Origin of the sequence: Streptomyces broussonetiae (assembly GCF_009796285.1) — a bacterium.
Classification (GTDB): domain Bacteria; phylum Actinomycetota; class Actinomycetes; order Streptomycetales; family Streptomycetaceae; genus Streptomyces; species Streptomyces broussonetiae.
Genome location: NZ_CP047020.1, coordinates 5,626,292 through 5,738,447, shown reverse-complemented (window position 1 = coordinate 5,738,447; position 112,156 = coordinate 5,626,292). Strand labels below are relative to the sequence as shown.

Here is a 112,156-nt window from a genome sequence, read left to right as displayed (position 1 = left end):
CTGGAAGGCGGCCAGGGCGTCGATGTGCGTGGTGCCGATGATCGGGTCGCCACCGATGCCGACGGCGGTCGAGAAGCCGATGTCGCGCAGCTCGTACATCATCTGGTACGTCAGCGTGCCGGACTTCGAGACCAGGCCGATGCGGCCCGGCTTGGTGATGTCGCCCGGGATGATGCCGACGTTCGACTGGCCCGGGGTGATGATGCCGGGGCAGTTCGGGCCGATGATGCGGGTCTTGTTGCCCTTCTTGCCGGCGTACGCCCAGAAGGCGGCCGTGTCGTGCACGGCGATGCCCTCGGTGATCACGACGGCCAGCGGGATCTCGGCGTCGATGGCCTCGACGACCGCGTCCTTGGTGAACTTCTCCGGCACGAAGATCACGGAGACGTTCGCGCCGGTCTCCTTGATGGCCTCGGCGACCGTACCGAAGACCGGTACCTTCTTGCCGTCGAAGTCCACGGTGGTGCCCGCCTTGCGCGGGTTCACGCCGCCCACGACGTCGGTGCCGTCGCCGAGCATGAGCTTGGTGTGCTTCATGCCGGTGGCGCCGGTCATGCCCTGGACGATGACCTTGCTGTCCTTGTTGAGCCAGATAGCCATGGTGTGTTGGTGTCCTCGTCCTGAGTGCTTACTTGGCGGCGGCCAGCTCGGCGGCCTTGTCGGCCGCGCCGTCCATGGTGTCGACGCGCTGCACCAGCGGGTGGGCGGCGTCGGTGAGGATCTTGCGGCCCAGCTCGGCGTTGTTGCCGTCGAGGCGGACGACGAGCGGCTTGGAGACGTTCTCGCCGCGGTCCTCGAGGAGCTTGAGCGCCTGCACGATGCCGTTGGCGACCTCGTCACAGGCGGTGATGCCACCGAAGACGTTCACGAACACGGACTTGACGTCCGGGTCGCCCAGGATGATCTCCAGGCCGTTCGCCATGACCTGGGCGGAGGCGCCACCGCCGATGTCCAGGAAGTTGGCGGGCTTGACGCCACCGTGCTTCTCACCGGCGTACGCGACGACGTCCAGGGTGCTCATGACGAGACCGGCGCCGTTGCCGATGATGCCGACCTCGCCGTCGAGCTTGACGTAGTTGAGGTTCTTCTCCTTGGCAGCGGCCTCGAGCGGGTTGGCCGCGGCCTTGTCGTGGAGGGCCTCGAAGTCGGGGTGACGGAACTCGGCGTTGTCGTCGAGCGACACCTTGCCGTCGAGGGCGATGACGTCGCCGGAGGCGACCTTCGCCAGCGGGTTGACCTCGACCAGGAGGGCGTCCTCCTTGATGAAGGTGTCCCACAGCTTGACGAGGACGTTCGCCACCTGGTCGGCGACCTCGGCCGGGAACTTGGCCGCGGCGACGATCTCGCGGGCCTTGGCCTCGTCGACACCGTCGATGGGGTTGATCGGCGTCTGGGCGACGGCCTCCGGACGGGTGGCCGCCACCTCCTCGATCTCCATACCGCCCTCGACGGAGGCGATGGAGAGGAAGGTGCGGTTGGCACGGTCGAGGAGGAAGGAGACGTAGTACTCCTCGAGGATCTCCGGGGCGGTCTCGGCGATCATCACCTTGTGGACCGTGTGGCCCTTGATGTCCATGCCGAGGATGTCCGTCGCACGGGCGACGGCCTCGTCCGCGGAGGCAGCCAGCTTGACGCCACCGGCCTTGCCGCGACCACCGACCTTCACCTGCGCCTTGACGACCGACTTGCCGCCCAGTCGCTCGGTGATCTCGCGCGCCGCCTCAGGCGTGTCGATGACTTCACCGGCCAGCACCGGTACATCGTGCTTGGCGAAGAGGTCCCTCGCCTGGTACTCGAACAGGTCCACGCGCTTCCGTCCCTATCAGTGATCTCGCGGTTCGTTGGATGCGTGGGCGTGCCGCGAAGGGCAACGTGACGTCCGCTTGTCACAAGGGAGGCGCACACGGTGTCCGAGCGCGCGGCATGTCCGTCTCGCAGGTTATCGCCGGTTGAGGGGGCTCCCTAAATCGAGGGTCACACACGAGCGGTGATACCTGTCACATGATGCCGGATTCGCTGGCACGGCGTGCCGCGACAGGAAAGGCGAGGGAGCCGCGCTCGCTGCCTTCGACCGGCTGCGACCGTCTGAGACCGGCTGAGACCGGCTGAGACCGGCTGCGGCTGCCTTCGGCCCTGCTTCGGGTGTCTTCATTGCGATGGGCGAGGCCTCACCGGGCTGGGGTTGACCCGGTGAGGCCTCTGGAAGGCCCCGGTGGTTCCGGGGCCGCGGCGGTTGATCCCCACCCCAATGGGGACCACCCGCCCCACCCGCGGGGTCCCGGTCGGACGGTCCGACGGCATTCGGCCGTCCGGGTCCGGTCACCCCGCGGAGCGCTGCTGCGGGCGCTCGGCCCGGCTCTCAGACGCGCGGCACGCCGTACGGGTTCTGCTGGTACACCGCGTCCTGGAGGTACGTGGGTACGACCGCACGGACGGCCCCTTCGGCACCGGCGCCGACGTCCCCGACCGGCTCACCGCCACCCTCCTGTCCCCTGCCACCGAGCCCCTGCCCAAAGCCCCCGGCCTGCCGGGCGACCTCCTCGGCGAAGACGGAGGCCTGCCCCGCCACGCCCGCGGAGAAGGCGGTGCTCCGACCTGCCACGCCCTCGCCGAAGGCACTGGTCTGCCCCGCCACGCCCGCGGCAAAGGCAGCGGTCTGCCCGGTCATCCCGTGTGCGAGGGGCGGTACGGCACCGACGACACCGCCCGCGAAGGGCTGGACGTCACCGGCCACGCCGTGGCCGAGGGCGCCCGAGTCGGCCAGGACCTGCCCGGCGACCGGCACGACTTCGCGCACGACTCCGCGCACGGCACTGGAGCCCACCGGCGGCAGCACGGCGTCCGTGGTGTCCCGCACGATCTGCCCGGCCGCCGCACCGGCGTAACCCGACGCACCGTCGACCGCACCACCGACGACCGCCCGCACATCGGCCACGGCGCCCGTCGCCACACCGTGCACATCGGCGGTGATCCCGTGCGCGGCAAAGGCAGCATGTCCGGCGGTCCCGGCCACGGCCCCGGCCACAGTGGGGGCGGCGTACCCGACGGCCCCGCCCACGGCCGAGGTGCCGTACCCGATCGTCTCGTCCGCGGCAGAGGTGCCGTACCCGGCCATCCCCTCCACGGCAGAGGTGCCGTACCCGGCCATCCCGTACCCGGCCATCCCGTCCACGGCAGAGATGCCGTACCCGGCCGTCCCGTACGCGCCCGTCGCCGCGTGCGTGGCCGTGGGCCGCAGGCCTGCCACCGCTCGGTCGGCGACCGGCACGGCGTCGTGCACGGCCGTGGCGGCGACCGGCGGGACGACCGCGGCGGCCGTCCCGTCCACCACCGGTGTGACGGCGCCCGGCACGGACCGCACCGTGCCGACCGCCCGCTGCCCGACGCCCGTGACCGCGCCGGTGACGTGCGCGGGCACGGCGGCGACGGAGGCCTGCGCCGCGTCGGCCGCCTCGGCGGCCGTACCGCTCCCGACCGTGGTGACACCGGCCGTCCGGCCCTGCGCACCGGCGACGGTCTGCCGCACCGTCGTCCGTACGGCGCCCTGGACACCCTCCGCCCGGGCACGGGCCGCCGCCTGGGTCGCCTGGAGCCTGGTCTGGGCGGCGGCCAGCACCTCCTCCACCCCGGGAGCGAACGAGGACAGCGGTCCGAAGAGGTAGTCGATGCCGCCCCGGGAGGCGGTCGAGACGGCGTGCGCGACCTCGTGGGCGGCACGGCCGGCACCGTGCGCCCCGTCGGCCTGAACCCGAACCCGGGCATGGTCCTGGGCGCCCTGCCCCTGCACCGCACGGGCCGCCCGCGCACCCCTGATGACCTCGGCGCCCCTCATGCTCCGCGCCTTCGCGGCGACCAGGGCCTTGGCGTCGGCGGACCGTCCCGCCTGGTCGGCGGTGCTGGTGAGCCCGGACACGGCCTGCCCGGGCTGCGCGGCCTTCACGGTGGTGCTCGAGGCGGCCGACGTGGTCGATGAAGCAGAAGGGTCCGATGCGGCGGTGCCGGTCAGGCCGGAGACGGTGCCGTCGACGGTGTTCGCGACGCCGGAGACCGTGTCGTGGACGCCCGTGAGCAGGCCGTCGACGGTCCCCGCGACGGAGTCCGTGCCCGCGTCCGGGACGGAGTGGGAGGTGGCGGACAGTTCGTCGGCACTGGCCGCGGCCGAGCCGAGGGCCCACGCGCCGGTGACACCGGCGGCTATCACGATCGAACGACGGATGTTCTTGTTCATTGCGTGCGTCAATTCCTTCGCAAACGGCTGACTGGGGAGTTCCGTCCGGGAATCGCTGATCACTGACCTGGGATCAGAGGATCAAGGAGTCAGGGGATCGACGGGGCGATCGATGGGGCCCGGACGGACGGGCAGACCTGTTCCGCCCCCGCGCGGCAGGTCCGTGGCGGGGAGGTCGGCCGTGCTGCCTAGCCGGGGAAGACGGGGATGTCCCGGTGCCGTTCCCGGGTGCGGGGCGTGTCGACGCGCGCGGCGGTGCCCGGTACGAGCCGCAGGGGCGCCCGGTTGCCGAAGGTGACGGCGTGCGCGTCACCGTGGCGGGACGCGTTGCCGTCGACCGCCTGCTTGCCCAGCACGCCGTCCGGGTCTCCGCTGGGCGCGGGACGGCCGGGGACACGGGCGGCGGCGCCGTGACGGGCGAAGGCGTGCGCCGAGGTCTGCGACGCGGGGGTGAACGCCGGGCCGTACGCGACGAACGGCGCCGACGCGGTGGCGGCGGTACGGCCCTCGGCGCGGGTGTGCCGCTGGTGCGGAGCCGCCGAGGCCGCGCTCCGAGCCGGAGCAAGCGGGCCTGCGTGCGGCCGCTGGCCGAGTGCCTTCGCCCCGGGCGGCAGGCGGACGGGCGCGTGCGCGACCTGGCCGAGATCCGGCAGGGGCAGGGCGGGCATCGTGGGCCGTGTCGTCGGCGCCGAGGCCTGTACGACGGGCCGGGACACGGCGGTCACCGCGGACACCACGTTCCGTACGGAGCCGACGGCCTTGTCGCCGACCGTGCGAACGGGGGTGACGACCTCATCACCGACCGCGCGTACGGGGGTGACGATCTCTTCACCGACCGCGCGTACGGGGGTGACGGATTGTTCGCCGCCTGCGCGGACGGGGTCGACGAGCCGCTCGCCGCCCGTGCCCGACGCGAGTACCGCGCGCACCGGATCCCCGTGCCCGGCCGTCCCGGTCCGCGCGGACGTCGCCGCCTTTCGCACCGACGTCACCGTCACCGTCTCCGGCTCCGACGTCACCGTCTCCCGCACGGTGGTCACCGTCCTGCGCACCGGAGGTCCGTCGGCCGCGTGGGCCTGCTCGCCGCAGAGGAACCCCAGCGCGAACAGCGCGCCGACCAGCAGCGCCAGTTGGAGCGCACGCCGCCCGGCCGCCGTACGCGGGACGCGCACGGCGGTACCGGGGATGGCTGCTGGGAAGGTCAAGGAGAGGAATGTCCCTCGAGTCGGCGCGGTACGGGCTGCGCCGATCCTTGCACGGCCCGCCCGAGGCTGCGCAACCCCAGCATTACTGATGGGTAGCCATATCCCCTTTCCTGCCTGGTGTCACACGGTGTCCGGTATCGGCAGCGGTCGCTTCTCCAGCGCCGCCGCCATGACCTCGGGGAACAGGTCGGGCGTACAGGCGAAGGCCGGTGCGCCGAGCGCGGCCAGCGCCGCTGCATGCTCCCGGTCGTACGCGGGCGCCCCCTCGTCCGACAGCGCGAGCAGCGCCACGAACTGCACCCCGGACGCCTTCATCGCCGCCACCCTCTTGAGCATCTCGGCACGGATGCCGCCCTCGTAGAGGTCACTGATGAGCACGACCACCGTCTCGGCGGGCCGGGTGATCTGCGACTGGCAGTGGGCGAGCGCCCGGTTGATGTCCGTACCGCCGCCGAGCTGGGTGCCGAAGAGGACGTCGACCGGGTCGTCCAGCTGGTCGGTGAGGTCGACCACCGCCGTGTCGAAGACGACCAGCCGAGTACTGATCGACCGCATGGAGGCGAGCACCGCGCCGAACACCGACGCATAGACCACCGAGGCCGCCATCGAACCGGACTGGTCGATGCAGAGCACCACCTCCTTCTTCACCGACCGCGCCGCCCGGCCGTATCCCACGAGCCGCTCCGGCACGACCGTGCGGTACTCGGGCAGGTAGTGCTTGAGGTTGGCCGCGATGGTGCGGTTCCAGTCGATGTCGTGGTGGCGCGGGCGGCTGATGCGCGCACTGCGGTCGAGGGCGCCGTTGAGGGTGGTCCGGGTGCGGGCCGCGAGCCGCTTCTCCAGGTCCTCGACCACTTTTCGGACGACCGCGCGTGCCGTCTCCTTCGTCGTCTCCGGCATCGCCTTGTTGAGCGAGAGCAGCGTGCCGACCAGGTGCACGTCGGCCTCCACCGCCTCGAGCATCTCCGGCTCCAGCAGCAGCGCGGAGAGCCCGAGCCGGTCGATGGCGTCGCGCTGCATGACCTGGACGACGGAGGACGGGAAGTAGCGGCGAACGTCACCGAGCCAGCGCGCCACGGAGGGCGCCGAGGCCCCGAGCCCCGCCGAACGGTCCCGGCCCGCCTGCGGTCTGTCTCTCTTGCCGTAGAGCGCGGCGAGCGTGCCGTCCATCGCCGCGTCCCGCCCGGACAGCGCGCACCCGGTGCCGTCGGCCTGGTCCCCGCCGAGCACCAGCCGCCAGCGCCGCAGGCGCTCCCGCGCCGGGTCGCCGGGGTCGGTGCCGGTGCCAGTGCCTGTGCCTGTGCCTGTGCCTGTGCCTGTGCCTGTGCCTGTGCCTGTGCCTGTGCCTGTGCCTGTGCCTGTGCCTGTGCCTGTGCCTGTGCCTGTGCCTGTGCCTGTGCCTGTCGTGAGTGTCGTCGGCCCGGTCGTCATGTGCCCACCCCCGCAAACCTGTTGTCATCGGTCGTCACCGGCTCGGCGTCGTCCGTGCCGAGCAGCAGCCGCAGCACCGGCAGCACGGCGTCGGCGCGCTCGGTGTCGGCCTGCGCGGCGAAGCCGGGTGTTGCGCCCCCGGCCCCGGCCCGCTCGCCCGCCCGACCCGGTCCGCGCCGGACCAGCTCGCCAAGGGTTCTGCGCACCCCCGGGTCGTATGCCGCGAACGTACGGCGCAGCAGCGGCAGCACGTCCGTGAACGCCTCCGCCGGCACGGCCGTGAGCCAGTCGTCGAGCAGGCCGAGCAACCGCTCGTCGTGCACCAGCAGCAGCCCGCCCCCACCGCCGGCGAAGCCCTCGATCCAGGCGGCCGCATCGGCGGGCGGTGTCCCCGGCGACAGGGCGAACCCCATCAGTCGCGCCGCCTCCTGCGGCCCCGACGCGCCGTCGTCCAGCAGCAGCCGCACCGCCCTTCCCCGCAGCACACCGGCCACGGTGTCGCGCAGCGTCAGTGTCCGCAGCACGGCACGCCAGCGGTGCCGCAGATCACCCCGGTCCGCCCCGGAAGCGGTGCCGTCGGTGCCGGTGCCCACACCCGCCTGCGTCTCCGCCAGCAGCCCCACCGCCGCGTGCACGGCGTCCACATGGGCCCGCATCTCCTCCGCCGCGTCCGCGTCGAGCGCGGCGCAGGCCGGGGGCAGGCCGACGAAGATCCGCTCGGCCAGGCCCGCCGCGACCCCGGCCAGTGCGCCGGTGTCGGTGCCGCGTACGTCGCCGTAGCGCAGGGAGCGGACCAGGGCGGGCAGGGCCTGGGCCAGGTGGCCGACGTCCGTGTCGAGGGCGGCCCGGTCCGCCAGGGCCCGCATGACCACGGGCAGGGCGTCCGGCAGACCGGCCAGCAGACAGTGCTCGGCGAGCGCGGTGACGTCGGCGAGGGCTCGCGAGGCCGCCGCGTCCGCCTCGGCCTTGGCCTGCGCCGCGCCGCTTACGGTCGTCCCCCACACGCCCGCCTCGGCGATCCGCACCGCCAGCTCCGGCTCCCAGCGCAGCCGCCAGGTCTCCCGGAAGGTGCCGGTGCTCCCCCGCGACCGGACCGGTGCGCCCCAGTCGACGCCGAGCAACCGCAGCCGGTGCAGCAGCCTGCTGCGGCCGGTGTCGGTGTCCCCGCGCAGGTCCAGCTCCAACTCCCGCTCCAGCGCCTCCGGTTTGAGCCGCAGCGCCCGCTGCTGCCGGGCCAGGTCGCGCTGGAGCGGCACCGCCGGAGCCGACTGCGGCACCTCTCCCATCACGTCCCCGACCACCAGCCGGTCGTGCACCAGCGCCAGCGGCACGTCGGAGCCGTCGCCCATCACCGCGCGCACGACGTCGGTGGTCTCGCTCAGCCCTGGCAGTGGGCGGCCGCGCAGCGCCGCCAGGGTCCCGGCGAGCCGGACGGCCTCGATGACATGGGCGGAGGAGACCATCCGGTCCTCCTCGCGCAGCAGCCCCGCCACCTTGGTCAGCCAGCGCTCCACCGGCCGGTCCGGGGCGTGGAAGAGATGGCCGTACCAACCCGGCGAGTCGATTCCCGCGCCGTATCCGCCGGCCCGGGCGAGCCTGCGGTGCGTCCACGGCACCCAGGTCAGGTCCACCTTGACCCTGGGCAGCCCCTTCAGCAGGGCGCGGTCGGCGGCGACGGTGGTCCTCGCGCGCAGCGCGGGCACGTGCCAGGCCCCGCACACCACCGCCAGCTCGTCCCCGAACTCCCGTCGAGCGGCGCGTAGTTGGAGCCGCATCTGCGCCTCGCGCACCGGATCACGCGGGTGCCCGCCGGCGCCGTACCGCTCGCGGAGCGCGCCCATGGCGTCCTCCAGGGCGGCGAACGGTGCGAAGGGGTCGTGCCGGCCCGGGCCCCGGTGCTCGACGGCGTCCTCCCACCAGCGTTCGGGGTCGTCGTACCCGGCGGTTTCGGCAAGCACGGCGAGCGGGTCGATGCGGACGTGGCCGCCGCCGTCCTGAGGCCTGCCGTCGCCAGGGGTGTCCTCGGACTCGTCGGCACCCTGCGGGCCCCCCTGGCCCTGCTGCTCCTTCTGCTCCTCCCTCTGCTCCCACGCGAGCGTGTGCGTGGCCGGCAGGTCGATGAAACGGGCCGGTACGCCGTGTTCCAGGGCCCAGCGGATCGCCACCCACTCGGGGCTGAACTCGGCGAACGGCCAGAACGCCGAGCGGCCGGGCTCGTCCACGGCATGGGCGAGCAGGGCGACCGGGGGCCGCAGACCGGGGTCGGCGGCCAGGGGGATCAGGGCGTCGGCCTCGGGCGGGCCCTCGATCAGGACGGTGCTCGGACGGGCGGCGGTCAGCGCGGCCCGCACCGCGCGCGCGGAACCGGGCCCGTGGTGCCGCACGCCCAGCAGCAGCGGCCCGCGGTCGTACCCGGCGCGCCGGGCGGAGTCGGTCATGCGCTCACCTCCCGGCAGGCCCGGTAGAAGTCCGTCCAGCCCGCACGCTCGCGGACCACGGTCTCCAGGTACTCCTGCCAGACGACCCGGTCGGCCGCCGGATCGCGGACCACGGCACCGAGGATGCCGGCGGCGACGTCGCCCGGGCGCAGCACGCCGTCGCCGAAGTGCGCCGACAGGGCGAGCCCGCCCGTGACGACGGAGATCGCCTCGGCCGTGGACAGCGTGCCACTGGGCGACTTGAGCTTCGTACGGCCGTCGGTGGTGACGCCGTCGCGCAGCTCCCGGAAGACGGTCACGACCCGGTGGATCTCCTCGATGCCGTCGGGCGCGGCCGGCAGGTCGAGGGAGCGGCCGATCTGCTCGACCCGGCGCGTGACGATGTCGACCTCGGCCTCAGCGCTCTCCGGCAGTGGCAGCACGACGGTGTTGAAGCGGCGGCGCAGCGCGCTGGAGAGTTCGTTGACGCCCCTGTCACGGTCGTTGGCGGTGGCGATGAGGTTGAACCCGCGGACCGCCTGGACCTCCTCGCCCAGCTCCGGGACGGGCAGCGTCTTCTCCGACAGGATCGTGATCAGCGTGTCCTGCACGTCGGCCGGGATACGGGTCAGCTCCTCCACGCGGGCCGTCATGCCCTCGGACATGGCCCGCATGACGGGACTGGGCACCAGGGCGTCGCGGCTCGGGCCGTGCGCGAGCAGCCGCGCGTAGTTCCAGCCGTAGCGGATCGCCTCCTCCGGCGTACCTGCCGTGCCCTGCACGAGCAGCGTGGAGTCCCCGCTGACCGCTGCCGCCAGATGCTCGGAGACCCAGGTCTTGGCGGTGCCGGGGACGCCGAGCAGGAGCAGGGCGCGGTCGGTGGCGAGCGTGGTGACGGCGACCTCGACGATGCGGCGCGGGCCCACGTACTTGGGTGTGATCACCGTGCCGTCCGGCAGGGTGCCGCCGAGCAGGTAGGTCGCCACCGCCCACGGAGACAGTTTCCAGCGGGCCGGGCGCGGGCGGTCGTCCTGCTCGGCCAGTGCGGTGAGTTCGTCCGCGAAGGCGTGCTCGGCGTGCGGTCGCAGCGCCTGCGACTCCTGACTCCCGTGCGCTTCGACGGACGTGGCTTCCACGGACACAGTCATGGCTGAGGCCCCCTCCAGCTCTGCCGGTTCGGATCTGCCACCAACCGTGCACCACGCCACTGACAATCGCCCTGACCTGCACGAACGCCTACTCCGGACCGATTGTCAGTGGGGGGACCTACCGTCGGAGACATGACTGAGCAGGGGGTGCGCTGGACCGCGGAGCAGGTGCTGGCACTGGCGCCTGACGCCGCGTCACGCAAAGCGGGGAGCAAGCTCGGCACGGCGGGTCCGTGGTCCGGGACGGGCAGTGGAGAGGGGACGGTGTGGGGGCTGTGCAAGGGCAGTGGCAGCAGGCCGTACCAGACGGTGGTCGACCTGGCAGGACCGGCGTACAAGTGCAGTTGTCCGAGCCGTAAGTTTCCGTGCAAGCACGCGCTCGGGCTGCTCCTGCTGTGGGCGGACGGCGGCGGTTCGGTGCCGGTGTCCGCCGAGCCGCCGGACTGGGCCGGGCAGTGGCTCGAGGGGAGACGCGAGCGGGGCGAGAGCAAACCGGGCCGGGACGAGGGGAGTTCGGCGGCCGGACCCGCGGATCCGCAGGCGGCGCGGCGGCGGGCGGAGCGCCGGGCCGAGCGGGTCACCGCGGGCGCGACGGAGCTGGAACAGCGCCTCGCGGACCTGCTGCGCGGCGGCCTGGCCTCGGCGGAGCAGGCGGGATACGGGGTGTGGGACGAGACAGCGGCCCGCATGGTGGACGCGCAGGCGCCCGGACTCGCCGCGCGGGTACGGGAGTTGGGGACGATACCGGCGTCCGGGGCGGGCTGGCCCGGGCGGTTGCTGGAGGAGTGCGCGCTGCTGCATCTGCTCGACCGGGGCTGGCTGCGCCGCGACCGGCTGCCGGAGGCTCTCGCGGCCACGGTCCGCTCCCGGCTCGGCCTGCCGGCTGCGGCGGACGGTCCGCCGGTGCGCGACCGCTGGCTGGTCCTCGCCCAGTACGACACGGTGGACGCGAAACTGACGACCCGCCGGGTCTGGCTGCACGGCGTCTCATCGGGCGCCACCCGGCTGCTACTCTCGTACGGCGCGGCGGGCCGGGCACCGGAGCTGTCCCTGCCGGTCGGCCTGGCCCTGGACGCGGAGCTGTCCGGTCATCCGGGAGCCGGCCGCCACCGGGCGGGTCTGGGCGAGCGGTTCGGCCCGCCGGCGCCCGCCGCGTTCCGCCCGCCGGGCATGCCCACGGCCCGGGCGACGGCCCGGTACGGGGAGGCGCTGCGCGACGATCCCTGGCTGGATGCGGTCCCGGTGACACTGGAGCGGGTGATACCGGTCCCGGACGGCGAGACGTGGCAACTGGCCGACGCCGATGCGGACTCGGCGCTCCCGCTGACCCGGGCCGCCCGCTCCCGCCCCGGCCTGTGGCGGCTGGTCGCCCTGTCCGGCGGCGCCCCTGTGACGGTCTTCGGCGAGTGCGGCCACCGCGGCTTCACCCCGCTCACGGCCTGGGCCGCGGCGGCGGACGAGGCGGTGCCGCTGTGCTGACCGGGCCCGAAGCGGGGAGGCGACGCCATCTGTCATCAGCCGTACGTCATCAGGAGGGGGACGACATGAACGCGACCTCGACCACCCGGACCGGCGCGACTCGCGCGGAATCCTGGGACGATCTGGTCACCGCCGCCCTGCTCGGCACAGACCGGCGCCCCCGGGCGGACGCCGCGCCCGGCCGGGAGGCTCCCCTCGCGCTGCTGGACGCGGCCGCCGTGGCGACCGTACGGCGGCGGGCCGGGCTGCGGCCCGCGCGGGCGGCCCGGCGGCCGGAGCCGGCGCCGGAGGATCCGCGCCCGGCGCTGCCCGCCGCGGCGGCGCACCGGCTCGCCACCTTGCTGGCCGACCGCTCCGCAGGGGCGGGCGGCGGCCGCCGGGGCAGCGCACCGGACCTGACGGAGCTGCTCCCGCAGTGGCTGGCGGCGGCCGTCGCGCACGGGTACGCGGCGCCTGCGCAGTTGCTTCCCTCTTTGCTGGACGCGGCGCGGGGCCGTACGGACCTGCGCCCGGCGGCGCTGGCGTTCGCGGGCCCGCGCGCGCTGTGGCTGGCCCGGCTGAACGCGGACTGGCGCTTCGCCCTGCGTGCGGCCCCCGGCGGCGGCGCCGCGCTGCCCGGCCCCGAGGACGCCGAGGCGGTGCACCGGCTGTGGCAGGAGGGGCTGTTCGCCGAGCGGGTCGCCCTGCTGGGCGCCCTGCGTACGCGTGCCCCCGTCCGCGCGCGCGAGCTGCTGGCGTCGACCTGGCCGCAGGAGCGGGCGGAGGACCGGCTGATGTTCCTCGACGCAATGCGCGCGGGCCTGTCCGTCGAGGACGAGCCGTTCCTGGAGCGGGCGCTGGGCGACCGCAGCCGTAATGTCCGGGCGACGGCGGCGGAACTGCTGTCGGCGCTGGCCGGTTCGGCGCTCGCCGCGCGTATGGCCGTACGGGCCGCGGTCTGTGTCGCCCTCGACCGTACGCAGCGCACGCCGGCGATCGTGGTGGAGCCGCCCCTCGAGTGCGACTCGAGCATGGAGCGGGACGGTGTGGTGGCCACACCTCCCGCGGGCAGAGGAGAACGGTCATGGTGGCTGGGGCAGTTGGTGGAGGCCACGCCGCTGGGCACCTGGTCCGAACGGCTCGGCGGGCGCACGGCCCGGCAGATCGTGGCGCTGCCCGTGACGGACGGCTGGCAGGACGAACTGCACGCGGCCTGGTGCCGGGCGGCGATGCGGCAACGGGACGCCGAATGGTCGAGGGCACTGCTCGGCGCGCCGTCGGCGCCGGAGGCGGGCGGGCCGGGGGCGGTGTCCCTGGCGGAGCGCGCCAAGCTGCTGGCGGCCCTGGACCCGGCGCAGCGGGCCGCGTGGGTGGCCGGATTCATCGCGACGCACGGCCTGTCGGAGGCGTTCCAGCTGCTCGGGGTGTGCGCGGTGCCGTGGGCCGCGCCGTTGGGCCGGTCGGTCGTGGACGCACTCAACATCGCGCGCGACGCGGGAAGTTACCCGTGGAGTTTCAGCGGTGTGATGGGGCTGGCGGAGCGCTGCCTGGACCCCGCGGAAACCGCCCGGCTGGAGGCGCTGCTGGCGATACCCGACGAACGCGAGGACGCGGCGCCGGGCGCCGGGGGGTACTGGGCGGAGGCGTTCCAGCGGCTGGTCACGACGCTGCGGTTGCGGGCGGCGATGGCGGACGAGTTGGCGCCGCCCGCCTCCACCCGCGCGCCCGCCCCGGTGGAGGCGTCGGCTCAGCCTCCGGACGCGGCCGGCTGACGCACGTTCTGCCGCACCCACTCCACGATCGACGTGGTCGTCGCTCCCGGGGTGAAGATCTCCGCGACGCCCTTCTCCTTCAGCGGCGGGATGTCCTCGTCCGGGATGATGCCGCCGCCGAAGACGAGGATGTCCGCGGCGTCGCGCTCCTTGAGCAGGTCGATCACCGCGGCGAACAGCGTGTTGTGCGCACCCGAGAGAATGGACAGGCCGATCGCGTCGGCGTCCTCCTGGATGGCGGTGTCCACGACCTGCTCCGGCGTCTGGTGAAGCCCGGTGTAGATGACTTCCATACCGGCGTCGCGCAGGGCACGCGCGATGACCTTGGCCCCGCGATCGTGGCCGTCGAGCCCCGGCTTGGCGACCACCACGCGGATCGGACCGGCTGCCACACCCATCACTGCCTCCATCAGACGACCCCGGAAGCGGTCGCTTCCGTCCGTAACGACAAGTACCGCACTTTTGGAGCGTTCCGCCACCCGTCGCGAAGTGAACGAACGTTATCTCCAGCATCCCGCAACCGGCAGTTTTACGGTGCGCAGCGAGGGGGAAATCACACGGTGGGACATGAGGGCACACGGGGGATGGGGCCGTCCTCCGGCGTGCCGACAGGAGGTCGGCCATGAAGGTCACCGGAGTACTGCCTCTCTTCCTCCCGATCTGCCGGCGCCTGTGGCCCGGCAGACTCGCCGGAATCTCCATGGCGCTGCTCAAGGCGACCGCCCTCGAGGCCGCCATCCTCGCCGGCCACCTCCTGCTGTATCCGACCGGCCTCACCCAGGAACGCCGCTCTCCCGCCCTGCCCGCCGCGGACGGCACCGCCCAGCTGCCCCTCCGGTCCGGCACGCCGGTGGTGCTGCTGCACGGCTTCATCGACAACCGCTCGGTGTTCGTGCTGCTGCGCCGCAGCCTCGCCCAGCACGGCGGTCAGCGCGTCGAGTCGCTCAACTACTCACCGCTCACCTGCGACATCCGCACCGCGGCCGAGCTGCTCGGCCGGCATGTCGAGGAGATCTGCGAGCGCACGGGCAGCCCCCGCGTCGACATCGTGGGCCACAGCCTCGGCGGACTGATCGCCCGCTACTACGTGCAGCGCCTCGGCGGGGACCTGCGGGTGCGCACGCTGGTCACCCTGGGCACCCCGCACGCGGGGACCAGGGTGGCGCCACTGGCCGACGCCCATCCGATCGTGCGCCAGATGCGGCCCGGTTCGGGGGTGCTCGAGGAGCTGGCCCGGCCCGCGCCCGGTTGCCGTACGCGCTTCGTCAGCTTCTGGAGCGACCTGGACTCGATCATGGATCCGGTGGAGACGGCCCGCCTCGACCACCCCGACCTCGACGTGCAGAACGTCCAGGTGACCGGTATCGGGCATCTCGCCCTGCCCGTGCATCCCGCGGTCGCGGCCGGAATACGCGAGGCCCTCGACTCCGCGCTGCCCGGGGACGCGGTCGCCGGCGGTCTGACGGTGGCGTGACCGGCCGTCGCTCGCGTGAGGACGGCGTGACGTGTCTGACGGTGACGTGACGTACGGGTGACCAACAGGCGCCCCACATCGAACGCTCATCGAACTCTCGGCCAAACTCGTGCCCGGGGTCCCCCGAAAGACCGCCGAATGCCCGTTTCCGGCCAACGCGAAACCGGCTCAAGATTGTCGCGCCCAGGTACCGGCGGGTACAGTCGCCGCACTGCTCTGGCAGCCCCTGTTGTCGAGGCGAAAGAGAAGTTGGTGAACGACCGTCACCCGTCGGGGACCATGACCACCCCGGCTCCGGCTTCCGACGCCTCCTCCGCGCACTACGACCACGCGCCGTACGCGAACCATGAAGCTCCCTATGGAGACTTCACCACGTACGGCAGCTACGACGCCACCGGTTTTGCGGCCGGTCACGACAGCACGGCGGCCTTCCACAGCGACCCGCTCTTCGGCAGCCTGCCCGGCGAGCAGAGCACCGGCACGTACGACAGCACGCAGTGGCAGACGGGCCAGACGCCGTTCCACGACCCTTACGCGGCCCAGCACCACGCCGCCTACGACTCCGGCGCCTACGACACCACCGCCTGGACGGTCCCCGCGCAGGCCACGGGCAACGACATCAGCGGCCACTGGGACGCGAGCGCCTGGCTGCAGCCCGACCAGTCCGGCGGCGGCCCGACCCAGCAGTGGGAGTGGGGCAGCCAGGGCTCCGAGACGGGTGCGTACGACGCCACCCGGTGGAACTCCGCAGGCCCGGCCGTGCCGGCGCAGCCGGGGCAGCCTGCGGAGCCGTTCGACCAGCAGGCCACCGCCGCCTTCGAGCAGGTCGGCGACGCGACCACGGCCTTTCCCCAGGTGGGGTACGAGGACCAGGCGCCGTACCCGGACACCGGTTTCGACGAGCCACACTCCGCCGGGGAGCCGGACGGCACCGGCGAACTGCCCGGCGCGAGCGGCCTGCTGGAGGACCAGGAAGAGATCGCCCCGGTGCAGGCGACACGCGCGGGCGCGCGCAACACGGCGCGTTCCCGGCGCCGTACGCCCGCCAAGCGCTCCGCGCTGCTGACTGTCGCCGTGCCTTCGGCCTGTGTGATGGGGGTCGCCGGGATCGCCGCCGCCTCGGTCGGCGCGCTGAGCGACGACGGCAAGGACACCACCGCCTCCGCCCCGGACGCGCATGCGGTGAAGCCCGCGGTCGCCAACAGCAAGCTGGACACCCAGCTCAGGACGCTCTCCGCCGGCGCCGACGACTTCGCCGACCGGGCCAGCCGCACGCAGGAGCGGATCGACCTCAGGAACCAGCAGGACCTGGACAAGAAGAAGGCCGCCGCGGAGGCCGCTCTCAAGGAGCGGCTGCGGCCCAAGTTCGTCCTGCCGGTCACGCAGAAGGGGCTGAGCGCCTACTTCGGCCAGGCGGGCGTGAACTGGATGTCCGTGCACACGGGTATCGACTTCCCCGTCTCCTACGGCACCACGGTGATGGCCGCGACCGACGGCACCGTCACCACCAAGTGGAACAGTGCCTACGGCAACATGCTGATACTGACGGCGAAGGACGGCACGCAGACCTGGTACTGCCACCTGTCCAGCTACCGCGTCCCCGCCGGTACGGCCGTCAAGGCCGGCCAGCCGATCGCGTACTCCGGCAACTCCGGCAACTCCACCGGCCCGCACCTGCACTTCGAGGTGCACCCGGCGGGCGGGGCGGCGGTGGACCCGCTGCCCTGGCTGCGGAGCCACGGACTGGACCCGACCTGAGCCGGGCGTGAGCCCGGTATGAGGTGGGCCCCGCCGGATCCGGCGGGGCCCACGTCGTCTACAGCCTCTCGACCGGTGCGTACCGCAGCAGCAGCCGCTTGGGCTTGCCGTCACCGAAGTCGATCGTCGCCTGGGCCTTGTCGTCAGCGCCCGCGACCGCGACGACCGTGCCGAGCCCGAACTGGTCGTGGGTGACCCGGTCGCCGACCGACAGGGACACCACCGGCTTGTCCGAGGCCCGCCGGGTGGCGAACCCGGACGCACCCGCCGCCGACGAGCGCGAGCGGGACGAGGACAGCGACGCCGCGATCCCGGAGGCCGGTCCGGAGGAGACCGGCGCCACCGCGCCCGTCCGCTTCCACTCCACATGGGCGGCCGGGATCTCCTCCAGGAAGCGGGAGGGCGGGTTGTACGACGGCTGACCCCAGGCGCTGCGCACCGACGACCGCGTCAGGTACAGCCGCTCCCGCGCGCGTGTGATGCCGACGTACGCCAGGCGCCGCTCCTCCTCCAGCTCCTTGGTCTGGCCGAGGGCGCGCATGTGCGGGAAGACGCCGTCCTCCATGCCGGTCAGGAAGACGACCGGGAACTCCAGGCCCTTGGCGGTGTGCAGGGTCATCAGGGTGATGACGCCGGAGCCTTCGTCGTCCTCGTCGGGGATCTGGTCGGAGTCGGCGACCAGCGCCACCTGCTCCAGGAAGTCCGCGAGCGTGCCCTGCTCGCCCTCCGCGCGCTCCTGCTCGAACTCCAGGGCCACGGCTGCGAGTTCCTGCAGGTTCTCGATGCGGGTCTCGTCCTGGGGGTCGGTGGAGGACTGCAACTCGGCCAGGTAGCCGGTGCGTTCGAGGACCGCCTCCAGGACGGTCGCCGGTCCGGCGCCGGACTCCACGATCGTGCGCAGGTCCTCCATCAGCGTGTTGAACCGCTTGACCGCGTTGGTGGAGCGCGCGGCCATGCCGTACGCCTCGTCCACGCGCTTGAGCGCCTGCGGGAAGCTGATCTTCTCGCGCTGGGAGAGCGCGTCGATCATCGCCTCCGCGCGCTCGCCGATGCCCCGCTTGGGGACGTTGAGGATGCGCCGCAGCGGCACCGAGTCCTCGGGGTTGGCGAGGACGCGCAGGTAGGCGAGGACGTCCCGGACCTCCTTGCGCTCGTAGAAGCGGACACCGCCGACGACCTTGTACGGCAGGCCGACGCGGATGAAGACCTCTTCGAAGACACGGGACTGGGCGTTGGTGCGGTAGAAGACGGCGACGTCGCCCGCCTTGGCGTCGCCCGCGTCGACCAGGCGGTCTATCTCGTCGGCGACGAACTGCGCCTCGTCGTGCTCGGTGTCGGCGACATAGCCGGTGATCCGCGCGCCCTGGCCGGCATTGGTCCACAGGTTCTTCGGGCGGCGGGACTCGTTGCGCTCGATGACCGCGTTGGCGGCGCTCAGAATCGTCTGCGTGGAGCGGTAGTTCTGCTCCAGCAGGATCGTCGTCGCGTTCGGGTAGTCCTCCTCGAACTGGAGGATGTTGCGGATCGTCGCGCCCCGGAAGGCGTAGATCGACTGGTCCGCGTCACCGACGACGCACAGCTCGGCGGGCGGGAGGTCGCTCTCGCCCGCAGGCGTGTCCCCCTCGTGCGCGCCGGTGCCGACGAGTTCGCGTACGAGCGCGTACTGGGCGTGGTTGGTGTCCTGGTACTCGTCGACCAGGACGTGCCGGAAGCGGCGGCGGTAGTGCTCGGCGACGTCCGGGAAGGCGCGCAGCAGGTTGACCGTCGTCATGATCAGGTCGTCGAAGTCGAGCGCGTTGGCCTCGCGCAGCCGCGACTGGTAGAGCGCGTAGGCCTGGGCGAGGGTCTTCTCGAAGCCGTCACTCGCCTGGGCGGCGAAGTCCTCCTCGTCGATCAGCTCGTTCTTCAGGTTGCTGATCTTCGCGCTGAAGGACTTGGGCGGGAAACGCTTGGGGTCGAGGTCCAGGTCCCGGCAGACCAGGGCCATCAGGCGCTTGCTGTCGGCGGCGTCGTAGATCGAGAACGACGAGGTGTAACCGAGCTTCTTCGACTCACGGCGCAGGATGCGTACGCACGCGCTGTGGAAGGTCATCACCCACATCGCGTTCGCGCGCGGGCCGACGAGCTGCTCGACGCGCTCCTTCATCTCGCCCGCGGCCTTGTTGGTGAAGGTGATCGCGAGGATCTGGCCCGGGTGGACGCCCCGCTCGGCGAGCAGGTGGGCGATGCGGTGGGTCAGCACCCGGGTCTTGCCGGAGCCGGCTCCGGCGACGATGAGCAGCGGGGAGCCGGCGTGCGCGACCGCGGCGCGCTGGTTGTCGTTCAGCCCGTCCAGCAGCGCCGCCGCGTCGAGCGCGGGGCGCGGGGCGCCGTCGCGGTAGTAGGCGTCCCTGTCCGGTGGCGTGTCGAACTTCCCGCCGAACAGATCGTCCGGAAGCGGCTCCGGAGCATGATCGTCCTCGGGCGGCGGCGGGGGCTCCTCCTCGCGCCCGCGAGGGGGCTGGAGGTCCGCCAGGAAGCTGTCGTCAAAGAGGCTGCTCATCGCTCTCCGAGTCTAGGGCGCCGCACCGACAACCGATCGCCGTCCGGGGAAGAAGACCCCGTCGGCGGGGCGGCGAACACCCCTCACACAACGGAATCACCCGATGACAGCGACGTGATGCCGGCCTCGGATCACGAAAATGTATCGGACATATCACGCACCAACCTTCACACTAGTCACACGAGTTGGCTAGGTTGCCATCGGGCCGCGTGCGCGGCCCCCGCCGAGTCCGGCGCGCCCCTGGGGCGCCTGGAGCCGGGGACCCACCGAGTCCCGGGGTGAATCGGCCGACTCCCGTCCGGGACGACGCCGTAGGGCAACCCTTCCGAACCGCGCCCGAACCCGACAGCTAACCCGGTAGGCGGCCCATTGGAAGGAGTCGCCTCTCTTGGCGTCGCACCGCAAGCAGCGCCCCGGCGGGACCGCCGGAGCGGGTCTGCGCACCCCCGCCCTCGCCACCGCCGCTCTCACCTCCCTGGCCATGCTGTCCCAGACCGCCGAGGCCGCTCCCGGCGCGGACCACGCCCGGCCGAGCCTGGAGGAGGTGGAGAAGAAGGTCGACGACCTCTACCGCCAGGCGGAGTCGGCCACCGAGAAGTACGACTCGGCCAAGGAACAGGCCGGCAAGCAGCTAGGACGCGTCGACGCCCTCCGGAACGAGGTCGCCCGCCGCACCGACCGCCTGAACAAGGCCCGCGAGGAGCTGGGCTCCTTCGCCGCGGCCCAGTACCGCACCGGCGCCGCCGCTCCCGACACGGCCACCTTCCTGCTGGCGGACAACCCGCAGGACTACTTCGACCAGACCCAGCTGATGAACCGGCTGACCTCACGCGAGAAGAGCGCGGTCGACGGCTACATCAGCGAGCAGGCCGCCACCATGACGAAGCGGCGGGAGGCCGCCCAGAGCCTGCAGTCGCTGACCGACTCACAGCGCGACCTGCAGACCGCCAAGGCCACCGTCCAGAAGAAGCTCGCCTCCGCGCGCGAGCTGCTGTCGCAGCTGACGGCCCAGGAAAAGGCACGGCTGGCCGCCATCGAGCGGGAGAAGCAGCAGGAGGCGGCCCGCAAGGCGGCCGAGCTGGCGAAGCAGCAGGCCCAGGCTCAGCAGCAGAGCGGCTCGGCCGGTTCGTCGTCCTCCGGTTCGTCGTCCTCGGGTTCGGCCGGTTCCACGTCCTCCGGGTCTTCGGGGTCGTCCGGGTCCACCAGCTCGTACGACGCGAAGGCCGCCAGCGCCATCGCCTTCGCCCGCGCCCAGATCGGCAAGCCGTACGTGTGGGGCGCCACCGGGCCGGGGTCCTACGACTGCTCGGGCCTGACCCAGGCCGCCTGGAAGGCCGCCGGCGTCACACTCCCGCGCACCACGTACGACCAGGTCAACGTCGGCACCACGGTCTCACTGGCGAACGCGCGGCCGGGCGACCTGATCTTCTTCTACGACGACATCAGCCACGTCGGCCTCTACATCGGCAACGGCATGATGATCCACGCCCCCAAGCCGGGCGCGTACGTCCGCGAGGAGTCGGTGTACTACGGCGGAGAATCGATCATCCACAGCGTGGTCCGCCCGGGCTGAGGCGTTCGTCCCGCGCCGCCCGTCAGGTCCACAGGACGGCGATGAAGATGTTCGTCATGGTCAGCAGGCCGACGACGCCGAAGGCGGCCTTGTCGACCTTTTCCTCGTCGCGCTTCACGTAGACCAGACCGAGGATCACGATCAGCAGCGCCAGCTTCAGACCGATCTTGACGGCGTTGATGTGGTGGTTGTCGGTCTGGTTGAGGCCGACGAGGACCACACCGGTGACGAGCATGGTCAGCGCGCCGTGCAGCATCCCGGGGACGAAGCGGGCCGCGCCCTGCCCCATCGCCTTCATCTGGGTGAGGAAACCGCCGAGCAGCGCCGCGATGCCGATGATGTGCAGGCCGACGAAGAGATGGATGAGTACGTCCATGGGGCCGGAGCCTAGCCAGGGCACGCGGGCCCCCTGCCACCGGGCCCGGCGACAGACGTTCCGGGCCCGGTCCGCTGCCGATCCCGCCCGCATGTGGATCTTGCATATATGCGGCCCATAGCACTTCACGCCTTGCGCCCGTCCCCCTTTCCGGGCTTCGGTCACCACGCTGCGTAAAGGAGACGATTCCGCGGAGGCGATGCGATCACATACGGTCACATCCCTGTGTGTCGGAACCAGTTCCGCACACCGCGTTACCTGGTCGTCACAGTCCGGCCTAGCGTCCTTCCCCAGGTGACCGACTCCCCACCGCCGCCCGGGCCAGGGCGGCGTCCGGCCACCACCGCCGAGAAAGGTCCGGCGGCGGCCCACTCCCCCTGTGCGGGCCGCCGCCGGACGGACGAGACCGCTCGGCCGGACCGCTCGGCCGCCCGGGCCGCTCGGTCGTCGAGGCGTACGGAAGGACGTGACGGTCCAGGTGGCAGCGCACCGCAAGCCCCGGCAACGCTCGATCGGGGGCCCCACGGCCCGGACGGCCGCCACGCTCGCCCTGGCGGGCGCGGCCACCGCGACGGCGTTCGACGGGGCGGCACACGCCGCGCCACAGCAGACGCCGGCCCAGGTGAAGGCTGAGCTGGACACGTTGTACCGGCAGGCCGAGGCCGCGACCGAGAAGTACGACGGCGCCAAGGAGGAGGCGGACACGGCCCAGCGGCAGCTCAACACACTGCGTGACGAGACCGCCCGCAAGGAGGACACGCTCAACTCTGCCCGGGACACGCTGGGTTCGTTCGCCTCGGCGCAGTACCGCGACGGCGGCCTCGCCCCGGCCTGGCAACTGGCCCTCTCCAGCGACCCCGACCGGTATCTGGACGACGCCGCGCTCGCCGAGCGGGCCGGCGAGCGGCAGAGCGCCGCCGTGTCCCGGGTGCGCGAACAGCTGCGGGAGATCGAGCAGTTGCGCGGCGCCGCGCGCGTCCAGCTGACGTCGCTGCGTTCCCGGCAGGCGGAGCTGCGACGGCAGAAGAAGACCATCACCGGCAAACTCGACGAGGCCCGGCGGCTGCTGGCACGGCTCACCCCGCAGCAGCGGACCGAGGTCACCGGCGCCGACGGCACCCCGGCGCGCGCCTCCCGGTCGGACTCGGCCCGTCGTGACGCCCTGGCGCAGGCCGGGTCCGTCGCAGCCCCCGACACGCGCGCGGCGGCAGCCGTCGCCTACGCCTACGCCAAGCTCGGCAGCCCCTATGAGTGGGGCGCGACCGGCCCCTACGCCTTCGACTGCTCCGGCCTGGTCCAGGCCGCCTACCGCTCCGCCGGCATCTCCCTGCCCCGCACCACCTACGCCCAGATCGACGCGGGCCGACGCGTCTCCCGCTCCGAACTGCGGCCCGGGGACCTGGTGTTCTTCTACTCCGGAGTCAGCCACGTCGGCATCTACGTCGGGGGCGGTCAGATGATCCACGCCCCGAACCCCTCGGCACCGGTCCGGCTGGCCCCCGTCGACCTCATGCCGTTCGCGGGGGCCACCCGGGTGGCGTGAGGACGGCCCCGTAGGGGCTGCCCGGCTCGCAGGAGCCCTGAAGGTCAGACCAGGCGGCGGGCCGTCGCCCAGCGGGTCAGCTCATGGCGGTTGGACAGCTGGAGCTTGCGCAGGACCGCCGAGACGTGGGACTCGACCGTCTTCACCGAGATGAACAGCTGCTTGGCGATCTCCTTGTAGGCGTAGCCACGGGCGATCAGGCGCAGCACCTCGCGCTCGCGCTGGGTGAGGCGGTCCAGGTCCTCGTCGACCGGCGGGGCGTCGGTGGAGGCGAAGGCGTCGAGGACGAACCCGGCCAGCCGCGGGGAGAAGACCGCGTCGCCCTCCTGGACCCGGAAGATCGAGTCGACCAGATCGGTGCCGGTGATGGTCTTGGTGACATAGCCGCGGGCGCCGCCGCGGATCACGCCGATCACGTCCTCCGCCGCGTCCGACACGGACAGCGCGAGGAAGCGGACCGGCTGCTCGGCGTCCGCCGTCAACGCGGCGCACCGGCGCAGCACTTCGACACCGCCGCCGCCCGGCAGATGGACGTCGAGGAGGACCACCTCGGGCCGGGTCGCGGTGATGACCGTGACCGCCTGGTCGACGTCCGCGGCCTCGCCGACCACCTCGACTCCGGTCTCGGCGGTCTGACCGATCTCGGCCTGGACGCCGGCGCGGAACATCCGGTGGTCGTCCACGAGCACGACCCGTACGTGCCGTCCGCCCGCGTCGGCTCCCGTCGTGCCGTTCGCCTCGGTCGCGTCGCTCATGACGTCTTCTCCGCCCTCTCCATCTCCAGCTCGACCTCCGTGCCACCACCGGGCACCGCCCGCAACCGGGCCGTGCCGCCGTTGCGCTCCATGCGGCCGATGATCGATTCTCTGACACCCATCCGGTCGGCGGGTATCGAGTCCATGTCGAAGCCCGGGCCCCGGTCGCGCACGGACACGAAGACCGTCCTCCCCTCGACTTCGGCATAGACCTGTACGGCACCGCCCTCGCCACCGTACTTGGCGGCGTTCACCATCGCCTCGCGCGCGGCCTGCATCTGCGCGCTGGTCCTCTCGTCCAGCGGGCAGTCGCCCACGACGACCACCTCGATGGGCACGCCGTGCTTGTCCTCCACCTCGGCGGCGTTGCGCCGCACCGCCTCGGCGACCGTGTCCGGCTCGTCGGCCTCGTCCTTGCCGGTGCCCTCGGGCTTGTACAGCCAGGTGCGCAGGTCGCGCTCCTGGGCGCGGGCCAGACGGCGCACCTCGTTCGCGTTGTCGGCGTTGCGCTGGATCAGGGTGAGGGTGTGCAGCACGGAGTCGTGGACGTGGGCGGCGACCTCGGCGCGCTCCTGGGCGCGGATGCGCATCAGGCGCTCCTCGGACAGGTCCTGGGTCATGCGGACCAGGTAGGGGCCCGCGAGCAGGGTGATGCCGACGAGGACGGCGAGCGCCGCCTGGAGGACCGCGCCGAGATGGGCGGCCGAGCCCTGGAGCACGAAGATGGCCGAGACACCGGCCGTGACGAGCAGGACCCCGCCGGCCGCACGCAGCAGCGTGAGCGTACGGCGCCGGCGGCCGACCTCGACCCAGCGGGCCCGGCGGGCGTTGTCCGCCTGTCTCCAGACAAGGGCGACACCGGCCGCGACGAGGACGGCGGGCACCAGGTACGCCTTGGCGGCGCTGCCCAGATTGACGCTGCTCACGAACACCATGGACACGATGACCATGAGGAGCAGCGCAAGGATCTGTCCGCGGTCCGGCTTGCGGGCCACGAGTCTGCGCCGCCCGCCCGGCGAGGCCTCCGTGGCGACCAGGGGCGGCTTATGATCCCCGACGCCACCGATGCCGAGCGGGACGAAGAACCAGAAGGCCGCGTACAGCAGCGCGCCGAGGCCGTTGGCCATGAACAGGCCGACGAAGACGAGCCGCACCCAGATGACGGGCAGCCCGAGATGACCGGCGAGGCCCCGCGCCACTCCGCCGAGCCAGCGTCCGTCGCTGCTGCGGTAGAGCTTGCGCGGCGGCCGCGGGTCGTCGACTGGCAGGCTTGCGGCTTCCGGCATGCCAATGATGGTCACACGGCCTGGCGCGGCCAGGCATCAGGGTCGGCCCCGGAGACGCCCCTGATCTTCGGCAGGACCGGGTCGGGGAGCACCGGGCGGCGGCGCCTCTGCGCTGCTCGAACGCTTCCCGGCTGTGTCTCGGGGCCGATTTCAGGGTTCGGCCAGGGTCGTCCCGACTGCCGTCGCGGCGGCCGGGCCGTCACCATGGACGCATGACGGATCACGAGCACGCCGCGACGGGTCCGGGACCCGGCCCCGGCCCGCGCCCGGCCCCGGGCACCGGACCGACGGATGCCGGGCCCGCCGCGACGGGAGGAACGGGAGCGGCCGGCACGGGTACCGGTACCGGTGCCGGCGGACAGGGGCACGAACAGGAGCAGGGCGAGCAGGCCGCCACGGCCCCCGACCGTCTTCGGCGCGACCGCCGGCACAAGATGATCGCGGGCGTGTGCGCGGGCCTGGGCCGGCAGACGGACATGGATCCGGTGATCTTCCGGATCACGCTGGCCGTGCTGTCCGCGACCGGTGGCATCGGTCTCATCTTCTACGGCTTCGTGTGGCTCCTCGTGCCGTACGAGGACGAGGAGGAGAACGAGCTGCGCAAGCTGTTGACCGGCCGGGTCGACGGGCAGGCGCTCGCCGCGGTGCTGTTCGCCCTGGTCGGCTGCGGGATCTTCCTGACCATGCTGAGAAACGGCGGGGTGCTGACCTTCGCCGTGGTGCTCTCCCTGCTGCTCGCGGGTTCGGGGTACTGGTCACGGCGCCGTGGTACCGCCGACCCGGACCCACTCGCCGCGCAGGCCGCTGCCGACGCCCCGCCGGAGGCGCAGGCGCCGCCGGTCGTCACCGTCTATCCGTCGTGGTGGCGGGACCCGATCGTCAAGGACGGCACCCACGTCGGCGGCACGGGCTATCTGTGGGGGCCGGGCGACGCCCGCGAGCGGGATCTCACCTCGGTCGTCGACGTCCGCCTCGAAACTCCCTGGACGCACCCGGGCTCCGTACAACCGCGGCCCGCCGCGCCTCCAAGACCGCGCGGCCCACGCTGGATCGGCGGCTGGGTGTTCCTGCTCGCCCTGGTGGCGGGCGGCCTGGGCACGGGGCTGACCTGGGACACTCACCCGCTGGGCACCAGTCTGCAGACCGGTCTCGCGTGTGCGCTGGCGGTCTTCGGCCTGGGCCTCACGCTCAGCGCGTTCCTGGGCCGTACGGGAGCCGGGACGGTGTTCCTGGCACTCGTCACGGCGGCGCTGCTCGCCGGGGCGACGGCCATGCCCAAGGACATCACCACCCACTGGAGGAACACCTCATGGACGCCCGCGGCGGCGGCACAGGTACAGCCGCGTTACGACCTGGGCACCGGGCGCGGCACCCTGGACCTGACCCGGGTGCACCCGGCCAAGGGCCAGACGGTGGCGACGGACGCCCATGTGGGTGCGGGGCAGCTGAAGGTGATCCTTCCGGCGGGCGGGACCGTGCGGATGAACATCGAGGTGGGAGTCGGCGACATCCGGTTGCCGGGGGACAGCAGGAGGGACGTGGACGTGCAGCCGCGCAGGTTGGAGAACGTGACACTGGCGCCGGCCAAGGGCGCCAAGGAAGCCGGGACGCTGGACCTCACGCTCGGGGTCGGTGCGGGACAGGTGGAGGTCAGCCGTGCTGCGTCATGAGTTCCAGCCCGGGAGGCTGGTGGCCGGGCTCTGCTTCACCGCCGCCGGTGCGGTCTGCGCGGGGGACGCGGGCGGCCTGTGGGAGACACCGTGGTTCGCGATCGTGCCGCTGGTCGTGGGCGGTCTGGTGCTGGCCGGGATCACGGCGGGCGTGACGCGGGCGATACGCAGACGGGGCGGCGCGGAGAGCGGCTAGCGAGCGGGCCGGGCAGCTGCCCACCGGGGCCGGTCTCCTGTCGGCTACCAGGCGCCTTGATGCCGTCGGCGTCGGGATCGCCAGGCGGCGTCCAAGGAGAGGTAGGGGGCACCGGCGAGGATCAGCGGCAGCCAGGCCATCAGGTAGGCGAGGTCGTTGCCGTAGTAGTAGGGGGTCGTCGCCCAGCTCACGGTCAGCCACAGGCTGAGCGAGATCAGGGCGCCGCCGAGCGCGGCCAGCCGGGCGAGCAGGCCGAGCAAGGTGCCGATGCCGACGGCCAGTTCACCGAAGGCGATGGCGTAGCCGAAGCCGACCGGACTCTTCAGGGCCAGGTCGACCAGGGCCGGGATGGCGGCGGAGTCGCGGGCCGCCCGCATGATGTCGCCGACCGACCCGGCGCCGCCGGACTTCATGAAGGCGCTGTCGGTGAGCTTGTCCAGACCGGCGTAGATGAAGGTGACGCCGAGGAAGACCCGCAGCGGCAGCAGGGCGTAGTGGGCGGCGGTGTCCCGCCAGCCGCGGGGCCCGTTGTTCAGCCGGTCCATGTGCGTGTCGGTCCGAATGCCGTGAGTCATCGTCGCCAGCCGCCTCTCGCCCGCCGTCCCAGCCCTCACTCGACGATACGTATGACAAGCACGGACCGTTCAATCCCCTCCCGGAGAATTTCCCGGACCTCGGGTGGGTGTGCGAGCGGTGGGCGAGTCAGATCCGGGCCAGGATCTGCCGCACCGGGTGGCCGAGAGCCCGGCCCACGGCGGTCAGTTCCTCGGCGGTGAGGTGAAGACGCTGCGGGTTCCAGGCGGCGATCTCGAAGCGGGCGAAACCGCACGGCCAGTCGTAGTCCAACCGGTCCAAGGAGGTGTCGGTGGTGCAGCAGGGGGTGGTGATGTCGAGGGTGGACAGCAGGCCCCGGTGCTCCTCCAGGAGGTCCGCGTACCACTCGCGGTCGACGGGGGCGCCGCAGTGCGGACAGTCGATGCGCGTCAGGTTCTGGCCGCAGTCGACGGCGCTGATCGCCTCGTACCAGTCGACGTCCAGTTCGACGGCGTCGGGATCGGCGTGCGGGTCGCCGGGGGCGCCCGAGACCATCTCCAGCACCAGGGCCGCGGCGCGCTGCCCCGGTTCGGGCGCCGGTTGCCAGTGCGGATCGGCCGGTATCACCGAAAGGACGTTCTCGCTCATCGGCCTGCTCCTCGCCCTTCTCGCCCTTCTCGCCCGCCGCCCGGCACCCCTCCGGTTCCTGCGGTTTCCCCGGCTCCCGCGAATTCTCCGGCTCCCGCGATTCCTCCGGGTCTCACTCCGTCACCCGGACCGTGTACCGGTTGGTCGCCACCCCGGCCGCGGTGACCACCTGGACCTCCACCGCCCCGGGCTCGACCTCGGCCGGTACGGGGACGGTCAGGACGTGGTCGGTGGGGTTGCGGAAGCCCCCGGTGACGGGGACGAGCGGGACGTGCACGTCGACGGTGCCGATGCGGACCACCATGCGGGAGAGCCGGTCGGCGCTCCGGGCGCCGGGCGGGACGAAGCCGGCGCCGCGGATCTCGATGTCGTCGCCGGTGCGGATCGGCCCGTCCAGGTCGCCGGGTTCGCGGGTGCGGACCACGGAAAGGACGACGGGGCGGCCCCCTTCGGCGTACTTGCCGGCCAGGTAGGTCGCGGCCGAGATCAGCACGATGACGCCCAGCCCCCAGGGCAGGTCGGGCAGTTGGTCGGGGCGGCGGGCAAGTCGTACGGCGGCGAACAGCAGGGCGACGGCGCTGATGGCGACGTACTGGATGTCGGTGAAGGCACCCCGGCCGGAGTCGTCGGTGAGCAGGTCGGCGGCGCGTGGCCGGTGGGCCGGGACCTTCTGCAGCCGCTGGGCGAGGATGCGCAGTCCCACCACCCGGCGGACCAGCACGGCGATGCCGCACACCACGGCGAGGACGGTCACCACGCCCGTGCCGCGGGCGAGGTCGAGTCCGGAGATCAGCGCGTCGCGTTCGGCGTGGTGGGAGGCGGCGGCCAGCCGGACGGCGAGCAGCAGGACGGCGTAGCCGACGAACAGCACCCAACAGGCGGCCACGGTGCGGGAGGTGGACATCCGGTTGTCCTCGCCGATCACCGGGGCGAGCGCTCCGCCACGGGCCCGGTGCAGCCGGCAGGCGGTGCTCAGCGTGCCCGCGACGACGAGCGCGGCGAGCAGGGCCGCGGTGCGGGCGCCGGTCCAGCCCGTGCCGATCGCGGTGAGCGCCTCGCCGAGCAGCAGGACGACGACGGCGCACCACACGGCAACCACCGTCCGCAGCCACAGCCCGGCCAGCCACGCCTCGCCCTCGGCGCGGCCGCGTTCGGCGACGGCCTCGGCCCGCTGGGTCAGCTCCTCGGAGACCCACTGGCGGGACGCGGAGGCCGAGTGCGCCACGGCCGCCGGCAGACCCTGCCCGGCCGCGAACTCGTCACGGCGGCGCAGGAACGCGGCGACGGCCCGCCGGTGCCCCTCGCGGGCGCCGTGCGGACAGTCCCCGCAGGTACAGCCGCCCTCGTGGGTCCCGTCGGCACCCGTGTTCTGTCTCGCCTCCTGCACCGCCACGCCGGACGCCCGCCTTCCCCACGACTTGCCGGCACGGCCGGCGGCCCCTCGGCGGACCGTACCGTAGCCGCGCAACTGCCCAGTGTCGTCAGCGAATTGTGCCCTACGGCGGGCCCTTGGGGTTCGCCGGGCCGGGTCACGGGGGGTGAAGTACAGGCGCCCGTGTTGACCCGGCTGCGAGAATTTCCCCATGGCCGAGATCATCGCGCGGGACGGGACCTGGGCCTTCGACGGCAGCACGATCCGGATCACACCGGGACTGCACCGGTCCGTGCCGCTGTTCCGGCAGACGTACGGAGAGATCTCCGTGCCCCTGGAGGCGGTCTCGGGCGTCGTCTACGCGGCGGAACGCAGGCGCGGCCGGCTGCGGATGCGGCTGCGCGAGGGCGCCGACCCCCTGCTCCAGGCGACGGGCGGACGGCTGCCGGAACCGGCCGACCCGTACCGGCTGGCGGTGGACGCGGACCGCTCGGGGGTCGCGGAGTACCTCACGGAGGAGATCCGGCACGCGCTGCTCATCGACGGGATTCCGCAGGAGCCCACGACGGGCTATCTGCTGCCGGGGCCGCCGGTCCCGGTGTCGGTGCGGTCCTCCGACGGCACGGTCTCCTTCGACGGCAACCAGGTGCGCATCGACTGGTCCGACACCTCCGACCGGGTCAAGCGCGCGACCGGCCCGCGGATCATCGGGCTGGGCGACCTGGTGCAGGTGGAGTGGCTGCCCAACTCCGGGTACGGCGACGGCTTCCTGCGGTTCGTGACCTCGGAGACGGTGCTCTCCAAGCTGCCGCCCGAGCGGGACCCCTACACGCTGGACCTGTGGGGCAGTGTGCGGCGGGATCTGCTGACCGCTCTGGTCGCGACGGCCGTCACCGCACGGCTGCCGCATCCCTCCACCCGGGCGGACGACTCCGGTGCCGGACGGGGCCGGTCCCGTCCGGCGGTACCGGCGCAGGCCGATCTCCATGACGTGCTGCTGCGTCGGCTGCGGGAGTTGGGCGAGCTGTACCGGGACGGGGTGCTCACCGACGAGGAGTTCGCAAGGACGAAGGCCGTCGTGCTCAGGGGCTTCAGCTGAGCAGGTCCGGCTCGCTGCGGCTGATGTCCTGCCACAGCGGCTGGTAGTTGATCCAGGCCACCAGGTCGCCGCCGAGCTGTTCGCGGGTGGCGACGGCCAGTTTGTGGTCGATGAGGACCGGCCGGCCGGCCGCCTTCGCCAGCAGCTGTACCTGGCAGGACCGCTCCATGGACAGGAACCACCAGGCGGCGGCGTCCACCGAGTCGCCGACGGTGAGCGGTCCGTGGTTGCGCAGCACGAGCGCCTTGCGGGAGCCGAGGGCGGCGGCGATGCGGCGGCCTTCCTCGGCGTCGACGGCGACGCCGGTGTAGGCGTCGTAGAGCGCCACGTCCTCGTAGAAGGCGCAGCTCTCCTGGGTGATCGGGTCGATCAGCTCGCCGAGTGCGGCAAGGGCGCGGCCGTGCACGGAGTGGCAGTGGGCGACGGCGACGACGTCCGGGCGGGAGGCATGCACCTGGGCGTGCACGGTGAACGCGGCCTGGTTGACGTGGTAGCGGCCCTCGACGACCTGACCGTCCTGGTTGACGAGGACGAGATCGCCGACGGTGACGTGCTTGAAGGGCATGCCGAAGGGGTTGACCCAGAAGCAGTCGGTGAACTCCGGGTCGCGTGCCGTGATGTGCCCGGAGACCCCGTCCTCGAGTCCCGCCCGTCCGAAGATCCGCAGGGCTCCGGCGAGCCGCTCCTTGCGGTGCCGGCGCTCGTCCTCGGCCGAGTCGTGCATCGGCGGCATGGCGAACTGCAGCTGGTCGGTGGGCAGGGGCAGGGGCGGGGTCGGCCCGTGCATAGGTCCTCCAGCACTGGAATTGCGGTATGCGCCGGAAGTTACCGCCGGTCAGCGCAAAAGGGCAGAGGTGTTTTGTAAAGATGACGTACGCAGCGAATACACGACAGACGTTGTCCGCTTTGCCGGTGAGACTGGCGCGTATGACGCATATGAACTGGGCGGTCTTCGCCTCCGCCGCGCCTGAACCCGCGCGGGTCGCCGAGGAGCGCTTCCGTGCCCACCGGCATCACGTCCTCGCGACCCTGCGCAAGGACGGCTCGCCGCGCACCTGCGGCCTGGAGGCCGACTTCCGCGACGGCGAGCTGTGGCTCGGCATGATGGCGGGCTCGCTGAAGGCCCTCGACCTGCGGCGCGACCCGCGCTTCGCGCTTCAGGCGAACCCGGGCGCGGGCACGGACATGGGCGGCGGTGACGTACGGATCGCGGGGCGGGCGTACGAGGTCGAGGGCGAGCGGAAGGTCAGGTATGCGAAAGAGGTGGAACCGCCGCAGCCGTTCCACCTCTTCCGTACCGAGCTGACGGAGGTCGTGCGGACCTACGTGGAGGACGAGCGGTATCTGGTCGTCCAGGTCTGGAAGCCCGGTGAGCCCCTGCGCACGGTCAAGCGCACGTAGGGGCCGTGGGGGTCACTCCCACTCGATGGTGCCCGGCGGCTTCGAGGTGACGTCGAGCACGACGCGGTTGACGTCCCGGACCTCGTTGGTGATGCGGGTCGAGATGCGGGCGAGGACGTCGTACGGCAGCCGGGACCAGTCGGCGGTCATGGCGTCCTCGGAGGAGACCGGGCGCAGCACGATCGGGTGACCGTAGGTGCGGCCGTCGCCCTGGACACCGACCGAGCGGACGTCCGCGAGCAGGACCACCGGGCACTGCCAGATGTCCCGGTCCAGCCCGGCCGCGGTCAGCTCCTCGCGGGCGATCGCGTCGGCCTCGCGCAGCAGGTCCAGACGCTCCTTGGTGACCTCGCCGACGATGCGGATGCCAAGGCCGGGGCCCGGGAAGGGCTGGCGGTGGACGATCTCGTCCGGCAGGCCCAGCTCCTGGCCGACCATCCGGACCTCGTCCTTGAACAGCTTGCGCAGCGGCTCGATCAGCTTGAACTCGAGGTCCTCGGGCAGGCCGCCGACGTTGTGGTGCGACTTGATGTTGGCGGTGCCGGTGCCGCCGCCGGACTCGACCACGTCCGGGTACAGGGTGCCCTGGACCAGGAACTCCACGGCCGGGCCCTGGTCGGCGATGATCTCGGCCTGCGCCTGCTCGAAGACGCGGATGAACTCACGGCCGATGATCTTGCGCTTCTCCTCGGGGTCCGAGACGCCCTTGAGCGCGCTGAGGAAGCGCTCCTCGGCGTCGACGACGACCAGCTTGACGCCGGTCGCGGCCACGAAGTCCTTCTCGACCTGCTCGGTCTCGCCCTTGCGCATCAGGCCGTGGTCGACGTACACGCAGGTCAGCTGGTCGCCGATGGCGCGCGCGACGAGGGCGGCGGCGACGGCGGAGTCCACGCCGCCGGACAGGCCGCAGATCGCGCGCCGGTCGCCGACCTGCTCGCGGATCGCGGTGACCTGCTCCTCGATCACATTGCCGGTGGTCCAGGACGGGGTGAGGCCCGCGCCGCGGTACAGGAAGTGCTCGAGCACCTGCTGGCCGTACGTGGAGTGCAGGACCTCGGGGTGGTACTGGACGCCGTAGAGCTTCTGCTCGTCGTTCTCGAAGGCGGCGACCGGGACGACGTCCGTGGACGCGGTCACGGCAAAGCCCTCGGGGGCGGCGGAGCAGGCGTCGCCGTGGGACATCCACACGTGCTGCTCGGCCGGGGTGCCCTCGAAGAGGGTGGAGGCCGTCCTGGAGACGTGCAGGTCGGTACGGCCGTACTCGCGGGCGCCGGTGTTGTCCACGGTGCCGCCGAGGGCCTGGGCCATCAGCTGGAAGCCGTAGCACATGCCGAAGACGGGGACGCCGGCCTCGAAGATCTCGCGGTCGAGGCGGGGAGCGCCCGGCTCGTAGACCGACGAGGGGCCTCCGGAGAGGATGATCGCCGCGGGGTTCTTGGCGAGCATCTCCTGGACCGGCATGGTGCTCGGCACGATCTCGCTGTAGACCCGCGCCTCGCGGACACGACGGGCGATGAGCTGGGCGTACTGCGCGCCGAAGTCGACGACCAGGACGGTGTCGGGGACGGCGGCAGCGGGAGTCGCTGATGACACGGGGTGCCTTCCGGCGGTCGGGCGGGGGTCTGTGGTTCTGATTCTAACGGGGTACCGGTGCGACGGGCCCCGTTCACCGGGGGCTCAGCCTCTGGACCCCTTCGCCCGCCGGTCCGTCCACCCGCACCGGCCTGCCGGGCAGCGACCCGAGCGGCCCGCCGGGCGGGAGGCGGGACGAGGAAGCGGCACGGGGAAGCGGCACGGGGAAGCGGGACGAGGAGGCGTGGCATACTGACCGCATGCTTTCGCACTCGACCTTCGTCTTTACCTATGGCAACCGGCCCGCCGGCTGCCATGGTCGTGCTGCTTGAGCGAACGCCAAGCGACTTCCCAGGCGCCCCGGGCCGACAAGGCCCGGGGCGTCTGGCGTTTTCCGGGTTCTGTCGTTCCGGGGCACCTCGGCCGCTTTCGCCGCCCCCGACACCTTCGCCAGGAGCCCCGACATGACCACCACCTCCCCGGAAGCGACCATCGCCGACGCCCGTGAGCGGATCGACGCGCTCGACGACCGGATCATCGGCCTCATCCAGGAGCGGATGGCCGTCTCCGACGTCGTCCAGCAGACCCGTATCGCCTCCGGCGGCCGGCGGGTCAGCCTCTCGCGCGAGATGGAGATCCTCGGCCGCTACCGCGAGGCCCTCGGCAAGCCCGGCACCACCCTCGCGATGACCCTGCTCGAGCTGTGCCGGGGCCGCATCTGAGTTCGATCACCGTCTCACCCGTACGGCGCGTGACCGGCCCACCCACACCTTCGTTGAGCGGTGTGTCCGTGCCAGCCAGGGGCGGGCCGCCAGAACCACGCGTGGCTCGCTGGAGCGATGAGGTGTACGGGTCGTGCCGTACGCCGTGGGACCTCGCTCCGGGAAAGTGACCGGACGGCAGGGGACAGCAGCCCGGTCACCCAAGAGAACGGCCGGCTCCGGGGACGCCCGGGGCCGGTCGGCGGAAAACCGCACAGGAAGAACTGCACACCCGCACCACTGCCAGGGCGAACGACTGCGGACGCGTTGCCCGTCCAGCACTGCGCCCAGGCGCCGGGTCTCCGCGCAGACACGGCACTGCTGCACCTCGCTCGTCACCGGACCAGCGGTGCACCCCCCCGGCACCGCTCCCAGGCACCGACGCTGCCCTGACGTCGGTGCTGACCGAAAGAAGGGCCCCGCGGTCTCTCCGTCCCGCGGGGCCCTTCGTCATGCCACGAACCTCTTCCGTCTCACCCGCGGCATCCGCGACACCCCAGAACGCGTGACTCACGTCACACAGAAATCCGATGCCGCCCGGGCAACCGTTCCCCGCCGTCGCTGATCAAACCTGCCGAGTCGGAAGGGGGACCTGCCTTCGGAGGGGGATGCAGGTCCCCCTTCGCCCGCCCGGACCGCGGACCGCACCACTTCCCCGGCCACTTCCTGGGCGCCGCATCTTCGCCACCACTCCTTCGGTACTACTTCTTCGGCGGCACCGTCGGCATCCCCAGGAACGGCAGGCGCAGGGCGCCGAACGCCCCCTCCGGGACCGCCGGGGAGCACGGCTCCACCGGCTTCAGCCGCTCGTACGCCGCTCCCGGCGCCGGACGCGGATCCTCCTCGCCCTTGTTCGGCCAGAGGGACATCGCGCGCTCGGCCTGCGCGGTGATCGTCAGCGAGGGGTTCACGCCCAGGTTCGCCGAGACCGCGGCGCCGTCCACGACCGAGATACCGGGGTGGCCGTACAGACGGTGGTACGGGTCGATCACTCCCGTCTGCGCCGAGTCACCGATGGGGCAGCCGCCGAGGAAGTGCGCGGTCAGCGGGGTGCCCATCAGCTCGCCGACATTGCTGCCGGCGAAGCCGTTGATCTCGGCGGCGAGTACGGTGGCGGCCTGCGTGGCGGCCTTGATCTGCTTGGGGTTGGGGGCGCCGTGGCCCTGGCGGGCGGTGAGCAGGCCCTTGCCGACCCCGCCCGGCTTCAGATACGTGGTCAGGGAGTTGTCCAGCGACTGCATGACCAGGCCGATGATGGTCCGCTCGGACCAGCGCCGGTTGGACAGCGAGCGCAGGACCAGCAGGGGGTGCCTGGCCGCGTTGGCCAGCCAGGCCAGCGCGCGCGACGAGCCCTCCGCGTAGGGCACCTGGAGGATCGACAGTCCGCCCATCGCGTTGGAGCCCCTGCCGTAGCGGACCGGCTCGATGTGGGTGTTCTCGTCCGGATGGATCGAGGACGTGATGGCGACGCCCTGGGTGAAGTCGGCCTTCGCCGCGCCGTGCGCCCTGCGGTATCGGCGGTTGTCGGTCTGCGCGCCGACCAGCGCCTCGGAGTTGGTCCGGGTCAGCTCGCCGAGCCGGGCGGAGAGGTAGGGCAGCTGACCGCCGGCCTTCATGCGGTGCAGCAGGGTCTGGGTGCCGTAGGTGCCCGCCGCGAGGACGACCTTCCGGGCCGTGAAGAGGCGGCCCTCGCCCTTCTTCTTCCGGTCTGTCGGCAGGGTCGCCACCGCGTACCCGCCGCGCGAGTCGTCCGTGACGGACACGACCGTCGTCATGGGGTGGACCACCGCGCCCGCCTGCTGGGCGAGGTGGAGGTAGTTCTCGTTGAGGGTGTTCTTCGCGCCGTGGCGGCAGCCGGTCATGCACTCGCCGCACTCGGTGCAGGCGTTGCGGGACGGGCCGGCTCCGCCGAAGTACGGGTCGTCGACCTGCTGTCCCGGGTTCGTCCTCGTCGTCCCGTCGGCGTCCTTGCCGTCGCCGAAGAACACGCCGACCGGGGCGAGATGGAAGGTGTCGCCGACACCCATCTGCTGGGCCGCCGCCTTCAGATGCACGTCGGACGGTGTCATCGTCGGGTTCAGGCGGACGCCGAGCATGCGCTGGGCCTGGTCGTAGTACGGCTTCAGCTCCTCCTGCCAGTCGGTGATGTCCTTCCACTGGGGGTCCTCGAAGAAGGCTTTCGGCGGGACGTAGAGGGTGTTGGCGTAGTTGAGCGAGCCACCGCCCACGCCCGCTCCCGCCAGCACCATCACATTGCCCAGCAGGTGGATGCGCTGGATGCCGTACATGCCGAACTGCGGGGCCCACAGGTAGTTCTTGAGGTCCCAGGAGTTCTTCGGGAGGGCCTCGCGGGTGAAGCGGCGGCCGGCCTCCAGCACGCCTACCTTGTACCCCTTCTCGGTCAGGCGGAGGGCTGATACGGAACCGCCGAAACCGGAGCCGACGATCAGGACGTCGTAGTCGTAGGCGTGGGCGTCTTGCGGCACGGGGGTCTCCTCGTTGAGTTTCGCGTGCGGGCCGTCGATGGCTGGGCGCTCCCGGCGGCGGAGCCGCATGTCACATACGGCCCCGCACCGCCGGGCGGGTCACCTGAACCGGAACGCCTTCATCAGGCGCAGGCTCCGGCTCATGAACGCCGCGTACGACGCGTCGTCCATCCCCAGCGAGGGCGCCATCGGCAGCAGCCGCTGCTGGGCCACCGTCTGCGCCTCGGTGTACTTGAGGATGCCCTCGGAGCCGTGGCGGCGGCCGAGGCCGGAGTCCTTCATGCCGCCCATCGGGGCCTGGGCGCTGCCGTAGGCGGGTGCGTAGCCCTCGTTGACGTTCACCGTGCCGGTGCGCAGGCGGGCGGCGACCTCGCGGCCGCGCCGGGCGTTCGTCGTCCAGACCGAGGAGTTGAGGCCGTACGGCGTGGCGTTGGCGCGTTCGACCGCCTCGTCGTCGGAGGAGAAGCGGTAGATCGCGACGACCGGGCCGAAGGTCTCCTCCTCGCAGACGGCCATGGAGCCCTCGACGCCGTCGAGGATGGTGGGCTCGAAGAAGTACGGGCCGATGTCCGGGCGGGACTTGCCACCCGCGACCAGCTTCGCGCCCTTCGCCACGGCCTCCTCCACGTGCCGTTCGACGGTCTTGAGCTGGCGCTCGCCCACCAGCGAGCCCATGTCGGCGCCGTAGGCGAGGGAGTTGCCGAGCCGCATGGCCTTCGTGCGGGCGGCGAAGCGCTCCAGGAAGGCGTCGGCGACCGACTCGTGGACGTACAGCCGCTCGATGGAGATGCAGAGCTGTCCGGCGGAGGAGAAGCAGGCGCGTACGGCACCGGCGGCGGCCTTCTCGATGTCGGCGTCCTCCAGCACCAGCATGGCGTTCTTGCCGCCGAGTTCGAGGGAGACGCCGACCAGGCGGGCTGCGGCGCCCTGGGCGACCTCGCGGCCGGTGCGGGTGGAGCCGGTGAAGGAGACGTAGTCGGCGTGCCTGACGACCTCGGGGCCCACCACCGGACCCTCGCCGAGCACCACCTGGAAGACGCCCTCGGGCAGGCCGGCCTCGATCAGCAGGTCCCGCGCCCACAGTGCCGTCAGGCAGGTCTCGGTGTCCGGCTTCATCACGACCGCGTTGCCGGCCACGAAGGCGGGCAGCGCGTCACCGACGGACAGCTCCAGGGGGTAGTTCCAGGGGGCGATCTGGCCCACGACCCCGCGCGGATGGCGCAGTTCGGTGACCTTGGTCAGGGTGGGGATGGCGCCGGTGTGCCGCTTGGGCTTCAGATAGGCGGCGGCCCGGCGGCCGTAGTGGCGGGCCGCGACGGCGACGGCCTGCACCTCCTCGTGCGCGTGCAGGCGGGCCTTGCCGGTCTCCAGCTGGATGAGGTCGAGGACCTCGGCCTGCCGCTCCAGCATCAGGTCGTGGAAGCGCAGCAGGACGGCGGCCCGCTGCGCCACCGGGGTCCTCTCCCACACGGCCTGCGCGGTGCGGGCGGCCTCGAAGGCCCTCTGCACGTCCTCCGGGGTGGACTCGGGCAGATCCGCCAGCTTCTCGCCGGTGAACGGCGTGTGGTTGGCGGTCCGGCCGGAACCGACGACACCCTTGGTCAGCTGGGCCACCAGTTCGGGGGTGACCACGTCGGCGGCGGTGCGGGCGCCCTCGGGAGCGGGCGCGAGAGGGTTGGTACCGGCGATGTCCGAGGCCTGCGTCTCCGTCATGAGGCGCAGGGTATGCCGGAGCGAAAGGTTTGTGTACCCGTCGGTAACGGGGATTCACGACCTGCTCACATACTGCCAGTGATCACTGGCAGCGAATGTACTGATCAGGGCGTTGACGGCCGGCCGAACAGAACGATCATTCGAGTCCGGCTTTTTTCGCCAGGAGCAGTCCGAGCGCGGTGCGGGGAGTGCGGCGACGCGGGCCGGGGGCGGGGGCGTCTTCGGGAGCGGTGGCGGTGGCCATGGCAGCGGGGGCGGGAGCCGGTGCCGGGCCGGCCGCTCCCGGTCGATCAGGTTCCCGTCGACCCGGTTCCGGCCGATCCGGATCCGATCGACCCGGATCCGATCGACCCGGTTCCGGTACGGGCGGGACGCCGAGGTACTCCCGGAGTGCCGCCGTGACCTGCGCCGCGTTCGGGCGGGCCGACGGCTCGTCGGCGTGCAGCCGGTCCAGCAGCCGGCCGAGCGCGCCGAGCCGTACCGCGTCCGCCGTCCCGACCGCGGAGCGCAGCAGCGCGCCCAGGGACCACAGGTCGGAGGCCGGGCCTGCACCCGGGCCCGCGGCGCGCTCGGGGGCGACGAACCCGGCGGGCGCGTCCTCGGGGTGGCCGTCGCCGGTTCCGAAGTCGGTGACGACCACCCGTCCGGTGCCGGACTCCAGCAGGACGTTGGCCGGCTTCACGTCCCGGTGCACGATGCCCACGTCGTGCGCCGCACGCAGGGCGCCGAGGACCGCGAGGCCGATCCGGGCGGCCTCGGCGGGCGGCAGCGGGCCGCGCCGCAGCACCTCGCGCAGCGACTCGCCCTCCACCAGTTCCATGACGATCCACGGGACCTGACCCTCGGTGACGACGTCCAGCACCACGACGGCGGAAGGGTGGCGCACCCGCGAGGCGGCCCGGGCCTCCGTGTGGAGCCGGTGTGCGATACGGCGGCTGTCCTCGTCGTCGGCCGGATCGCCGGGCAGCAGCGGCTCCTTGACGGCGACCAGGCCCCGCCCCTGTTCGTCCCGGGCGCGCCAGACGGTTCCGGTGGGGCCGGATCCGAGGCGCCCGGCCAGCCGGTAGCGGCCACCGATCAGACGTACGCCGGGCGGGTGTTCGCCGTCTCCAGTCATGTCACATGAGTACCGTGCGCACCATGCGATTGTCGAAGCGGGGCGGTCACGCAGCCCAGCGGTGCAGGGTGAAGCCGTGCCGCGCCTTGCGCACCTCCACCGCACCGGCTCCGGAGAAGTGCGCCGGGACGACCAACTCCCGTTCCTCGGCGGCGCGTTCGAGCACCCTCTGCCGGCTCTCGGCCGCCCCACGCGGATCGAGGCAGAAGCAGCTGCTGCACTCGGGGCGCAGGACCTGCACCGGGCTGTGCAGGAGGTCGCCGACGAACACCGCCCGCTCGCCCCGGGATTGGACCCGCAGGACGGAGGAGCCCGGTGTGTGGCCGGGGGCGGGCTCCAGCACGAGGTGCTCGTCGATCCGGTGCCCGTCCTCCCACACCACGGCCTGCCCGGCCCGGTGCACGGGCGCCACGCTGTCCTCGTAGAGGAGCCGGTCGTCCACGCGTACGCCGCCGCCGTAGCCGCCCGCGGGACCGAAGTGGTGGTCGTCGGCGGCCGGGAGGAGGTAGCGGGCGCGCGGGAAGGTGGGCACCCACTCACCGTGCACATCATGGGTGTTCCAGCCACAGTGGTCCGCATGGATATGGGTGTTGACCACGAGGTCCACCTCAGCGGGGTCCACTCCGGCCTGCAGCAGTCGGCCGGGAAGGTCGCCGGGGCGCCGGTGGAACAGGGGGTTTCCGGGCCGCTCACGGTCCCGGCCCACACCGGTGTCGACCAGCACCGTCCGCCCGGCGCTGCGCACCACCCAGGTCTGCAACGCCGACAGGGCGAGGTCGGCGCCGGGCTCCCAGTGCCCGGGCACGAGCTGCTCCTCGTACTCCTTCCACAGCTCGGGGCCGCTGTCCGGCACGAGCTTTCGGGCGGACGCGACGGGCCCCTGCCATTCGACGACGCGCAGGACCTCCACGTCTCCGATCACGAACTTCTGCACGCTCTCTTCAGCCATGCCCCTCAATCTAGAAATCCGAGCTGAGCATCCCAATGCTTGTACTGCTCTGTCGAATACGCTGGTGCCTCACAGGGGGCTCAGGGAGGTGTCCGATGGACGTGGTCAGTGACGCGATCTCCGCCGTCCGGGTGGGGCGTCCCTCCTCCGCCCGGCTGCGGGTGAGCGGCGACTGGGCCGTGCGGCTCGCGCCGTACGAGGGCGCGGGCTTCCACGTCGTACTGAGCGGCACCTGCGCCCTGCTGCCGGACGGCGGCGGCGCACCGGTGCCGCTCGGCACCGGCGATGTGGTGTTCGTGCCGCACGGCGCCGGTCATGTGCTGGCGGACGCGACGGCGGGACCGGACGCGGCACGCCGGGCGCGGCCCTTCGAGGCGGTACGGGAGAGGGAGCTGCCGCTCGCGGGAGCCGGGCCCGAGGTGCGGCTGCTGTGCGGCAAGTACCGCCTGGACCGCAGCCGGACCCATCCGATGCTGGCCGAGCTGCCCGACCTGGTGCACCTGCCGTACGGCGACAGCGACTCCCCCGAACTGCGGGGAGCCGTGGACCTGTTGGCCCGCGAGTCGGAGGCGGACGGCGACCGTCCTGGCGCGAGCCTGGTCCTGCCCGGACTGCTGGACCTGTTGCTGGTCTACATGATCCGCGCCTGGGCGGCCCGCGCCCGCACCGGCAACTGGCCCGCCGCACTGGCCGACCCGGCGACGGCCACGGCCCTGCACGCCCTGCACTCCGACCCGGCGGCGCCCTGGACGAACGACCTGCTGGCCGCCCGCGCGGGCGTCTCCCGCGCCACCCTGTCCCGCCGCTTCACCTCCCTGGTCGGGCGCCCGCCGATGGCGTACCTCACCTCGTGGCAGCTGACCCTGGCGGCGACCCGGCTGCGCGACTCGGACGCGCCGCTCGCGACAGTGGCGCGGGAGACGGGGTACGGCAGCCCCTACGCCCTCTCGCACGCCTTCAGCCGGGAGTTCGGAATCACGCCGGGCCGGTACCGGGTCCTGAACTCCTGAGCGGTCCCGGGTTCTTGAGGACCGGGTTCATGTTCACCGCCCGTGTCGCCTCCCGGCCGCGGGCCGTGCAGCCGCCCGTGGCCACGCAGTCGACGGTGGGCGTGTACCGGGCCGCCGGTCAGGTCGCCGGCGCGAAGGTGTCGACCGCCACGTCGAAGTACTCCCGCGCCTCCCGCACCTTCCCGACCGGCGCCGACACCCACACGTCGTACAGCCGCCCGGAATCCTCCCAGCACAGGTCGTACGTGTGCCGGGGACCCTCCGCCGCGCTGAAGCCGTCCCAGGTGAACTCCCAGAGCGCGGCCGGGTGTCCGGCGCGCGTGGTGCCGGTGACCCGGCCGTCGCGGTAACCGGGGTTGGTGTCCGGGCCCTCGGCCGCCGACCGCTCCATCATGCCCTGCGGACCGCCCGGCTGGGGCTCGGAGACCCTGATGCCGAGACGGAAGGTCTCCCCCGGCGAGAGATAGAAGACGCGCTCGCCCTGCGGACTGCGGGTGAAGGCCTGCGGTACGGCGAGCGAGAAGCCGGCCGGGTCCCGGGCCGTACGGTAGCCCGACGGCGCCGTGTGCGCACCGGCGGACGGGCCGGTTGCCGACGGGCCCGCCGAGCCGGCCGCCGGGGACGAGGCCGGACTCCGGCCGGATCCGGAGCCCGCGCCGGAGCCCGATCCTGAGCCTGACCCGGTACCCGTACCCGTGCCCGTGTCGCTGCCGGTCGCCGGGGAGGTCGCCGTGCCGCCCGGGCTGCCGCCGCCCCCGTCCCCGCCCCGGTGCAGCAGCAGGGCCGCCGTCACCCCCGCCCCGGCCAGTGCGGCGACGAGCAGTGCCGCGACCAGCACCCCGCGCGTGGTCGTGGTGCGGGCCGGGGGATCGGCCGACGTCACGGTTCCGGCGGACGGCTGCGGGGCACCGTACGGAACGTCCGCCTGGGTCGGCGAGTAGGGCATGGCGGCCCCGGTGGTACGGCTCCCCGTACGGCTTCCTGCCGGCGCCGGCCTGGGCGTACGGCCCCCGCCGATCCGGTGGGGGCGTGTGCCGCCTGCCGGGCCGGGCGTCCCCGGCACCTCGGGGGTGCGGCCCGTCTCCAGGTACGTCCGCAGCATCCGCTCGGCGTCGGCCGCGCCGAGCCGCCGGTCGGGGTCCCGCTCCAGCAGCCCCCGCACGACGGGCAGCAGCGGCTCGGCCTCGTCGGGGGGCCGGATCTCGGCGGCGACGACGGCGTGCAGGATGCCGCCGATCGAGTCGCGCCGGAACGGCGACTCGCCGCTGAGCGCCGTGCACAGCAGCGCGCCCAGCGACCACAGGTCGGACTCCGGCCCGGTGCGCACCCCCGACATCCGCTCCGGCGCGGTGTACTCGGGCGAGCCGACGAAGGAGCCGGTCTCGGTGAGCGTGGTGGCGCCCGCGACCTGCGCGATACCGAAGTCGGTGAGCACGACCCGGCCGGTGCCGGACTCGATCAGGACGTTCGCCGGCTTGATGTCCCGGTGCAGCACCCCCGCCTCGTGCGCGGTGTGCACCGCGCTGAGCAGGGCGATGCCGATGCGCGCCGCCTCCGCGGCGTCGACCGGGCCGTCCCGGGCGATCCGGTCGGCGAGCGACGCGCCCTCGATCAGCTCCATCACCAGGTACGGACGTTCGTCCTGCTCCACGACGTCGTGCACCACGACGATGTGCGGGTGCCGCAGCTGCGCCACCGCCCGGGCCTCGCGCAGGGTGCGGTCCTGGCGGCGCCGCGTGTCGTCGTCCGGGAGCGAGTCGTCGGCGAGGAGTTCCTTGACCGCGACCCGGCGCCCCAGCAGTTCGTCGCTCGCCCGCCACACGACGCCCATGCCGCCACGCCCGATGCGTGCCTCCAGGCGGTAACGGCCCGCGATGACCCGGAAGTCGGCGCCCTCGGTCCCCATGCGCCCCATCATGCCGCACCGGACCCATCCGCTCCGGGACACCGATCGGCCAAGCCGGGCCGCTCAACCAGCGTATTTCGGCCGTATCAGCCGTCGTTCGGCTGCTGCCAGCTCTGCAGCACCCACTTGAACTGCTGACCGGTCGTGGTCCAGTCCTGGGCCGGCGACGACATGTAGATGGCGTACTCGACGCCCGCGCGCGAGTAGTACGTCTCCTCGATGGCGTGCCGCGGACCGGCGACGTGCGGCGGGTCCTTCTTCAGGGCGTCCCAGGTGTACTCCCACAGCGAGCCGTTGCGGTCGCGGTAGATGTTCGCCTGCAGGGTCACTCGCTTGTAGCCGACCAGCCGGTGCAGCTGCTGTTCCAGGTCCTTCTGGTGCTCGTTGGCGTCGGCGAAGTCCGGGGAGCTGTCGATGGCGATACGGACGAAGTGCTTGCCGCCGTCCGGGGTGTAGTCGATCTGCTTGAGGGGACCCTGGATCTCGTAGACCTGCCGCTTCCAGCCCTTGGGCAGGGAGAGGCTGAACCCGAGCGGGTCGTTGTAGGTCTGCCAGCTGGCCGGGACCGTGCCCTCGGGGCCCGGCGTGCCGGTGCTGCTCCCGGCGGGCGTGGTGGCCGGGCCCGCGCCGCCGGTGGAGCCGGTGTCGCTCTGCGCGCCGCCCCACTCCTGGACGGCGACCGCCGCGCCGCCACCGAGCACGGCCGCGACGGCGACGACGAGCGCGAGCGTCCGCAGCCGGCGCCGGGGCCGGCCGGCGCCGTTGCGGCCCCTCGGACCCGCGGCCGGTTGCTGCGACGTCGGCGACGCGGGCGGTGCGGGCGCCACGGCCGTCGGACCGGTCAACGAACGGCCCGCACCCGCCCCGGCGCCGTGGCCAGGGGAAGCGGCCGGCGTGCCGTAGCCGTCCGCGAGCGCGCCGGAGCCGTGGCCGGCCATGGAGGTGCCGTGGTCCGAGGGCTTCACGGGGTGGCCCGCCCGGGTGCCCGATCCGCTGTGCAGGCCCGAGTTCTGGGTCGGGACGAAGGCCTGCGCCGTGTCGGGCCGGCGGCCCTCCGCCGCCTCGGCGAGCATCTGCTCCGCCGCCTCCGCGCCCGGCCGCCGGTCCGGTTCCTTGCGCAGCAGGGCGGATATGACCGGGCCGAGCGCACCGGCGTGGCGGGCCTCGTCGGCCTCCTCCTCGACGACCGCCTGCATGGTGCTCAGCGGTGAGGTGCGGCGGAACGGCGAGCGGCCCTCGACCGCCGTGTACAGCGTGGCGCCCAGCGCCCACAGGTCCGAGGACGGGCCCGGGTCGTGACCGCGTACCCGCTCGGGCGCGAGATAGTCGACCGAGCCGACGACCTCTCCGGTACGGGTGATCGTGGAGTCGCCCTCGATCTGGGCGATGCCGAAGTCGGTGAGCAGGACCCGGCCGTCCTTGCCGAGCAGCACGTTGCCGGGCTTGACGTCCCGGTGCAGCACGCCGGCGGAGTGCGCGGCGCGCAGCGCCCGCAGCACCCACAGGCCGATCCGCGCGGCCTCCCGCGGCTCGACCCGACCGCGCTCCTTGACCGCGTCGGCGAGCGAGTGGCCCTCGACCAGCTCCATGACGATCCACGGGCGGCCGTCGTGCTCCAGGACGTCGTGCACGGTGACGACGGCGGAGTGGTTGATGCGCGCGGCGGCGCGGGCCTCGGCCCGGGTCCGGGCGAGCAGGACCGCCTGGTCGCTGTCGGAGACGTAGAGGGCGGCGGTCAACTCCTTGACGGCGACCGTCCGGTGCAACACCTCGTCGTGGGCACGCCACACCCGGCCCATGCCGCCGCTGCCGATCGAGTCGGCAAGCCGGTAGCGGCCCGCTATGAGCAGGCCCTGCATCTGATTCACGTTGCCCCGCAATGCTCTTGACAGGGTCAGACTAAGGACCGGCCTGCCCACAGGGAACCAGCGGGGTGCCAAGGTGACAGCACTGTGACGGTTGTCGCCCCGCTGCGGTCGCCGCCGGTGTACGCGGCGCTCAACCGCCGTAGCGGTACGTCGCCGTAGCCTGCTCGTACAACTGCGTCACCTTGTCGCGCTGGGCCTCGGGGCCGCGGACCTGGATGATGTGGTAGCGGCCGTTCAGCAGAATCGCCATGTTGCGCACGAACAGGTCGCGCCCCTGCCCGTCGGTCCAGGTGAACTGCCCCTCGGCCATGGTCCGTTCGCCCACCTCGATGGTCCTCAGCCCGGTGGCCGTGGCCCAGCTGGAGTCCCGGTACGGCTGCAGCTCGCTCTCCTTGTCCCGCTGGTAGGCCATCGGATCGCTGCCGTACGTGGTCGCGCCGTCCCTTCCGGGGACGACGATCAGCTCGAAGTTCCCCTGCGTGTAGAGGATCTCGCCGCTGCCGTTCTTCGGGGTGCGGTCCCAGCCCTTGGCCACGGCGATCTTGAAGCCTTCGGGGTCCGTGCGCAGGGTGAAGCCGTCGGCGACGGACGGGTCACCGCCGGTCTGTGTGTCGGTGGCCGGCCCGGACGCGGAGGGGCCGCCGTCCGCGGACTGCCCGGAGGAGGGCTGCCGGGTGCGGGAGGGCTCCGGGCTCGCCTGCCCCGTACTGCCGGTACGGTCGCCGCCCGCAGCTCCGTCGTGGCCCTGCTTCGGCAGGAACAGCATCGCGTACACGACCGCGCCTGCCAGCAGGAGCAGGATCAGCAGGAGCAGGATCCGGCCGAGGCTGCGCGGCGAACGTGCCTCCTGCCGGGCCCGCTTGTGCCGGCCGTGGGAAGGGGCCTCGGACAGCCCCGCGCGTCGGCGCCGCAGCCGCACCAGCTCGCCGCGGCGCCGGACGATCGGCAACCGGCGCGGGTCGGCGGGCGGGACGGACACTACGCGCGTACCGGCGTCGGGCTCGGGCGCGGAGCGCACCAGTGAGCGCAGCCAGCCGCTCAGCTCCTCGAAGTCCAGGCGCTCGGTGGGGTCCTGGCGCAGCAGCGACTCGACGACCGGCCGCAGCGGACCGCACTCCTCGGCGAAGGCGGGCGGCTCGGCGCACACCAGCTGCACCAGCTCGGCCGTGGACTCCTCCGGGTACGGAGCATGGCCCTGCACGGCCCGGAACAGCAGCGCCCCGAGCGCCCACAGGTCGGTCGCGGGCCCGATCGGCGCCGCCAACTGCCAGTTCTCGTGCACGGGCCCGGCCTGCTCCGGCGCCCACCGCTCGGTCACCGGCCCGACGACGGTCATCCGCACCTGCCGCGCCCGCTCGGCCGCCAACGCGGTCGCAGGCCCGCGCCGGGGGCCGACAAGAGCACCGGCGTCCTCCCAGCCAGAGGCACCGGAAGCGTGCGGGCCCTCCGGGCCACGGCGGCCCTGACGGAGAGGGTCGGCACCGGTCCGGTGGGCGGACCCCGTGCCGTAGGGGGCGGAGCCCTCGCGGTCGGGGGCTGCGCCATAGGACGGCGGGGCGGAACCCTCGCCGCCAGGGGCGGTGCCGTACGGAGACAGGGTGGAGCCTGGGTGGCCGGGGCCGGGGCCCCGGGTGGGGCCGACGGCCGGGGTGGATGTCTGGCCCGGGACCGTCGGGTGTGCAGGGCGCGGGTCGCCCGGGGGCAGGCCGGTGCGCTGGGTGGCGACGGGCAGGGCAGGAGTGGTGCCGGGCAGGGCGGGGGTGGTGCCGCCGGTCGTCGCGGTGCGCGGTGCGGCGCCGGGCCGGACAGGCCCCTGCACGCCGTAGGGGTCGGCCGTCCGCCCGGGCGGCGTCGTGAGTCCCGGCCCGCCGGGGTACGACGACCGCTCCGCTCGCTCGGCCCGGTCGGCACCGGCCTCGTCCTCGGCGGGCGGCCGGGCCCCGGGCAGCGCGGGGCGCCCGGTCTGCCAGGACTCCTGCACCCGGGCGGCGGCTCGCGCGCCCTCACGGTATGCGGCGATGGCTCCGGCGCGGGCGGCACGGACGTCCGCCCCGGTCTCCAGGGCCCGCTGTCCCGCCGGACCGGGGGCACCGGCCCCGCCGGACACCCCGTTCACCCCCGGCGCCTGCAGCCCACCGGCCGCCCGCGCCTGGATCGCGGCCCGCCGCGCGGCCTCGGGATCGACGTCGGCGGAGGAAACGCCGCCGGCTCCGGCGGGGTCACCCCCGCCCGCACCAACCGCTCCGGCCGGCCCGCCGACGGCCTCGCCCGGCCGACCGCCGGCGCCCGGGGCCACCGCCCGCTGCCCGGCGAACGGCGCACCGCCCGAGCCGCCACCCGGACCGGCGCCGGGACCCCCTTCGTCCGGCTCGTCCTGGCCCGGCACCGGGTCGTACCCGGACAACGCCTCCTCGGCGGCGCCGACCGCGAGGCCGGTCAGCATCACGCGGCCGTCCTCGCAGACGAGCACCGTACGGGCGGTGATGTTGCGGTGCACCCAGCCGTGGGCGTGCAGCACCCGGAGCGCCATGATCACGTCGGAGGCGACCTCGGCCGCCCGGTACGGCGACAACGGCTGCTCGGCGAGCAGCGCGGACAGCGGGCGCGCGGCCACCCATTCGCTGACGACCCACAGGGACCCGCCCTCGGCGAACACGTCGAAGACCTGGTCCAGGCGGGGATGGTCGGGGATGCGGGCGGCCGCCTGCGCGGCCTCGACGGCGCGCCGCACGGCCGGGTCGGCGGGCCTGCGGGTGGCGGCCCGGGCATCCGTCGCCCGCCGGGCCCCGCGCTCACGCGCGGTGAACCCCTCGGGTAGCCCCTCCGCGTCGAGCACCTCGGCCTCGACGACCTCCGGCAACGGCACCTGCCGGACGAGCACCTCCTGGCCGCTGTAGGTGTCGAAGGCGCGGGTCTCGGTGAGTTCGTACTCGTCGGACGGCGGCAACGGCAGGCGGTAGCGGTCGGCGAGCACCCGACCCGCGTAGTCGTCCACTTTGCCTCCCCCGGCCGCCCGGTTGGTCACATCCGTTCGCCTCACGACCCGTTTCGCACACTCATACGGCTGCGTACGGTCCGCAACCATTCACGATACGTGCCGGAGGCAACCCGCATTGTGTGGATGCCGGATTGTGACGCCCCAAACCACCTTGTGCCGATTACGACTTGGGCTCGAAGGAGGCCGTCAGCGTCTTCCAGGTGTCCGTGCGCAGCGCGTCGTCCCAGCCCGCGGCCTTCGCGGTGTACATCAGTCCGTAGCCGAGGTGGCCGTTGACCACGAAACCCCGGTCGACGGTGTGGTACTTGGTGCCGCCGTCGACGTAGGTGAACTCCCAGTCCGCCGTGTTCCAGCCCCGGTAGTCCGCCTTCTCTATGCTGATCTTCTGGTACTGGGAGCGCACCATGTAGCGCTCCTGGTTCTTCCAGTCCGCCACCGGGTCGTCCTTGGGCGTGGTCGTCCACGCGACGAGCAGCTTCTGCCCGTCGGGACCGGTGTAGCGGTCGCCCGCGCTGTCGCTGGACTTGTACGACCAGCCCTTGGGCAGCCCGATCGAGTACCCCTGGCCGCCCTTGCGGGTCGAGACCACCGGCGCGCTTCCGGCGCCCTTGGCCCCGGACGAACCGGAGGCGCCTGCGGACGCACTCGCGCTCCCGTCGGTCTTGTTGTCCGACGCCGAACGGTCACCGCCGGACGACGGATTCGCCCCGCTGCCGGCGCTCCGCCCCTGCTTGGTGGACGCACTGGCGCTCGCCGCGCTCTTGGCCCCGCTGCCGTTGTCGTCCTTGCTGCCGTCGCCGTTGAGGGCGAAGGCGAGGACGACGCCGAGCACCGCGAGGACGACCACCACGACGATGATCACCAGCGTGCGCCTGGGCACCACATCGGTCAGCGGCGCCCTCGGCACCGGCCGCGGCGGCAGGTCCAGATCCGGTGGCGGCACCACGGGCCAGCCCGAACTCGACTTGTTCGAGCCGGAGTCGGTCCCGCCTGCGGCACCCGAGGCCGACCCCGCCGACCGTGCGCCGAGCGTGCCACCCGCCCCGCCGGAGGAACCCGGCCTCGACCCACCCGGAGCGGAGGAGCGTGTGCCGGCCGGGGCGGCGGGGGCGGCAGGCCGTGCGCCACCGGTCGCACCGGGGCGCGCACCACCGACGGCGGAACCGCTCGCGCTCGCCGTACCGCTCGGGCTCGCCTTACCGCTCGGGCTCGCCGCACCGCCGCCGGACGGGGCAGCCGTGTCGCCGCCGTTCTTCGTCCGCGTCGCCGCGGAGGCGGCGCCCGCCGCCTTGCGGACCGAACGCAGCGCGCCACGCAGCTTGTCCGCGGCCTCCTCGCTCCGCTTGCTTTCGCCCTGCCCGGGCTGCGGCGGCAGCGGAACCACCCGCGTGGCATCCATCGACTCCGGCTCGGGCGCGTGGATCACCCGGTTGAACACGGCCCGGGCCCCGGCGTCGTCGAGCCGCTTGGCCGGATCCTTGGTCAGCAGACCGTAGATGACGTCCCGGAGCGGGCCCGCATGCTTGGGCTCCTCGAGGGGCTCGGTCATCACCGCGGTGAGCGTGGCGATCGCGGAACCCTTGTCGTAGGGCGGGACGCCCTCCACCGCCGCGTACAGCAGGCCGCCGAGCGACCACAGGTCGGCCGCCGGCCCCGGCTTGTGACCGCGGGCGCGCTCCGGGGAGATGTAGGACGGGGCGCCGACGAGCATGCCGGTGGAGGTGATGGACGGGTCACCCTCGACCTGCGCGATACCGAAGTCGGTGAGCACGACCCGGCCGTCCTCGGCGATGAGCACGTTGGACGGCTTCACGTCCCGGTGCAGGATGCCCTCACGGTGCGCCGAGCGCAGCACGTCGAGAACGGCGAGCCCGACCTCGGCGGCCCGCTTGGGCGTCAGCAGGCCGTCCTCGCGGATGACCTCGGCGAGGGACTTGCCCTCCACCAACTCCATCACGATCCACGGCCGGTCGTCCTCGTCGACCACGTCGAAGACCGTCACCGCGCTGTTGTTGCGGATCCGGGCGATCGCCTTGGCCTCGCGCAGGGTGCGCGTGATCAGGCGCCGCTTCTCGTCCTCGTCGATGTTCGACGGGAACCGCAGTTCCTTGACGGCGACCGTCCGGCCCAGGGTCTCGTCCTCGGCGCGCCAGACCGTGCCCATGCCGCCCCGGCCCAGCACGTCTCCCAGCCGGTACCGCCCGGCGAGGAGACGACGCTCGCTCTTGTCCTGACGAGTCCCCTGGCGAGATGTTCCCGCCCGCTCCGCCTCCGACATGCGTCCCCTCATACAACCCGCCCTGACAGAGCCTCCATTGTCTCTCACCCGACAAGTGGCCGACGCCCAGGGTGCCCGTGTCCCCCGCCCGGCCGTCACACACCCGGAGCCTTGCTGAAGCGAGTGTTCCGCTTACCGGGATGATGGGTCGCAAGAGGGGAGGAACCGGGATGCCGACGCTTGGGACAGTCCTGTCCATACCGGCGCCCCTGGAGCTGCCGCACGCCCTGCTCACCCGCACCGGCAGGCCGGCCGTACCGAAACCACCCACGACAGCGTGCCCCTGACTTCGCTTCAGGCCGTCCGCATCACTCTCACCCTTCCCTCCGGCCCGTCCGGGCCACTGCTCCCGCTCCAGCACCAGCGCGTCCTGCTCGACATGGTCACCCGCCGAATGACCGGCCACTCCCCTGCCACGGAAGCGATCGCAGACCCCGACACGAACCGGCCCTGCTCACCGCCGGGTTCTGCCCTCGCACCCGGTAGAACGACCGGGGTTCGGACAGAGATCCCGACGTCGGTCACTCGTTCGAGTGAACGTCGGCCGACATGCCGCGGGTTCCGCACGGCGGAAGCGGAGAGCGGAGAACGGAGAGCAGAGAGCAGAGAGCAGAGAGTCCTACAGCGGCACGATGTCCGGCGCTCCCAGCCGGGCCGCGTCCGCCGTCAGGTCGTCGGGCTGCAGCTGGGACTCGCGCTCGGCCTCCACCCGCTTCTCGTAGTGCTCGACCTCGCGCTCGATCTGGTCCTTGTCCCAGCCGAGGACCGGCGCCATCAACTCGGCCGCCGCACGGGCGCTGCGCGCGCCCCGGTCGAAGGTCTCGATGGAGATGCGGGTGCGGCGGGTCAGCACGTCGTCGAGGTGCCGGGCGCCCTCGTGCGAGGCGGCGTACACCACTTCGGCGCGCAGATAGTCGTCGGCAGCCGCCAGGGGCTCACCCAGGGAGGGGTCGGCGGTGATCAGCTCCAGGACCTCCTCGGCCATGGAGCCGTATCGGTTCAGCAGGTGCTCGACACGGGCCACGTGCAGTCCGGTGCGGGCGGCGATCCGCGCTCGCGCGTTCCACAGCGCCTGGTAGCCCTCCGCGCCCAGCAGCGGGGTCTCCTCGGTCACACAGTCGGCGACGCGCATGTCCAGGCCGTGCACCGCCTCGTCGACGGCGTCCTTGGCCATCACCCGGTAGGTGGTGTACTTGCCGCCCGCGACGACCACGAGCCCCGGCGCCGGGTGGGCGACCGTGTGCTCACGGGACAGCTTGCTGGTGGCGTCGGACTCCCCGGCGAGCAGCGGGCGCAGACCGGCGTACACACCCTGTACGTCGTCACGGCTGAGCGGCACGGCCAGCACCGAATTGACGTGTTCCAGCAGGTAGTCGATGTCGGCGCTGGACGCGGCCGGGTGGGCCTTGTCGAGGTCCCAGTCGGTGTCGGTGGTACCGATGATCCAGTGTCGGCCCCAGGGGATGACGAAGAGGACGGACTTCTCGGTACGCAGGATCAGGCCGGAGGTGGAGTGGATACGGTCCTTGGGCACGACCAGGTGGATGCCCTTGGAGGCGCGGACGTGGAACTGGCCGCGCTCGCCCACCATCGCCTGTGTGTCGTCGGTCCACACGCCGGTCGCGTTGACGACCTGTTTGGCGCGGATCTCGTACTCCCCGCCGCCCTCCACGTCCTGCACGCGCGCGCCGACCACCCGGTCGCCCTCACGCAGGAACCCGGTCACACGCGCGCGGTTGGCCACCTTCGCGCCGTAGGACGCAGCGGTGCGCACCAAGGTGGCCACGAAGCGGGCGTCGTCCATCTGGGCGTCGTAGTACTGCAGGGCGCCGACCAGGGCGTCCTTCTTCAGACAGGGGGCGACGCGCAGGGCGTGACGACGGGTCAGGTGACGATGCAGGGGCAGGCCCCGGCCGTGTCCGCGGGCCATGGACATCGCGTCGTAAAGGGCCACCCCCGAACCGGCGTAGAGCCGCTCCCAGCCCTTGTGCTGGAGCGGGTAGAGGAACGGCACCGGCTTGACCAGGTGTGGGGCGAGCCGCTCCAGGAGCAGACCGCGCTCCTTCAGGGCCTCGCGGACGAGCGCGAAGTCGAGCATCTCCAGATAGCGCAGCCCGCCGTGGATGAGTTTGCTGGACCGACTGGAAGTGCCGGACGCCCAGTCCCGGGCCTCGACCAGTCCGGTGGACAGGCCGCGCGTCACGGCGTCCAGCGCCGTGCCCGCACCGACGACTCCGCCGCCGACCACCAGCACGTCCAGTTCCCGCTCCGCCATCGCCGCCAGTGCCTCGGCGCGCTGCTCCGGCCCCAGAGTCGCTGTCCTCACCGCTGCCTCCCGCTGTGCACACTCGCTCGCGTCGGCCGCACCCGGTGGGCGAAGCCCGGTTCATCCCCTCCTCATGCCCAAATTCTGACCGGCTTGCCCGGCTTCAGCCACCACGGGCTCCCAACCTGTGGACAACTCACGCACAAGCCTTGGAAGACACACGAACACAATCACACATAACGGTCATATTTGTACCTAGCCTGACACTGCGCACGCTCATGCTTTCCACAGCGGTTGCGCACCTGTCCCGCTTCGGCCACTGGGAAGGACGGCCCACGCCATGCCCGCAGACCTCGCTGTCATCGGACTCGGCCCGTACGGATTGCCGCTCGCCCAGGCCGCAGTCGCCGCGGGCATCCACACCATCGGCTACGCGACCGGTCCCGAGGCGGGCTCCCTCAGCCCCGCCGAGCTGCGCCGGATGCACTCCGCGGGCTTCCGGCCCGGCACCGACCCCGCCCTGCTCGGCCGGGTGCGCACCGCCGTGATCTGTGCGCCGACCCCGCGCGGCGCCGACGGCGGTCTCGACCTCGGCCAGGTGGAGGCCGCCGCCCGCACCCTGGCCGAGCGGCTGCGCCCGCACACCACGGTCATCCTGGAGTCACCCGTACTGCCCGGCACGACCGAGGAGTTCCTGCGCCCGCTGCTGGAGGAGGGCTCGGGGCTGCGCGCCGGCCGCGACTTCCATCTCGCCTACTCGCCCAGCCGGGTCGACCCCGGCAACCGCGACCACACCCCCGCCAACACCCCCAAGGTCATCGGCGGCCTCACCTCGGCCTGTACCGAGTCGGCCGCCGCGTTCTACGGGCGGCTCACCGACAAGGTGGTACGCGCGCGTGGGCTGCGCGAGGCGGAGACCGTGCAGCTGCTGGAGACCAACTTCCGGCACGTCAACATCGCGCTCGTCAACGAAATGGCCGTCCTGTGCCATGAGCTGGGCGTCGATCTGTGGGACGTCATCCGGTGCGCGGAGACCAAACCGTTCGGATTCGAGGTGTTCCGCCCCGGACCCGGCGTCGGCGGGCACGGCGTCCCACAGGACCTGACCGGCCACGCCACCCGCACCCTGCGGATGGTGGAGCTGGCCCAGCAGGTCAACCACCGCATGCCCCGCTACGTCGTCCAGCGCGCCGCCACCCTCCTCAACGAGCACGGCAAGTCCGCCCGGGGTGCGCGCGTGCTGCTGCTCGGCGTCACCTACAAGGCCGACCTCGCCGACCTGCAGGGCACTCCGGCCCAGGAGATCGCGATCCGGCTCATGGAGATGGGCGCCTCGGTGAGCTACCACGACCCGCACGTGCCCGCGTGGAGCGTGCTGGACCGACCGGTCCCGCGCGCGGACTCGCTCTACGAGGCGGCCACCGACGCGGACCTGACGATCCTGCTCCAGCAGCACCGGACGTACGACCTGCAGGGCCTGTCGGTCAAGGCCCAGTTGCTGCTGGACACCCGTGGAGCGACCCCGACGGGGGCGGCGCACCGGCTCTGAGCACGTCACGAACGATCACGATAAAAAAACGGCCGAGAGCATTGCCGTCGCCTGCTGTTAGTCTCCCCCGGACTCGTCGCACAGATGTGCGCGTACGTCTCCGTTTCGCCATCCAGTTGTGCACAGCACGGGGGGATTCCTGTCATGAGCCAGTCAGCTCCGCCACCACAGCCGCAGCCCGGCCAGGCCGACGGCGCCGCGTACGCCCAGCAGGCGCCGGCCGCTGTGCCGTACCCGCCGCAGCAGGGCGCCTACGCCGCTCAGCCGGGCGCCTTCGCCCCGGCGCCGGCGCCGGGCAGGAACAACCTCGTCCTCGGCGTGGTCGCCGCGGTCGTCGCCGCCGTGGCCGCCGCCGCGCTCTACGGCGTCGTCATCGGCGCCACCAAGCACGAGATCGGCTACGCGGCCGTCGGTGTCGGCTTCGTCATCGGCCTCGCGGCCGGCAAGGCGGGCGGCCGCAACCCCGTCCTGCCGATCGCGAGCGTCGTCCTCGCGCTCGCCTCGGTGTACTTCGGCCAGCTCGTCGGCGAGGCCATGATCGGCGCCAAGGCGCTGAACGTCGGCTTCAACGAGGTGTTCTTCCAGCACTTCGACGTCGTGCAGAAGGCGTGGAAGCAGGACGCGGACCCGCTGACCTTCCTCTTCTTCGCCATCGCCGCGTTCGCCGCGTTCTCCGGCGCCAAGAAGGCCGCCGCGTAGGGCACGCCGGCCACGGCACCCGCGCCATGGGACACCGGCCGTGCAAAGGGCCCGCCCACCTCATGGCAGTTTCTAGGGGTCGTCGCAACACGTGGTCGTGTTGATCAGGCCGTGAGCAGTTTATGCAGGCGCTCGGCTGGGGTTTCCCAGCCGAGCGTTTTGCGTGGGCGGCCGTTGAGTTCGGCCGCTACGGCCTCCAGGTGTTCGCGAGTGTGGACCGAGAGGTCGGTGCCCTTGGGGAAGTACTGCCGCAGCAGGCCGTTGGTGTTCTCGTTCGAGCCGCGCTGCCAGGGACTGGCCGGGTCGCAGAAGTAGACCGGGACGTCGGTGGCGATGCTGAAGCTCTTGTGGGTGGCCATCTCGGCGCCCTGGTCCCAGGTGAGTGAGCGGACCAGGTGTCCGGGCAGCGTCCGGACGGTGTCCACCAGGGCGTCCCGGACGTGTTCGGCGCTGCGGCCGTCGGGCAGGTGCAAGAGCATCACGTAGCGGGTGGCGCGTTCGACGAGGGTGCCGATGGCCGAGGCTCCGTCCTTACCGATGATCAGGTCGCCTTCCCAGTGGCCGGGCACTGCCCGGTCTTCGGCCTCGGCGGGACGTTCGCTGATCATGACCATGGGGTCCCGGAAGCGGGGCTGCCGGCTGCGGGTCTGCCGCTGGGGCTTGCGGCGGGTGCGCCCCGAGCGCAGTGCGCGGGCCAGCTCACGGCGCAGTTCCCCACGGCCCTGGACGTAGAGAGCCTGGTAGACCGTCTCGTGGACCACATGCATCTCCGGCCGGTCGGGAAACTGTGACTTCAGAGCGTGGCATATCTGTTCCGGGCTCCACCGGCGGTCAAGGCCGGCCTGGACGAAGTCTCGCAGCTCAGGGATCCGGTGGATTTTCCGCGGCTTGGAGCGGGGACGGCGGCTGTCCGCGCGAGCCTGAGCGGCGTAGGGCCGGTAGCGCCACTGACCGGTGGTGCCCGTGGTGCGGTTGCGGCGGATCTCGCGGCTGATGGTGGACGGGCTGCGGCCCAGTTCGGCGGCGATGGCCCTGACCGGTGCTTTCTCCCGTATCCGGTCGGCTATGTAGATCCGCTCGTCCTGACTCAGGCACCGCGTCGAAGAAGCGGAGAACGGCACCACCGGACGAACCGGTGGTGCCGCCTTGTTCCGGCCGGACGGTCTACGTCCGTTGCGCCAGCGCCTGCCGGTCTTCGAGTTCACCCCGACGATCCGGCACGCGTCCTCGTTGCTCACACCCTGCTGCATGAGCTGGAAGTATGCAGCTCGCTCAGCAGAGAGCTTCTTGCGGCCCTGAGGGCTCCGCACCTTCCGAATCTCGAAGTCCATCGCATCCCCTGAACTGGGGTGTTGCGACGACCACTAGAACGGAAGCATCGGTGGGCGGGCCCTTGCGCGACGCAGGGGTCAGCGGCGGTGCTGGCTGTCCGCGACCGTCACCTCGACCCGCTGGAACTCCTTCAGCTCGCTGTAGCCGGTCGTGGCCATGGCGCGGCGCAGGGCACCGAAGAAGTTCATCGAGCCGTCGGGGGTGTGGGACGGGCCGGTGAGGATCTCCTCGATCGTGCCGACCGTGCCGAGGTCGACCTTCTTGCCACGGGGCAGCTCCTCGTTGACCGCCTCCATGCCCCAGTGGTGGCCCTTGCCGGGGGCGTCCGTGCCGCGGGCCAGCGGGGAGCCCATCATCACGGCGTCGGCGCCGCAGGCGATCGCCTTGGGCAGGTCGCCGGACCAGCCGACGCCACCGTCCGCGATCACGTGGACGTACCGGCCGCCGGACTCGTCCATGTAGTCACGGCGGGCCGCGGCCACGTCGGCGACGGCCGTGGCCATCGGCACCTGGATGCCCAGCACGTTGCGCGTGGTGTGCGCGGCGCCACCGCCGAAGCCGACCAGGACACCGGCCGCACCGGTACGCATCAGGTGCAGGGCCGCGGTGTACGTGGCACAGCCGCCGACGATCACCGGGACGTCCAGCTCGTAGATGAACTGCTTCAGGTTCAGCGGCTCGTGCGAGGACGACACGTGCTCCGCCGAGACCGTCGTACCGCGGATGACGAAGATGTCCACGCCCGCGTCCACGACCGCCTTGGAGAACTGGGCGGTGCGCTGCGGGGAGAGCGCCGCCGCCGTGACCACGCCGGAGTCGCGCACCTCCTTGATGCGGGCCCCGATCAGCTCTTCCTTGATCGGCGCCGCGTAGATCTCCTGCAGGCGGCGGGTCGCCCGCTCGGACGGCAGCTCGGCGATCTCCTCCAGCAGCGGCTGCGGGTCCTCGTGCCGCGTCCACAGGCCCTCGAGGTTGAGGACACCCAGGCCGCCCAGCTCACCGATGCGGATCGCGGTGGCCGGGGAGACGACCGAGTCCATGGGGGCGGCCAGGAAGGGCAGCTCGAAGCGGTAGGCGTCGATCTGCCAGGCGATCGAGACCTCCTTCGGGTCCCGCGTACGGCGGCTGGGGACGACGGCGATGTCGTCGAAGGCGTACGCCCTGCGGCCCCGCTTGCCGCGCCCGATCTCGATCTCAGTCACGTCTTGGCCTTTCCCTGATGCGTTTCAGCGTCTCCCAGTATCGCCGACGGGCACGACAACGGCGGCCCCGGATGCTCCGGGGCCGCCGTGGCGTGGCCGTCACGCGCGCGTGGAGCGGCGCGCGTGCTACCTGAGAGCTACCTCTTGCTGCTGTAGTTCGGCGCCTCGACCGTCATCTGAATGTCGTGCGGGTGGCTCTCCTTCAGGCCCGCCGAGGTGATCCGTACGAACCGGCCGTTGGCCTGCAGCTCGGGGACCGTCCTGCCGCCGACGTAGAACATCGACTGGCGCAGGCCGCCGACCAGCTGGTGGACGACCGAGGCCAGCGGGCCGCGGTAGGGCACCTGGCCCTCGATGCCCTCGGGGATCAGCTGCTCGTCGGAGGCGACACCCTCCTGGAAGTAGCGGTCCTTGGAGAAGGACTTGCGCTCGCCACGGGTCTGCATGGCACCGAGGGAACCCATGCCGCGGTACGACTTGAACTGCTTGCCGTTGATGAACAGCAGCTCGCCCGGGGACTCCTCGCAGCCCGCGAGCAGCGAGCCGAGCATCACCGTGTCGGCGCCCGCGACCAGGGCCTTGGCGATGTCGCCGGAGTACTGCAGACCGCCGTCGCCGATGACCGGGACACCGGCCTCCTTGGCGGCGAGCGCGGCCTCGTAGATCGCAGTGACCTGAGGGACGCCGACGCCGGCGACCACGCGCGTGGTGCAGATCGAGCCGGGGCCGACACCGACCTTGATGCCGTCGGCACCCGCGTCCACCAGGGCCTTGGCGCCGTCGCGGGTGGCGACGTTGCCGCCGATGACGTCGACGCCGGAGGAGTTCGACTTGATCTTGGCGATCATGTCGCCGACCAGGCGGGAGTGGCCGTGCGCGGTGTCCACGACGATGAAGTCGACACCGGCCTCGATCAGGGCCTGGGCGCGCTCGAAGGAGTCACCGGCCACGCCGACCGCGGCGCCGACCAGGAGACGGCCCTCGGCGTCCTTGGCGGCGTTCGGGTACTGCTCGGCCTTGACGAAGTCCTTGACGGTGATCAGGCCCTTGAGGACGCCCTCGTCGTCGACCAGCGGCAGCTTCTCGATCTTGTGCTTGCGCAGCAGCTCCATGGCCTCGGCGCCCGAGGTGCCGACCTTGGCGGTGACCAGCGGCATCGGGGTCATGACCTCGTGCACACGGCGGCTGCGGTCGCTCTCGAAGGCCATGTCGCGGTTGGTCACGATGCCGAGGAGCTTCTTGTCCCCGTCGGTCACCGGGACGCCGCTGATGCGGAACTTGGCGCACAGCGCGTCGGCCTCGGCGAGCGTGGCCTCCGGGTGGATGGTGATGGGGTCCGTGACCATGCCGGACTCGGAGCGCTTCACCAGGTCGACCTGGTTGGCCTGGTCCTCGATGGAGAGGTTGCGGTGCAGCACGCCGACGCCGCCCTGGCGGGCCATCGCGATCGCCATGCGGGACTCGGTCACCTTGTCCATGGCGGCGGACAGCAGCGGGATGTTGACCCGCACGTTCTTGGAGACGTACGAGGCGGTGTCGATCTCGTCGGGTGCCATGTCCGACGGGCCCGGCAACAGCAGCACGTCGTCGTAGGTCAGCCCGAGTGTCGCGAATTTACCGGGCACTCCGTCGACGTTGGCAGTCATGACACCTTCCCCAAATGGCCTTGATCGGTGCGGATGTCCATGCTAACGGGAAGCGTTGCTAGCAAATTCCACGGTCGCGCGTGACTTCAGGCTTCGTATGTTCGTACGGAAATGGAAGCAGGCCTGTTCAAGGCAGGACGACAGGGGCCTGGGCCAAGGGGGTTACTGCTCGGCGAGCGCGCGCAACCGGCTCAGCGCCCGGTGCTGGGCGACCCGGACGGCGCCGGGTGACATTCCCAACATCTGCCCCGTCTCCTCCGCGGTCAAGCCCACGGCGATACGCAGCAGGAGCAGTTCGCGCTGGTTCTCGGGGAGGTTGGCCAGCAGCTTCTTGGCCCAGGCGGCATCGCTGCTGAGCAGGGCGCGCTCCTCGGGACCGAGGGAGTCGTCGGGGCGCTCGGGCATCTCGTCCGAGGGGACCGCCGTGGAGCCCGGGTGGCGCATCGCCGCCCGCTGGAGGTCGGCGACCTTGTGCGAGGCGATGGCGAAGACGAAGGCCTCGAAGGGGCGGCCGGTGTCGCGATAGCGGGGCAGCGCGAGGAGCACCGCCACACAGACCTCCTGGGCGAGGTCCTCGACGAAGTGGCGCGCGTCGCCCGGGAGCCGGGACAGCCGCGTGCGGCAGTAGCGCAGCGCGAGCGGGTGGACATGGGCGAGCAGATCGTGCGTGGCCTGCTCGTCCCCGTCGACGGCACGATGCACGAGCGCACCGATCGCCCCGTGGGCCGTGCCCGCATCGTCCTCGCGCATCGGTCCATGGTGCCTTGCGGCCGTCCGGTCCGTCGCATCGTGTTCGTGGTTGTGCACCGAAGCGTTATGAGCAGGTGCGCCGGCACTCATCTCCTGCGCCCTCCCCTTCCGCTCGACCGACTCGTCCCCGAGAGACTCCACATCTCAAGGATGCGGCATCCGCGCCGAAACGAGCAGCGCGCGTCCGGCGGGCCGCCTTGCACACCACCCGCCGAGGCGTCCGACGAGGTCATCCCGCCCCGGTGCGCACGGACCCGGCACCTGCACGCCGACCCGTGCCGGGCGGCGCCGGCCGCGGATGTTCCTCGCCGGCCCGGCGAAACCCGGCGGACCCGGGTCCTGCCGTACGGCAGTTCCGTCCCGCCCGGGCGCGTCACGGCGCTCCCGCGCGGCACGCGATCCCGGTCCCGCGCGCGGGAGCGCATCCTGTCGGCGCTCCGGTGGATCCGGCCTCAGGTGTGACCGGGTCCACCCCGCGCGAACGCGTCACCACCGCTTCCCCGGGCGACCGGAACACCGGTCCCCGGATCTCACCGAGACACCGGCGACGCCGCTCCTGCACACGCCCGCCCGACCACACGGACGGGCGGACCATGGCGCCGCGCCCCCACGGCCGAGGGCGCCGACGCATCCACGCCCGTACGTCCCGCCGGAGCACACCGCCACGGCCTCGGCACCCAGGGCACCGCCGAGGGACCCGCATCGCCACAAGCCACCGCCCAAACACGCCGCCACGGCCCGGGGCCGGAAGGCACCGCCCAGGGCCACAACTCCCCGCGAGCCGCCGCAGCACACCGCGACGGCCGGAACCGCGGTGCCGAAGACGTCCCCGCGGGACACACGCCACCGCCGACTGCCCGAACCGGGTGCCGGACCCTTGGTGCCAACGGCGCCGCCAACGGACACGCGCCTCCACGATCCACCCCGGTGCGCCGCCACGGCGTCCAGTGCCGGGCCACCGTCGACGGACACCCGCCACCACGAACACCCTGGGCGATGAAGGCGCCCCCGCAGGGCACGTGCTTCCGCACGACGTGCGAGCGCGCCCTCACGACCGCGGTGCCGACGGTGGCGGCACAGGACACCCGCCGGCACAGACCGTCGGCCTGTCCCGAGGGCTCTCCGGGTGACGAGCGCGGCGTCGAGGGGTCGTCGCGTTCGAGAGCGCCGGTGGACCCGACGGCACAGGTGCCGGGCCGGAGCCCGGGCCGTGAGCGGTGCCGGTGTCGGCGGCTGTCGGCCAGGGCGGCGGATGCGTCGTGGTGATCGGGTGTGGTGTCCGGTGGCGGCCGGGCCCGCCTGCCCCGCAGGGCCGGACACTGGCTACCGGACCAGTCCCCAGCGGAAGCCGAGCGCCACCGCGTGGGCCCGGTCCGAGGCGCCGAGCTTCTTGAACAGGCGGCGCGCGTGCGTCTTGACCGTGTCCTCGGAGAGGAACAGCTCACGGCCGATCTCCGCGTTGGAGCGGCCGTGGCTCATGCCCTCCAGGACCTGGATCTCACGCGCGGTGAGGGTGGGCGCGGCGCCCATCTCGGCCGAACGGAGCCGGCGCGGGGCCAGCCGCCAGGTCGGGTCGGCCAGCGCCTGCGTCACCGTGGCCCGCAGCTCCGCGCGCGAGGCGTCCTTGTGCAGGTAGCCCCGGGCGCCGGCGGCGACCGCGAGGGCCACGCCGTCGAGGTCCTCGGCGACGGTGAGCATGATGATGCGCGCGCCCGGGTCGGCGGACAGCAGCCGGCGCACGGTTTCCACCCCGCCCAGGCCGGGCATGCGCACATCCATCAGGATGAGGTCGGAGCGGTCGGCGCCCCAGCGGCGGAGCACTTCCTCGCCGTTGGCCGCCGTCGTCACACGCTCGACACCGGGCACGGTCGCGACCGCGCGGCGCAGGGCTTCTCGGGCAAGCGGGGAGTCGTCGCAGACGAGGACGGATGTCATGACCGCCCTCCGCAGCTGATGCGCGTCACCTTGAGCCTCCAGGCTGGTACGGAAATCGTCACCTGTGCGGTCGACCGCCTCGGACGCCTGCCCGAGCGCTGGTGTTCTCAACCGCCTCCGCACTCTCAACGACGGTCACTCGAAAGAGTTACGGGGCTGCATGCCGTCATCGGCACTCTACGTGAGGGTCTCGACACGGTGCAGACACGGCCAACAGACTCTCAACTTTTCATCACAACCCGTGCCCCATTTGGCCGCTTTTCTTCCCGTTTCGGGATGTCCGAGGCTAGATTCGCAATGAGTCATATTTTCATCTCCTTAGACCGGAGATGTACGGTCGTTGGCACCGTATCCGCCCAGAACGGCGACAAGGGGTCACGTAATGGCAGATTTCTCCCGCCTTCCCGGACCGAACGCGGACCTGTGGGACTGGCAGCTCCTCGCTGCCTGCCGCGGGGTGGACAGCTCGCTCTTCTTTCACCCGGAGGGCGAGCGCGGGGCGGCTCGGAGCGCTCGCGAGAACTCGGCCAAGGAGGTCTGCATGAGGTGCCCCGTCCGTGCGGAGTGCGCGGCGCACGCGCTGGCCGTGCGCGAGCCGTACGGCGTGTGGGGCGGCCTGACCGAGGACGAGCGCGAAGAGTTGATGGGACGGGCTCGTAACCGCCTGGTGTCGGCGTCGACCACCAGCGGGGACACCGCCTCGAGCCACTGAAGGAACGTTTCTTCAATCACGCCTCGACGGGCACGCGCGCGCAGGGCCGGGCGCTCAGCGTCCCTGCGCGCGCGTGGCCGCCCGGGCCAGTTGTTCCAGCGTCGCCGCCACGGCGGGCACCTGCGCCAGGTCGGGCAGGGTGAGGGCGACGATCTCGCGGCGCACCGCGGGCTCCAGCCGCACCGTGCGCACGCCCCTCGGCCGGACCGACTCCACCGCGAGCTGCGGCAGTACGGCCACCCCGAGGCCCGCGCCGACCAGGCCGACCACGGCCGGGTAGTCGTCCGTGGCGAAGTCGATGCGCGGGGTGAAGCCGGCCCCCTCGCAGACCTCGACCAGCTGACCACGGCAGCGCGGGCAGCCCGCGATCCAGGGCTCCTGGGCCAGTTCACCGATGGCCACACTCTCCGCGCGCGCGAGGCGGTGCCGCTCGGGCACCAGGGCCACCAGACGGTCCGTCAGCAGAGGCCGTACGACGAGATCGTCCCAGTCCTCGGCGGCCGCCGCTCCGCCGTAGCGGAAGGCCAGGGCCAGGTCGCAGTCACCCTCGCGCAGCAGCGCGACCGACCTCGGGGGCTCGGCCTCCTCCAGGAAGACACGGGTGCCGGGGTGGGCGGCACGCAGGGCGGCCAGGGCGGTGGGGACCAGGGTGGAACTACCGCTGGGGAAGGAGACCAGCCGGACCCGGCCGGCCCTGAGGCCCGCGATGGCGGCGACCTCCTCCTCGGCGGCGGTGAGCCCGGCGAGGATGCCGGAGGCATGGCGGACCAGGGCCTCGCCGGCCTGGGTCAGGCGCATCTCACGGCCGCTGCGGACCAGCAGCGGAGTGCCGACCGAGGTCTCCAGGACCTTCATCTGCTGGCTGACGGCCGGCTGGGTGCAGCCCAGTTCACGCCCCGCCCCCGAGAAGGAACCGGTGGCGGCGACGGCGCGCAGGACTCGGAGATGACGTGCCTCTATCACCCTTTGAGCATAAGCCCCGCTTGGGGAAGTTGCCCAATATTCGCTCGACGCTTTGAGGTGGGCCCGCGTACCGTGCGCACATGAAGGTTCTCTCGGTCAATCTGGGCCACCCGCAGCCGGTGCCGTACACGGATCAGGCGGAGGGCGTGACGGGCATCGACAAGAAGCCGGCCGCCGGGCCGGTGCGGGTGGCGGCGCCTGGCCCCAAGGGGGTCGGCGCGAGCGGGCTCGCCGGGGACTCCGTGTGCGACCTGCGGCACCACGGCGGGGACGAGCAGGCGGTGTACGCGTTCGCGCGCGAGGACCTCGACGAATGGGAGCGCGAACTCGACAGATCGTTGGCCAACGGTTGCTTCGGGGAGAACCTGACGACGGAAGGCCTGGAGGTCTCCCGGGCGCTGATCGGAGAGCGCTGGCGGATCGGCAGGAGCCTCGTCCTGGAGGTGACCTCGGGCCGGATTCCGTGTCGTACGTTCCAGGGCCATTTGGGCGAGCGCGGCTGGGTCAAGAGATTCACCCGGAAGGCCGCGGCGGGTGCCTACCTCCGGGTGATCGAACCGGGCGAGATCCGGGCGGGCGACCCGGTCGAGATCGTGCACCGGCCGGACCACGGGGTGACGGTGGAGATGCAGTTCCGCGCGGTCACCACCGAGCAGGAACTGCTGCCGCGGCTCCTCGCGGCGGGCGAGGCGCTGCATTCGCAGGCGCTGGCGCGGGCGCGCAATTACGTAGCGGCGCAGCAGGGCTGAGGTGCCGTCATCGGGGCTCTCGCGCGGATCCCGCGGCAGCGGACGCCGTCGGTCCGGGTCACTACCCTTGGGCCATGACAACGGCTCTGATTACGGGATCGACCGCGGGCATCGGCGCCGCGTTCGCGCGGCGGCTGGCGGCGGACGGGCATGACCTGGTCCTGGTGGCGCGGGACACCGGGCGACTGCGCGAGCAGGCGACCGAACTGCACGACCGGCACGGCATCGAGGTGGAGGTGCTGAGCGCCGACCTGTCCGAGGACAAGGGCATCGAGACGGTGGCCGACCGGCTCGGCGACCGGAAGAACCCGGTCGACCTGCTGGTCAACAACGCCGGGTTCGGCAACAAGGGCCGCTATCTCGACGTGGCCATGACCGACGAGCTGAGGATGCTCAAGGTGCACTGCGAGGCGGTGCTCCGGCTGACGTCGGCGGCGGCCGAGGCGATGCGCGAGCGGCGCCGGGGCGGGATCGTCAACGTCGCCTCCGTGGCCGCCTTCGTGCCGCGCGGCACCTACGGCGCCTCCAAGGCATGGGTCGTGCAGTTCACGCAGGGCGCGGCCCGGGACCTGGCGGGCAGCGGTGTGCGCCTGATGGCCCTGTGCCCCGGCTTTGTGCGCACCGAGTTCCACCAGCGGGCCGGGATGGGCACGGACAACATCCCGGGCTGGATGTGGCTGGACGCCGACAAGCTGGTCTCGGCGGCCCTGGCCGATCTGGCGCGCGGGAAGTCGTTGTCGATCCCCGACCCGCGCTACAAGGCGCTCATGGGCCTGGTGAAGGTGACACCCCGTGGGCTGATGGGCGGGATCAGCTCGAGGACCGGGCGCAGGTACGGGCCGCAGTAGCCCCGCGGACGCGTGGGTGACGCCGTCGCTCCGGTGTGGAAATGGGGCGAAAATGAGCGTGACAGAAACCGGGCCAGGGGGGGCCGGGAGGCGGCGTCATGACCTTCGTACAGCTCATCGAGTGCAGGACGAGCCGGCTGGACGAGATGAACCGGCTCATGGACGACTGGGTCGCACAGACCAAGGGGAGGCGGGCGGCGGCGCACGCACTCGTCGGCAAGGACCGCTCGGACGCGTCGCACATCGTCGAAGTCGTGGAGTTCCCGTCGTACGAGGAGGCGATGCGGAACTCGAACCTCCCCGAGACCGACACGGTCTTCCAGGGGATCCTTGCCCTCTGCGACGAGATGCCGACGTTCACGGACCTGGACGTCGTGCGGGACGAGTGGCTGGCGGAGGAGACCGTACGGCGGTTCTTCGCGGCGCTGACGGCCCCGGATGAACTGCCGCCGTTCAACGACCTGTTGGACGAGGACATCCACACCCACGATCCGATCAATCCGCAGGACACCCTCGGGCTGGACAACGTCCGCGCCGAGTACCGGATGTGGCGCGCGGCCTTCGACCTCACGTTCACCATCGAGGACCTGCTCACCCAGGGCGGCCGGGCCTGCGCACGATGGACCGCGCACGCCACGCACAAGGGCGACTTCCTGGGGATCGCGGCCACCGGGCGGAAGGTCGCGATGACCGGGACGACGATGTTCCGGTTCGGTGACGACGGCAAGATCACCGAGATCTGGTGGCAGGACGACATGCTGGGGCTGATGCAACAGCTCGGCGCACTGGACGAGTTGGAGAAGTAGACCCTCGAGGCACGGACAGGGCGGCGGCGGACAGGGCGAAGGCCCGGCCCCCCTCGCGGGGTGCCGGGCCTTCGCTCGAGAGCGGCGTGGCTCAGTGGGCGTGGCCGTGGCTGTGGCCGTGGCCCGCGGCCTCCGGCTCCTCTTCCTTCTTCTCGACGACCAGGGTCTCGGTCGTCAGCAGGAGGGAGGCGATGGAGGCGGCGTTCTCCAGGGCGGAGCGGGTGACCTTCACCGGGTCGATGACGCCGGCCTTGACCAGGTCGCCGTACTCGCCGGTGGCGGCGTTGTAGCCCTGCCCCTTGTCCAGGTCCTTGACCTTGGAGACGATGACGTAGCCCTCCTGGCCGGCGTTCTCGCCGATCCAGCGCAGCGGCTCGACCACGGCGTTGCGGACGACCGCGACACCGGTGGCCTCGTCGCCGGTCTTGTCGAGGTTGCCCTCGAGGATCTTCGAGGCGTGGACCAGGGCGGAGCCACCACCGGAGACGATGCCCTCCTCGACCGCGGCGCGGGTCGCGGAGATGGCGTCCTCCAGACGGTGCTTCTTCTCCTTCAGCTCCACCTCGGTGGCGGCGCCGACCTTGATCACGCACACGCCGCCGGCCAGCTTCGCGAGGCGCTCCTGGAGCTTCTCGCGGTCCCAGTCGGAGTCGGTGTTCTCGATCTCGGCCTTGATCTGGGCGACGCGGCCGGTGACGGCAGCGGAGTCACCGGCGCCGTCGACGACCGTGGTGTCGTCCTTGGTGACGGTGACGCGGCGGGCGGAGCCCAGCACATCGAGGCCGACCTGGTCGAGCTTGAGGCCGACCTCCTCGGAGATGACCGTGGCACCGGTGAGGATCGCCAGGTCCTCCAGCATCGCCTTGCGGCGGTCGCCGAAGCCGGGGGCCTTGACCGCGACCGCGTTGAAGGTGCCGCGGATCTTGTTGACGACCAGGGTCGACAGGGCCTCGCCCTCGACGTCCTCGGCGATGATCAGCAGCGGCTTGGAGGCACCGGCCTGGATGACCTTCTCCAGCAGCGGAAGCAGGTCCTGGATGGAGCTGATCTTGCCCTGGTTGATGAGGATGTAGGGGTCCTCAAGGACGGCCTCCATGCGCTCCTGGTCCGTCACGAAGTACGGCGACAGGTAGCCCTTGTCGAAGGCCATGCCCTCGGTGAAGTCCAGCTCCAGACCGAAGGTGTTCGACTCCTCGACGGTGATGACACCGTCCTTGCCGACCTTGTCCATCGCCTCGGCGATCAGCTCGCCGACCTGCTGGTCCTGGGCGGACAGCGCGGCGACGGCGGCGATGTCGGACTTCTCGTCGATCGGGCGGGCCGTGGCGAGCAGGTCCTCGGAGACGGCCTTGACGGCGGCGTCGATGCCCTTCTTCAGGGCGGCCGGGGAGGCACCGGCGGCGACGTTCTTCAGGCCCTCGCGCACCAGCGCCTGGGCGAGCACGGTGGCGGTGGTGGTGCCGTCACCCGCGATGTCGTTGGTCTTGGTCGCCACCTCCTTCACCAGCTGCGCGCCGAGGTTCTCGTACGGGTCCTCGATCTCGACCTCGCGGGCGATCGTGACACCGTCGTTGGTGATGGTGGGGGCGCCGAACTTCTTGTCGATGACGACGTTGCGGCCCTTGGGGCCGATCGTCACCTTCACCGTGTCGGCCAGCTTGTTGACGCCGCGCTCGAGGGCGCGACGGGCGTCCTCGTCGAACTTCAGGATCTTCGCCATGACAGCGGGAGCCCTCTCGGAAATCTAATGGGTGGAAAGACAACTGCGCCCCGGACGCCCGGCTTCGTTATCGGTCGCGGGGGCCAGGGGCGCAGCTCAGGAGCAAAGGGTTGCTCGAGGTGATTACTTCTCGATGATCGCGAGCACGTCGCGAGCCGAGAGGACGAGGTACTCCTCGCCGTTGTACTTCACCTCGGTGCCGCCGTACTTGCTGTACAGGACGACGTCGCCGACCTTGACGTCGAGCGGCAGACGCTCGCCGTTCTCGAAGCGGCCCGGGCCCACGGCGAGGACGGCGCCCTCCTGGGGCTTCTCCTTCGCGGTGTCCGGGATGACCAGGCCAGAGGCGGTGGTCTGCTCGGCGTCGAGCGGCTGGACCACGATGCGGTCCTCGAGCGGCTTGATGGCAACCTTGGAGCTGGTGGTCGTCACGATCCGACCTCCCCCTTCGGAGATCTCACGGGGTTAACTGTCTGAGGTGGCGACCAGGTGGATCCGTCGTCGCGGGTGCCGGACCTGCCCGTCGCGTTTTTGGCACTCTCACGCGTCGAGTGCCAGAGCCGAGACTATGACCGGGATTAGCACTCGGTCAAGCGGAGTGCCAATGCCCGTGGCGCGTCGGCCGAAGATTGCCCGCGCCGGGTGCCCCGGGTGCGCCGGGTGGCGGCGTCGCCCCGCCGTCACCGGGAGCTGCCGCTCCGGCCCCCGCCCAGGCCCGAACGGCCTCGCTCTCGGTCGCCGGACGGGCCGAACCGTGCCGACCGGCGCCGATCAGTTCAGGTAGTCCTCGAGCCGCCCCACCGTCAGTCCCCGCTGCTGCACCCTGCGCAGGACCCGGATCGTGCGGTCCCGCAGGGCCCGGCCCACCGTCTCGTCCGGGCCGACCAGGACGATGTCGCCGGGACCCAGGCGGGGCTTGCCGCGGGCGTAGGCCAGGTCGGTCGGGGTCATGGTGGCGCGCCACAGGACGATCGCGGAGATGCCGCAGTCGGTGGCCGCGCGCAGGGTGGTGGTGTCGTACGCGCCGTAGGGCGGACGGAAGAGGCTGGGGCGCAGGCCCAGGCTGGACCTGAGGCGGTCCTGCTGACCGCAGATCTCGGCGCGCTGGCCGGGGTAGGGCAGTCCGGCCAGCGCGCGGTGGTCGAGGGTGTGGTTCTGGATGCCGGCGCCCAGCCGGTGCAGGCGGGCGAAATGGCCGTAGCCGGGGCCGGCGATGCTGTCGGTGAGGAACATGGTGACCGGCAGCCGCAGTTCGCGGACCATGTCCACGAAGCGGGGGTCCTTGTCGGCGCCGTCGTCGTAGGTGAGGAAGACGACCGGGTCGCGGGTGGGCACGTGGTCCATGACGCGGGGCAGGGAGCGGCCCGCGCTGTGCGGGGAGAGCGCGAGGGTGCGGGCGGCCGGCCGGGGCGGGCTGGCGAGGGGCTCGGCCAGGCCCCAGCGACGGTAGTTCGGGTCCGGGGCGGGGCGGTGCGGGCCGTGCGGGCGGACCCGCTCGGCGGCCTTCCTGCCGAGGCGCTCGATGGGGTCCACGGACTGGGCGCAGCCGCCGAGGAGGAGGGCCGAGGCGAGCAGCGCGGCCGTGGCCCGCCGCGGGCGCCGCCCGGGGCCGGACCGCCGTACGCGCCCCGCCCACGGGCTCCTCCCGGGCCTCACAGGTAGTCCTCCAGGCGGGCCACGGCGTAGCCGTCGCGCGTGACCTTGTTCAGGAAGCGGCGCATGTCGTCGACCATCGTGCCGTTCCAGTCGGAACGGCCACGGAAGTGGGTGAGGACGATGTCGCCCCGGCGCATCCTCTGGTCGTCCTCGCGGTACTCCCAGTGGTCGACGTACACCTCCTCGTTCCAGATCGGCGCGTACCGGATGCCGCAGGCCTTGGCGGCGCGCAGGCTGTCCTGGTTGTAGTTGCCGTACGGGAAGCGCATGACGGTGGGTGCCCTGCCGAACTGCTTCTTCATGATCTTCTGCATGCCGCAGATCTCGTCCTTCTGCTGTTCGTAGGACAGGCCCGGCAGGTAGGGGTGGTGCAGGGTGTGGTTGTTGAGGGTGTGGCCGTAGGACTGCATCGTGCGGAAGTAGCCGTAGTCGTCCTTCACCAGGTAGTTGCTGAGGAAGGCGGTGTACGGGATCTTCAGGTCCTGCATCATCCGCAGGAAGGCGGGGTCCTTCTCCGAGCCGTCGTCGATCGTGAGGAAGACGATCTTCTGGTCGGTGGGGATCGTGGTGAAGACCGGGGGCAGGGCCCAGGCTTTCTGGTGGGCCACCTCGAAGCCGGGCCGGGCGGTGATCCGCGGCTTCACCCTGGGCGGCGGCGGGGCCGTCAGCGGGACTTCGGCCAGTCCCCAGCGCTTGGCGGCAGCGACCAGCCGGGCGTGCTCCGCGGCCTTGCGGGCCTGGGGGCTCAGGGCCTGCGCGGGGCCGTCGTGGCCGGGTGCGGGCGCGGGGCGGGGGGTGGCGGCGGGGTCGCCGCAGCCGGAGAGGAGGGCGGTGGAGGCCAGCGTGGCGGCTCCGCAACCAAGCGCCAGACGCCCAAGACGCGACCGATTTTTATCGTTTTGTACGACTGCTCGCATGATGTCGGATCCTCCCAGGGGTCCACCCGGATCCCGGGCCGACACCGCCGCCGCAGGCGCACCATCCACCGACTGGCCCACAATGAGCCGGTGAACGACCTCGCTCTGCTCCTCACCTCCGAAGGCCGTGCCCTCCTCGACGAGGTCCGCGGCACCGCCCCGGCGGACGAACTCGCCGTCGCCACCCGGCTGCGCCGCGACCACCCGGCCGAACTGGTGTCGGCCGCGCTCGGCCAGGCCCGGCTGCGGCAGCGGGCGGCGGCGAAGTTCGCGGCGACGGACGCGGAGCGGATGTTCTTCACGCCGAACGGGGTCGAGCAGTCGACGCGGACCACCGTGGCCGCCTACCGCGCCGAGCGCTTCAAGGAGCTGGGCGTGACCTCCGTCGCGGACCTGTGCTGCGGGATCGGCGGGGACGCGATCGCGCTGGCCCGGGCGGGGATCCGGGTGCTCGCCGTGGACCGGGATCCGCTGACGGCTGCCGTGGCCCGCGCGAACGCCGAGGCCCTGGGGCTGGACGAGCTGATCGAGGTGCGGGAGGCCGACGTCACGGAGGTGGACACCGCCGGGTACGACGCGGTGTTCGTGGACCCGGCGAGGAGAGGGGGCCGCGGCAGGATCTTCGATCCCGAGGCGTACTCACCGCCGCTGTCCTGGGCCGTCGGCGCGGCCCGTACGGCAGCCCGCGCCGCCCTGAAGATCGCCCCCGGCATCCCGCACGAGGCGGTCCCCGCCGAGGCCGAGGCCGAGTGGATCTCCGACGGCGGGGACGTGAAGGAGGCGGTGCTGTGGTTCGGGACCGGCGCGCCGGGCGCCGTACGGGCCACGCTGCTGCCCGGCCCGCGCACCCTGCTCGGCCGGGGCCTGCCCGATCCCCGGGTGCGGCCGGTCGGACGGTATCTGTACGAGCCCGACGGCGCCGTGATCCGGGCCCATCTGGTCGCCGAGGTGGCCGAGGACCTGGACGGCGGGCTGATCGACCCCACCATCGCGTACGTCACCGCCGACGAGCCACGCCCCACCGGCTACGCCTCCGCCTACGAGATCACCGACCAGCTCCCCTTCAACGTCAAGAAGTTGAAGGCCCTGCTGCGGGAGCGGGAGGTCGGCACGCTGACCGTGAAGAAGCGCGGGTCGGCGGTCGAGCCGGAGGAGCTGCGCAAGAAGGTGAAGCCGCAGGGGCCCCACTGCGCGACGGTGTTCCTGACCCGGGTGGCCGGGGCGCCGACCATGCTCGTGGGACAGCCCCTCTAGGTCCTGTCGTCACCTTCCCGTCGTCGCCCGAAGGGCGGCGTCACGGCGTCTGGTGCGGGGCGGACGGGAAGGCGACGACAGGGCCTGGGCGCCGCCTGCGTCAGGAGGACCGGCCCGGAGAGGAAGGGTCCGCCGCCCGGCGCAGCAGCAGCTCCCGTTCCTGCTCGTTGCGCGCGAGCCCCGCCGCCCGGACGAACTCCTCGCGGGCCTCCGCCACGCGCCCGAGCCGGGCCAGCAGATCGCCGCGGACGCTGGGCAGCAGGTGGTAGTCGCGCAGGACGGGCTCGGCGGCCAGGGCGTCGACCAGCCTCAGTCCCTCGGCCGGGCCGTCGGCCATCGCCACGGCGACCGCACGGTTCAGCTCGACGACCGGGGACGGGGCGGCGACCGCCAGCAGGCCGTACAGGGTGGCGATGGTGCGCCAGTCGGTGTCCTCGTAGCGGTACGCGTGCGCGTGGCACGCGGCGATGGCGGCCTGGAGGGCGTACGGGCCGGGCGCGCCCGGGGCCGTGGCTCCGGCGCGGTCCAGGGCCCGGATGCCGCGGGCGATGAGCCGCCGGTTCCAGCGGCGGCGGTTCTGCCGCTCCAGCAGGACCGGGGTGCCGTCGGACGCGGTACGGGCGGCGGTCCGGGACGCCTGGAACTCCAGCAGCGCGGTCAGGCCGTGCACCTCGGGCTCCTTGGGCATCAGCGCGGACAGCACACGCGCGAGGCGCAGCGCGTCCTCGACCAGCCCGGGACGCAGCAGGTCGTCGCCGGCGGTGGCCGCGTACCCCTCGTTGAAGATCAGGTAGATGACGTCCAGCACGGAGCCCAGGCGGGCCTCCCGGTCGGGGCCGTACGGCACCTCGAAGGCCACGTTCCGCGTGGCGAGGGTCCGCTTGGCGCGCACGATGCGCTGGGCGACCGTCGGCTCCGGGACCAGGTAGGCGCGGGCGATCTCGGCCGTGCTCAGGCCGCCGACGAGGCGCAGGGTGAGCGCGGTGCGGGCCTGCGGGGACAGCACCGGGTGGCAGGTGGTGAAGACGAGCCGGAGCAGGTCGTCGTCGATGTCCTCCGGGTCGGCCGGTTCCTCGGGCGGGGCGATGGTCTCGAGGTCCCGGCCGATCTCGGCGAGCTTGCGGGCGTAGGTCTCGCGGCGCCGGATCAGGTCGACGGCCCGGTGCCGGGCGGTGGCCATGAGCCAGGCGCCCGGGTTGTCGGGCACGCCGTCGCGGGACCACCGCTCCAGGGCCGCGACCAGCGCGTCCTGGGTCAGCTCCTCGGCGATGCCGACGTCCCGGACGATCCGGGCGACGCCTGCGACGACGCGGGGTGACTCCAGCCGGAAGACGGTCTCGATGGCGTGTGCCGCGGCGCAGTCCGGGGAGTCGGGCCGTGCCGGGGTGGGCTGTGGTTCCACAGCCCACCATGCAACACCCCTTGTCGCCGGGGGGCCAGCGAACACTCAGGCCTCGGCGATCTCCCGCACCTCGCACGAGACGGTCCAGTAGTCCTCGTGCACCTTCACGAACCGCTTGGACCACTCGATGGCCTCGGCCTTGTCCTTGCACTGCATGATCGCGTAGCCGCCGATGACCTCCTTGGACTCGGTGAACGGCCCGTCGGTGACGGACAGGTTCCCGCCCTGCCAGCGCACCGTGGTGCCCTGGGCGGCGGGGGTCAGCCCGGCGGTCTCGAGCATCACGCCCGCCTTGGTGACCTCCTCGATCAGCTCGCCCATCCGCCGCATCAGCTCCTCGCTGGGGCCCTGGGCGGGAGCGGTGGACTCGTCGATGTGCACGATCGACAGGTAACGGGGCATGGTGACTCCTCGGGTCCGGGTGGTGGGGTCCGTCCCCGCCACTCACCCATGCGTCGAGCGGGGAGACCCGGGATCGACACGCCCCCGGAAAAAACTTCCGCGGTTTTCCCGGCGCGGGTCTCCTCAGCGCAGTGACGCCCACAGTTCGTCCGCCGCCGGCTCCTTCGCGATCACCCGGTTGGGGTCGGAGGGGGCGGTGACGACCGGCATCATCACCGTCGTCACCCGGTCGGCCGTCAGGCCCTTGAGGCTCTGGCCGAGCCCCGTCAGTGCGCCCAGCGAGTTCAGGCCGGTGTCGGTGGTGAGGCTGGCGGTGGCCGCGTCGGCGACCCGGTACAGCTTGGCCGGGTCGGTCAGCAGACTGGTGTCGGCCATCTGCTCCAGCAGGGCCTTCACGAGCTTCTGCTGGAGGCCTATGCGGCCGAGGTCGCTGCCGTCGCCTATGCCGTGCCGGGTGCGGGCGAGGGCCAGGGCCTGCTTGCCGTCGAGGTGGTGGGTGCCGGCGCTCAGGTCGAGGTGGCTGTCGTTGTCGTGGATGTCCTGGCCGGTGGTGACGGTGACCCCGCCGAGCGCGTCCACCAGCCTGGCGAAGCCGGAGAAGTCGATCTCGACGAAGTGGTCCATACGGACGCCGGTGATCGACTCGACGGTCTTCACGGCGCACACCGGCCCGCCCAGCTCGTTGGCCGTGTTGAACATCGCGCCGTACGCCACCGCCGTGGACCGGCCCGAGGACAGCGGGCAGGACGGGCGGGTGACGAGGGTGTCGCGCGGGATGCTGACCACGGTGGCCCGGGTCCGGCCCGCGTCGATGTGCACGACCATCGCGGTGTCCGAGCGGGCGCCGGAGCTGTCGCCGCCGCCCAGCTCCTGGTTGGCCCTGCCGCTGCGCGAGTCGGAGCCGAGGACCAGGATGTTCAGGGAGCCGCTGGGCAGCGGGGGGGCCGACGCGGACGGGGTGATCATCGCCCTGACGGGGCGGTCGTTGCCGAGCGCGCTGTCGATGTCGACGCTCCTGATGTTGTGGTTCAGGTGCCAGTACGTCCAGCCCGCGGTGGCCACGCCCAGCAACAGGGCCCCCGCCAGGGTGAGGCCGACGGTCCTCGGCGCTCTCGACCGCCGGCCCACCCGTATGCCCGCTTCGCCGTGCTCCTCGTGTCGCGTCACGGCAGGAACGTAAGTCCGAATTATTAGGGGACTGTTAGCAGAAGCCGCGCGAGTCGGCTTTCTTCGGAAATTCTCATCCCGGCGTCACCGTGGGTGCCGGATTGCCGCCCCTCCAGGACGCGTTGAAACCGGACGTCACCGAACCGCCGTCCGCCACCGCGCCGTTGCAGGAGGCGTTGGCGCCCGGGTGATCTGCTGGACGGAGGACCGGCTGCTGTTCCCAGAGGTCCGACGGAGAACCGTCCGAAAGCCTCGGTCGCATGACCGACTGGCTCAGGAGCAGTGCGGGGGTGGCCCACGAACCCGTCAGGACACGCGCCGCCGAACCGCCCGAGGCGCGCCCGTGCTGCTGCGCACCACCAGACTCGTCGCCAGTTCCACCCGGGTCGCCGCCCGCTCCTCCTGCTCGCGCCCCAGCTCCAGCACCAGCCGGGCCGCCGCCTCGGCCATCTCGGTCAGCGGCTGGCGCACGGTGGTCAGCGGCGGGCCCACCCAGCGGGCCACCGGCAGATCGTCGAAGCCGACCACGCTGAGGTCCTCCGGGATGCGCAGGCCCAGCTCGCGGGCGGCCTCGTACAGGCCGAGCGCCTGCAGGTCGTTGCCCGCGAAGACGGCGGTGGGCCGGTCGTCGCGGCCGAGCAGCCCCAGGCCGAGGCGGTATCCGGCGTCGTGGTGGAAGTCGCCGCCCACGATCAGCGAGGGGTCGACGGGCAGGCCGGCCGTCTCCAGCGCGGCCCGGTAGCCGTCCACCCGGGCACGGGCGCACATCATCCGGGACGGGCCGCTGATCGCGCCGATCCGGGTGTGGCCGAGTTCGACCAGGTGGCGGGTGGCGGCCAGGCCGCCCTGCCAGTTGGTGGCGCCGATGGAGGGCACGTCCGGGCCCGGGTCGCCGGCCGGGTCCATCACCACGAACGGGATGGCCCGGCTGGTCAGCAGCGCCCGCTGGGACTCGTCGAGCCCGGACAGCACCAGCACCACCCCGTGCGGGCGACGCGCGGCGACCTGGTCGGCCCAGGTCCGGCCCGGGGTGAGCCGCCCGGCCGACTCCGACAGCACGACGCTCAGCCCGGCGTCCCGGGCCACGTTCTCCACGCCCCGGATGACCTCCATCGCCCAGGCGCTCTCCAGCTCGTGGAAGACCAGGTCGATCAGGGGTGAGCGGGACGCCTCGGCGCGCCGGCGCCGGTAGCCGTAGGCGCGCAGCAGCTCCTCGACCCGGGTGCGGGTCGCCGGGGCGACATCGGCGCGGCCGTTGAGGACCTTCGAAACAGTCGGAGCGGACACCCCGGCCTCACGGGCGATTTCGGCAAGGGTCGCCGTCTGGGTTTCTGCGGACTTCGAAGGTCTCATGTCCGCGATCGTATCCCCGCCGGACCTCTTGACGAAGTCTCATGTGGGCCATGGGTTCCCGGAACATTCGGAATATTCTACGAAACTTTCGTTGCGGGTGGGCCGACCTCCTCACCCGGATGACCCTGGAGGAGAAGGCCGCCCAGCTGTACGGCGTGTGGGTGGGCGCCGCCACGGGGCGGTCCGGCGGTGGCGGGGGTCCTGTCCGGCCGGGTGAACCCCTCCGGCCGGCTCCCGGTGAGCGTCCCGCGCCTGCCCGGCGGCCGGCCCTGGACCTGTCTCCAGACCCGGCCGGGCCTGGCCGGCGAGGTCGGCAGCCTGGACCCGACCCGCGCTGGAGCTGCGGCTGGGGGTGTCGAGCGCGGAGGTACGGCACACGGCCCGGCTCGAACTGTCCGGACCGGTGCGCGTGGTGGGTACGGAGCGGCGGCTGCGCTGCGAGGTGTTCGAACAGCCGCATTGAGCCCTCAGCGCGAAACACCGGCAAAAAGCAAGCCCTGTGCGGCGCGTGTTCAGGATGTGTTCAGGGTGCTCCTGGCAGGGTCGGGCGCCACCTGATCCCCCCACAGGAGCACCCTTGACGACGAAATCCGTCATGAAGAAGCTGCCCGAGGTCACCCTCGCCTTCTGGATCATGAAGATCGCGGCGACGACCCTGGGCGAGACCGCGGGCGACCTGTTCGCCCAGACGCTCAGGCTCGGCTACTTCCTCACCACGATCGCCCTGTTCGGCGTCTTCGTGGTGACGCTGGTGATCCAGCTGCGCTCGCGGCGCTACAACCCGTTCTTCTACTGGACGGTGATCCTGTCGACCTCGATGGCCGGCACCACCACGTCCGACTTCATGAACCGGGACGCGAGCGCCGCATACCTCTCGAACGGCGCGACGTCGCTGGGCTGGGGCCCGCAGGGCCTGGGCCTCGGCTACCCGGAGGGCGCCGCGATCCTGGTCTCCCTCCTGCTGCTGATCTTCCTCGGCTGGAAGCTGAGCGGGATGACCTTCCGGATCACCGAGATCGTCACCTTCCGGGGCGAGGCCCTGTTCTGGTCGGCGATCCTGGTCTCCAACACCCTCGGCACCTCGATGGGCGACTTCCTCTCCGACAGCTCGGGCCTCGGCTATCTGGGCGGCGCCGCCCTGGTGACCGGTGTGCTGCTCGTGCTGGTCGCCCTGATGAAGGTCCCGGCCGTGCCGAACGTGCTCCTCTTCTGGATCGCGTTCGTGCTGACCCGCCCGCTGGGCGCCACGGCCGGCGACTTCCTGACCAAGCCGACCGCCAAGGGCGGCCTGGACCTGGGGACGATCGGTTCCTCGGCGGTGCTGCTCACGGTGCTGTTCGGCCTGATGGCGTACGCGCACCTCAGGGAACGGCGGTCCATGACCGCGCAGTTCACGGGCGCCGAGGCGACGGCGGTCCAGCCGCAGCGGGCCGGTCACCGGTAACGGCGAGGGCCGACAACTGCCCGACAACGGCGAAACCCTCCCCGGAGAACCGGGGAGGGTTTCGTGTGGAGCGCCGGGCAGGCCTTGCACCTGCATCTCCCCGCAGGAAGCGGGACGTCTTTCCTTGGACCACCAACGCACTGCGCTCGAGCCGTCGTTCCGTTTCCGGTGTTCCGGCCGTTCGCTGTGTGGTGATCATAGCGCAGTCCGGCCGGACACTTCAACCTCAGCCCTCGGCCACCGCCTCGAACCGCCAGCGGTGCACGGCCCGGGTCGCCAACTCCGGTTCCGGCTCCGGCAGTTCGGGAAGCTCGGCGTCGTACGGCGCGTCCCACCAGGTGATGACCAGTACCCGGTCCTGCGGCGCACGCAGGGTCTCCCGGCGCAACGGTTCGTCGGCGAGGGCCTGTTCCCGCACCCAGGCGAGCAGCTGCGCACCCCGGCCGGCCACGGCCCGGGCCTCCCACATCAGCGCGACGGTCACCGGTACAGGTTCTCCTTGCTGACCTCGTGCACGTGGTCGTGGGTGCCGGGCACATGCGGGTCGGTCACCGGCAGCGAGGAGTCGGCCGACAGGTCCCAGCTGGAGGCCGAGCGGTTGCGGGCGACCATCTCGGCGCCCAGCGCGGCCACCATCGCGCCGTTGTCCGTGCACAGCTTGGGGCGCGGAACGCGCAGCCGGATACCGGCCGCCTCGCAGCGCTCCTGGGCGAGGGCGCGCAGCCGGGAGTTGGCCGCGACTCCGCCGCCGATCATCAGGTGGTCGACGCCCTCGTCCTTGCAGGCCCGCACGGCCTTGCGGGTGAGGACGTCCACGACGGCTTCCTGGAAGGAGGCGGCCACATCACGGACCGGGACCTCCTCGCCGGCCGCGCGCCGGGCCTCGATCCAGCGGGCCACGGCCGTCTTGAGACCGGAGAAGGAGAAGTCGTAGGCGGGGTCGCGCGGGCCGGTCAGGCCGCGCGGGAAGGCGATGGCCCCGGGGTCGCCCTCGCGCGCGTACCGGTCGATGACCGGGCCGCCGGGGAAGCCCAGGTTCAGCACCCGGGCGATCTTGTCGAAGGCCTCGCCGGCCGCGTCGTCGATGGTCGAGCCCATTGGGCGGACGTCGGAGGTGATGTCCTCGGACAGCAGCAGCGAGGAGTGGCCGCCGGAGACCAGCAGAGCCATCGTCGGCTCGGGCAGCGGGCCGTGCTCGAGCTGGTCGACGCAGATGTGCGAGGCGAGGTGGTTGACGCCGTACAGGGGCTTGCCGAGGGCGTAGGCGTACGCCTTGGCCGCGGAGACGCCGACGAGCAGCGCGCCCGCGAGACCGGGGCCGGCGGTGACGGCGATGCCGTCGAGGTCCTTGGCGGTGATGCCCGCCTCCTTCAGCGCCCGGTCGATGGTGGGGACCATCGCCTCCAGGTGCGCGCGGGAGGCGACCTCGGGCACGACGCCGCCGAAGCGGGCGTGTTCGTCGACGCTGGAGGCGACGACGTCCGCCAGCAGGGTGGTGCCGCGGACGATGCCGACGCCGGTCTCGTCGCAGGAGGTCTCGATGCCGAGGACGAGGGGTTCGTCAGCCATTGTTCTCTGTTCCTTGTTCTGATGCGGAACCCGCGGCGGAGCCGCTGTCGGATGCTGTGGTCAGGCGCATGACCAGGGCGTCCACGTTGCCCGGCTGGTAGTAGCCGCGCCGGAAGCCGATGGGCTCGAAGCCGAAGCGCTCGTACAGCTTCTGGGCGGCGACGTTGTCGACCCGGCACTCGAGCAGCACCTCGTGGCACTCGAACGCGGTCGCCGCACGCAGCAGCTCGGCCAGCAGCCGGCCGCCGAGGCCGGTGCCCTGGAGGCCGCGGGCGACGGCGATGGTCTGGACGTCGGCCTGGTCGCCGGAGGAGGCGAGGCCCGCGTACCCGACGATCCGGCCGGTCCCTCTGGTCTCACCGGTCCCACCGGCCTCGGCGGCCCCTCCGGTCTCGTCCGACTCGTCCTGGGCCACGAGGTAGCGGCGGGTGGCCCCCGCGCCCCGGGCGTGGGCCAGCTCGGACCAGAACATGCCCCGGGACCAGGTGTCCTCGGGGAACAGGTTCTTCTCCAGCTCCAGGACCTGGTCGATGTCCCACCAGCGCATCTCGCGCAGTCGTACGGTCACTTCGGTGTGACCACCTTGTAGTTCTTGGGTACCTGGGCATCCGGACGGCGCAGGTACAGCGGCCGGGCCGCCGGCAGCTCCTCGCCGGCGGCCAGTCTCTCCACGGCCAGCGCGGCGAGGGCGGCGGCCGTGACGTGCTCGGGCTCGTGGACCTGCGGGAACGTGTCCGGGTAGAGCAGCGCGCCCGCGCCGACGGCCGGAAGGCCCGCGACCTGCTCGGCGATGTCCGCCGGGCGGTCCACGGCCGGGCCGGTCAGCCGGGTTCTCGAGTCGGCGTACGTCGCCCAGTAGACCTCCTTGCGCCGGGCGTCGGTCGCCACGACGAAGGGGCCCTTCTCGATGTCGGCGGCGTAGGCGAGGCCGTCCAGCGTGCACACGCCGTGCACCGGGACGCCGAGTGCCAGACCGAAGGTGTCCGCGGTCATCAGGCCGACGCGCAGGCCGGTGTAGGGACCGGGCCCGACGCCGACGACGATGCCGGTGACCTCGGCCAGCGTGAGCCCGGCCTCGGCGAGAACCCGGTCGACGGCCGGCAGCAGCAGCTCTCCGTGCCGGCGCGCGTCCACCTGGCTCGACGAGGCGATGACGTCCGTGCCGTCGTGCAGCGCGACGGTGACGGCGGGTGTTGCGGTATCCAGAGCGAGCAAGAGCACGCGAACAGCCTACGGCGCCCGCGCCTCGCGCATCGCCGTCCGGGTCGGACGGTCACCGACTGCTACGGTCTGTACGAAGTACGACATATCGCACGAAGCAGAGGTGGGCGCACGTGGCACGGACCAGCTCGGGAATCGTGGTCGGCCTCACCGTGGTGGCCGTCGGCGCCGTAGGCTTCCTCGCCTACCAGGCCCGGGTGAGTACACCGGCGGGTGGGCCCGGCGCGCCCGGGGTGAGCGCGTCTCCCTCGGTCACCGCCAGCAAGGCGCCCCGGGACAGCCGCCATCCGACGGCCCTGCCGAGCGGCTCCGGCGCGGGTGAACGGATCGTGTACTCGCTGGACGACGACCGGGTCTGGCTGGTCAGCGCTTCGAACCAGGTGGAGCGCACCTTCAGGGTGACCCCGGGCACCATCGACCCGCTGCCCGGCTCGTACTGGGTCACCTCCCGCTCGAGCGCCGTCACCGGCACCGACGGGACACCGGTCGAGCATGTCGTGCGGTTCACCAGCGTCGACGGACTGGCGGTCGGATTCAGCGCCGCGCTGACCGAGAACGCACACACCCCGGTCGACCCGGGCATGAGGACCGGGGGCATCCGGGAGAGCCGGGCGGACGGGGACGCGATGTGGAGGTTCGGGACGATCGGGCTGCCGGTCGTGGTGATCCGCTAGGCGGCAGCACGCGGCGTGGGGGGCGCCGTGGCAGGCCCGTCGTTCGGCTGCGGGCCCGTCGTGTCCGCTCGCGCACACGCGGCGGCAGCCGGGGGTACGGCGGGTCCCCGCGCCGCTTCGGGGCGCTCCTCGGGGCCCGGCGGTCTCGAGATCGCGTCCGCCGCCGCGCACGACGCCAGCAGGTCGCGCATGGAGACCCCGGTGGGGCTGGGTGCGGTCATGGACGCCTCCTGAGGTGCGGGGGCGGGCGTGGTTAGGCACACCTAACCACGGGCTGGATACCATGTGACCACGCCCGGGACGCCCTGCGCAACATGTTCCCGACGGCCTGTCGGAATCCTGATGCCGGTCGGGCGGTCCCGGACCGCCGGTGCCGGTCAGGCGGTCAGCGTCTCCAGGCCGGCTTCCGCCCAGCGCTCCCCCAGCCCGGCCAGCGTGACGTGCCGTACCTCGTCGGTGGTGTCGCCGACGGCGCGGTGGATGACGACCTGGAGCCGGTCCTCGGTCAGCTCCTCGACCTTGCCCTCGCCCCACTCCACGACGATCACCGAGTCGGAGAGCGAGACGTCGAGGTCCAGGTCCTCCATCTCGTCCAGACCGCCGCCGAGCCGGTAGGCGTCGACGTGGACCAGGGGCGGGCCGTCGCCGAGGGAGGGGTGCACCCGGGCGATCACGAAGGTCGGCGAGGTGACCGCGCCCCGCACGCCCAGGCCCTCGCCGAGCCCGCGGGTCAGCGTGGTCTTGCCCGCGCCCAGCTCGCCGCTGAGCATCACGAGGTCGCCCGCGCGCAGCAGCTTGGCCAGGTGGCGGCCCAGCTCGCGCATCTGCTCGGGAGAGGTGATCGTCAGCCGGGTCTCAGCGGGGTCCTGCGGTACTGCTGGTGCTGCCGGTCGTTCCATAGCCACTAACCGTAGCTCCTGCCGGCACCGCGCCCGCGCGGGTGAGCAGATCCGCGAGGCGGTCCGTGACCACCTCCGGGCGCTCGAGCATCACGAGGTGCCCGGCGTCCGGCACGAGCACCAGCTCGGCGTCGGGCAGCAGGTCGCCGATGACCTCGCTGTGCTCGCTGGGCGTGATCAGATCCTGGACGCCGGCCAGCACCAGTACGGGCATCTCCCGGAACGAGACGAGCGCCCCGGTCTTGTCGTGGTCGGTGAAGGCCGGGTAGAACTCGGCGACCACGTCGATCGGCGTGGACTCGATCATCCGCTCCGCGAACCGCTCGACGGCCGGGTCGACGTCCCGCCCGGCGAACGAGTACCGCTTGATGATCCCCGCGAACAGATCGGCGGTGGCCCGGCGCCCCTTCTCCACCAGCTCCGCCTGCTGCCCGAGCGCCTTGAGCACGCCCGGCAGGATCCGGCGCACCGCGTTGACCCCGGCGAGCGGCAGCCCGAAGTCGACCTCCCCGAGCCGCCCGGAGGAGGTGCCGATGAAGGCGGTGGCGACGACCCGGTCCCGGATCAGCTCCGGGTACTGGGCGGCGAGCGCCATCATCGTCATCCCGCCCATCGAGTGCCCGACCAGCACGATCGGCCCCTCGGGCACGGCGGCGTCGAGCACGGCCTTCAGATCCCGGCCGATCTGGTCGATCGTGACCGGCACCCGGTCCCGGGCCTGGGCCACACCCCGCCCGGACCGCCCGTGGCTGCGCTGGTCCCAGTGCACGGTCCGTACGACCCCGCGCAGGGCCGCGCGCTGGAAGTGCCAGGAGTCCTGGTTGAGGCAGTAGCCGTGGCTGAAGACGACGGTGACCGGGGCGGGGGCCTTGCGGCCGAAGAGCCGGCGCCGGCGCGGGGAGAGATTCGGGCCGGTGTCGGGCTCGACCTCGTCGACCTCGTAGTACAGCTCCGTGCCGTCGTCGGTGATCGCCCTGCCCGGGGTGCCGCGCAGGGTGCCGTAGGGTCCCGCGGAGTCCAGGGCCAGCCGCGCCTTGCGGCGCATGCCGCGCCCCACCGTCATCCGCTCGACGGCCACGCCGGCCGCCGCGCCCGCGGCGAGGACACCTATCGCGGCACCGGCGATGCCGGTCGCCCGGCGCCAGCCGCCGGCCGCTGCAGCGGAGGCGGCGGCCGCCGAGGCGACGATGTCCGCCGCGGCCTCCGCACTGCTCTCGCTCACGTACCGCTCCTTTTCGCCGTACTGCAGTTCGTCCGGGTGGGTGAAAGGGATGGAACCGAAGAATGCTCGTGTGGTGCTGGAGCGCTGCCGTGCGCCGAGGTCGGCGCACCGCCCGTGGAGCCGCTCCCGGACCGGTTACCCGATTTCTTCCCCGTTCACATAGACGCGGGGAACCCGGGTTCCGATGCGCGTGACGATTTCGTACGCGATCGTGCCGCAGGCCTGCGCCCAGTCCTCGGCGGTGGGCTCGCCGCGGTCGCCGGGCCCGAACAGCACGGCCTCGCTGCCCACCGCGGGCTCGTCCCCGCCGAGGTCCACCACGAACTGGTCCATGGCGACCCGCCCGGCGACGGTACGCCACTTGCCGTCGACCAGCACCGGGCCGGCGCCGGAGGCGTGTCGCGGGATGCCGTCCGCGTACCCCACGGGCACCAGGCCGAGAGTCGTCTCGCCGGGCGTGACGTAGTGGTGGCCGTAGGAGACGCCGTGTCCGCCCGGGACGTGTTTGACCAGGGCCAGCGAGGCGCTGAGCGTCATCACCGGGCGCAGTCCGAAGTCGGCCGGCGTGCCCAGTTCCGGGCTCGGCGAGATGCCGTACAGGGCGATGCCCGTGCGGACGAGGTCGAAGTGGGTCTCGGGAAGGGTGAGCGCGGCGGGCGAGTTGGCGATGTGCCGCACCTCGGGGCGCACGCCCTGCTCCTCGGCGTACGCCAGCATCTCGCGGAAGCGGTCGAGCTGGGCGGTGATGGACGGATGCCCGGGCTCGTCGGCGCAGGCGAAGTGCGACCACAGGCCGGTGACCCGCACCAGCCCCTCGGCCTCGGCCCGCAGGGCCTCGCCGACCAGTTCCGCCCAGTCGGGGCCGGGCTGGCAGCCGTTGCGGCCGAGCCCGGTGTCGGCCTTGAGCTGCACGCGCGCGGGCCGCCCGGCCGCGCGGGCCGCCGCCACGGCCTCCCGCAGGGCCCACATCCCGCTCAGGGACACGTCGATGCCGGCCTCGATCGCCTGCCGCCAGGGCCCGCCGGGCACCCACAGCCAGCACAGGATCGGGCCCGGCAGCCCGGCCGCGCGCAGCGCCAGGGCCTCCTCGGGCGTGGCCGTGCCGAGCCAGGTCGCGCCCGCCGCGAGAGCCGCGCGGGCACACGGCACCGCCCCGTGGCCGTACCCGTCGGACTTGACGACGGCCATCAGGGCCGCGCCCGGCGTCCGGGCGCGCAGGGCCCGCACATTGGCGCGCAGGGCGCCCAGATCGATTTCGGCACGGGCGCGCAGGGGGGCGGTCGGCTCAGCTGCTGTCTCACTCATGGCGCCCCCAGTGTCTCAGAGGGCCGCGCGGGCCCCTTTCGCAGTCTCAGGTACCGGGCCGCCGCCCCCACACGTAGACATGGTCGCCCTTCTTGAGCACGTTCCACAGCGTGCGCGCGTCGCCGAGCCTCAGATTGACGCAGCCGTAGGAGCCGACGGTGGTGTAGATGGTGCCGTACACGGCGTGGAAGGCCTCGCCGCCGTCGAAGAACTGGGCGTACGGCATGGGCTGGTTGTACAGGGTGGACACATGGTTCTTGTGCCGCCAGTAGATGGTGTGCCAGCCCTTGCGGGTGGGGTGCCCCCTGCGTCCGCTGCGCATCGGCACCGGCCCGAAGACCACCTTGGAGCCCTTCTGCACCCAGGTGAGCTGCCGGTCCAGATCGACACAGGCGACGGTGTACGACCGGACGGGGCACTTCCTCGCCGCGTTCGGATTCCTTCTGGCCGAGACCAGCATCATCGTCGACCAGGTGACCGGCCCGGCGAACCCGCTCGCGGGCTTGATCCCGTGCCTGAGCTGGAAGGCGCGGACGGCCCTGCAGTCGGCGGCGGACTGCTTGCCGTCCACGCGCAGCTTCAGCCAGCGCTCCACCTGCCGCTGGTACGGCCCGGTCCGCTTGCTGCACGCCACCTTGGCGGCGGCGTCGGCGAGCGGCACGTACTCGATGAGGTCGTACGCCCCCGCCGACGCCTTCTTCGGCTCGATACGGTCCTCGCGCAGGGGCGGCGTGTACACCGTCGGCGGCAGCGCCTGGTCGGGAGTGCCGGCCTCCCAGAACTGCCCGTCCCCGGGGGCAGCACCCGGCACCAACTCGGGCGCGGGGCCGGGCACGGGGGCGGGGCCGGGGGCAGGGCCGGATACGGGAGCGGGCGCGCGGCCGGGCGCGGATGCCGGGGCGGGCTCGGACGCGAGACCCAGCACGGGGCCGGATGCGGAGCCGAGCGCGGGTACCGAGACGGACTCGGATACGGGGCCGAACACGGATGCCGGGGCGGGCTCGAACACGGATGCCGGAACGGGCTCGGACGCGAGTCCGAACACGGATGCCGAGGTGGGCTCGGACGAGGGGGCGGGCCCGGATGCGGATGCGCGGCCGGGCGCGGGGCCAACACCGGATGCCGGGGCAGAACCGGGCGCGGAGGCGGAACCGCGCGCCGGGACAGACCCGGATGCCGGGGCAGAGCCAGATGCTGAGGCGAGGCCGGGCGCGGGGGCAGAACCAGGCGCGGAGGCAGCACCGGACGCGAAGGAAGAACCGCGCGCGAGGACGGACCCAGGTGCCGAGGCAGAACCAGGTGCGTGGGCGGAAACCGTGGTGGTGGGGGCGGACGGCGCGGCGGCCACGGCGGTTTCTGCCGTCGGGAGGGCGGTGGCTGCGGCGAGCAGCGCCGCGACACCCCGGGACGCGATTCGTCTGCTGATCATGCGGTCAGCCAAACGCGCGGCTCCGCGGGATCAGCGGTGCCGCGCGGGAGGGGTCACCCGAGGGGTGGAGCCGGGTACGGCCCGTCGGGCACCTGCCCGGCCGAAGAACCCGCCCCCGCCCCGCCCCCGGCTCGCCTCAGTCCCGCACGTCCCGCCACGCCTCCGGAATCCGCGCCGCGATGTCATGCGCCCCCGCCGGCGCCCCGTCCGCCGCGAACCGCCCGGCGAGACCGTGCAGATACGCCGCCACGCTCCCCGCGTCCAGTGCCGAAAGCCCCGCCGCCAGCAGCGACCCGGCGAGGCCGGACAACACGTCGCCGCTGCCCGCCGTGGCCAGCCAGGACGTCCCCGTGGCGTTCACCCGAACCGCACCGCCCCCGGCATCGGCCACCAGCGTCGTGGAACCCTTCAGCAGCACCGTCGCCCGGTACACCGCCGCCAGTTCCCGCACCGCGGCCAGCCGTGCTGCCTCGACCTCCTCACGCCGTACCCCCAGCAGCGCCGCCGCCTCGCCCGCATGAGGGGTCATCAGCGTCGGCGCCGTACGCCCCCGTACCACGTCCCGCTCGGCCAGCCGCAGCCCGTCCGCGTCGAGCAGCACCGGCACCTCGGTCCCGAGCACCTCGACCACACTCGCCGCGTCGTCCCCGGCCCCCGGCCCGACCACCCAGGCCTGCACCCGCCCCGCCTTCGCCGGACCCCGGTCGGACACGAGCGTCTCCGGGAAGCGGGCGATGACCGCGTCCGCGGCCGGACCGACGTACCGCACGGCCCCCGCGCCGCCCCGCAGCGCCCCGGAGACGGCGAGTACCGCGGCCCCCGGGTAGCGCGCGGAGCCGGCCGCGATGCCGACCACCCCGCGCCGGTACTTGTCGCTCTCCGCGCCCGGCACCGGCAGCAGCCGCGCCACGTCGGCGTGTTGCAGGGCCTCCAGCTCGCCCTCGCCGGGCAGCTCCAGCCCGATGCCGACCAGCCGTACGACCCCGGCGTACTCGCGCGCCGGATCGATCAGCAGCCCGGGCTTGTAGGCGCCGAAGGTGACGGTGAGGTCGGCGCGGACGGCGGCCCCGCGCACCTCCCCGCTGTCGGCCTCGACCCCGCTGGGCAGATCCACGGCCACCACGGCGGCACGGGAGCACTCGGCCGCCTCGGCCAGGGCCGCGGCCTCGGGGCGCAACCCGCCCTTCCCGCCGATCCCGACGATCCCGTCCACGACGAGATCGGCCCGCTCGATCAGCGCCTCGGCAGAGGCAGAAGCAGAAGCAGAAGCCACCGTGCCGCCCGCCCGCCGCAGCGCGGCCAGTCCCCCGGCGTGCGCCCGCTCGGGCGCGAGCGTCACGGCCGTGACGCCGGCCCCCCGCCGGGCCAGCCGCGCCCCCGCGTACAGCGCGTCACCGCCGTTGTCCCCGCTGCCGACGAGCAGCACCACCCGGCTGCCGTACACCCGCCCGAGCAGTTCCGCGCAGGCAGCGGCCAGTCCCGCGGCGGCCCGCTGCATCAGCGCGCCCTCCGGCAGCCGTGCCATGAGGGCCCGTTCGGCCGCCCTTACCGTCTCCACGCTGTACGCAGTACGCATGGCACCGAGTCTGCCCCGCCACCCCCGTCCGTCACACCCGGGCCTCACCGGCCTCACCCCTCGGCGACCACCACGGCGGAGGCGACACCGGCGTCGTGACTCAACGACACATGCCAGGACCGCACGCCCAGTTCCGCCGCCCGTGCGGCCACCGTCCCCTGCACCCGCAGCCGGGGCCGCCCGCTGTCCTCGACATACACCTCGGCATCGGTCCAGTGCAGTCCGGGCGGCGCCCCCAGCGCCTTCGCCAGCGCCTCCTTGGCCGCGAACCGGGCCGCGAGCGAGGCGATACCCCGCCGCTCCCCGCCGGGCAGCAACAGCTCCGACGCCACGAACAACCGGTCGGCCAGCCCGGGGGTGCGCTCCAGCGACGCCCGGAACCGGTCGATCTCGGCGACGTCGATCCCCACTCCGATGATGGTCATGCCGGGCAGCCTACGGTCGCGCAACGGAATTCCTCCTGTGGGGCCGGGGGTGTCCGTCTACGCTCCGATCATGACGCCCAGGACCTATCTCTCCGACCTGTTCGCGCTGGACGGCCGTACCGCCCTGGTGACGGGAGGCAGTTCCGGCATCGGCCGGGCCATCGCCGGCGCACTGGCGCGGGCCGGCGCCCGTGTGGTGGTAGTGGCCCGCGGCGCCGGGCAACTGGCCAAGACCGTCGACGAGTTGACGGCAGCGGGCGCCCGGGCGGCCTGGGTCGCGGGCGATGTGACCACCCGTGCCGGGGTGCGTGCCGCGGCCGAGGAGGCGGCCGGTGTCTTCGGGGAGCCCGACATCCTCGTCAACTCCGCCGGGATCAACCTCAGGCCGCCGATGGGCGAGCTGGACGAGGACGTGTGGGACACCACCATGGCCGTGAACCTCCAGGCACCCTTCCTGCTGGGGCAGCGGTTCGGGCCCGGCATGGCGGAGCGCGGCTTCGGCCGGATCATCCACGTCTCCTCCCAGCAGGCCCATCGCGCCTTTGTGCACAGTGGTGCCTACGGCGTCTCCAAGGGCGGGCTGGAGTCGCTGGCCCGCTCACAGGCCGAGGCCTGGTCGCCGTACGGCGTCACCGCCAACACGCTGGTGCCCGGCTTTGTGATGACCCCGCTGAACGAGCGGATCTCCCGCGACCCCGAGAAGGTGGCCGCCCTGGCCGCGCGCACGATGACCGGCCGCAACGGCCTCGCCGAGGACTTCGAGGGCGCGGCCGTGTTCCTGGCGAGCCGCGCCTCCGCCTATGTCACCGGCCAGTCGATCTTCGTGGACGGCGGCCTCTCGGTCCACTGAGCAGAGAAAGGCCCCGGGCACCCCAAGATCGTCGCAAGTCCCGGCCTTGAGTGGTCCCTCGCGACCGGCGTTCCGTGCTCCCACGGAACGCCATCGCACACAACGGGAGGACCAGGTCTTGAAGTTGAAGTCCCTGGGCAGCGCGCTGACCACCGTGGCCCTCGTCGGTACGGCCCTGACCGGCGTCGTCGCCACTGCCGGCACCGCCGCCGCGGCCAACCCGCCGCAGAACCGCTGCAAGCCGATCGTCAACGTCCCGGCCAAGGAGACGGTCAACGTCCGTACCTCGCCGAGGACGACCGCCACCGCCGTCGGCATCTGGGCCAGGGGCAAGAAGGGCGCTCCCTGCGACGACGGCAAGGCCTGCAAGGGCGGCTCGTACAAGGCCTGCGGCAAGTCGACGAGCAACACATGGCTCTACGGCGGCGACAAGAAGACCGGCTGGGTCCCCGCGACCTGCATCAAGTGGTCGTAGCCCCACCCGGCGAGAGGCGAACGGCAGCCGGCGTCCACCCCTTCCTCCTTCTCACTCCACCGTGACCGACTTCGCCAGGTTGCGGGGCTGGTCCACCTCGTTGCCCCGCGCGGTGGCCAGCTCACAGGCGAAGACCTGCAGCGGCACGGTCGCGACCAGCGGCTGGAGCAGGGTCGGGGTGGCCGGGATGCGGATCAGGTGGTCGGCGTACGGCACGACCGCCTCGTCGCCCTCCTCCGCGATCACGATCGTGCGCGCCCCGCGGGCCCGGATCTCCTGGATGTTGGAGACGATCTTGTCGTGCAGGACCGAGCGACCGCGCGAGGACGGGACGACCACGACCACCGGCACGTCCTCCTCGATCAGCGCGATCGGCCCGTGCTTCAGCTCGCCCGCCGCGAAGCCCTCGGCGTGCATGTAGGCGAGTTCCTTGAGCTTCAGGGCACCTTCCAGGGCGACCGGGTAGCCCACGTGCCGGCCCAGGAACAGCACCGTGTCCTTCGAGGCCAGTGTCCGTGCGAGCGCCCGCACCGGCTCCATCGTCTCCAGGACCCGCTCGACCTCCTCGGAGATCCGTGAGAGGTCCTTGATCACGGCCTGGATCTCGTCGCCCCACTTGGTGCCGCGCACCTGGCCCAGGTACAGCGCCACCAGGTAGCAGGCCACCAGCTGGGTCAGGAAGCACTTGGTGGAGGCGACGGCGACCTCCGGCCCGGCGTGCGTGTACAGCACCGCGTCCGACTCGCGCGGGATCGTCGAGCCGTTGGTGTTGCAGATGGCCAGCACCTTGGAGCCCTGCTCACGGGCGTGCCGCAGCGCCATCAGGGTGTCCATGGTCTCACCGGACTGGGAGATGGCGATGACCAGGGAACGGCTGTCCAGGATCGGGTCCCGGTAGCGGAACTCACTGGCCAGCTCCACCTCGCACGGGATGCGCGTCCAGTGCTCGATGGCGTACTTGGCGATCAGACCGGCGTGGAAGGCGGTACCGCACGCGACGATCACGACCTTGTCGACCTCGCGCAGCTCGGACGGGGAGATCCGGACCTCGTCCAGGGTGAGGGAGCCGGACGGGTCGATCCGGCCGAGCAGCGTGTCGGCGACCGCCTTGGGCTGTTCGGCGATCTCCTTGAGCATGAAGTAGTCGTAGCCGCCCTTCTCGGCGGCGGAGGCGTCCCAGTCCACGTGGTAGCTGCGGACCTGGGCCGGCCGGCCGTCGAAGCCGGTGACCGTGACGCCGTCCCGGCGCAGCTCGACCACCTGGTCCTGGCCCAGCTCGACCGCGGAGCGGGTGTGGGCGATGAACGCGGCGACGTCGGAGGCCAGGAACGCCTCGCCCTCGCCGACCCCCACCACGAGCGGCGAGTTCCGGCGCGCGCCCACGACCACGTCCGGCTCGTCGGCGTGCACCGCGACCAGCGTGAACGCTCCCTCCAGCCGCCGGCACACCAGCCGCATCGCCTCCGCGAGGTCCGCGCAGGAGGAGAACTCCTCGGCGAGCAGATGGGCGACCACCTCGGTGTCCGTCTCGGAGGTCAGCTCATGGCCGCGCTCGGCCAGTTCGGCGCGCAGGACGGCGAAGTTCTCGATGATGCCGTTGTGCACGACGGCGACGCGGCCCGCGTTGTCGAGGTGCGGGTGGGCGTTGCCGTCGGTCGGTCCGCCGTGGGTGGCCCAGCGGGTGTGGCCGATGCCCGTCGTACCCGTCGGCAGCGGCCGCTCGACCAGCTCCTTCTCCAGGCTGACCAGTTTGCCGGCCTTCTTCGCGGCGGCCAGCCCGCCGTCCGCGAGCACCGCGACGCCCCCCGAGTCGTAGCCCCGGTACTCCAGCCGCTTGAGTCCGGCCATCACGACATCGAGCGCCGACTGCGCCCCTACGTATCCCACGATTCCGCACATGCGCCGCAGCCTACGACTCAAGAACGGCACGAACAGGCCTCCGCCTGCCCGAAATCGGAAATTCCCACCGTCGTACGAAGGTCTTAGGAGGGTCCTTTTGCGATGGGGTGACCGTGCGCGTGACGGACCCCACCCACCGTCGAGTTCAAACTCCGTTAACAATGGAATGTGATCTCACCGGTCTCCCCCAGGAGCGTCCACCGGCACAGGCCGGAGGCGACTCCCTACGTCGACCTCACCCGTGCCGAGTGGAGCGCGCTGCGCGAGAAGACGCCGCTGCCGCTCACCGCCGCGGAGGTGGAGAAGCTGCGCGGTCTGGGCGATGTCATCGACCTCGACGAGGTGCGCGACATCTACCTCCCGCTCTCCCGGCTCCTCAACCTCTACGTCGGCGCCACGGACGGCCTGCGCGGCGCGCTGAACACCTTCCTCGGCGAGCAGGGCTCCCAGTCCGGCACCCCGTTCGTCATAGGCGTCGCCGGCTCGGTGGCCGTGGGCAAGTCCACGGTCGCCCGCCTCCTGCAGGCCTTGCTCTCCCGCTGGCCGGAGCACCCACGGGTCGAGCTGGTCACCACGGACGGCTTCCTGCTGCCCACCCGGGAGCTGGAGGACCGCGGCCTGATGTCGCGCAAGGGCTTCCCCGAGTCCTACGACCGCCGGGCACTGACCCGCTTCGTGGCCGACATCAAGGCGGGCAAGGACGAGGTCACCGCCCCCGTCTACTCCCACCTGATCTACGACATCGTCCCCGACCAGCGGCTCACCGTCCGCCGCCCCGACATCCTGATCGTCGAGGGCCTCAACGTCCTCCAGCCCGCCCTGCCCGGCAAGGACGGCCGCACCCGGGTCGGCCTCGCGGACTACTTCGACTTCAGTGTGTACGTCGACGCGAGCGCCGAGGACATCGAGCGCTGGTACCTCAACCGCTTCAAGAAGCTGCGCCAGACGGCGTTCCAGGACCCGGACTCGTACTTCCGCAAGTACACCCAGGTCTCCGAGGACGAGGCCCTCGACTACGCCCGCACCCTGTGGCGCACGATCAACAAGCCCAATCTGGTCGAGAACATCGCCCCCACCCGCGGCCGGGCCGCGCTGGTGGTCCGCAAGGGCCCGGACCACAAGGTGCAACGGCTGCGGCTGCGCAAGCTGTAGCGGCGCACGCTGTTGGATGGGCGCATGCTGCACCTGCGCCTGATCACCCCGCCCGGCACGACGGACGAGGTGGTGCGGCTGATCGGGGACACCGCCGGCGCCACCCATCTCGTCGTGCTGCCCGGGGCCGCCCGCGCCCCGTCCGGCGATGTCGTGCTGTGTGACGTGGCACGCGAGGCGGCAGACGAACTGATCGGCTCGCTACGGCAGTTGGGGCTGGACGACACCGGCTCCATCGCCGCCGAGACCCTCGATCTGTCCCTGTCCCGGCACGCCGACCGGGCCGAGGAGGAGACACCGGGCGAGGGCGCGGACGCGGTGGTGTGGGAGCAGCTGGAGGAGGCCACCCACGAGGAGTCGACCCTGTCGGTCACCTACGTCGCCTTCCTCACCATCGCCACCATGATCGCGGCCTGCGGTGTGGTGCTGGACAACGCGATCCTGATCGTCGGCGCGATGGCCGTCGGACCCGAGTTCGGACCGCTGGCCGGCTTCAGCACAGCCCTGGTCCAGCGGCGCCCCCGGCTCGCGCTGCGCTCGCTGACCGCACTCCTGGTGGGCTTCGCGGCGGCCCTGCTGGTGACGGTCGGCTTCACCTGCTTCATGGACGCCGTCGGCCTGTTCAGCAGGGTGCAACTGGCGGCGGAGCGGCCCAGCACCAACTTCATCTACCGCCCCGACGCCTTCTCCTTCGTCGTCGCGGTCCTCGCCGGCATCGCGGGCACCCTCTCGCTGACCTCAGCGAAGTCCGGTGCCCTGGTAGGCGTGGCGATCTCGGTCACCACGGTCCCGGCCGCCGCCAACGCGGCCGTGGCCTTCGGCTACACCGAGTACCGCCAGGCCTCGGGCTCGACGCTCCAGCTCCTGCTGAACCTGCTGGGAATCGTCCTGGCGGGGACACTCACCCTGCTGGCCCAGAAGTACTTCTGGAGGCGCCACCGGCAACGGGCCTGAGAGGCCCGGCCTGCCCTACCCCAACGCGGACTTCACCGCATCGGCCAGCCGCCCCGCCACCGACCGCGCCTGATCGATGTCCGCGGCCTCGACCATCACGCGAACCAACGGCTCGGTACCCGAAGGACGGAGCAACACCCGGCCCGTCTCCCCGAGTTCCCGCTCCGCCTCGGCGACGGCGGCAGCGAGGTCGGCCGACGTACGCACCCGCGACCTGTCCACGTCGGGCACATTGACCAGTACCTGCGGCAGCCGCTCCATCACCGAGGCGAGCTCCCGCAGCGACCGCCCGGTCTCCGCGACCCGGGCGGCGAGCAGCAGCCCGGTCAGCGTGCCGTCACCGGTGGTCGCGTGGTCGAGGATGATCACGTGCCCGGACTGCTCGCCGCCGAGGGCGTAGTCGTGCTCCTTCATCTCCTCGAGCACATACCGGTCGCCGACAGCCGTCTGCACGAGCCGGATCCCGGCCTGCTCCATCGCCAGCTTGAAGCCCAGGTTGGACATCACGGTGGCCACGACCGTGCCGGCCCGCAGCTCGTCGCGTTCCCGCAGCGCCAGCGCGAGCACCGACAGGATCTGGTCGCCGTCGACCTCCTCGCCGGTGTGGTCCACGGCCAGGCAGCGGTCGGCGTCGCCGTCGTGCGCGATACCGAAGTCCGCGCCGTGCCCCAGGACCGCGGCCTTCAGCTTGTCGAGGTGGGTCGAGCCGCACCCGTCGTTGATGTTGAGCCCGTCCGGCTCCGTGCCGATCGTGACGATCTCGGCACCCGCCCGGGAGAACGCCTCCGGCGAGACCCCCGAGGCCGCGCCGTGCGCTTCGTCCAGAACGATCTTCAGCCCGTCGAGCCGGTTGGGCAGGACGTTCAGCAGATGGCCGACGTACTGCTCGAAGCCCTCGTCGTAGGGACGCACCCGTCCGACCCCGGCACCGGTCGGCCGCTCCCACGGCTCGCCGTGCCGGTGGGACTCGTACACCGCCTCGATCCTGTCCTCCAGCTCGTCGGCGAGCTTGTGGCCGCCGCGGGCGAAGAACTTGACGCCGTTGTCCGGCATGGCGTTGTGGCTGGCGGAGAGCATCACGCCCAGGTCGGCACCGAGCGCACCGGTCAGATACGCCACCGCGGGCGTCGGCAGCACGCCGACCTGCAGCACGTCCACACCGGCGCTCGCGAGGCCGGCGACCACGGCAGCCTCGAGGAACTCCCCGGACGCGCGCGGGTCCCGTCCGACCACCGCAGTCGGCCGGTGGCCCTCGAAGGTGCCCGCCTCGGCCAGCACGTGCGCCGCGGCGACGGAGAGGCCCAGCGCCATCTCGGCGGTCAGGTCCGCGTTGGCGACACCGCGCACGCCGTCCGTACCGAAGAGTCGTCCCACTTGTCCTCCTGAGCAAACGTCGTTTCGGAGTCGGTGCGACAGGCACGCATTCCGGCATCCGATCACACGAGCCGTTGAGCGTCTTGTGTCGTTATACGCCCTCGGCTGGGATAAACGAACGCCCCGACGGCACATGTGGCGTGCCGCCGGGGCGTTCGGAGTACGAGCAGGCAGCTGCTGTTTAGCGCTTGCTGTACTGCGGCGCCTTGCGGGCCTTCTTGAGACCGGCCTTCTTGCGCTCGACCGCACGGTCGTCGCGCTTGAGGAAGCCGGCCTTCTTGAGCGGGCCGCGGTTGTTGTCGACGTCGGCCTCGTTCAGCGCACGGGCGACACCGAGACGGAGCGCACCGGCCTGACCGGAGACACCGCCACCCGCGATGCGGGCGATGACGTCGTAACGACCCTCGAGCTCGAGCACCTTGAAGGGCTCGTTGACTTCCTGCTGGTGCACCTTGTTCGGGAAGTAGTCCTCGAGGGTGCGACCGTTGATCTTCCACTTGCCGGTACCCGGAACGATCCGGACGCGGGCGATGGCGTTCTTGCGGCGGCCCAGGCCGGCGGCGGGCTGGGGCTCACCGAAGCGCGAGGCGAGGGACTCGGAGGTGTACTCACCCTCCACCGGAACCTCGGACTCGGTGGTGTAGCTCTCGATGTCTTCGATCTCTTCGATCGGCTGCTCGGCAGTGGTCTCGGCCACGATTCTCCTCAGATTCTCTTCAGTCTTAGGGGGTGGCCGGACTTACTGCGCGACCTGGGTGATCTCGAACGGCACCGGCTGCTGCGCAGCGTGCGGGTGCACGTCACCCTTGTAGACCTTCAGCTTCGAGAGCATCTGACGGCCCAGAGTGTTCTTGGGGAGCATGCCCTTGACGGCCTTCTCGATGGCCTTCTCGGGGTTCTTGTCGAGCAGCTCGTCGTAACGGACGGAGCGCAGACCACCCGGGTAGCCGGAGTGGCGGTACGCCATCTTCTGGGTCCGCTTGTTGCCGGACAGGTGCACCTTGTCGGCGTTGATGATGATGACGAAGTCACCGGTGTCGACGTGGGGCGCGTAGATCGGCTTGTGCTTGCCCCGCAGAAGGGACGCGGCGGTGGTGGCGAGACGACCCAGGACAACGTCCTGAGCGTCGATGACGTGCCACTGGCGCGTCACATCGCCGGGCTTGGGGCTGTACGTACGCACGGTTCGTAGCCTTCGCTTCGAGTGAATGGTCCTGAACAGGTCACCGAAACGATCACGACAGCCTTGACCGCACCGCGGTGACGCAAACCGCGTGCTGATCGCTGGTCATCGGCCCGGTGGACCGGTGTAAGGGCCCGTCCCGTGAGAATGAGCAAGCCAATACACAACGAAGAAGCAGGTTACCTGCAGGGCCCCGGACGGGTCAAAACGACGCTCTTCCCGGTCACACCGGCGGACAAACGTGGCATGCCGCCGCAGGCGCTCCGGCACCCCGGGCGCCCCGTCTAAGATGCGCCCCATGAGTTACGGGCAGGGGGGACCCCAGTCTCAGTGGGATCCCTGGAAACCTAATTCCCAGCAGCCCTGGAACAGCGGCGACGACGGGACTCCGGACTGGGCCGCGCTCGCGGAGGCCTCCGAGACCCGCACCAAGCGCCGCAGGCTGCTGTTCATCGGCGGCGGCGCGCTCGCCGCGATAGCCGTCGGCACCGCCGTGGCCATGGCCGTGGCGTCCGCGAACGGCAGCGACAACGCGTCGGGCAACCCGACCAAACTGCCGGCCAGCGCCTCCGCGCCGAACGGCTCGGCCACGCCGTCCTTCGCGCCCACCAGCGCCCCTCCGCCGCTGGACCCGAAGGAATTCATCTCCAGCGCCAAGAAGGACAAGGCCCCGATCAGCGCCGCCACCCTCTTCCCGGGCACCCAGCTGACCGTGGGGAACACGGTGTACAAGAAGGGCGCCACGGCCGACACCACCAGCTGCGCCTCCGCCGCCGGCGGCAACCTGCCCAAGATCCTCACCGCCGGCGGCTGCACCCGGCTGATCCGCGCGACCTACAGCAGCGGCGGCGGCATCGCGGTCACCGTCGGCGTCGCCCTCTTCGACGGCCAGGCCCAGGCCACGAAGGTCAAGAACCAGGCCACCAAGAACGCCATGGTGCGCTCCCTGCCCGGCAAGGGCGTCAAGGACTTCTGCAACGCCGCGGTCTGTCTGACCACCGCGAACTCCGTCGGCCGCTACGCCTACTTCACCACCGTCGGCTTCACCGACGGCAAGAACGTGACCAACAAGGACACGAAGATCTTCGGCGTCGGCAACGACCTGCAGCAGTTCACCTTCGACCAGATCTACCGCCGCGGCCAGGCCCAGGCCTCCACGGCGGCGAACCAGTAGCTCAGCAGCACCCCGCCGACGGCAGCGAACGCTTGTTCCGCGCCTCCTTGCTGCGCGCGGCCAGCAGCTCGTCGGCGGGGTAGCCGACCTCCTCCAGGGTCAGCCCGTGCGGCCGTACGACGTGTACGGCGGAGTCCCGCACCCCCGCGGCCAGCACCTTCCCGGGCCACTGCGGGTCGCGGTGCCCGTCTCCGACGAACAGCAGCGCGCCGATCAGCGAGCGCACCATGTTGTGGCAGAAGGCGTCGGCACGCACGGTGGCGGTGATGATCCCGTCGGACCCGCGCACGAGACTCAGCTCCTGAAGGGTGCGAATGGTGGTCGCCCCCTCCCGCTTCTTGCAGTAGGCGGCGAAGTCGTGCTCACCGAGCAGGTGCCGGGCCGCCTCGTTCATGGCGTCCGCGTCGAGCGGCCAGTCGTGCCAGAGAACGTGGTTGCGCAGCAGGGGGTCCACGCCCCCGGGGTTGTCGGTGACCCGGTACGCATAGCGCCGCCAGACCGCCGAGAACCGCGCGTTGAAGCCGGCCGGAGCCGGCCTGAGCGCCCACACCCGCACGTCCTTGGGCAGCCGCCCGGCGAGCCGCTTGAGGAGCTTGTCGTGATGCTCCCGCCAGACGCCCTCGGGCAGGTCCACGTGCGCCACCTGGCCCCGCGCGTGCACCCCGGCGTCGGTGCGTCCGGCCACGGTCAGCTCGTACGTCTCCCGGGACCGCGTGACGGTCCGCAGCGCGTCCTCGATCTCCCCCTGCACCGTCCGCCTGCCGCCGGCCTGCTTGGCCCAGCCGTGGAAGTCGGTCCCGTCGTAGGACAGGTCGAGGCGGACACGCACGTGGCCGGGCTGTACTTCGTCACTCACACAGAGATCCTCTCAGGTGCAGAAAAAGCGGGCCCGCCCCTAAGGGCGGACCCGCTTTCCGCGTCAGGCAGAGCCTCAGGCGTCCTTCGACTCCTCGGCGGCAGCCTCGGTGGCCTCCTCGGCCGGAGCCTCGGTGGTCTCCGCGGCCTTGGCCTCATCGGCCTCCTTGACCGCACGCTTGGTGGCGGCCTCGGCCTCGCCGGTGGCCTGCTGCGCAACCGTCAGCGCCTCGACCAGCTCGATGACGGCCATGGGCGCGTTGTCGCCACGGCGGTTACCGATCTTGGTGATGCGGGTGTAGCCACCGGGACGGTTCTCGTACCGCGGGCCGATCTCGGTGAAGAGCGTGTGGACGATGCTCTTGTCCGTGATGACCTGGAGCACCTGACGGCGGTTGTGAAGGTCGCCCTTCTTCGCCTTGGTGACCAGACGCTCGGCGTACGGGCGCAGGCGGCGGGCCTTCGCCTCGGTGGTGGTGATACGGCCGTGCTCGAAGAGGCTCTTCGCGAGGTTCGCGAGGAGCAGCTTCTCGTGCGCGGCGCTGCCGCCCAGACGGGCACCCTTGGTGGGCTTCGGCATGGTTCTTCTCCTGTGTGTCTGCCCCGGCCGTGTCAGGTACCGGGGTCAGTATCCGAGCAGACGGTTGTCTGTCGGAGATCCAGGCTCCCCGAAGGGGGCCTGGAAGGGGCGCGGGGAACTGCGCGACCAGCCACAACCGGTCCGCAGACGCAGTACGGCCTCCCCGCGGAGCGCTTAGTACTGCTCGGTCTCGACGAACCCGGCGTCCGCGTCGTCGTCCGCACCGAAGGCGTCCGCGGCGGCGGTCGGGTCGAATCCGGGCGGGCTGTCCTTGAGCGCCAGGCCCATGCCGGCCAGCTTCGCCTTGACCTCGTCGATGGACTTCGCACCGAAGTTGCGGATGTCCAGCAGGTCGGCCTCGGAGCGCGCGACCAGCTCACCCACGGAGTGGATGCCCTCACGCTTGAGGCAGTTGTAGGAGCGGACGGTGAGTTCCAGCTCCTCGATCGGCAGCGCGAGGTCGGCGGCCAGGGCGGCGTCCGTGGGGGACGGGCCCATGTCGATGCCCTCGGCGTCGATGTTCAGCTCGCGGGCGAGACCGAACAGCTCGACCAGGGTCTTGCCGGCGGACGCCATGGCGTCGCGCGGGCGCATGGCCTGCTTGGTCTCGACGTCGACGATCAGCTTGTCGAAATCGGTGCGCTGCTCGACACGCGTGGCCTCGACCTTGTACGTGACCTTGAGCACCGGCGAGTAGATGGAGTCGACCGGGATACGGCCGATCTCCTGGCCCACCTGCTTGTTCTGCACGGCGGAGACGTAGCCGCGACCGCGCTCGACGGTCAGCTCCATCTCCAGCTTGCCCTTGCCGTTGAGCGTGGCGAGGACGAGGTCGGGGTTGTGCACCTCGACACCGGCCGGGGGCGCGATGTCGGCGGCGGTGACCAGACCCGGGCCCTGCTTGCGCAGGTACATCACGACCGGCTCGTCGTGCTCCGAGGAGACGACCAGCTGCTTGATGTTGAGGATCAGGTCGGTGACGTCCTCCTTGACGCCCGGCACGGTGGTGAACTCGTGCAGGACACCGTCGATGCGGATGCTGGTGACAGCAGCGCCGGGGATCGAGGACAGGAGGGTACGGCGCAGGGAGTTGCCGAGGGTGTAGCCGAAGCCCGGCTCCAGCGGCTCGATCACGAACCGGGAGCGGAACTCGTCGACGACCTCTTCGGTCAACGAGGGACGCTGAGCGATCAGCATGGAAAGAATCCTTCAGTCAGGGGCGCCCGCTATTTGACGCCCGACTCTGTACTGCAAGGGTACGGGCGGCACGGCGCATGTACAGCGCCGTACCGCCCGAAACCGCAAACCAGCGGAGCGCTACGCGTCAGACGCGGCGGCGCTTCGGCGGGCGGCAGCCGTTGTGCGGGGTCGGGGTGACGTCCTGGATGGAGCCGACCTCGAGGCCCGTGGCCTGCAGGGAGCGGATCGCGGTCTCACGACCGGAGCCCGGGCCCTTGACGAACACGTCGACCTTGCGCATGCCGTGCTCCTGAGCGCGGCGGGCAGCCGACTCGGCGGCCATCTGCGCGGCGAACGGCGTGGACTTCCGGGAACCCTTGAAGCCGACGTGGCCGGCGGAGGCCCAGGAGATCACGTTGCCGGACGGGTCCGTGATGGAGACGATCGTGTTGTTGAACGTGCTCTTGATGTGCGCGTGGCCGTGAGCGACGTTCTTCTTTTCCTTGCGGCGCACCTTCTTGGCAGCGCCCTGACGACCCTTGGGGGGCATCTATAACTCCTACGGGAGGTGGTCGGTCCTACAGCGAAGACCGCTGGACGGCGAGTCCGCTGCGGACTACTTCTTGCCCGGCTTCTTCTTACCGGCGATGGCGCGACGCGGGCCCTTGCGGGTGCGGGCGTTGGTGCTGGTGCGCTGACCGCGGACGGGCAGACCGCGACGGTGACGGAGACCCTGGTAGCAGCCGATCTCGACCTTGCGGCGGATGTCGGCCTGGATCTCGCGACGGAGGTCACCCTCGGTCTTGATGTTGTTGTCGACGTACTCGCGGATCGCGACCAGCTGCTCTTCGGTCAGGTCACGGACGCGAGTGTTCGGGTCGATGCCGGTCTCGGCCAGCGTCAGCTGGGAGAGGGTCCGGCCGATGCCGAACACGTAGGTGAGGGCGACCTCCACGCGCTTTTCGCGCGGGATGTCAACACCGGAAACGCGTGCCATTCAATGGCTCCTGGTGATCTTTCGGAGGTCTTCCACAGAACCGTGTCCCGGCCGCCGTACGAGGTACGAACCGGGTCCCCGGCCTCCGAACCGGGGGTGTCGAGCTGGATGGCTCGGGCTCTGCGTATGAACAAATTCTGCTCGCGTCGCGCGAATCTCTGCGATAGAGGTGCAGAGGGTGATGGTCGTGCGTCAGCCCTGGCGCTGCTTGTGGCGCGGGTTCTCGCAAATGACCATGACCCGACCGTGACGGCGGATCACCCTGCACTTGTCGCAGATCTTCTTGACGCTCGGCTTGACCTTCATGGGATTGAGGTTCTCCGGGTCAGTGCCACCACCCCGCCGAGACGGGGTGCGGGCAAGATCTACTTGTACCGGTAGACGATCCGGCCACGCGTCAGGTCGTACGGAGACAGCTCCACCACGACCCGGTCGTCAGGGAGGATGCGGATGTAGTGCATACGCATCTTGCCGCTGATGTGTGCCAGGACCTGGTGGCCGTTCTGGAGCTCGACCTTGAACATGGCGTTCGGCAGAGACTCGACGACAGTGCCCTCGATCTCGATGGCACCTTGCTTCTTGGCCACGCTTCGCCCTTCGAATCGACTACCTTGATCGACTCTCTTGCAAGCATGCGGACATGCGAGTGCACGAGAGCCGACGAGTCAGTCTACGTCGGCGCACCCTGAAAGGCGAATCGAGGAAGTCTGCCCTACGAGGGAGATCACTATGCAAGCGGGTCGGGAGCAGCCTGGATGCCGTGCTCGGCCAGCTTCGCCCGGCCGCCGTCGGGGGCGGTGAGGACCAGCGGGCCCTGTGGCGTCAGGGCCACCGAGTGCTCCCAGTGGGAGGACCAGGTGCCGTCCGTCGTGATGACCGTCCAGTCGTCCGACAGGACCTCGGTGCGCGGGGTGCCGAGGGAGACCATCGGCTCGATCGCGAGGCAGAATCCGGGGACCAGCTTGGGGCCCTTGCCGCGGCGGCGGTCGACGTAGTTCAGCAGATGCGGGTCCATGTGCATCTCGGTGCCGATGCCGTGACCGCCGTAGTCCTCGATGATCCCGTACTTGCCGCCGCCCGGCTTCGGCTGGCGGCGGATGTACGTCTCGATCGCACGGGAGACGTCCACCAGGCGGTTGCCCTGCTTCATGGCCGCGATGCCGGCCCACATCGACTCTTCCGTCACCCGGGACAGCTCGACCAGCTCCGGAGCGTGCCCCGAGCCCACGAAGGCGGTGTAGGCCGCGTCGCCGTGCCAGCCGTCGATGATCGCGCCGCAGTCGATGGAGATGATGTCGCCGTCCTTGAGGACGACCTCCTCGGAGGGGATGCCGTGGACGACCACGTCGTTCACGGAGGTGCAGATCGTCGCGGGGAAGCCGCCGTAGCCGAGGAAGTTCGACTTCGCGCCGTGCTCGGCGAGGACCTTGCGGGCGACCTCGTCCAGATCCTTGGTGCTGGCCCCGGGCACCGCGGCCTCACGGGTGGCCGCGTGGATGGCGGCTACGACCAGGCCCGCCGCACGCATCTTGGCGATCTGCTCGGGCGTCTTGATCTGCACCATGGGGGCCTGCGCTCTCCGTCACTCACGTCGACTGGGGTGTATCTGTACAACACTACGGCCGCGGCACCCCGAGGGGCGCCGCGGCCGGAAAGGGCCGTGAATCTACTGCTCGGCCTTCTCGCGCTTGAGAGCCTCCAGCGCCCGCTGCGTGATCTCGTCGACGGGACCCAGGGCGGAGATCGTCACGACCAGGCCCTGCGTCTTGTAGTAGTCGATGATCGGCTCGGTCTGCGTGTGGTAGACCTCGAGCCGCGTGCGGACGGTCTCCTCGGAGTCGTCGTCGCGCTGGTACAGCTCACCGCCGCAGACGTCGCACACGCCCTCCTTCTTGGGCGGCGTGTACGTCACGTGGAACACGTGCGAGGAGTCGTTACGGCAGATGCGCCGGCCGGCGATGCGCTTGACGACCTCGTCCTCCGGGACCTCCAGGTCCAGGACGGCGTCCAGCCTGATGCCCTCGCTGGTCAGCAGCTCGTCCAGGGCCTCGGCCTGCGAGACGTTGCGCGGGAAGCCGTCCAGCAGGAAGCCACCCTCGGCGTCCGGCTGCTCCATGCGGTCCTTGGCCATCCCGATGGTGATCGCGTCCGGCACCAGCTCGCCGCGGTCCATGTACGACTTCGCGTCCATGCCCAGCTTGGTCTGCTGGCTGATGTTGGCCCGGAACAGGTCTCCCGTGGAGATGTGCGGGATGCCCAGCTCCTTGGCGAGCCGGACGGCCTGCGTTCCCTTACCGGCACCCGGCGGCCCGACGAGGACGATACGCATCAGCGGAGGAACCCTTCGTAATTGCGCTGCTGGAGCTGGCTCTCGATCTGCTTCACCGTCTCGAGCCCGACACCCACGATGATCAGGATGCTGGTCCCGCCGAAGGGGAAGTTCTGGCTTGCCCCAAAGCCCACCAACGCCATTGTCGGCACGAGAGCGATCAGACCCAGATACAGCGAACCCGGCCAGGTGATCCGGTTGAGCACGTAGCTGAGGTACTCAGCGGTCGGTCGGCCAGCCCGGATGCCCGGGATGAAGCCACCATACTTCTTCATGTTGTCGGCTACTTCCTCGGGGTTGAAGGAGATAGCGACGTAGAAGAACGCGAAGAAAACGATGAGCAAGAAGTACATCGTGATGTAAATCGGGTGATCGCCCTTGGTGAGGTTCTGCTCGACCCACGTCTTCCAGCCCGACTTGCCTCCCGCGAACTGCGCCACGAGCGCCGGGATGTAGAGCAGCGAGGAGGCGAAGATGACCGGAATCACACCCGCCTGGTTCACCTTGAGCGGGATGTACGTGGACGTACCACCGTAGGAACGACGACCGATCATGCGCTTGGCGTACTGCACCGGGATGCGACGCTGGGCCTGCTCGACGAAGACGACGAGCGCGACCATCACCAGGCCGATCAGGATGACCGTGCCGAACTCGATCCAGCCGCCGGCCAGGGTGCCCTGCTTCTTGATCGCCCACAGCGCGGACGGGAAGGTCGCGGCGATCGAGATGAACATCAGGATCGACATGCCGTTGCCGATGCCGCGGTCGGTGATCAGCTCACCGAGCCACATCACGACACAGGTGCCGGCGGTCATGCACACGACCATGGTGATCGTCGAGAAGATGGCCTGGTCCGGGACGATGCTCGAGGCGACCGAGCAGCCGTTGAACAGCGCGCCGCTGCGGGCGGTGGCGACGAGGCCGGTGCCCTGGAGGATGGCGAGCGCCACGGTCAGGTACCGGGTGTACTGCGTGATCTTCGCCGTACCGGCCTGGCCCTCCTTCTTCAGGGCCTCGAGGCGCGGGATGACCACGGTCAGCAGCTGAAGAATGATGCTGGCGGTGATGTACGGCATGATGCCGAGCGCGAAGACCGTGATCTGCAGCAGCGCCCCGCCGCTGAACATGTTCACGAGGCCGAAGAGGCCCTGGTTGGCCCCCGCCTCGCTCACACACTGCTGGACGGCCTTGTAGTTGACGCCGGGGATCGGGATGTGGGTACCCACGCGGTAGACCACGATGATGGCCAGCGTGAAGAGCAGCTTCTTGCGCAGGTCGGGCGTCCTGAACGCCCGGGCGAACGCGGTGAGCACGGTGCCTCCTGCGACCCCCGCGCAACTGCGTCAAGGGTGACGGTCTTGAGGTTCGACGGATACAGACGAATTACTAACGGTCAACTGCCGCTCAGGGTGCCCCATGGGAAGCACCCAACGAAAGTGGGCAGTGCTGGCCACCTTACCGGCGAGACCACTTTCCTAGGAACGACCGACCGGGGATACCCCATATGTGGGATATCCCCGGTCGGGATCGTTCATGTCATCGAGGGGCCTGAGGGGCTCAGACCAGCTCGGTGACCGTACCGCCGGCGGCGGTGATCTTCTCCTTGGCGGAGCCGGAGACGGCGTCCACCGTCACCTGCAGCGCCACGGAGATCTCGCCCTGGCCGAGGACCTTGACGAGGCTGTTCTTGCGAACGGCACCCTTGGCCACCAGACCCTCGACCGTGACCTCGCCACCCTCGGGGTAGAGCGCGGCCAGCTTGTCGAGGTTCACGACCTGGAACTCGGTCTTGAACGGGTTCTTGAAGCCCTTGAGCTTCGGGAGGCGCATGTGGAGCGGCATCTGGCCACCCTCGAAGCGCTCCGGAACCTGGTAACGGGCCTTCGTGCCCTTGGTACCACGACCGGCCGTCTTACCCTTCGACGCCTCACCACGACCGACACGGGTCTTGGCGGTCTTGGCGCCCGGGGCGGGACGGAGGTTGTGGATCTTGAGCGGGTTCTGCTCCGCCATGATCAGTCGACCTCCTCGACCGTCACGAGGTGGCGGACGGTGTGCACCATGCCGCGGAACTCGGGGCGGTCCTCCTTGACGACCACGGTGTTGATCCCCTTGAGACCAAGCGACCGCAGGGTGTCACGGTGGTTCTGCTTGCTGCCGATGTAGGACTTGACCTGCGTGATCTTGAGCTGCGCCATTACGCACCAGCCCCGGCACGCGCACGCAGCAGAGCCGCGGGAGCGACGTCCTCGAGCGGCAGACCGCGGCGGGCCGCGACCTCCTCGGGACGCTGCAGGCCCTTGAGGGCCTCCACGGTCGCGTGCACGATGTTGATCGCGTTGTCGGAGCCGAGCGACTTCGACAGGATGTCGTGGATACCGGCGCACTCGAGCACGGCACGCACCGGACCACCGGCGATAACACCGGTACCCGGGGACGCGGGCTTGAGCAGCACGACGCCGGCAGCCTTCTCACCCTGGATCGGGTGCGGGATGGTGCCCTGGATACGGGGGACCTTGAAGAAGTGCTTCTTGGCCTCCTCAACACCCTTGGCGATGGCGGCCGGCACCTCCTTGGCCTTGCCGTAACCGACACCCACGGTGCCGTCACCATCGCCCACCACGACCAACGCGGTGAAGCTGAAGCGACGACCACCCTTCACAACCTTGGCGACGCGGTTGATCGCGACGACGCGCTCAACGTACGCGGTCTTCTCGGCGGCAGCAGCGCCGCCGTCACGGCCCTTCCGGTCCCGCCGCTCGCCGCCACCGGCACCGCCACCGCGGCGCTGGGGTCCAGCCATTGGATTTACCTCTCTCTTTTCCGCTAGCTACGGCGGCTCAGAACCTGAGCCCGGCCTCGCGGGCGGCGTCCGCCAGGGCAGCGATGCGCCCGGCGTACTGGTTGCCACCACGGTCGAACACGACGGCCTCGACACCGGCGGCCTTGGCGCGCTCGGCGACCAGGGCGCCGACCTGCTTGGCCTGCGCGGACTTGTCGGCCTCGCCACCACGGATCGACGCGTCCAGCGTGGACGCCGACGCGAGGGTGTGGCCCTTGAGGTCGTCGATCACCTGCGCCACGATGTGGCGGTTGGAGCGGGTCACGACCAGACGGGGACGCTCCGCCGTACCGGAAAGGTTCTTGCGGATCCGGATGTGACGGCGCTTGATCGCGGCGCGCTTGTAGGCGTCGCCCTTGAGGATCTTCTGCCCGTATGCCATGGCTTACTTACCCGCCTTTCCGACCTTGCGGCGGATGACTTCGCCCTCGTACTTGACACCCTTGGCCTTGTACGGGTCGGGCTTGCGCAGCTTGCGGATGTTGGCCGCAACCTCGCCGACCTTCTGCTTGTCGATGCCCTCGACCGAGAACTTGGTCGGCGACTCGACCTTGAACGAGATGCCCTCGGGCGCCTCGACCACGATCGGGTGGCTGTAGCCAAGCGCGAACTCGAGGTTCGAACCCTTGGCGGTCACTCGGTAACCGACACCGCTGATCTCGAGCTTCTTCACGTAACCCTGGGTCACGCCGGTGATCATGTTCGCCACCAGCGTGCGGGAGAGGCCGTGCAGGGCCTTGCTCTGACGCTCGTCGTTGGGGCGGGTCACCTGCAGGGTGCCGTCCTCGCCCTTGGCGATGTCGATCGGCGCCACGACGGTGTGGGTCAGCGTGCCCTTGGGGCCCTTGACCGCGACCGTACGGCCGTCGATGGTGACGTCCACGCCGGCGGGAACCGCGATGGGGAGCTTGCCGATGCGCGACATAGCTGTTTCCTCCGTTCCCTTCTGCTACCAGACGTAGGCGAGGACTTCCCCACCCACGCCCTTCTTGCCGGCCTGCTTGTCGGTGAGGAGCCCGTGCGACGTGGAGATGATCGCCACGCCCAGGCCGCCGAGCACCTTCGGCAGGTTGGTGGACTTCGCGTACACCCGGAGACCGGGCTTGGAGATCCGCTTGATGCCCGCGATGGAGCGCTCACGGTTCGGACCGAACTTCAGCTCGAGAACGAGGTTCTTGCCGACCTCGGCGTCCTCGACCTTCCAGCCCGTGATGAAGCCCTCCTGCTGGAGGATCTCCGCGATGTGAGACTTGATCTTCGACGCCGGCATCGTCACGGAGTCGTGGTACGCCGAGTTCGCGTTCCGCAGACGCGTAAGCATGTCTGCGATCGGATCAGTCATGGTCATGAATTGGCCTGTGGCCTTTCTCGCCGGGGTTTCCTATGTGCGCCATCCCTCTCCCCGTACTTCTGCAGACGGGACGGGTGCGGCGCGGGGACCTACGGCGTAGTAAGTGATCCAGGGCGGCAGAGGCCCAACCCTCCTAGCCTAAGGCATGGAAGGTGAGGGCCTCCGCCGACCCAGTTGCTTACCGAGAGGTCCAGGAATCCCTAAAAACAGGGATTACCAGGAGCTCTTGGTCACGCCCGGCAGCTCGCCACGGTGAGCCATCTCACGAAGGCACACGCGGCACAGGCCGAACTTGCGGTACACGGAGTGCGGACGGCCGCAGCGCTGGCAGCGCGTGTAGCTACGCACACCGAACTTGGGCTTGCGAGCAGCCTTAGCGATCAGAGCCTTCTTCGCCATCTCGCTCACGCCTCCTTGAACGGGAAGCCGAGGTGACGAAGGAGCGCGCGGCCCTCAGCGTCGTTGGTCGCCGTGGTGACCACGGTGATGTCCATACCCCGGACGCGGTCGATCTTGTCCTGGTCGATCTCGTGGAACATGACCTGCTCCGTGAGACCGAAGGTGTAGTTGCCACGGCCGTCGAACTGCTTGGGGGACAGACCACGGAAGTCGCGGATGCGCGGCAGCGCGAGCGACAGGGTGCGGTCCAGGAACTCCCACATGCGGTCGCCACGGAGCGTGACGTGGGCACCGATCGGCTGACCCTCACGCAGCTTGAACTGCGCGATGGACTTACGGGCCTTGGTGACCTGCGGCTTCTGGCCGGTGATCGTGGTGAGGTCGCGGATGGCGCCCTCGATCAGCTTGGAGTCGCGGGCGGCGTCGCCCACACCCATGTTGACCACGATCTTGACGAGGCCGGGGATCTGCATGACGTTCTCGTACTTGAACTCGTCACGCAGCTTGCCCGCGATCTCCTCGCGGTACTTCGTCTTCAGACGCGGAGTGGTGGTGGTAGCCATCAGATGTCCTCACCCGTCCGCTTGGCAACGCGGATCTTGTTGCCTTCGTCGTCGAAGCGGTAACCGACACGCGTGACGACCTTGTTGCCGTCCTTCTCAACGACCAGCTGGACGTTGGAGACGTGGATCGGCGCCTCGGTCGTGACGATGCCACCGGCCTGCGAACCCTTGGCGGTGGGGCCGGCCTTGGTGTGCTTCTTGACCCGGTTGACACCCTCGACCAGGACGCGGTCCTCGCGGGGGTAGGCCGCGATGACCTTGCCCTGCTTGCCCTTGTCCTTACCGGTGATGACCTGGACCAGGTCGCCCTTCTTGATCTTCATGCTTACAGCACCTCCGGAGCCAGCGAGATGATCTTCATGAACTTCTTCTCGCGCAGCTCACGCCCGACCGGGCCGAAGATGCGGGTGCCGCGAGGGTCGCCGTCGTTCTTCAGAATGACGGCGGCGTTCTCGTCGAAGCGGATGTACGAGCCGTCCGGACGGCGGCGCTCCTTGACGGTGCGAACGATGACCGCCTTGACGACGTCACCCTTCTTCACGTTGCCACCGGGGATCGCGTCCTTGACGGTGGCGACGATGACGTCACCGATGCCCGCGTAGCGGCGACCGGAGCCACCGAGCACACGGATGCAAAGGATCTCCTTCGCACCAGTGTTGTCGGCGACGCGCAGTCGCGACTCCTGCTGGATCACGTCTATCTCCTGTTTGTCTGCCGGTTCCCGGCAGGGGCTTCAGTGACGAAGACCCCTGCCGAGCCTGGCGGAACTGACCTGCGGGAGTTGCCCCGCAGGAATTACTTGGCCTTCTCGAGGATCTCGACGACGCGCCAGCGCTTCGTCGCGGACAGCGGCCGGGTCTCCATGAGGAGGACGCGGTCGCCGACACCCGCGGCGTTCTGCTCGTCGTGCGCCTTGAGCTTGTTCGTACGGCGGATGACCTTGCCGTACAGCGCGTGCTTGACGCGGTCCTCGACGGCGACGACGACGGTCTTGTCCATCTTGTCGCTGACGACGAGACCCTCACGGGTCTTGCGGAAGCCGCGCGCTTCTGCGTTCTCAGTCACGTTCTTCTCGCTCATCAGGCGTTCTCCACCGTTTCGATGCCCAGCTCACGCTCGCGCATCAGGGTGTAGATCCGCGCGATGTCCTTGCGGACCGCCTTCAGACGGCCGTGGTTCTCGAGCTGACCCGTCGCCGCCTGGAAGCGGAGGTTGAACAGCTCTTCCTTGGCCTCGCGGAGCTTGCCCAGAAGCTCCTCGTTGCCCAGCTCGCGCAGCTCGGACGCCTTGGTACCGACCGACATCACGCTTCACCTGCCTCGCGCTTGACGATGCGGCACTTCATCGGCAGCTTGTGGGCCGCACGAGTGAGAGCCTCACGCGCAATCTTCTCGTTCGGGTAGGACAGCTCGAACATGACCCGTCCCGGGTGCACGTTCGCGATCCACCACTCCGGCGAACCCTTACCGGAACCCATGCGGGTCTCGGCCGGCTTCTTCGTGAGCGGGCGGTCCGGGTAGATGTTGATCCAGACCTTGCCGCCACGCTTGATGTGGCGGGTCATCGCGATACGGGCCGCCTCGATCTGGCGGTTGGTCACGTACGCCGGCGTGAGGGCCTGGATGCCGTACTCGCCGAACGCGACCGTCGTACCGCCCTTGGCCTCACCGCGACGCTTCGGGTGGTGCTGCTTGCGGTGCTTGACCCTACGGGGGATCAGCATGTCGGTCAGGCCTCCGTTCCGGTGCTCTCAGCCGGAGCGGACGCGGGAGCCTCGGCCTTGGGGGCCTCGGCGCCGGCAGCCTGCTGCGGCTTGCGACCGCGCCGCTCGCCACCACGGCCACCACGGGCCGGGCGGTCGGCACCACCACGGGCCGGGCGGTTACCCGCACGGGCCGCAGCGTTCTCGGCGCGGACCTCGGCGATGTTCTTGACGTCGCCCTTGTAGATCCAGACCTTCACACCGATGCGGCCGAAGGTCGTCTTGGCCTCGAAGAAGCCGTAGTCCACGTTCGCACGGAGCGTGTGCAGGGGCACACGGCCCTCGCGGTAGAACTCCGAGCGGGACATCTCGGCGCCGCCGAGGCGGCCACCGCACTGGATCTTGATGCCCTTGGCGCCGGCCTTCATCGCCGACTGCATGCTCTTACGCATGGCGCGGCGGAAGGAGACGCGGGAGGAGAGCTGCTCGGCAACGGCCTGGGCAACCAGCTGAGCGTCGGTCTCGGGGTTCTTGACCTCGAGGATGTTCAGCTGGACCTGCTTGCCCGTGAGCTTCTCGAGGTCGCCGCGGATGCGGTCGGCCTCGGCGCCACGGCGGCCGATGACGATGCCCGGACGAGCGGTGTGGATGTCCACCCGCACGCGGTCACGGGTGCGCTCGATCTCAACCTTCGAGATACCGGCGCGCTCCATGCCGGACGTCATCATCCGACGGATGGCGACGTCTTCCTTGACGTAGTCCTTGTACAGCTTGTCGGCGTACCAACGCGACTTGAAGTCGGTCGTGACACCGAGCCGGAACCCATGCGGGTTAACCTTCTGGCCCATTACCGGGTTCCTTCCTTGCTGCTGACGACCACAGTGATGTGGCTGGTCCGCTTGCGGATCCGGTAGGCACGGCCCTGGGCGCGCGGCCGGAACCGCTTCAGGGTCGGACCCTCGTCGACGTACGCCTCGGAAATGAAGAGGCTGTCGGCGTCGGTGTGGTCGTAGTTGTGCGCGGCGTTGGCGATGGCGCTGTCGAGCACCTTGCCGACCGGCACGGAGGCTGCCTGCGGAGCGAATCGCAGAACAGCCTGAGCCTCCGTGGCATCCATGCCACGGATAAGGTCCACCACGCGGCGGGCCTTCATGGGCGTAACGCGGATGTACCGCGCCTGGGCCCTGGCTTCCATGGTTGTCCCTCTCAGTTACTTACGTGTCTGAATGCGATCCGCTACTAGCGGCGCTTCGACTTCCGGTCTTCCTTGACGTGACCCCGGAAGGTGCGCGTCGGCGAGAACTCGCCGAGCTTGTGGCCGACCATCGACTCGGTGACGAACACCGGGATGTGGGTCTTGCCGTTGTGCACCGCGAGCGTGTGGCCGAGCATGGCCGGGACGATCATGGAGCGACGGGACCAGGTCTTGATGACGTTCTTGGTGCCGGCTTCGTTCTGGGCGTCCACCTTCTTGATCAGGTGGTCGTCGACGAAGGGCCCCTTCTTCAGGCTACGAGGCATCTCAACCCGTCCTTAGCGCTTCTTGTTCGTCTTGCGGCGGCGGACGATGTACTTGTTCGACGCCTTCTTGGGCGAACGAGTACGGCCTTCCTTCTTGCCCCACGGGGACACGGGGTGACGACCACCGGAGGTCCGGCCCTCACCACCACCGTGCGGGTGGTCAACCGGGTTCATCACGACACCACGGACGGTCGGGCGAACGCCCAGCCACCGCTTACGGCCGGCCTTACCCCAGTTGATGTTGCTCTGCTCGGCGTTGCCGACCTCGCCGACAGTGGCGCGGCAGCGGACGTCGACCAGGCGGATCTCACCGGACGGCATGCGCAGGTGGGCGTAGGCGCCCTCCTTCGCGAGCAGCTGCACGGAGGCACCGGCGGAGCGGGCGAACTTGGCACCGCCACCGGGACGGAGCTCGATCGCGTGGATCGTGGTACCGACCGGGATGTTGCGGAGGGCCAGGTTGTTGCCCGGCTTGATGTCGGCCCCGGGACCGTTCTCGACGCGGTCACCCTGCTGCAGGTTGCGCGGGGCGAGGATGTAGCGCTTCTCGCCGTCGGCGTAGTGCAGCAGCGCGATGCGCGCGGTGCGGTTGGGGTCGTACTCGATGTGCGCGACCTTCGCCGGCACGCCGTCCTTGTCGTGACGACGGAAGTCGATCACTCGGTAGGCGCGCTTGTGTCCGCCACCCTGGTGGCGAACGGTCACACGACCGGCGTTGTTACGGCCGCCCTTGCTGTGCAGGGGGCGGACCAGCGACTTCTCCGGCGTGGACCGCGTGACCTCGACGAAGTCGGCAACGCTGGCGCCACGACGGCCCGGCGTAGTCGGCTTGTACTTGCGGATTCCCATTTCTCAGTCCTCGTCCGATATCGGACGATCCGGACCGCCCTTAGGCGGTCGGACCGCCGAAGATGTCGATACGGTCGCCCTCGGCGAGGGTCACGATCGCGCGCTTGGTGGCGGCACGCTGGCCGAAGCCCGTGCGGGTCCGCTTGCGCTTGCCGGCGCGGTTGATCGTGTTGACCCCGGTGACCTTGACGTCGAAGACCGCCTGGACGGCCTGCTTGATCTGGGTCTTGTTGGCGTTCGGGTCGACGATGAACGTGTACTTGTTCTCGTCGAGGAGCGCGTAGCTCTTCTC

109 protein-coding genes and 1 riboswitch (2 of these 110 cut by a window edge) are annotated in these 112,156 nt (G+C 71.4%); of the genes, 26 read left to right on the top strand and 83 right to left on the bottom strand.

From position 1 onward, the window contains the following. From sucD to GQF42_RS26600, 7 genes are all read right to left on the bottom strand, one after another. A protein-coding gene (gene sucD, locus GQF42_RS26630) for a succinate--CoA ligase subunit alpha (RefSeq protein WP_158923926.1) crosses the window boundary here: on the bottom strand, window positions 1–600 show its 5' portion. Its footprint begins 285 nt before the window's first position; the window shows 600 of its 885 coding nt (coding positions 1–600); the start codon lies at window positions 598–600; the stop codon falls past the left edge of the window. 28 nt (window positions 601–628) lie between these two features. Continuing rightward, complete coding sequence (gene sucC / locus GQF42_RS26625) at window positions 629–1,807, bottom strand: ADP-forming succinate--CoA ligase subunit beta (protein WP_158923924.1); 1,179 nt, start codon at window positions 1,805–1,807, stop codon at window positions 629–631. A 552-nt stretch (window positions 1,808–2,359) separates the two neighbouring features. Beyond that, window positions 2,360–4,228, bottom strand: a complete 1,869-nt coding sequence (locus tag GQF42_RS26620) for a hypothetical protein (protein ID WP_158923922.1) — start codon at window positions 4,226–4,228, stop codon at window positions 2,360–2,362. A 188-nt stretch (window positions 4,229–4,416) separates the two neighbouring features. Beyond that, window positions 4,417–5,433: a hypothetical protein gene (locus GQF42_RS26615; RefSeq protein WP_158923920.1), complete on the bottom strand. Its 1,017-nt coding sequence runs from the start codon at window positions 5,431–5,433 to the stop codon at window positions 4,417–4,419. Window positions 5,434–5,553: 120 nt separating this feature from the next. Beyond that, entirely contained in the window at window positions 5,554–6,864 is a 1,311-nt protein-coding gene (locus GQF42_RS26610; RefSeq protein WP_233273469.1) for a VWA domain-containing protein, read from the bottom strand. Beyond that, a complete protein-coding gene (locus GQF42_RS26605) occupies window positions 6,861–9,302 on the bottom strand; it encodes a DUF5682 family protein (RefSeq protein WP_158923918.1) in 2,442 nt (813 codons plus the stop codon). The genes GQF42_RS26610 and GQF42_RS26605 overlap by 4 nt, the downstream gene beginning before the upstream one ends. Beyond that, a complete protein-coding gene (locus GQF42_RS26600; protein ID WP_158923916.1) occupies window positions 9,299–10,429 on the bottom strand; it encodes an ATP-binding protein in 1,131 nt (376 codons plus the stop codon). The genes GQF42_RS26605 and GQF42_RS26600 overlap by 4 nt, the downstream gene beginning before the upstream one ends. A gap of 132 nt (window positions 10,430–10,561) precedes the next feature. Between GQF42_RS26600 and GQF42_RS26595 the strand changes: the two genes are divergently transcribed. Both GQF42_RS26595 and GQF42_RS26590 read left to right on the top strand, forming a co-directional pair. Further along, window positions 10,562–11,908 carry an SWIM zinc finger family protein gene (locus tag GQF42_RS26595; protein WP_158923913.1) on the top strand — a complete coding sequence of 449 codons (1,347 nt, stop codon included), beginning with the start codon at window positions 10,562–10,564 and terminating at the stop codon, window positions 11,906–11,908. Window positions 11,909–11,973: 65 nt separating this feature from the next. Further along, on the top strand, window positions 11,974–13,659 hold the full coding sequence (locus GQF42_RS26590; protein WP_158923911.1) for a DUF5691 domain-containing protein: 1,686 nt from the start codon (window positions 11,974–11,976) through the stop codon (window positions 13,657–13,659). Here the strand turns inward: GQF42_RS26590 and GQF42_RS26585 are convergent. Beyond that, the gene (locus GQF42_RS26585; protein ID WP_158923909.1) at window positions 13,635–14,057 is read right to left on the bottom strand and encodes a cobalamin B12-binding domain-containing protein; all 423 of its coding nucleotides are present in this window, start codon (window positions 14,055–14,057) and stop codon (window positions 13,635–13,637) included. The genes GQF42_RS26590 and GQF42_RS26585 overlap by 25 nt on opposite strands. A gap of 224 nt (window positions 14,058–14,281) precedes the next feature. On the opposite strand from GQF42_RS26585, the gene GQF42_RS26580 reads away from it, so the two are divergent. Continuing rightward, complete coding sequence (locus GQF42_RS26580; protein WP_158923907.1) at window positions 14,282–15,133, top strand: alpha/beta fold hydrolase; 852 nt, start codon at window positions 14,282–14,284, stop codon at window positions 15,131–15,133. 252 nt (window positions 15,134–15,385) lie between these two features. Continuing rightward, window positions 15,386–16,891, top strand: a complete 1,506-nt coding sequence (locus GQF42_RS26575; protein WP_158923905.1) for a M23 family metallopeptidase — start codon at window positions 15,386–15,388, stop codon at window positions 16,889–16,891. 58 nt (window positions 16,892–16,949) lie between these two features. Here GQF42_RS26575 and pcrA read toward each other — a convergent pair whose 3' ends face one another. Next, window positions 16,950–19,433 carry a DNA helicase PcrA gene (gene pcrA / locus GQF42_RS26570; protein WP_158923903.1) on the bottom strand — a complete coding sequence of 828 codons (2,484 nt, stop codon included), beginning with the start codon at window positions 19,431–19,433 and terminating at the stop codon, window positions 16,950–16,952. A gap of 236 nt (window positions 19,434–19,669) precedes the next feature. After that, a riboswitch (cyclic di-AMP (ydaO/yuaA leader) is annotated at window positions 19,670–19,814 on the top strand. A gap of 7 nt (window positions 19,815–19,821) precedes the next feature. Between pcrA and GQF42_RS26565 the strand changes: the two genes are divergently transcribed. Beyond that, complete coding sequence (locus tag GQF42_RS26565; protein ID WP_158923901.1) at window positions 19,822–21,006, top strand: C40 family peptidase; 1,185 nt, start codon at window positions 19,822–19,824, stop codon at window positions 21,004–21,006. A 22-nt stretch (window positions 21,007–21,028) separates the two neighbouring features. Here GQF42_RS26565 and GQF42_RS26560 read toward each other — a convergent pair whose 3' ends face one another. Then, complete coding sequence (locus tag GQF42_RS26560) at window positions 21,029–21,382, bottom strand: hypothetical protein (protein WP_158923899.1); 354 nt, start codon at window positions 21,380–21,382, stop codon at window positions 21,029–21,031. Window positions 21,383–21,860: 478 nt separating this feature from the next. On the opposite strand from GQF42_RS26560, the gene GQF42_RS26555 reads away from it, so the two are divergent. Continuing rightward, window positions 21,861–22,925 carry a C40 family peptidase gene (locus GQF42_RS26555; protein WP_199273096.1) on the top strand — a complete coding sequence of 355 codons (1,065 nt, stop codon included), beginning with the start codon at window positions 21,861–21,863 and terminating at the stop codon, window positions 22,923–22,925. Window positions 22,926–22,969: 44 nt separating this feature from the next. On the opposite strand, the gene GQF42_RS26550 is transcribed toward GQF42_RS26555, so the two are convergent. Together GQF42_RS26550 and GQF42_RS26545 are read right to left on the bottom strand one after the other, a co-directional pair. Continuing rightward, entirely contained in the window at window positions 22,970–23,680 is a 711-nt protein-coding gene (locus GQF42_RS26550; protein WP_158923895.1) for a LuxR C-terminal-related transcriptional regulator, read from the bottom strand. Beyond that, window positions 23,677–24,966 carry an ATP-binding protein gene (locus GQF42_RS26545; RefSeq protein ID WP_158923893.1) on the bottom strand — a complete coding sequence of 430 codons (1,290 nt, stop codon included), beginning with the start codon at window positions 24,964–24,966 and terminating at the stop codon, window positions 23,677–23,679. The genes GQF42_RS26550 and GQF42_RS26545 overlap by 4 nt, the downstream gene beginning before the upstream one ends. 212 nt (window positions 24,967–25,178) lie before the next feature. Between GQF42_RS26545 and GQF42_RS26540 the strand changes: the two genes are divergently transcribed. Together GQF42_RS26540 and GQF42_RS26535 are read left to right on the top strand one after the other, a co-directional pair. Further along, entirely contained in the window at window positions 25,179–26,636 is a 1,458-nt protein-coding gene (locus GQF42_RS26540; protein WP_158923891.1) for a PspC domain-containing protein, read from the top strand. Next, the gene (locus GQF42_RS26535) at window positions 26,623–26,832 is read left to right on the top strand and encodes a hypothetical protein (RefSeq protein WP_158923889.1); all 210 of its coding nucleotides are present in this window, start codon (window positions 26,623–26,625) and stop codon (window positions 26,830–26,832) included. The genes GQF42_RS26540 and GQF42_RS26535 overlap by 14 nt, the downstream gene beginning before the upstream one ends. Window positions 26,833–26,876: 44 nt before the next feature. On the opposite strand, the gene GQF42_RS26530 is transcribed toward GQF42_RS26535, so the two are convergent. The 3 genes from GQF42_RS26530 to GQF42_RS26520 all read right to left on the bottom strand — a co-directional run bounded on the left by GQF42_RS26530 (window position 26,877) and on the right by GQF42_RS26520 (window position 29,407). After that, window positions 26,877–27,407 carry a DoxX family membrane protein gene (locus GQF42_RS26530; RefSeq protein WP_158923887.1) on the bottom strand — a complete coding sequence of 177 codons (531 nt, stop codon included), beginning with the start codon at window positions 27,405–27,407 and terminating at the stop codon, window positions 26,877–26,879. Window positions 27,408–27,534: 127 nt separating this feature from the next. After that, complete coding sequence (locus GQF42_RS26525) at window positions 27,535–28,014, bottom strand: hypothetical protein (protein WP_158923885.1); 480 nt, start codon at window positions 28,012–28,014, stop codon at window positions 27,535–27,537. Window positions 28,015–28,126: 112 nt separating this feature from the next. Beyond that, window positions 28,127–29,407, bottom strand: coding sequence for a hypothetical protein (locus GQF42_RS26520; RefSeq protein ID WP_158923883.1), 1,281 nt, complete (start codon window positions 29,405–29,407; stop codon window positions 28,127–28,129). A 190-nt stretch (window positions 29,408–29,597) separates the two neighbouring features. Here GQF42_RS26520 and GQF42_RS26515 point away from each other — a divergent pair, with 190 nt between their 5' ends. After that, the gene (locus tag GQF42_RS26515; RefSeq protein WP_158923881.1) at window positions 29,598–30,485 is read left to right on the top strand and encodes a DUF4429 domain-containing protein; all 888 of its coding nucleotides are present in this window, start codon (window positions 29,598–29,600) and stop codon (window positions 30,483–30,485) included. Here the strand turns inward: GQF42_RS26515 and GQF42_RS26510 are convergent. Then, window positions 30,478–31,272, bottom strand: coding sequence for a class II aldolase/adducin family protein (locus GQF42_RS26510; protein ID WP_158923879.1), 795 nt, complete (start codon window positions 31,270–31,272; stop codon window positions 30,478–30,480). The genes GQF42_RS26515 and GQF42_RS26510 overlap by 8 nt on opposite strands. A 149-nt stretch (window positions 31,273–31,421) precedes the next feature. Between GQF42_RS26510 and GQF42_RS26505 the strand changes: the two genes are divergently transcribed. Then, window positions 31,422–31,886 carry a pyridoxamine 5'-phosphate oxidase family protein gene (locus GQF42_RS26505; RefSeq protein ID WP_158930614.1) on the top strand — a complete coding sequence of 155 codons (465 nt, stop codon included), beginning with the start codon at window positions 31,422–31,424 and terminating at the stop codon, window positions 31,884–31,886. 12 nt (window positions 31,887–31,898) lie between these two features. On the opposite strand, the gene guaA is transcribed toward GQF42_RS26505, so the two are convergent. Next, complete coding sequence (gene guaA / locus GQF42_RS26500) at window positions 31,899–33,479, bottom strand: glutamine-hydrolyzing GMP synthase (protein ID WP_158923877.1); 1,581 nt, start codon at window positions 33,477–33,479, stop codon at window positions 31,899–31,901. Between the two features lie 443 nt (window positions 33,480–33,922). On the opposite strand from guaA, the gene GQF42_RS26495 reads away from it, so the two are divergent. Next, window positions 33,923–34,180, top strand: a complete 258-nt coding sequence (locus tag GQF42_RS26495) for a chorismate mutase (protein WP_158923875.1) — start codon at window positions 33,923–33,925, stop codon at window positions 34,178–34,180. A gap of 740 nt (window positions 34,181–34,920) precedes the next feature. On the opposite strand, the gene GQF42_RS26490 is transcribed toward GQF42_RS26495, so the two are convergent. The 4 genes from GQF42_RS26490 to GQF42_RS26475 form a co-directional block, all read right to left on the bottom strand. After that, window positions 34,921–36,705 (bottom strand): GMC family oxidoreductase N-terminal domain-containing protein, encoded by a 1,785-nt coding sequence (locus tag GQF42_RS26490; RefSeq protein WP_158923873.1) that lies wholly within the window; start codon window positions 36,703–36,705, stop codon window positions 34,921–34,923. Window positions 36,706–36,804: 99 nt separating this feature from the next. Then, a complete protein-coding gene (locus GQF42_RS26485) occupies window positions 36,805–38,418 on the bottom strand; it encodes a succinic semialdehyde dehydrogenase (protein ID WP_158923871.1) in 1,614 nt (537 codons plus the stop codon). A 136-nt stretch (window positions 38,419–38,554) separates the two neighbouring features. Further along, window positions 38,555–39,535 (bottom strand): serine/threonine-protein kinase, encoded by a 981-nt coding sequence (locus GQF42_RS26480; RefSeq protein WP_158923869.1) that lies wholly within the window; start codon window positions 39,533–39,535, stop codon window positions 38,555–38,557. 46 nt (window positions 39,536–39,581) lie between these two features. After that, complete coding sequence (locus GQF42_RS26475) at window positions 39,582–40,484, bottom strand: MBL fold metallo-hydrolase (protein ID WP_158923867.1); 903 nt, start codon at window positions 40,482–40,484, stop codon at window positions 39,582–39,584. A 95-nt stretch (window positions 40,485–40,579) separates the two neighbouring features. On the opposite strand from GQF42_RS26475, the gene GQF42_RS26470 reads away from it, so the two are divergent. Further along, window positions 40,580–41,494, top strand: coding sequence for an AraC family transcriptional regulator (locus tag GQF42_RS26470; protein WP_158923865.1), 915 nt, complete (start codon window positions 40,580–40,582; stop codon window positions 41,492–41,494). A gap of 118 nt (window positions 41,495–41,612) precedes the next feature. Here the strand turns inward: GQF42_RS26470 and GQF42_RS26465 are convergent, their stop codons facing one another. The 5 genes from GQF42_RS26465 to GQF42_RS26445 form a co-directional block, all read right to left on the bottom strand. Beyond that, window positions 41,613–43,400, bottom strand: a complete 1,788-nt coding sequence (locus GQF42_RS26465; RefSeq protein WP_158923863.1) for a serine/threonine-protein kinase — start codon at window positions 43,398–43,400, stop codon at window positions 41,613–41,615. An 86-nt stretch (window positions 43,401–43,486) separates the two neighbouring features. Beyond that, window positions 43,487–45,259, bottom strand: a complete 1,773-nt coding sequence (locus GQF42_RS26460; RefSeq protein ID WP_158923861.1) for a serine/threonine-protein kinase — start codon at window positions 45,257–45,259, stop codon at window positions 43,487–43,489. A 139-nt stretch (window positions 45,260–45,398) separates the two neighbouring features. Then, on the bottom strand, window positions 45,399–48,263 hold the full coding sequence (locus tag GQF42_RS26455) for a protein kinase (RefSeq protein ID WP_158923859.1): 2,865 nt from the start codon (window positions 48,261–48,263) through the stop codon (window positions 45,399–45,401). Between the two features lie 163 nt (window positions 48,264–48,426). Next, window positions 48,427–50,544, bottom strand: coding sequence for a serine/threonine-protein kinase (locus GQF42_RS26450; RefSeq protein WP_199272803.1), 2,118 nt, complete (start codon window positions 50,542–50,544; stop codon window positions 48,427–48,429). 619 nt (window positions 50,545–51,163) lie between these two features. Beyond that, window positions 51,164–52,870 carry a glycerol-3-phosphate dehydrogenase/oxidase gene (locus tag GQF42_RS26445; RefSeq protein WP_158923856.1) on the bottom strand — a complete coding sequence of 569 codons (1,707 nt, stop codon included), beginning with the start codon at window positions 52,868–52,870 and terminating at the stop codon, window positions 51,164–51,166. Window positions 52,871–53,150: 280 nt separating this feature from the next. Here GQF42_RS26445 and GQF42_RS26440 point away from each other — a divergent pair, with 280 nt between their 5' ends. Both GQF42_RS26440 and GQF42_RS26435 read left to right on the top strand, forming a co-directional pair. Then, window positions 53,151–54,359 carry a nucleotide sugar dehydrogenase gene (locus GQF42_RS26440; RefSeq protein ID WP_158923854.1) on the top strand — a complete coding sequence of 403 codons (1,209 nt, stop codon included), beginning with the start codon at window positions 53,151–53,153 and terminating at the stop codon, window positions 54,357–54,359. 144 nt (window positions 54,360–54,503) lie between these two features. Next, a complete protein-coding gene (locus GQF42_RS26435; protein ID WP_158923852.1) occupies window positions 54,504–55,058 on the top strand; it encodes a hypothetical protein in 555 nt (184 codons plus the stop codon). 104 nt (window positions 55,059–55,162) lie between these two features. On the opposite strand, the gene GQF42_RS26430 is transcribed toward GQF42_RS26435, so the two are convergent. The 5 genes from GQF42_RS26430 to GQF42_RS26410 form a co-directional block, all read right to left on the bottom strand. Continuing rightward, on the bottom strand, window positions 55,163–56,389 hold the full coding sequence (locus GQF42_RS26430) for an IS30 family transposase (RefSeq protein WP_158923850.1): 1,227 nt from the start codon (window positions 56,387–56,389) through the stop codon (window positions 55,163–55,165). 78 nt (window positions 56,390–56,467) lie between these two features. Continuing rightward, window positions 56,468–57,592, bottom strand: a complete 1,125-nt coding sequence (locus tag GQF42_RS26425; protein WP_158923848.1) for a GuaB3 family IMP dehydrogenase-related protein — start codon at window positions 57,590–57,592, stop codon at window positions 56,468–56,470. A 137-nt stretch (window positions 57,593–57,729) separates the two neighbouring features. After that, complete coding sequence (gene guaB / locus GQF42_RS26420; RefSeq protein ID WP_158923846.1) at window positions 57,730–59,238, bottom strand: IMP dehydrogenase; 1,509 nt, start codon at window positions 59,236–59,238, stop codon at window positions 57,730–57,732. Between the two features lie 162 nt (window positions 59,239–59,400). After that, window positions 59,401–59,988, bottom strand: a complete 588-nt coding sequence (locus GQF42_RS26415) for a sigma-70 family RNA polymerase sigma factor (RefSeq protein ID WP_067050939.1) — start codon at window positions 59,986–59,988, stop codon at window positions 59,401–59,403. Between the two features lie 1,323 nt (window positions 59,989–61,311). Next, on the bottom strand, window positions 61,312–61,923 hold the full coding sequence (locus GQF42_RS26410) for a response regulator transcription factor (protein WP_003948568.1): 612 nt from the start codon (window positions 61,921–61,923) through the stop codon (window positions 61,312–61,314). A 382-nt stretch (window positions 61,924–62,305) separates the two neighbouring features. On the opposite strand from GQF42_RS26410, the gene GQF42_RS26405 reads away from it, so the two are divergent. Beyond that, a complete protein-coding gene (locus tag GQF42_RS26405) occupies window positions 62,306–62,635 on the top strand; it encodes a WhiB family transcriptional regulator (RefSeq protein WP_067050942.1) in 330 nt (109 codons plus the stop codon). Between the two features lie 54 nt (window positions 62,636–62,689). Here the strand turns inward: GQF42_RS26405 and GQF42_RS26400 are convergent, their stop codons facing one another. Beyond that, window positions 62,690–63,598 carry a LysR family transcriptional regulator gene (locus tag GQF42_RS26400; RefSeq protein WP_158923844.1) on the bottom strand — a complete coding sequence of 303 codons (909 nt, stop codon included), beginning with the start codon at window positions 63,596–63,598 and terminating at the stop codon, window positions 62,690–62,692. Window positions 63,599–63,678: 80 nt separating this feature from the next. Here GQF42_RS26400 and GQF42_RS26395 point away from each other — a divergent pair, with 80 nt between their 5' ends. From GQF42_RS26395 to GQF42_RS26385, 3 genes are all read left to right on the top strand, one after another. After that, window positions 63,679–64,347, top strand: coding sequence for an MOSC domain-containing protein (locus GQF42_RS26395; RefSeq protein ID WP_158923842.1), 669 nt, complete (start codon window positions 63,679–63,681; stop codon window positions 64,345–64,347). 74 nt (window positions 64,348–64,421) lie between these two features. Further along, window positions 64,422–65,195 carry an SDR family NAD(P)-dependent oxidoreductase gene (locus GQF42_RS26390; protein ID WP_158923840.1) on the top strand — a complete coding sequence of 258 codons (774 nt, stop codon included), beginning with the start codon at window positions 64,422–64,424 and terminating at the stop codon, window positions 65,193–65,195. A 98-nt stretch (window positions 65,196–65,293) separates the two neighbouring features. Next, entirely contained in the window at window positions 65,294–66,001 is a 708-nt protein-coding gene (locus GQF42_RS26385; protein ID WP_158923838.1) for an ester cyclase, read from the top strand. Between the two features lie 91 nt (window positions 66,002–66,092). Here the strand turns inward: GQF42_RS26385 and groL are convergent, their stop codons facing one another. The 4 genes from groL to GQF42_RS26365 all read right to left on the bottom strand — a co-directional run bounded on the left by groL (window position 66,093) and on the right by GQF42_RS26365 (window position 70,294). Next, a complete protein-coding gene (gene groL / locus GQF42_RS26380) occupies window positions 66,093–67,721 on the bottom strand; it encodes a chaperonin GroEL (protein WP_158923836.1) in 1,629 nt (542 codons plus the stop codon). Between the two features lie 123 nt (window positions 67,722–67,844). After that, on the bottom strand, window positions 67,845–68,153 hold the full coding sequence (gene groES, locus GQF42_RS26375; RefSeq protein ID WP_020132158.1) for a co-chaperone GroES: 309 nt from the start codon (window positions 68,151–68,153) through the stop codon (window positions 67,845–67,847). Window positions 68,154–68,492: 339 nt separating this feature from the next. Further along, window positions 68,493–69,377 (bottom strand): polysaccharide deacetylase family protein, encoded by an 885-nt coding sequence (locus GQF42_RS26370; RefSeq protein ID WP_158923834.1) that lies wholly within the window; start codon window positions 69,375–69,377, stop codon window positions 68,493–68,495. Next, complete coding sequence (locus GQF42_RS26365; RefSeq protein ID WP_158923832.1) at window positions 69,374–70,294, bottom strand: polysaccharide deacetylase family protein; 921 nt, start codon at window positions 70,292–70,294, stop codon at window positions 69,374–69,376. The genes GQF42_RS26370 and GQF42_RS26365 overlap by 4 nt, the downstream gene beginning before the upstream one ends. Window positions 70,295–70,384: 90 nt before the next feature. Here GQF42_RS26365 and GQF42_RS26360 point away from each other — a divergent pair, with 90 nt between their 5' ends. Next, on the top strand, window positions 70,385–71,548 hold the full coding sequence (locus GQF42_RS26360) for a class I SAM-dependent methyltransferase (RefSeq protein WP_233273468.1): 1,164 nt from the start codon (window positions 70,385–70,387) through the stop codon (window positions 71,546–71,548). A gap of 100 nt (window positions 71,549–71,648) precedes the next feature. Here GQF42_RS26360 and GQF42_RS26355 read toward each other — a convergent pair whose 3' ends face one another. The 4 genes from GQF42_RS26355 to GQF42_RS26340 all read right to left on the bottom strand — a co-directional run bounded on the left by GQF42_RS26355 (window position 71,649) and on the right by GQF42_RS26340 (window position 75,872). Next, window positions 71,649–72,950, bottom strand: a complete 1,302-nt coding sequence (locus GQF42_RS26355) for an RNA polymerase sigma factor (RefSeq protein ID WP_158923828.1) — start codon at window positions 72,948–72,950, stop codon at window positions 71,649–71,651. Window positions 72,951–72,995: 45 nt separating this feature from the next. Further along, window positions 72,996–73,352: a YciI family protein gene (locus GQF42_RS26350; RefSeq protein WP_158923827.1), complete on the bottom strand. Its 357-nt coding sequence runs from the start codon at window positions 73,350–73,352 to the stop codon at window positions 72,996–72,998. A 123-nt stretch (window positions 73,353–73,475) separates the two neighbouring features. Further along, window positions 73,476–74,519, bottom strand: coding sequence for an LCP family protein (locus GQF42_RS26345; protein WP_199272802.1), 1,044 nt, complete (start codon window positions 74,517–74,519; stop codon window positions 73,476–73,478). 306 nt (window positions 74,520–74,825) lie between these two features. After that, window positions 74,826–75,872 (bottom strand): LacI family DNA-binding transcriptional regulator, encoded by a 1,047-nt coding sequence (locus GQF42_RS26340; protein WP_158923825.1) that lies wholly within the window; start codon window positions 75,870–75,872, stop codon window positions 74,826–74,828. Between the two features lie 577 nt (window positions 75,873–76,449). Between GQF42_RS26340 and GQF42_RS26330 the strand changes: the two genes are divergently transcribed. Continuing rightward, complete coding sequence (locus GQF42_RS26330; RefSeq protein ID WP_233273467.1) at window positions 76,450–77,316, top strand: COG4705 family protein; 867 nt, start codon at window positions 76,450–76,452, stop codon at window positions 77,314–77,316. Window positions 77,317–77,542: 226 nt separating this feature from the next. On the opposite strand, the gene GQF42_RS26325 is transcribed toward GQF42_RS26330, so the two are convergent. From GQF42_RS26325 to tsaB, 4 genes are read right to left on the bottom strand one after another with little or no spacing between them, the layout of a single operon-like run. Next, window positions 77,543–77,800 (bottom strand): hypothetical protein, encoded by a 258-nt coding sequence (locus tag GQF42_RS26325; RefSeq protein ID WP_158923823.1) that lies wholly within the window; start codon window positions 77,798–77,800, stop codon window positions 77,543–77,545. Continuing rightward, a complete protein-coding gene (gene tsaD, locus GQF42_RS26320) occupies window positions 77,797–78,885 on the bottom strand; it encodes a tRNA (adenosine(37)-N6)-threonylcarbamoyltransferase complex transferase subunit TsaD (protein ID WP_158923821.1) in 1,089 nt (362 codons plus the stop codon). The genes GQF42_RS26325 and tsaD overlap by 4 nt, the downstream gene beginning before the upstream one ends. Further along, on the bottom strand, window positions 78,878–79,432 hold the full coding sequence (gene rimI, locus GQF42_RS26315; RefSeq protein ID WP_158930609.1) for a ribosomal protein S18-alanine N-acetyltransferase: 555 nt from the start codon (window positions 79,430–79,432) through the stop codon (window positions 78,878–78,880). Before rimI ends, tsaD begins: the two co-directional genes overlap by 8 nt. Window positions 79,433–79,449: 17 nt before the next feature. Next, complete coding sequence (gene tsaB, locus GQF42_RS26310) at window positions 79,450–80,106, bottom strand: tRNA (adenosine(37)-N6)-threonylcarbamoyltransferase complex dimerization subunit type 1 TsaB (protein ID WP_158923819.1); 657 nt, start codon at window positions 80,104–80,106, stop codon at window positions 79,450–79,452. Between the two features lie 113 nt (window positions 80,107–80,219). On the opposite strand from tsaB, the gene GQF42_RS26305 reads away from it, so the two are divergent. Continuing rightward, window positions 80,220–80,780 (top strand): hypothetical protein, encoded by a 561-nt coding sequence (locus tag GQF42_RS26305; RefSeq protein ID WP_158923817.1) that lies wholly within the window; start codon window positions 80,220–80,222, stop codon window positions 80,778–80,780. Here GQF42_RS26305 and GQF42_RS26300 read toward each other — a convergent pair. From GQF42_RS26300 to GQF42_RS26270, 7 genes are all read right to left on the bottom strand, one after another. Continuing rightward, window positions 80,777–81,001 (bottom strand): hypothetical protein, encoded by a 225-nt coding sequence (locus GQF42_RS26300; RefSeq protein ID WP_158923814.1) that lies wholly within the window; start codon window positions 80,999–81,001, stop codon window positions 80,777–80,779. The two genes, GQF42_RS26305 and GQF42_RS26300, sit on opposite strands and share 4 nt — an antisense overlap. A gap of 156 nt (window positions 81,002–81,157) precedes the next feature. Further along, on the bottom strand, window positions 81,158–81,679 hold the full coding sequence (tsaE, locus tag GQF42_RS26295; RefSeq protein WP_158923812.1) for a tRNA (adenosine(37)-N6)-threonylcarbamoyltransferase complex ATPase subunit type 1 TsaE: 522 nt from the start codon (window positions 81,677–81,679) through the stop codon (window positions 81,158–81,160). Beyond that, on the bottom strand, window positions 81,636–82,901 hold the full coding sequence (locus tag GQF42_RS26290) for an alpha/beta fold hydrolase (RefSeq protein ID WP_158923810.1): 1,266 nt from the start codon (window positions 82,899–82,901) through the stop codon (window positions 81,636–81,638). Before GQF42_RS26290 ends, tsaE begins: the two co-directional genes overlap by 44 nt. Window positions 82,902–83,036: 135 nt before the next feature. Next, window positions 83,037–84,206, bottom strand: coding sequence for an alanine racemase (alr, locus tag GQF42_RS26285; RefSeq protein ID WP_158923808.1), 1,170 nt, complete (start codon window positions 84,204–84,206; stop codon window positions 83,037–83,039). A 46-nt stretch (window positions 84,207–84,252) separates the two neighbouring features. Continuing rightward, a complete protein-coding gene (locus GQF42_RS26280; protein ID WP_375993824.1) occupies window positions 84,253–85,131 on the bottom strand; it encodes a L,D-transpeptidase family protein in 879 nt (292 codons plus the stop codon). A 640-nt stretch (window positions 85,132–85,771) separates the two neighbouring features. Next, on the bottom strand, window positions 85,772–87,211 hold the full coding sequence (locus GQF42_RS26275) for an NAD(P)H-hydrate dehydratase (RefSeq protein ID WP_158923806.1): 1,440 nt from the start codon (window positions 87,209–87,211) through the stop codon (window positions 85,772–85,774). A gap of 53 nt (window positions 87,212–87,264) precedes the next feature. Next, on the bottom strand, window positions 87,265–87,636 hold the full coding sequence (locus GQF42_RS26270; RefSeq protein WP_158923804.1) for a holo-ACP synthase: 372 nt from the start codon (window positions 87,634–87,636) through the stop codon (window positions 87,265–87,267). Between the two features lie 70 nt (window positions 87,637–87,706). On the opposite strand from GQF42_RS26270, the gene GQF42_RS26265 reads away from it, so the two are divergent. Continuing rightward, a complete protein-coding gene (locus GQF42_RS26265) occupies window positions 87,707–88,486 on the top strand; it encodes an SDR family NAD(P)-dependent oxidoreductase (protein WP_158923802.1) in 780 nt (259 codons plus the stop codon). 118 nt (window positions 88,487–88,604) lie between these two features. Then, window positions 88,605–88,961 carry a hypothetical protein gene (locus tag GQF42_RS26260; protein WP_158923800.1) on the top strand — a complete coding sequence of 119 codons (357 nt, stop codon included), beginning with the start codon at window positions 88,605–88,607 and terminating at the stop codon, window positions 88,959–88,961. A gap of 51 nt (window positions 88,962–89,012) precedes the next feature. Here the strand turns inward: GQF42_RS26260 and glmS are convergent, their stop codons facing one another. After that, window positions 89,013–90,860 carry a glutamine--fructose-6-phosphate transaminase (isomerizing) gene (gene glmS, locus GQF42_RS26255; RefSeq protein ID WP_158923798.1) on the bottom strand — a complete coding sequence of 616 codons (1,848 nt, stop codon included), beginning with the start codon at window positions 90,858–90,860 and terminating at the stop codon, window positions 89,013–89,015. A gap of 168 nt (window positions 90,861–91,028) precedes the next feature. On the opposite strand from glmS, the gene coaA reads away from it, so the two are divergent. Both coaA and GQF42_RS26245 read left to right on the top strand, forming a co-directional pair. Continuing rightward, the gene (gene coaA, locus GQF42_RS26250; protein WP_158923796.1) at window positions 91,029–92,012 is read left to right on the top strand and encodes a type I pantothenate kinase; all 984 of its coding nucleotides are present in this window, start codon (window positions 91,029–91,031) and stop codon (window positions 92,010–92,012) included. 24 nt (window positions 92,013–92,036) lie between these two features. After that, window positions 92,037–92,966: a DUF389 domain-containing protein gene (locus tag GQF42_RS26245; RefSeq protein ID WP_158923794.1), complete on the top strand. Its 930-nt coding sequence runs from the start codon at window positions 92,037–92,039 to the stop codon at window positions 92,964–92,966. Window positions 92,967–92,981: 15 nt separating this feature from the next. Here the strand turns inward: GQF42_RS26245 and glmM are convergent, their stop codons facing one another. From glmM to rplM, 3 genes are all read right to left on the bottom strand, one after another. After that, window positions 92,982–94,340 (bottom strand): phosphoglucosamine mutase, encoded by a 1,359-nt coding sequence (glmM, locus tag GQF42_RS26240; protein WP_158923792.1) that lies wholly within the window; start codon window positions 94,338–94,340, stop codon window positions 92,982–92,984. 181 nt (window positions 94,341–94,521) lie between these two features. Then, a complete protein-coding gene (rpsI, locus tag GQF42_RS26235) occupies window positions 94,522–95,037 on the bottom strand; it encodes a 30S ribosomal protein S9 (RefSeq protein WP_158923790.1) in 516 nt (171 codons plus the stop codon). A 42-nt stretch (window positions 95,038–95,079) separates the two neighbouring features. Further along, entirely contained in the window at window positions 95,080–95,523 is a 444-nt protein-coding gene (rplM, locus tag GQF42_RS26230) for a 50S ribosomal protein L13 (protein WP_020941688.1), read from the bottom strand. Window positions 95,524–95,821: 298 nt separating this feature from the next. On the opposite strand from rplM, the gene GQF42_RS26225 reads away from it, so the two are divergent. After that, window positions 95,822–96,697, top strand: coding sequence for a hypothetical protein (locus GQF42_RS26225; RefSeq protein WP_158923788.1), 876 nt, complete (start codon window positions 95,822–95,824; stop codon window positions 96,695–96,697). Window position 96,698: 1 nt separating this feature from the next. On the opposite strand, the gene truA is transcribed toward GQF42_RS26225, so the two are convergent. From truA to rplW, 28 genes are all read right to left on the bottom strand, one after another. Further along, the gene (gene truA / locus GQF42_RS26220; protein ID WP_158923786.1) at window positions 96,699–97,553 is read right to left on the bottom strand and encodes a tRNA pseudouridine(38-40) synthase TruA; all 855 of its coding nucleotides are present in this window, start codon (window positions 97,551–97,553) and stop codon (window positions 96,699–96,701) included. 75 nt (window positions 97,554–97,628) lie between these two features. Continuing rightward, window positions 97,629–98,132, bottom strand: a complete 504-nt coding sequence (gene rplQ, locus GQF42_RS26215; RefSeq protein WP_158923784.1) for a 50S ribosomal protein L17 — start codon at window positions 98,130–98,132, stop codon at window positions 97,629–97,631. Between the two features lie 174 nt (window positions 98,133–98,306). Continuing rightward, complete coding sequence (locus tag GQF42_RS26210) at window positions 98,307–99,329, bottom strand: DNA-directed RNA polymerase subunit alpha (RefSeq protein WP_003966937.1); 1,023 nt, start codon at window positions 99,327–99,329, stop codon at window positions 98,307–98,309. 127 nt (window positions 99,330–99,456) lie between these two features. Continuing rightward, window positions 99,457–99,861: a 30S ribosomal protein S11 gene (gene rpsK, locus GQF42_RS26205; protein ID WP_003956432.1), complete on the bottom strand. Its 405-nt coding sequence runs from the start codon at window positions 99,859–99,861 to the stop codon at window positions 99,457–99,459. Window positions 99,862–99,927: 66 nt separating this feature from the next. After that, a complete protein-coding gene (gene rpsM, locus GQF42_RS26200; RefSeq protein ID WP_020941684.1) occupies window positions 99,928–100,308 on the bottom strand; it encodes a 30S ribosomal protein S13 in 381 nt (126 codons plus the stop codon). 192 nt (window positions 100,309–100,500) lie between these two features. Beyond that, entirely contained in the window at window positions 100,501–100,614 is a 114-nt protein-coding gene (gene rpmJ / locus GQF42_RS26195; protein ID WP_003998809.1) for a 50S ribosomal protein L36, read from the bottom strand. A gap of 59 nt (window positions 100,615–100,673) precedes the next feature. Beyond that, window positions 100,674–100,895, bottom strand: a complete 222-nt coding sequence (gene infA, locus GQF42_RS26190) for a translation initiation factor IF-1 (RefSeq protein ID WP_003948620.1) — start codon at window positions 100,893–100,895, stop codon at window positions 100,674–100,676. Between the two features lie 140 nt (window positions 100,896–101,035). Then, window positions 101,036–101,872 (bottom strand): type I methionyl aminopeptidase, encoded by an 837-nt coding sequence (gene map, locus GQF42_RS26185; RefSeq protein ID WP_158923782.1) that lies wholly within the window; start codon window positions 101,870–101,872, stop codon window positions 101,036–101,038. A gap of 102 nt (window positions 101,873–101,974) precedes the next feature. Further along, window positions 101,975–102,637, bottom strand: coding sequence for an adenylate kinase (locus tag GQF42_RS26180; protein WP_158923780.1), 663 nt, complete (start codon window positions 102,635–102,637; stop codon window positions 101,975–101,977). Continuing rightward, on the bottom strand, window positions 102,637–103,950 hold the full coding sequence (secY, locus tag GQF42_RS26175) for a preprotein translocase subunit SecY (protein WP_158923778.1): 1,314 nt from the start codon (window positions 103,948–103,950) through the stop codon (window positions 102,637–102,639). Before secY ends, GQF42_RS26180 begins: the two co-directional genes overlap by 1 nt. A 244-nt stretch (window positions 103,951–104,194) precedes the next feature. Next, window positions 104,195–104,650: a 50S ribosomal protein L15 gene (rplO, locus tag GQF42_RS26170; RefSeq protein WP_023547373.1), complete on the bottom strand. Its 456-nt coding sequence runs from the start codon at window positions 104,648–104,650 to the stop codon at window positions 104,195–104,197. 2 nt (window positions 104,651–104,652) lie between these two features. Then, a complete protein-coding gene (gene rpmD / locus GQF42_RS26165; RefSeq protein ID WP_003998814.1) occupies window positions 104,653–104,835 on the bottom strand; it encodes a 50S ribosomal protein L30 in 183 nt (60 codons plus the stop codon). Further along, window positions 104,835–105,440 (bottom strand): 30S ribosomal protein S5, encoded by a 606-nt coding sequence (rpsE, locus tag GQF42_RS26160; RefSeq protein WP_015658456.1) that lies wholly within the window; start codon window positions 105,438–105,440, stop codon window positions 104,835–104,837. Before rpsE ends, rpmD begins: the two co-directional genes overlap by 1 nt. Window positions 105,441–105,477: 37 nt before the next feature. Beyond that, window positions 105,478–105,861: a 50S ribosomal protein L18 gene (gene rplR, locus GQF42_RS26155; RefSeq protein WP_158923776.1), complete on the bottom strand. Its 384-nt coding sequence runs from the start codon at window positions 105,859–105,861 to the stop codon at window positions 105,478–105,480. Window positions 105,862–105,864: 3 nt separating this feature from the next. Continuing rightward, on the bottom strand, window positions 105,865–106,404 hold the full coding sequence (gene rplF, locus GQF42_RS26150; protein ID WP_158923774.1) for a 50S ribosomal protein L6: 540 nt from the start codon (window positions 106,402–106,404) through the stop codon (window positions 105,865–105,867). 24 nt (window positions 106,405–106,428) lie between these two features. Beyond that, window positions 106,429–106,827: a 30S ribosomal protein S8 gene (gene rpsH / locus GQF42_RS26145; RefSeq protein WP_007384075.1), complete on the bottom strand. Its 399-nt coding sequence runs from the start codon at window positions 106,825–106,827 to the stop codon at window positions 106,429–106,431. Window positions 106,828–107,043: 216 nt separating this feature from the next. Next, a complete protein-coding gene (locus GQF42_RS26135) occupies window positions 107,044–107,229 on the bottom strand; it encodes a type Z 30S ribosomal protein S14 (protein WP_059127180.1) in 186 nt (61 codons plus the stop codon). Window positions 107,230–107,234: 5 nt separating this feature from the next. Then, window positions 107,235–107,792, bottom strand: a complete 558-nt coding sequence (rplE, locus tag GQF42_RS26130; protein WP_158923772.1) for a 50S ribosomal protein L5 — start codon at window positions 107,790–107,792, stop codon at window positions 107,235–107,237. After that, window positions 107,792–108,115 (bottom strand): 50S ribosomal protein L24, encoded by a 324-nt coding sequence (gene rplX / locus GQF42_RS26125; protein ID WP_158923770.1) that lies wholly within the window; start codon window positions 108,113–108,115, stop codon window positions 107,792–107,794. The genes rplE and rplX overlap by 1 nt, the downstream gene beginning before the upstream one ends. Window positions 108,116–108,117: 2 nt before the next feature. Then, complete coding sequence (gene rplN, locus GQF42_RS26120; protein WP_003998823.1) at window positions 108,118–108,486, bottom strand: 50S ribosomal protein L14; 369 nt, start codon at window positions 108,484–108,486, stop codon at window positions 108,118–108,120. Between the two features lie 101 nt (window positions 108,487–108,587). Further along, window positions 108,588–108,872 carry a 30S ribosomal protein S17 gene (rpsQ, locus tag GQF42_RS26115; RefSeq protein ID WP_018543912.1) on the bottom strand — a complete coding sequence of 95 codons (285 nt, stop codon included), beginning with the start codon at window positions 108,870–108,872 and terminating at the stop codon, window positions 108,588–108,590. Continuing rightward, the gene (rpmC, locus tag GQF42_RS26110; RefSeq protein ID WP_055632347.1) at window positions 108,872–109,096 is read right to left on the bottom strand and encodes a 50S ribosomal protein L29; all 225 of its coding nucleotides are present in this window, start codon (window positions 109,094–109,096) and stop codon (window positions 108,872–108,874) included. The genes rpsQ and rpmC overlap by 1 nt, the downstream gene beginning before the upstream one ends. Further along, window positions 109,096–109,515 (bottom strand): 50S ribosomal protein L16, encoded by a 420-nt coding sequence (gene rplP / locus GQF42_RS26105; RefSeq protein WP_030788270.1) that lies wholly within the window; start codon window positions 109,513–109,515, stop codon window positions 109,096–109,098. The genes rpmC and rplP overlap by 1 nt, the downstream gene beginning before the upstream one ends. Before the next feature lie 5 nt (window positions 109,516–109,520). Continuing rightward, on the bottom strand, window positions 109,521–110,342 hold the full coding sequence (gene rpsC / locus GQF42_RS26100; RefSeq protein WP_003998826.1) for a 30S ribosomal protein S3: 822 nt from the start codon (window positions 110,340–110,342) through the stop codon (window positions 109,521–109,523). Next, window positions 110,342–110,689, bottom strand: a complete 348-nt coding sequence (gene rplV, locus GQF42_RS26095; RefSeq protein ID WP_003974262.1) for a 50S ribosomal protein L22 — start codon at window positions 110,687–110,689, stop codon at window positions 110,342–110,344. The genes rpsC and rplV overlap by 1 nt, the downstream gene beginning before the upstream one ends. A gap of 44 nt (window positions 110,690–110,733) precedes the next feature. Next, window positions 110,734–111,015 (bottom strand): 30S ribosomal protein S19, encoded by a 282-nt coding sequence (gene rpsS / locus GQF42_RS26090; protein ID WP_023547380.1) that lies wholly within the window; start codon window positions 111,013–111,015, stop codon window positions 110,734–110,736. A 12-nt stretch (window positions 111,016–111,027) separates the two neighbouring features. After that, window positions 111,028–111,864 (bottom strand): 50S ribosomal protein L2, encoded by an 837-nt coding sequence (rplB, locus tag GQF42_RS26085; RefSeq protein WP_018543909.1) that lies wholly within the window; start codon window positions 111,862–111,864, stop codon window positions 111,028–111,030. A gap of 40 nt (window positions 111,865–111,904) precedes the next feature. Continuing rightward, window positions 111,905–112,156, bottom strand: partial view of a 50S ribosomal protein L23 gene (gene rplW, locus GQF42_RS26080; protein WP_158923768.1) — the 3' portion only. Its footprint extends 168 nt past the window's final position; the window shows 252 of its 420 coding nt (coding positions 169–420); the start codon falls outside the window, past its right edge; its stop codon occupies window positions 111,905–111,907.

Excerpts from the sequence above, each read along its gene's own strand:
- GQF42_RS26600 (WP_158923916.1), bottom strand. The coding sequence starts at position 10,429 with ATGACTGTGTCCGTGGAAGCCACGTCCGTCGAAGCGCACGGGAGTCAG.
- rimI (WP_158930609.1), bottom strand. The coding sequence starts at position 79,432 with ATGCGCTGGTGGGACATCGACCAGGTCCTGGAGCTGGAGAAGAACCTG.
- pcrA (WP_158923903.1), bottom strand. The coding sequence starts at position 19,433 with ATGAGCAGCCTCTTTGACGACAGCTTCCTGGCGGACCTCCAGCCCCCT.
- rplB (WP_018543909.1), bottom strand. The coding sequence starts at position 111,864 with ATGGGAATCCGCAAGTACAAGCCGACTACGCCGGGCCGTCGTGGCGCC.
- rplR (WP_158923776.1), bottom strand. The coding sequence starts at position 105,861 with ATGGCATACGGGCAGAAGATCCTCAAGGGCGACGCCTACAAGCGCGCC.
- GQF42_RS26540 (WP_158923891.1), top strand. The coding sequence starts at position 25,179 with ATGACGGATCACGAGCACGCCGCGACGGGTCCGGGACCCGGCCCCGGC.
- GQF42_RS26365 (WP_158923832.1), bottom strand. The coding sequence starts at position 70,294 with ATGCGAGCAGTCGTACAAAACGATAAAAATCGGTCGCGTCTTGGGCGT.
- GQF42_RS26450 (WP_199272803.1), bottom strand. The coding sequence starts at position 50,544 with ATGTCGGAGGCGGAGCGGGCGGGAACATCTCGCCAGGGGACTCGTCAG.
- glmS (WP_158923798.1), bottom strand. The coding sequence starts at position 90,860 with ATGTGCGGAATCGTGGGATACGTAGGGGCGCAGTCGGCGCTCGATGTC.
- rpsQ (WP_018543912.1), bottom strand. The coding sequence starts at position 108,872 with ATGAGCGAGAAGAACGTGACTGAGAACGCAGAAGCGCGCGGCTTCCGC.
- GQF42_RS26350 (WP_158923827.1), bottom strand. The coding sequence starts at position 73,352 with ATGCCCCGTTACCTGTCGATCGTGCACATCGACGAGTCCACCGCTCCC.
- GQF42_RS26395 (WP_158923842.1), top strand. The coding sequence starts at position 63,679 with ATGAAGGTTCTCTCGGTCAATCTGGGCCACCCGCAGCCGGTGCCGTAC.
- GQF42_RS26135 (WP_059127180.1), bottom strand. The coding sequence starts at position 107,229 with ATGGCGAAGAAGGCTCTGATCGCTAAGGCTGCTCGCAAGCCCAAGTTC.
- GQF42_RS26385 (WP_158923838.1), top strand. The coding sequence starts at position 65,294 with ATGACCTTCGTACAGCTCATCGAGTGCAGGACGAGCCGGCTGGACGAG.
- rplO (WP_023547373.1), bottom strand. The coding sequence starts at position 104,650 with ATGGCGGAGCAGAACCCGCTCAAGATCCACAACCTCCGTCCCGCCCCG.
- GQF42_RS26510 (WP_158923879.1), bottom strand. The coding sequence starts at position 31,272 with ATGCACGGGCCGACCCCGCCCCTGCCCCTGCCCACCGACCAGCTGCAG.
- rplE (WP_158923772.1), bottom strand. The coding sequence starts at position 107,792 with ATGGCTACCACCACCACTCCGCGTCTGAAGACGAAGTACCGCGAGGAG.
- GQF42_RS26505 (WP_158930614.1), top strand. The coding sequence starts at position 31,422 with ATGAACTGGGCGGTCTTCGCCTCCGCCGCGCCTGAACCCGCGCGGGTC.
- rpsH (WP_007384075.1), bottom strand. The coding sequence starts at position 106,827 with ATGACCATGACTGATCCGATCGCAGACATGCTTACGCGTCTGCGGAAC.
- GQF42_RS26525 (WP_158923885.1), bottom strand. The coding sequence starts at position 28,014 with ATGAGCGAGAACGTCCTTTCGGTGATACCGGCCGATCCGCACTGGCAA.
- GQF42_RS26480 (WP_158923869.1), bottom strand. The coding sequence starts at position 39,535 with ATGACTGGAGACGGCGAACACCCGCCCGGCGTACGTCTGATCGGTGGC.
- GQF42_RS26465 (WP_158923863.1), bottom strand. The coding sequence starts at position 43,400 with ATGGGGACCGAGGGCGCCGACTTCCGGGTCATCGCGGGCCGTTACCGC.
- map (WP_158923782.1), bottom strand. The coding sequence starts at position 101,872 with ATGGTGCAGATCAAGACGCCCGAGCAGATCGCCAAGATGCGTGCGGCG.
- GQF42_RS26410 (WP_003948568.1), bottom strand. The coding sequence starts at position 61,923 with ATGACATCCGTCCTCGTCTGCGACGACTCCCCGCTTGCCCGAGAAGCC.
- GQF42_RS26595 (WP_158923913.1), top strand. The coding sequence starts at position 10,562 with ATGACTGAGCAGGGGGTGCGCTGGACCGCGGAGCAGGTGCTGGCACTG.
- GQF42_RS26210 (WP_003966937.1), bottom strand. The coding sequence starts at position 99,329 with ATGCTGATCGCTCAGCGTCCCTCGTTGACCGAAGAGGTCGTCGACGAG.
- GQF42_RS26460 (WP_158923861.1), bottom strand. The coding sequence starts at position 45,259 with ATGCAGGGCCTGCTCATAGCGGGCCGCTACCGGCTTGCCGACTCGATC.
- GQF42_RS26390 (WP_158923840.1), top strand. The coding sequence starts at position 64,422 with ATGACAACGGCTCTGATTACGGGATCGACCGCGGGCATCGGCGCCGCG.
- GQF42_RS26415 (WP_067050939.1), bottom strand. The coding sequence starts at position 59,988 with ATGCGCGAGGACGATGCGGGCACGGCCCACGGGGCGATCGGTGCGCTC.
- rpsS (WP_023547380.1), bottom strand. The coding sequence starts at position 111,015 with ATGCCTCGTAGCCTGAAGAAGGGGCCCTTCGTCGACGACCACCTGATC.
- GQF42_RS26405 (WP_067050942.1), top strand. The coding sequence starts at position 62,306 with ATGGCAGATTTCTCCCGCCTTCCCGGACCGAACGCGGACCTGTGGGAC.
- GQF42_RS26560 (WP_158923899.1), bottom strand. The coding sequence starts at position 21,382 with ATGGACGTACTCATCCATCTCTTCGTCGGCCTGCACATCATCGGCATC.
- GQF42_RS26275 (WP_158923806.1), bottom strand. The coding sequence starts at position 87,211 with ATGCGTACTGCGTACAGCGTGGAGACGGTAAGGGCGGCCGAACGGGCC.
- GQF42_RS26590 (WP_158923911.1), top strand. The coding sequence starts at position 11,974 with ATGAACGCGACCTCGACCACCCGGACCGGCGCGACTCGCGCGGAATCC.
- GQF42_RS26495 (WP_158923875.1), top strand. The coding sequence starts at position 33,923 with ATGACCACCACCTCCCCGGAAGCGACCATCGCCGACGCCCGTGAGCGG.
- groL (WP_158923836.1), bottom strand. The coding sequence starts at position 67,721 with ATGGCGAAGATCCTGAAGTTCGACGAGGACGCCCGTCGCGCCCTCGAG.
- rpmJ (WP_003998809.1), bottom strand. The coding sequence starts at position 100,614 with ATGAAGGTCAAGCCGAGCGTCAAGAAGATCTGCGACAAGTGCAGGGTG.
- rplP (WP_030788270.1), bottom strand. The coding sequence starts at position 109,515 with ATGCTGATCCCCCGTAGGGTCAAGCACCGCAAGCAGCACCACCCGAAG.
- GQF42_RS26430 (WP_158923850.1), bottom strand. The coding sequence starts at position 56,389 with ATGGACTTCGAGATTCGGAAGGTGCGGAGCCCTCAGGGCCGCAAGAAG.
- tsaE (WP_158923812.1), bottom strand. The coding sequence starts at position 81,679 with ATGGAACGACCGGCAGCACCAGCAGTACCGCAGGACCCCGCTGAGACC.
- rplV (WP_003974262.1), bottom strand. The coding sequence starts at position 110,689 with ATGGAAGCCAGGGCCCAGGCGCGGTACATCCGCGTTACGCCCATGAAG.
- GQF42_RS26550 (WP_158923895.1), bottom strand. The coding sequence starts at position 23,680 with ATGAGCGACGCGACCGAGGCGAACGGCACGACGGGAGCCGACGCGGGC.
- GQF42_RS26545 (WP_158923893.1), bottom strand. The coding sequence starts at position 24,966 with ATGCCGGAAGCCGCAAGCCTGCCAGTCGACGACCCGCGGCCGCCGCGC.
- GQF42_RS26270 (WP_158923804.1), bottom strand. The coding sequence starts at position 87,636 with ATGACCATCATCGGAGTGGGGATCGACGTCGCCGAGATCGACCGGTTC.
- GQF42_RS26605 (WP_158923918.1), bottom strand. The coding sequence starts at position 9,302 with ATGACCGACTCCGCCCGGCGCGCCGGGTACGACCGCGGGCCGCTGCTG.
- GQF42_RS26340 (WP_158923825.1), bottom strand. The coding sequence starts at position 75,872 with ATGAGACCTTCGAAGTCCGCAGAAACCCAGACGGCGACCCTTGCCGAA.
- GQF42_RS26225 (WP_158923788.1), top strand. The coding sequence starts at position 95,822 with ATGAGTTACGGGCAGGGGGGACCCCAGTCTCAGTGGGATCCCTGGAAA.
- GQF42_RS26620 (WP_158923922.1), bottom strand. The coding sequence starts at position 4,228 with ATGAACAAGAACATCCGTCGTTCGATCGTGATAGCCGCCGGTGTCACC.
- rplQ (WP_158923784.1), bottom strand. The coding sequence starts at position 98,132 with ATGCCGAAGCCCACCAAGGGTGCCCGTCTGGGCGGCAGCGCCGCGCAC.
- GQF42_RS26475 (WP_158923867.1), bottom strand. The coding sequence starts at position 40,484 with ATGGCTGAAGAGAGCGTGCAGAAGTTCGTGATCGGAGACGTGGAGGTC.
- alr (WP_158923808.1), bottom strand. The coding sequence starts at position 84,206 with ATGAGTGAGACAGCAGCTGAGCCGACCGCCCCCCTGCGCGCCCGTGCC.
- rpsM (WP_020941684.1), bottom strand. The coding sequence starts at position 100,308 with ATGGCACGCGTTTCCGGTGTTGACATCCCGCGCGAAAAGCGCGTGGAG.
- GQF42_RS26265 (WP_158923802.1), top strand. The coding sequence starts at position 87,707 with ATGACGCCCAGGACCTATCTCTCCGACCTGTTCGCGCTGGACGGCCGT.
- rplF (WP_158923774.1), bottom strand. The coding sequence starts at position 106,404 with ATGTCGCGCATCGGCAAGCTCCCCATCGCGGTTCCCGCCGGCGTGGAC.
- GQF42_RS26515 (WP_158923881.1), top strand. The coding sequence starts at position 29,598 with ATGGCCGAGATCATCGCGCGGGACGGGACCTGGGCCTTCGACGGCAGC.
- rpmC (WP_055632347.1), bottom strand. The coding sequence starts at position 109,096 with ATGTCGGTCGGTACCAAGGCGTCCGAGCTGCGCGAGCTGGGCAACGAG.
- guaB (WP_158923846.1), bottom strand. The coding sequence starts at position 59,238 with ATGACTGCCAACGTCGACGGAGTGCCCGGTAAATTCGCGACACTCGGG.
- rplX (WP_158923770.1), bottom strand. The coding sequence starts at position 108,115 with ATGAAGATCAAGAAGGGCGACCTGGTCCAGGTCATCACCGGTAAGGAC.
- GQF42_RS26440 (WP_158923854.1), top strand. The coding sequence starts at position 53,151 with ATGCCCGCAGACCTCGCTGTCATCGGACTCGGCCCGTACGGATTGCCG.
- GQF42_RS26485 (WP_158923871.1), bottom strand. The coding sequence starts at position 38,418 with ATGACGGAGACGCAGGCCTCGGACATCGCCGGTACCAACCCTCTCGCG.
- rpmD (WP_003998814.1), bottom strand. The coding sequence starts at position 104,835 with ATGGCGCAGCTCAAGATCACGCAGGTCAAGTCCTACATCGGCAGCAAG.
- rpsC (WP_003998826.1), bottom strand. The coding sequence starts at position 110,342 with ATGGGCCAGAAGGTTAACCCGCATGGGTTCCGGCTCGGTGTCACGACC.
- GQF42_RS26435 (WP_158923852.1), top strand. The coding sequence starts at position 54,504 with ATGAGCCAGTCAGCTCCGCCACCACAGCCGCAGCCCGGCCAGGCCGAC.
- GQF42_RS26580 (WP_158923907.1), top strand. The coding sequence starts at position 14,282 with ATGAAGGTCACCGGAGTACTGCCTCTCTTCCTCCCGATCTGCCGGCGC.
- GQF42_RS26180 (WP_158923780.1), bottom strand. The coding sequence starts at position 102,637 with ATGCGTATCGTCCTCGTCGGGCCGCCGGGTGCCGGTAAGGGAACGCAG.
- GQF42_RS26585 (WP_158923909.1), bottom strand. The coding sequence starts at position 14,057 with ATGGGTGTGGCAGCCGGTCCGATCCGCGTGGTGGTCGCCAAGCCGGGG.
- tsaD (WP_158923821.1), bottom strand. The coding sequence starts at position 78,885 with ATGGCTGACGAACCCCTCGTCCTCGGCATCGAGACCTCCTGCGACGAG.
- GQF42_RS26300 (WP_158923814.1), bottom strand. The coding sequence starts at position 81,001 with ATGACCGCACCCAGCCCCACCGGGGTCTCCATGCGCGACCTGCTGGCG.
- GQF42_RS26470 (WP_158923865.1), top strand. The coding sequence starts at position 40,580 with ATGGACGTGGTCAGTGACGCGATCTCCGCCGTCCGGGTGGGGCGTCCC.
- GQF42_RS26245 (WP_158923794.1), top strand. The coding sequence starts at position 92,037 with ATGCTGCACCTGCGCCTGATCACCCCGCCCGGCACGACGGACGAGGTG.
- rpsK (WP_003956432.1), bottom strand. The coding sequence starts at position 99,861 with ATGCCCCCCAAGGGTCGTCAGGGCGCTGCCAAGAAGGTGCGCCGCAAG.
- GQF42_RS26530 (WP_158923887.1), bottom strand. The coding sequence starts at position 27,407 with ATGACTCACGGCATTCGGACCGACACGCACATGGACCGGCTGAACAAC.
- GQF42_RS26610 (WP_233273469.1), bottom strand. The coding sequence starts at position 6,864 with ATGACGACCGGGCCGACGACACTCACGACAGGCACAGGCACAGGCACA.
- rpsE (WP_015658456.1), bottom strand. The coding sequence starts at position 105,440 with ATGGCTGGACCCCAGCGCCGCGGTGGCGGTGCCGGTGGCGGCGAGCGG.